This is a genomic window from Xylanibacter sp. (assembly GCF_057607445.1).
Window position 1 is genome coordinate 57672 of the sequence record NZ_DBLZAX010000008.1, and the last position, 115343, is coordinate 173014.

At 38.4% G+C, this 115343-nt stretch carries 96 protein-coding genes and 2 tRNA genes (2 of these 98 cut by a window edge); 52 read left to right on the forward strand and 46 right to left on the reverse strand.

Going from position 1 to position 115343, the window contains the following annotated elements:
* The 3 genes from uvrA to ACZMIG_RS07670 form a co-directional block, all read left to right on the forward strand.
* Positions 1-1607, forward strand: the 3' portion of a protein-coding gene (gene uvrA, locus ACZMIG_RS07660) for an excinuclease ABC subunit UvrA (protein WP_021853488.1). It extends 1204 nt beyond the left edge of the window; only the last 1607 of its 2811 coding nucleotides appear in the window; its start codon lies beyond the left edge, outside the window; it ends in the stop codon at positions 1605-1607.
* 86 nt (positions 1608-1693) lie between these two features.
* Positions 1694-1766, forward strand: a tRNA-Thr gene (locus ACZMIG_RS07665).
* Positions 1767-1770: 4 nt separating this feature from the next.
* Positions 1771-1843, forward strand: a tRNA-Gly gene (locus ACZMIG_RS07670).
* Positions 1844-2320: 477 nt separating this feature from the next.
* Here the strand turns inward: ACZMIG_RS07670 and ACZMIG_RS07675 are convergent.
* From ACZMIG_RS07675 to ACZMIG_RS07695, 5 genes are all read right to left on the reverse strand, one after another.
* Positions 2321-2959 carry a DedA family protein gene (locus ACZMIG_RS07675; RefSeq protein ID WP_021853489.1) on the reverse strand — a complete coding sequence of 213 codons (639 nt, stop codon included), beginning with the start codon at positions 2957-2959 and terminating at the stop codon, positions 2321-2323.
* A 107-nt stretch (positions 2960-3066) separates the two neighbouring features.
* Complete coding sequence (locus ACZMIG_RS07680; protein ID WP_288950066.1) at positions 3067-3639, reverse strand: Maf-like protein; 573 nt, start codon at positions 3637-3639, stop codon at positions 3067-3069.
* A 15-nt stretch (positions 3640-3654) separates the two neighbouring features.
* The gene (locus tag ACZMIG_RS07685; RefSeq protein ID WP_021853492.1) at positions 3655-4173 is read right to left on the reverse strand and encodes a KdsC family phosphatase; all 519 of its coding nucleotides are present in this window, start codon (positions 4171-4173) and stop codon (positions 3655-3657) included.
* Entirely contained in the window at positions 4170-4958 is a 789-nt protein-coding gene (locus tag ACZMIG_RS07690) for a Rossmann-like and DUF2520 domain-containing protein (RefSeq protein ID WP_418874437.1), read from the reverse strand. The genes ACZMIG_RS07685 and ACZMIG_RS07690 overlap by 4 nt, the downstream gene beginning before the upstream one ends.
* 2 nt (positions 4959-4960) lie before the next feature.
* On the reverse strand, positions 4961-5488 hold the full coding sequence (locus tag ACZMIG_RS07695) for a nitroreductase family protein (RefSeq protein ID WP_125104295.1): 528 nt from the start codon (positions 5486-5488) through the stop codon (positions 4961-4963).
* Positions 5489-5595: 107 nt separating this feature from the next.
* Here ACZMIG_RS07695 and ACZMIG_RS07700 point away from each other — a divergent pair, with 107 nt between their 5' ends.
* From ACZMIG_RS07700 to lpdA, 18 genes are all read left to right on the forward strand, one after another.
* A complete protein-coding gene (locus ACZMIG_RS07700; RefSeq protein ID WP_418874434.1) occupies positions 5596-6570 on the forward strand; it encodes a GNAT family N-acetyltransferase in 975 nt (324 codons plus the stop codon).
* A 49-nt stretch (positions 6571-6619) separates the two neighbouring features.
* On the forward strand, positions 6620-8995 hold the full coding sequence (locus ACZMIG_RS07705) for a TonB-dependent receptor (RefSeq protein ID WP_053398581.1): 2376 nt from the start codon (positions 6620-6622) through the stop codon (positions 8993-8995).
* A 277-nt stretch (positions 8996-9272) separates the two neighbouring features.
* Entirely contained in the window at positions 9273-9689 is a 417-nt protein-coding gene (locus tag ACZMIG_RS07710; RefSeq protein ID WP_302698855.1) for a 2-amino-4-hydroxy-6-hydroxymethyldihydropteridine diphosphokinase, read from the forward strand.
* A 56-nt stretch (positions 9690-9745) separates the two neighbouring features.
* Positions 9746-11044 carry a M64 family metallopeptidase gene (locus ACZMIG_RS07715; RefSeq protein WP_125104297.1) on the forward strand — a complete coding sequence of 433 codons (1299 nt, stop codon included), beginning with the start codon at positions 9746-9748 and terminating at the stop codon, positions 11042-11044.
* The gene (locus tag ACZMIG_RS07720) at positions 11041-11628 is read left to right on the forward strand and encodes a tetratricopeptide repeat protein (RefSeq protein WP_125104298.1); all 588 of its coding nucleotides are present in this window, start codon (positions 11041-11043) and stop codon (positions 11626-11628) included. Before ACZMIG_RS07715 ends, ACZMIG_RS07720 begins: the two co-directional genes overlap by 4 nt.
* A gap of 304 nt (positions 11629-11932) precedes the next feature.
* Positions 11933-13036, forward strand: coding sequence for a hypothetical protein (locus ACZMIG_RS07725; protein WP_487889407.1), 1104 nt, complete (start codon positions 11933-11935; stop codon positions 13034-13036).
* A 673-nt stretch (positions 13037-13709) separates the two neighbouring features.
* Positions 13710-14360, forward strand: coding sequence for a DUF1847 domain-containing protein (locus tag ACZMIG_RS07730; protein WP_487889408.1), 651 nt, complete (start codon positions 13710-13712; stop codon positions 14358-14360).
* A 1096-nt stretch (positions 14361-15456) separates the two neighbouring features.
* Entirely contained in the window at positions 15457-16155 is a 699-nt protein-coding gene (locus ACZMIG_RS07735) for a choice-of-anchor J domain-containing protein (protein WP_487889409.1), read from the forward strand.
* The gene (locus tag ACZMIG_RS07740; protein WP_487889410.1) at positions 16156-19785 is read left to right on the forward strand and encodes a choice-of-anchor J domain-containing protein; all 3630 of its coding nucleotides are present in this window, start codon (positions 16156-16158) and stop codon (positions 19783-19785) included.
* Positions 19786-19843: 58 nt separating this feature from the next.
* Positions 19844-22027 carry a T9SS type A sorting domain-containing protein gene (locus ACZMIG_RS07745; RefSeq protein WP_418874914.1) on the forward strand — a complete coding sequence of 728 codons (2184 nt, stop codon included), beginning with the start codon at positions 19844-19846 and terminating at the stop codon, positions 22025-22027.
* A 14-nt stretch (positions 22028-22041) separates the two neighbouring features.
* Positions 22042-24246, forward strand: coding sequence for a S8 family serine peptidase (locus ACZMIG_RS07750; protein ID WP_125104302.1), 2205 nt, complete (start codon positions 22042-22044; stop codon positions 24244-24246).
* A 3-nt stretch (positions 24247-24249) separates the two neighbouring features.
* The gene (locus ACZMIG_RS07755) at positions 24250-25398 is read left to right on the forward strand and encodes a hypothetical protein (RefSeq protein ID WP_418874912.1); all 1149 of its coding nucleotides are present in this window, start codon (positions 24250-24252) and stop codon (positions 25396-25398) included.
* A 519-nt stretch (positions 25399-25917) separates the two neighbouring features.
* Positions 25918-26889 carry a lipoate--protein ligase gene (gene lplA / locus ACZMIG_RS07760; RefSeq protein ID WP_021855441.1) on the forward strand — a complete coding sequence of 324 codons (972 nt, stop codon included), beginning with the start codon at positions 25918-25920 and terminating at the stop codon, positions 26887-26889.
* Positions 26890-26913: 24 nt separating this feature from the next.
* A complete protein-coding gene (gene gcvT / locus ACZMIG_RS07765) occupies positions 26914-28005 on the forward strand; it encodes a glycine cleavage system aminomethyltransferase GcvT (RefSeq protein ID WP_021855442.1) in 1092 nt (363 codons plus the stop codon).
* A gap of 73 nt (positions 28006-28078) precedes the next feature.
* A complete protein-coding gene (gene gcvH, locus ACZMIG_RS07770; protein ID WP_021855443.1) occupies positions 28079-28459 on the forward strand; it encodes a glycine cleavage system protein GcvH in 381 nt (126 codons plus the stop codon).
* Between the two features lie 195 nt (positions 28460-28654).
* Positions 28655-29971: an aminomethyl-transferring glycine dehydrogenase subunit GcvPA gene (gcvPA, locus tag ACZMIG_RS07775; RefSeq protein ID WP_021855444.1), complete on the forward strand. Its 1317-nt coding sequence runs from the start codon at positions 28655-28657 to the stop codon at positions 29969-29971.
* Positions 29972-30011: 40 nt separating this feature from the next.
* Positions 30012-31457 carry an aminomethyl-transferring glycine dehydrogenase subunit GcvPB gene (gene gcvPB, locus ACZMIG_RS07780; protein WP_302024055.1) on the forward strand — a complete coding sequence of 482 codons (1446 nt, stop codon included), beginning with the start codon at positions 30012-30014 and terminating at the stop codon, positions 31455-31457.
* 137 nt (positions 31458-31594) lie between these two features.
* Positions 31595-32920, forward strand: a complete 1326-nt coding sequence (gene lpdA, locus ACZMIG_RS07785; RefSeq protein WP_487889411.1) for a dihydrolipoyl dehydrogenase — start codon at positions 31595-31597, stop codon at positions 32918-32920.
* 145 nt (positions 32921-33065) lie between these two features.
* On the opposite strand, the gene ACZMIG_RS07790 is transcribed toward lpdA, so the two are convergent.
* From ACZMIG_RS07790 to ACZMIG_RS07860, 15 genes are all read right to left on the reverse strand, one after another.
* A complete protein-coding gene (locus tag ACZMIG_RS07790) occupies positions 33066-34463 on the reverse strand; it encodes a glycoside hydrolase family 28 protein (RefSeq protein WP_482694188.1) in 1398 nt (465 codons plus the stop codon).
* Between the two features lie 109 nt (positions 34464-34572).
* Positions 34573-36249, reverse strand: a complete 1677-nt coding sequence (locus tag ACZMIG_RS07795; protein WP_021855448.1) for a peptide MFS transporter — start codon at positions 36247-36249, stop codon at positions 34573-34575.
* Positions 36250-36687: 438 nt separating this feature from the next.
* Positions 36688-38118 carry an L-fucose/L-arabinose isomerase family protein gene (locus ACZMIG_RS07800; RefSeq protein WP_021855449.1) on the reverse strand — a complete coding sequence of 477 codons (1431 nt, stop codon included), beginning with the start codon at positions 38116-38118 and terminating at the stop codon, positions 36688-36690.
* 27 nt (positions 38119-38145) lie between these two features.
* The gene (gene glpK / locus ACZMIG_RS07805; protein ID WP_487889412.1) at positions 38146-39627 is read right to left on the reverse strand and encodes a glycerol kinase GlpK; all 1482 of its coding nucleotides are present in this window, start codon (positions 39625-39627) and stop codon (positions 38146-38148) included.
* A gap of 31 nt (positions 39628-39658) precedes the next feature.
* A complete protein-coding gene (locus ACZMIG_RS07810) occupies positions 39659-40597 on the reverse strand; it encodes a transketolase family protein (RefSeq protein ID WP_021855451.1) in 939 nt (312 codons plus the stop codon).
* A 2-nt stretch (positions 40598-40599) separates the two neighbouring features.
* Positions 40600-41436 carry a transketolase gene (locus ACZMIG_RS07815; protein ID WP_021855452.1) on the reverse strand — a complete coding sequence of 279 codons (837 nt, stop codon included), beginning with the start codon at positions 41434-41436 and terminating at the stop codon, positions 40600-40602.
* A gap of 679 nt (positions 41437-42115) precedes the next feature.
* Positions 42116-43084: a permease gene (locus tag ACZMIG_RS07820; RefSeq protein ID WP_053398567.1), complete on the reverse strand. Its 969-nt coding sequence runs from the start codon at positions 43082-43084 to the stop codon at positions 42116-42118.
* A gap of 53 nt (positions 43085-43137) precedes the next feature.
* Positions 43138-43584 carry an arsenate reductase ArsC gene (locus ACZMIG_RS07825; RefSeq protein WP_021855455.1) on the reverse strand — a complete coding sequence of 149 codons (447 nt, stop codon included), beginning with the start codon at positions 43582-43584 and terminating at the stop codon, positions 43138-43140.
* Positions 43581-44294, reverse strand: coding sequence for an aromatic aminobenezylarsenical efflux permease ArsG family transporter (locus ACZMIG_RS07830; protein ID WP_487889413.1), 714 nt, complete (start codon positions 44292-44294; stop codon positions 43581-43583). The genes ACZMIG_RS07825 and ACZMIG_RS07830 overlap by 4 nt, the downstream gene beginning before the upstream one ends.
* A 9-nt stretch (positions 44295-44303) precedes the next feature.
* Complete coding sequence (locus ACZMIG_RS07835; protein WP_053398565.1) at positions 44304-44708, reverse strand: nitrophenyl compound nitroreductase subunit ArsF family protein; 405 nt, start codon at positions 44706-44708, stop codon at positions 44304-44306.
* A 13-nt stretch (positions 44709-44721) separates the two neighbouring features.
* Positions 44722-44952 carry a thioredoxin family protein gene (locus ACZMIG_RS07840; RefSeq protein WP_021855458.1) on the reverse strand — a complete coding sequence of 77 codons (231 nt, stop codon included), beginning with the start codon at positions 44950-44952 and terminating at the stop codon, positions 44722-44724.
* A 68-nt stretch (positions 44953-45020) separates the two neighbouring features.
* On the reverse strand, positions 45021-45350 hold the full coding sequence (locus ACZMIG_RS07845) for an ArsR/SmtB family transcription factor (RefSeq protein ID WP_021855459.1): 330 nt from the start codon (positions 45348-45350) through the stop codon (positions 45021-45023).
* A gap of 189 nt (positions 45351-45539) precedes the next feature.
* Positions 45540-46664: an MFS transporter gene (locus ACZMIG_RS07850; RefSeq protein WP_487889414.1), complete on the reverse strand. Its 1125-nt coding sequence runs from the start codon at positions 46662-46664 to the stop codon at positions 45540-45542.
* A 56-nt stretch (positions 46665-46720) separates the two neighbouring features.
* Positions 46721-47542 (reverse strand): 3-methyl-2-oxobutanoate hydroxymethyltransferase, encoded by an 822-nt coding sequence (gene panB, locus ACZMIG_RS07855; RefSeq protein ID WP_053398563.1) that lies wholly within the window; start codon positions 47540-47542, stop codon positions 46721-46723.
* 77 nt (positions 47543-47619) lie between these two features.
* The gene (locus tag ACZMIG_RS07860; protein ID WP_418874320.1) at positions 47620-48279 is read right to left on the reverse strand and encodes an HAD family hydrolase; all 660 of its coding nucleotides are present in this window, start codon (positions 48277-48279) and stop codon (positions 47620-47622) included.
* Between the two features lie 232 nt (positions 48280-48511).
* Here ACZMIG_RS07860 and ACZMIG_RS07865 point away from each other — a divergent pair, with 232 nt between their 5' ends.
* From ACZMIG_RS07865 to ruvC, 4 genes are read left to right on the forward strand one after another with little or no spacing between them, the layout of a single operon-like run.
* Positions 48512-49207 carry an RsiV family protein gene (locus tag ACZMIG_RS07865; RefSeq protein ID WP_418874299.1) on the forward strand — a complete coding sequence of 232 codons (696 nt, stop codon included), beginning with the start codon at positions 48512-48514 and terminating at the stop codon, positions 49205-49207.
* 6 nt (positions 49208-49213) lie between these two features.
* Positions 49214-49834: a 16S rRNA (guanine(527)-N(7))-methyltransferase RsmG gene (gene rsmG, locus ACZMIG_RS07870; protein ID WP_418874300.1), complete on the forward strand. Its 621-nt coding sequence runs from the start codon at positions 49214-49216 to the stop codon at positions 49832-49834.
* A gap of 15 nt (positions 49835-49849) precedes the next feature.
* The gene (locus ACZMIG_RS07875; protein WP_053398559.1) at positions 49850-50494 is read left to right on the forward strand and encodes an MBL fold metallo-hydrolase; all 645 of its coding nucleotides are present in this window, start codon (positions 49850-49852) and stop codon (positions 50492-50494) included.
* 16 nt (positions 50495-50510) lie between these two features.
* Complete coding sequence (gene ruvC, locus ACZMIG_RS07880) at positions 50511-51077, forward strand: crossover junction endodeoxyribonuclease RuvC (RefSeq protein ID WP_021855466.1); 567 nt, start codon at positions 50511-50513, stop codon at positions 51075-51077.
* Between the two features lie 624 nt (positions 51078-51701).
* Here the strand turns inward: ruvC and ACZMIG_RS07885 are convergent.
* From ACZMIG_RS07885 to lepA, 5 genes are all read right to left on the reverse strand, one after another.
* Positions 51702-53111 carry a glycoside hydrolase family 57 protein gene (locus ACZMIG_RS07885; protein ID WP_053398558.1) on the reverse strand — a complete coding sequence of 470 codons (1410 nt, stop codon included), beginning with the start codon at positions 53109-53111 and terminating at the stop codon, positions 51702-51704.
* A gap of 53 nt (positions 53112-53164) precedes the next feature.
* Positions 53165-54433, reverse strand: coding sequence for a glycosyltransferase family 4 protein (locus ACZMIG_RS07890; RefSeq protein ID WP_125104320.1), 1269 nt, complete (start codon positions 54431-54433; stop codon positions 53165-53167).
* A 16-nt stretch (positions 54434-54449) separates the two neighbouring features.
* The gene (locus ACZMIG_RS07895; RefSeq protein WP_487889415.1) at positions 54450-56393 is read right to left on the reverse strand and encodes a glycogen debranching enzyme N-terminal domain-containing protein; all 1944 of its coding nucleotides are present in this window, start codon (positions 56391-56393) and stop codon (positions 54450-54452) included.
* Positions 56394-56914: 521 nt separating this feature from the next.
* Positions 56915-57511 (reverse strand): Crp/Fnr family transcriptional regulator, encoded by a 597-nt coding sequence (locus ACZMIG_RS07900; RefSeq protein ID WP_021855470.1) that lies wholly within the window; start codon positions 57509-57511, stop codon positions 56915-56917.
* A gap of 26 nt (positions 57512-57537) precedes the next feature.
* Positions 57538-59319, reverse strand: coding sequence for a translation elongation factor 4 (gene lepA / locus ACZMIG_RS07905; protein ID WP_418874302.1), 1782 nt, complete (start codon positions 59317-59319; stop codon positions 57538-57540).
* Between the two features lie 151 nt (positions 59320-59470).
* Here lepA and ACZMIG_RS07910 point away from each other — a divergent pair, with 151 nt between their 5' ends.
* A complete protein-coding gene (locus tag ACZMIG_RS07910) occupies positions 59471-59863 on the forward strand; it encodes a DUF8479 domain-containing protein (RefSeq protein ID WP_021855473.1) in 393 nt (130 codons plus the stop codon).
* Between the two features lie 80 nt (positions 59864-59943).
* Here the strand turns inward: ACZMIG_RS07910 and ACZMIG_RS07915 are convergent, their stop codons facing one another.
* Genes ACZMIG_RS07915 through pheT form a run of 3 tightly spaced genes read right to left on the reverse strand, consistent with a single transcriptional unit; the run spans position 59944 to position 63438 of the window.
* Complete coding sequence (locus ACZMIG_RS07915) at positions 59944-60195, reverse strand: TIGR03905 family TSCPD domain-containing protein (RefSeq protein ID WP_021855474.1); 252 nt, start codon at positions 60193-60195, stop codon at positions 59944-59946.
* Positions 60196-60218: 23 nt separating this feature from the next.
* A complete protein-coding gene (locus ACZMIG_RS07920; protein WP_021855475.1) occupies positions 60219-60944 on the reverse strand; it encodes a YebC/PmpR family DNA-binding transcriptional regulator in 726 nt (241 codons plus the stop codon).
* 31 nt (positions 60945-60975) lie between these two features.
* A complete protein-coding gene (gene pheT / locus ACZMIG_RS07925; protein ID WP_482694108.1) occupies positions 60976-63438 on the reverse strand; it encodes a phenylalanine--tRNA ligase subunit beta in 2463 nt (820 codons plus the stop codon).
* 761 nt (positions 63439-64199) lie between these two features.
* Here pheT and ACZMIG_RS07930 point away from each other — a divergent pair.
* A complete protein-coding gene (locus tag ACZMIG_RS07930; protein ID WP_288951104.1) occupies positions 64200-65162 on the forward strand; it encodes a glycosyltransferase family 2 protein in 963 nt (320 codons plus the stop codon).
* Positions 65163-65354: 192 nt separating this feature from the next.
* Here the strand turns inward: ACZMIG_RS07930 and nqrF are convergent, their stop codons facing one another.
* From nqrF to ACZMIG_RS07960, 6 genes are read right to left on the reverse strand one after another with little or no spacing between them, the layout of a single operon-like run.
* Positions 65355-66623, reverse strand: coding sequence for an NADH:ubiquinone reductase (Na(+)-transporting) subunit F (gene nqrF, locus ACZMIG_RS07935; protein WP_021855478.1), 1269 nt, complete (start codon positions 66621-66623; stop codon positions 65355-65357).
* Positions 66624-66630: 7 nt separating this feature from the next.
* Complete coding sequence (gene nqrE, locus ACZMIG_RS07940) at positions 66631-67257, reverse strand: NADH:ubiquinone reductase (Na(+)-transporting) subunit E (protein WP_021855479.1); 627 nt, start codon at positions 67255-67257, stop codon at positions 66631-66633.
* 23 nt (positions 67258-67280) lie between these two features.
* The gene (locus ACZMIG_RS07945) at positions 67281-67907 is read right to left on the reverse strand and encodes an NADH:ubiquinone reductase (Na(+)-transporting) subunit D (protein WP_021855480.1); all 627 of its coding nucleotides are present in this window, start codon (positions 67905-67907) and stop codon (positions 67281-67283) included.
* 13 nt (positions 67908-67920) lie between these two features.
* Positions 67921-68646: an NADH:ubiquinone reductase (Na(+)-transporting) subunit C gene (gene nqrC / locus ACZMIG_RS07950; RefSeq protein WP_021855481.1), complete on the reverse strand. Its 726-nt coding sequence runs from the start codon at positions 68644-68646 to the stop codon at positions 67921-67923.
* A 12-nt stretch (positions 68647-68658) separates the two neighbouring features.
* Complete coding sequence (locus tag ACZMIG_RS07955) at positions 68659-69816, reverse strand: NADH:ubiquinone reductase (Na(+)-transporting) subunit B (RefSeq protein WP_303053361.1); 1158 nt, start codon at positions 69814-69816, stop codon at positions 68659-68661.
* Between the two features lie 12 nt (positions 69817-69828).
* A complete protein-coding gene (locus ACZMIG_RS07960; RefSeq protein ID WP_418874305.1) occupies positions 69829-71178 on the reverse strand; it encodes a Na(+)-translocating NADH-quinone reductase subunit A in 1350 nt (449 codons plus the stop codon).
* Positions 71179-71725: 547 nt separating this feature from the next.
* On the opposite strand from ACZMIG_RS07960, the gene ACZMIG_RS07965 reads away from it, so the two are divergent.
* Positions 71726-75898, forward strand: coding sequence for a translocation/assembly module TamB domain-containing protein (locus tag ACZMIG_RS07965; RefSeq protein WP_418874306.1), 4173 nt, complete (start codon positions 71726-71728; stop codon positions 75896-75898).
* A gap of 110 nt (positions 75899-76008) precedes the next feature.
* On the opposite strand, the gene ald is transcribed toward ACZMIG_RS07965, so the two are convergent.
* Complete coding sequence (ald, locus tag ACZMIG_RS07970; protein WP_021855485.1) at positions 76009-77115, reverse strand: alanine dehydrogenase; 1107 nt, start codon at positions 77113-77115, stop codon at positions 76009-76011.
* A gap of 327 nt (positions 77116-77442) precedes the next feature.
* Between ald and ACZMIG_RS07975 the strand changes: the two genes are divergently transcribed.
* The gene (locus tag ACZMIG_RS07975; protein ID WP_021855486.1) at positions 77443-78315 is read left to right on the forward strand and encodes a sigma-70 family RNA polymerase sigma factor; all 873 of its coding nucleotides are present in this window, start codon (positions 77443-77445) and stop codon (positions 78313-78315) included.
* Between the two features lie 266 nt (positions 78316-78581).
* Here the strand turns inward: ACZMIG_RS07975 and ACZMIG_RS07980 are convergent, their stop codons facing one another.
* From ACZMIG_RS07980 to ACZMIG_RS08010, 7 genes are all read right to left on the reverse strand, one after another.
* Entirely contained in the window at positions 78582-79517 is a 936-nt protein-coding gene (locus tag ACZMIG_RS07980) for a diacylglycerol/lipid kinase family protein (RefSeq protein WP_053398547.1), read from the reverse strand.
* 39 nt (positions 79518-79556) lie between these two features.
* Positions 79557-80471 (reverse strand): tRNA (adenosine(37)-N6)-dimethylallyltransferase MiaA, encoded by a 915-nt coding sequence (miaA, locus tag ACZMIG_RS07985; RefSeq protein ID WP_418874307.1) that lies wholly within the window; start codon positions 80469-80471, stop codon positions 79557-79559.
* A gap of 112 nt (positions 80472-80583) precedes the next feature.
* Positions 80584-81615 (reverse strand): type I glyceraldehyde-3-phosphate dehydrogenase, encoded by a 1032-nt coding sequence (gap, locus tag ACZMIG_RS07990; protein ID WP_021855489.1) that lies wholly within the window; start codon positions 81613-81615, stop codon positions 80584-80586.
* A 257-nt stretch (positions 81616-81872) separates the two neighbouring features.
* Positions 81873-84074, reverse strand: coding sequence for a sodium-translocating pyrophosphatase (locus ACZMIG_RS07995; protein ID WP_418874308.1), 2202 nt, complete (start codon positions 84072-84074; stop codon positions 81873-81875).
* A gap of 13 nt (positions 84075-84087) precedes the next feature.
* Positions 84088-85095 carry a porin gene (locus ACZMIG_RS08000; RefSeq protein WP_418874321.1) on the reverse strand — a complete coding sequence of 336 codons (1008 nt, stop codon included), beginning with the start codon at positions 85093-85095 and terminating at the stop codon, positions 84088-84090.
* Positions 85096-85253: 158 nt separating this feature from the next.
* Positions 85254-86678 carry a 23S rRNA (uracil(1939)-C(5))-methyltransferase RlmD gene (rlmD, locus tag ACZMIG_RS08005; protein WP_418874309.1) on the reverse strand — a complete coding sequence of 475 codons (1425 nt, stop codon included), beginning with the start codon at positions 86676-86678 and terminating at the stop codon, positions 85254-85256.
* A 456-nt stretch (positions 86679-87134) separates the two neighbouring features.
* On the reverse strand, positions 87135-88634 hold the full coding sequence (locus ACZMIG_RS08010; protein WP_021855493.1) for a glutamine synthetase family protein: 1500 nt from the start codon (positions 88632-88634) through the stop codon (positions 87135-87137).
* 1002 nt (positions 88635-89636) lie between these two features.
* Between ACZMIG_RS08010 and ppdK the strand changes: the two genes are divergently transcribed.
* Together ppdK and ACZMIG_RS08020 are read left to right on the forward strand one after the other, a co-directional pair.
* Positions 89637-92366, forward strand: a complete 2730-nt coding sequence (ppdK, locus tag ACZMIG_RS08015) for a pyruvate, phosphate dikinase (RefSeq protein WP_443982978.1) — start codon at positions 89637-89639, stop codon at positions 92364-92366.
* A gap of 315 nt (positions 92367-92681) precedes the next feature.
* The gene (locus ACZMIG_RS08020) at positions 92682-94178 is read left to right on the forward strand and encodes a tyrosine-type recombinase/integrase (protein WP_022162034.1); all 1497 of its coding nucleotides are present in this window, start codon (positions 92682-92684) and stop codon (positions 94176-94178) included.
* Between the two features lie 100 nt (positions 94179-94278).
* Here ACZMIG_RS08020 and ACZMIG_RS08025 read toward each other — a convergent pair whose 3' ends face one another.
* The gene (locus ACZMIG_RS08025) at positions 94279-94476 is read right to left on the reverse strand and encodes a hypothetical protein (RefSeq protein ID WP_022162035.1); all 198 of its coding nucleotides are present in this window, start codon (positions 94474-94476) and stop codon (positions 94279-94281) included.
* 824 nt (positions 94477-95300) lie between these two features.
* Here ACZMIG_RS08025 and ACZMIG_RS08030 point away from each other — a divergent pair.
* The 17 genes from ACZMIG_RS08030 to ACZMIG_RS08110 all read left to right on the forward strand — a co-directional run bounded on the left by ACZMIG_RS08030 (position 95301) and on the right by ACZMIG_RS08110 (position 108296).
* Positions 95301-95693 carry a plasmid mobilization protein gene (locus tag ACZMIG_RS08030; protein WP_075318831.1) on the forward strand — a complete coding sequence of 131 codons (393 nt, stop codon included), beginning with the start codon at positions 95301-95303 and terminating at the stop codon, positions 95691-95693.
* Positions 95694-95724: 31 nt separating this feature from the next.
* Positions 95725-97287 carry a relaxase/mobilization nuclease domain-containing protein gene (locus tag ACZMIG_RS08035; protein ID WP_075316810.1) on the forward strand — a complete coding sequence of 521 codons (1563 nt, stop codon included), beginning with the start codon at positions 95725-95727 and terminating at the stop codon, positions 97285-97287.
* A 214-nt stretch (positions 97288-97501) separates the two neighbouring features.
* Positions 97502-98206 carry a ParA family protein gene (locus ACZMIG_RS08040; protein WP_083610473.1) on the forward strand — a complete coding sequence of 235 codons (705 nt, stop codon included), beginning with the start codon at positions 97502-97504 and terminating at the stop codon, positions 98204-98206.
* A gap of 26 nt (positions 98207-98232) precedes the next feature.
* Positions 98233-98646, forward strand: a complete 414-nt coding sequence (locus ACZMIG_RS08045; RefSeq protein WP_022163571.1) for a hypothetical protein — start codon at positions 98233-98235, stop codon at positions 98644-98646.
* Between the two features lie 2 nt (positions 98647-98648).
* Positions 98649-99236 (forward strand): hypothetical protein, encoded by a 588-nt coding sequence (locus ACZMIG_RS08050; RefSeq protein ID WP_022163570.1) that lies wholly within the window; start codon positions 98649-98651, stop codon positions 99234-99236.
* A gap of 12 nt (positions 99237-99248) precedes the next feature.
* Entirely contained in the window at positions 99249-99701 is a 453-nt protein-coding gene (locus ACZMIG_RS08055; RefSeq protein ID WP_022163569.1) for a hypothetical protein, read from the forward strand.
* An 88-nt stretch (positions 99702-99789) separates the two neighbouring features.
* The gene (locus tag ACZMIG_RS08060) at positions 99790-100146 is read left to right on the forward strand and encodes a DUF4134 domain-containing protein (RefSeq protein ID WP_022163568.1); all 357 of its coding nucleotides are present in this window, start codon (positions 99790-99792) and stop codon (positions 100144-100146) included.
* 18 nt (positions 100147-100164) lie between these two features.
* On the forward strand, positions 100165-100449 hold the full coding sequence (locus ACZMIG_RS08065) for a DUF4133 domain-containing protein (RefSeq protein ID WP_075316811.1): 285 nt from the start codon (positions 100165-100167) through the stop codon (positions 100447-100449).
* A 13-nt stretch (positions 100450-100462) separates the two neighbouring features.
* Positions 100463-101818, forward strand: a complete 1356-nt coding sequence (locus tag ACZMIG_RS08070; protein WP_075316812.1) for a TraG/VirB4 family ATPase — start codon at positions 100463-100465, stop codon at positions 101816-101818.
* A gap of 225 nt (positions 101819-102043) precedes the next feature.
* Positions 102044-102769: a helix-turn-helix domain-containing protein gene (locus tag ACZMIG_RS08075; protein WP_048317560.1), complete on the forward strand. Its 726-nt coding sequence runs from the start codon at positions 102044-102046 to the stop codon at positions 102767-102769.
* A gap of 339 nt (positions 102770-103108) precedes the next feature.
* Positions 103109-104248 carry a site-specific integrase gene (locus ACZMIG_RS08080; RefSeq protein ID WP_048317558.1) on the forward strand — a complete coding sequence of 380 codons (1140 nt, stop codon included), beginning with the start codon at positions 103109-103111 and terminating at the stop codon, positions 104246-104248.
* Between the two features lie 25 nt (positions 104249-104273).
* The gene (locus ACZMIG_RS08085) at positions 104274-104723 is read left to right on the forward strand and encodes a helix-turn-helix domain-containing protein (RefSeq protein WP_048317556.1); all 450 of its coding nucleotides are present in this window, start codon (positions 104274-104276) and stop codon (positions 104721-104723) included.
* Between the two features lie 97 nt (positions 104724-104820).
* A complete protein-coding gene (locus tag ACZMIG_RS08090; protein WP_048317554.1) occupies positions 104821-105663 on the forward strand; it encodes a hypothetical protein in 843 nt (280 codons plus the stop codon).
* Between the two features lie 230 nt (positions 105664-105893).
* Positions 105894-106289: a plasmid mobilization protein gene (locus ACZMIG_RS08095; RefSeq protein ID WP_048317552.1), complete on the forward strand. Its 396-nt coding sequence runs from the start codon at positions 105894-105896 to the stop codon at positions 106287-106289.
* Positions 106286-107551: a relaxase/mobilization nuclease domain-containing protein gene (locus ACZMIG_RS08100; RefSeq protein WP_048317550.1), complete on the forward strand. Its 1266-nt coding sequence runs from the start codon at positions 106286-106288 to the stop codon at positions 107549-107551. The genes ACZMIG_RS08095 and ACZMIG_RS08100 overlap by 4 nt, the downstream gene beginning before the upstream one ends.
* A gap of 19 nt (positions 107552-107570) precedes the next feature.
* A complete protein-coding gene (locus ACZMIG_RS08105) occupies positions 107571-108119 on the forward strand; it encodes a hypothetical protein (protein WP_048317548.1) in 549 nt (182 codons plus the stop codon).
* Positions 108120-108140: 21 nt separating this feature from the next.
* The gene (locus tag ACZMIG_RS08110; protein ID WP_153093198.1) at positions 108141-108296 is read left to right on the forward strand and encodes a hypothetical protein; all 156 of its coding nucleotides are present in this window, start codon (positions 108141-108143) and stop codon (positions 108294-108296) included.
* A gap of 80 nt (positions 108297-108376) precedes the next feature.
* Here the strand turns inward: ACZMIG_RS08110 and ACZMIG_RS08115 are convergent, their stop codons facing one another.
* Positions 108377-108739, reverse strand: a complete 363-nt coding sequence (locus ACZMIG_RS08115) for a hypothetical protein (RefSeq protein ID WP_053078087.1) — start codon at positions 108737-108739, stop codon at positions 108377-108379.
* A gap of 119 nt (positions 108740-108858) precedes the next feature.
* Between ACZMIG_RS08115 and ACZMIG_RS08120 the strand changes: the two genes are divergently transcribed.
* From ACZMIG_RS08120 to tet(X), 4 genes are all read left to right on the forward strand, one after another.
* Positions 108859-110145, forward strand: a complete 1287-nt coding sequence (locus ACZMIG_RS08120) for an IS1380 family transposase (protein WP_118354577.1) — start codon at positions 108859-108861, stop codon at positions 110143-110145.
* A 294-nt stretch (positions 110146-110439) separates the two neighbouring features.
* Positions 110440-111195, forward strand: a complete 756-nt coding sequence (locus tag ACZMIG_RS08125; protein ID WP_118147926.1) for an IS5 family transposase — start codon at positions 110440-110442, stop codon at positions 111193-111195.
* 133 nt (positions 111196-111328) lie between these two features.
* Positions 111329-112309 (forward strand): IS30-like element IS4351 family transposase, encoded by a 981-nt coding sequence (locus ACZMIG_RS08130; protein ID WP_005794072.1) that lies wholly within the window; start codon positions 111329-111331, stop codon positions 112307-112309.
* 595 nt (positions 112310-112904) lie between these two features.
* The gene (tet(X), locus tag ACZMIG_RS08135) at positions 112905-114071 is read left to right on the forward strand and encodes a tetracycline-inactivating monooxygenase Tet(X) (protein WP_081106166.1); all 1167 of its coding nucleotides are present in this window, start codon (positions 112905-112907) and stop codon (positions 114069-114071) included.
* A 212-nt stretch (positions 114072-114283) separates the two neighbouring features.
* Here tet(X) and erm(F) read toward each other — a convergent pair whose 3' ends face one another.
* Together erm(F) and ACZMIG_RS08145 are read right to left on the reverse strand one after the other, a co-directional pair.
* Positions 114284-115084 carry a 23S rRNA (adenine(2058)-N(6))-methyltransferase Erm(F) gene (gene erm(F) / locus ACZMIG_RS08140; protein WP_487889416.1) on the reverse strand — a complete coding sequence of 267 codons (801 nt, stop codon included), beginning with the start codon at positions 115082-115084 and terminating at the stop codon, positions 114284-114286.
* 10 nt (positions 115085-115094) lie between these two features.
* A protein-coding gene (locus ACZMIG_RS08145; RefSeq protein WP_117719809.1) for a hypothetical protein crosses the window boundary here: on the reverse strand, positions 115095-115343 show its 3' portion. It continues 9 nt past the right edge of the window; the window shows 249 of its 258 coding nt (coding positions 10-258); the start codon falls outside the window, past its right edge; it ends in the stop codon at positions 115095-115097.

Genomic DNA, 115343 nt, shown 5'->3' on the forward strand with positions numbered 1-115343 from the left:
GATTGAGAAAGGAAGCACATTATGTTAAGATTGGTGATAAAAGTATCAATAATTTAGTAGAAATGTCCATTGACAACCTTAAAAAATGGTTTGACAATTTAGAACTAAATGAAACAGAGAAAAAAATCAGTAAGCGACTTTTAGCTGAAATTAATAACAGACTACAATTTTTGTTAGATGTAGGATTAGGATATCTAACATTAAACAGGGCGTCTAATAGTTTGAGTGGTGGTGAAAGCCAACGTATTAATTTAACAACAGCTCTTGGAAGTAGCTTGGTGGGATCGCTATATATATTAGACGAACCTAGTATTGGTCTTCATAGTAAAGACACATATAAGCTTATTCATGTCTTAAAAGAATTACAATCACTAGGTAATACTGTAATTGTCGTAGAACATGACGAAGATATTATAAAAGCTGCTGATTATCTGATTGATCTTGGACCCGATGCAGGTGCTAATGGCGGAGAAATTGTTTTCAGTGGAAACCCGGCAAATTTAAGAAATAGCGATCTAGAGAATTATTCAAATAGTCATACACTGAAATTTTTATTTAATACGGATAAAATAGAAATCCCAAAAACACGTCGTTCTTGGAATAAAAAAATAATAATCAGGGGAGCTAGAATGAATAATCTAAAGGGGATTGATGTAGACATTCCTTTAAACATTTTAAATGTCATTACAGGAGTGAGTGGCTCGGGTAAATCTTCATTAATTAGGGGTATACTCTACCCTGCCTTAAAACGAAGATTAGATGAAGTAGCAGATATTCCAGGAGAATTTGCTTCTTTAGATGGAGATTGGACTGAAATAAAACATGTGGAAATGGTTAATCAAAATCCTATTGGGAAGAGTTCTCGCTCAAATCCTGTTACTTATGTTAAAGCTTTTGATGATATAAGACAACTTTTTGCGGAACAACCTTTGGCAAAACAAATGGGATTCACAGCACAATATTTCTCATTTAATGCTGAAGGTGGAAGATGTGAAACATGCAAAGGCACAGGAATAATTACTGTAGAAATGCAATTTATGGCAGATTTGGAGATAGTATGTGACAGTTGCCATGGTAAAAGATTTAAATCAGATGTTTTAGATGTAAAGTTTGCTGGCAAAAATATCTTCGACATCTTAAATATGACAGTTACAGAGGCTATAGATTTCTTTACAAAGAATAATAAAGTTAATATAGCAAACAAATTAAAGCCTTTAGACGATGTCGGTCTTGGATATATAAAATTAGGACAAAGTTCATCTACCCTATCAGGTGGAGAAAATCAACGTGTAAAATTAGCATATTTTCTTAGCCAAGAGAAATGTGAACAAACTTTATTTATTTTTGATGAACCTACAACAGGTCTTCATCTTCTTGATATAAAAAAATTACTAAAAGCTTTTGATGCCCTTATACAACATGGGCACTCAGTGATTGTAATTGAACATAATTTGGATGTCGTTAAATGTGCAGATAATATTATAGATTTAGGACCAGAAGGAGGAAATAAAGGTGGAAAACTTATTTTTGAAGGAACTCCCGAAGATTGCATAAAATGTGAATCAAGTATCACGGGAATATATTTAAAAGAGAAACTTATAAATTAAAAATAAGTTAAAACGCTAAAAATGGTTATCTTGGTTTTTCTTTAATACATAAAAAAATATTACCTTTGCACTGCTTTGAAAGGAATGCCGATATGGCTCAGTTGGTAGAGCAATTCATTCGTAATGAATAGGTCCCGGGTTCGAGTCCCGGTATCGGCTCTTTGCGGTAATAGCTCAGTTGGTAGAGCACTAGCTTCCCAAGCTGGGGGTCGCGAGTTCGAGCCTCGTTTACCGCTCGAAATCAGATTAAAAATAGTTCTCCACTTTTAATTATTTATTGAAGATTGTTTTCTTTACTTTCTAACCCAATAAATATAAACCCTATTAGATTTTTAAATATTATTGTCTGGATATCCCAAAAAATCAGAGTGTTTTTATCAAAAATTGATAAAAACATAAATTCTTTATACAGGCGTATTTGTACAGAACAGATAATAAGTCAATTGAAATCATATTACAGATTGAACCACAACCCTTATAAAGGTGGATGTGAGATACCATGAAGTTTTTCTGGTAGCAGTGGTTTATAACTTCAAAAGAGAAATGAAAACCCTTTGGTGCATGTTTCAAAAAATATGCGAGATACTGTGTCAGAACAATATCTTGCAAAAATTGGCTTTTTAGGGACGAATAAATATAAAAATATATGCTACACCTTATTGCGGACTAAACAAATATGGTGTAGCATATCAAATCAATTATATCTGTAATACTTACTTCTTCTTCAATCCTTTATATACCAATACGCCAATAACAACTACAGCCAGCCCTAATAGCACATATCCAATCTCATGACTATATTGTGTTGCACGTTCATAAACATCTGCTGTCGTCTTTAAGTCTGTAAAGCGATAAATCAAATATCCCAACAGAGCAAGTATGGAGTTCCATACTCCAGCACCGAGCGTTGTATACAACAAAAAATGATCTAGCCTCATTCCAGCCAAGCCTGCAGGAATACTGATAAGCTGACGAACTGCTGGTATAAGTCTGCCAAAGAATGTTGACGCTGCACCATGTTGACGAAAATACATCTCAGCGTGTTCAACTTTTGCGCGGTCTATTAAACACATATGCCCCAAACGGCTGTCGGCAAACTTATAGACAATTGGTCTGCCAAGCCAACGTGCAAGATAATAATTAACCAATGCACCAAGATCTGCACCTATAGTGGCAAAAACAACAACCATGAAAATATTCATGCTATCATCTGCCATTGCTTTCCATGCTGCTGGGGGCACAACCACCTCAGATGGAAAGGGTATGAAAGAACTTTCTATTGCCATAAATACTGTTACAACCCAATAGTTCAAATTCTCAAGTACCCATCTAAATAATTCTGCTGAATCCATTTAATTAAAATATTTTTTTTGCAAAGTTATTGCTTTTATACATAAAAAACAAGAAAGACACTGATTAAGAGCAAAATTCGTAGTATATTCCTATCATGCCCGGTAAATCAAAATTCCTGTAGTTCTTTATATATTCTCTGTACAGGTAATCCCATGACATTAAAATAACTGCCTTTAATAGAGGTAACACCTATATATCCTATCCATTCTTGGATGCCATAAGCACCGGCTTTATCTAAAGGTTTATAATGCTCAACATAATAGTTGATTTCTGAATCAGACAATGACTTAAATGCAACATCAGTTACAACGGAAAAATGCTTTTGCTTAACCAAAGACGTAAGACACACACCTGTAACCACGTGATGAACTTTTCCGCTCAACTCATGTAAAATACGTTTTGCGTCATCTAGGTTTTTAGGTTTACCCAAGACCTCATCACCTAATATTACAACTGTATCTGCTGTAATAATCAAATTATTTGGTTCTATTATGTTTTTATATGCTTCTGCCTTTTTTGTTGAAATATATTCAGCAATTTCCATGACTGGCATATCTTCAGGATACGATTCGTCAATACCTGGTATTACATGTATGTCAAAATCAAGATCTAGCCCGGCTAAGAGTTCCTTTCGTCTTGGACTATTACTACTTAATATTATATGATAATCCTTTTTCATAACATTATTCATAAATTACCATCCAAAGGCAACAGCACTATCAAGCCATTTACCCTGAGCCCTAAGAACCTGTTCAATTACATCACGGGCACAGCCATACCCTCCTCTATAATTGCTAATATACTTACTTATAGACTTGATGTCAGCACAAGCGTCTGCCGGACAACATGGACAACCACAACGTGACATAACCTCATAATCAGGTATATCATCACCCATATATAAAATATCTTCGTCTTTTAAGTCATATTTAGCCAGAAATTCATTATACACCTTTATTTTAACAGAACATCCCATAAATATATCGGTTACCCCCAAACGCTCATAACGTATTTGTACACTTTGTGTGGTTCCTCCTGTAAGTATTACTATACGCAGACCTTGTTTTACTGCCAACTGAATAGCATATCCGTCTTTTATGTTCACTGTGCGCATAGGTTCACCTGATAAATGAAGGGGTATTGTTTCTGCGCTTAAGACTCCGTCCACGTCAAATATTATTGCACGTATCTTTTTTAAATCATAATTAATCATTTATTATCTCCTTTCTTCTGTGCCACATGATGTATGCTTATGCTCATGCATTCATATATTTGTTTGAAAATAGGATTATCTCGTAACATTTCAGACTGCATTCTGATGATATTCTGATCATATCTAACAGCAGGCCCAGTCTGTGCCTTATCCGGTTTCATATGATGAACCTTGTTTGCAGTTTCTTCAATTAAAGGCATCATTACATCAAATGGTATATCATGTTTACCCAAAAGTTCTGAAGATATTTCATAGCAATGATTTACAAAATTACAAGCAAAAACGGCTGCCAGATGTAAATGCTTACGAGCCTCGGACGACAGGATATACACACGCTCAGATATGCTATCTGCTAAATGATGGGATGTTTCAAAGGCTAAATCATCAACACCTTCAACAAAGAAAGGTATGTTCTTAAAATCTAATAACTTAGTCTTTGAGAATGTCTGCATTGGATAAAGAACTCCATAATGTTGTGCCATACCCTTAAACACATCCAAAGGAACACTACCTGATGTATGTAAGAATATCTTATCGGCGCGCCCGTTACACAACAAAGGTATTATATCGGCAATAGCACTATCTTTTACTGAAATTATATAAACGTCAGCATCCTTTGTTACGTCTTCAATATTTATCACTGGAGCCCCGCCTAAAGCAGTTGCCAGTGTTGAAGCAGACTCAAATGTACGACTATACACCTGTAATATGTCATTGCCGGCACTATGCAGGGCATTTCCTAAATTCGTTGCAAGATTACCGGCACCAATAAAGACAATTTTCATCATTAAAATTTATTTATATGCACATTCTCCCATTTTAGAGCCTCTTCATCTTGCAAGGCACGGTCTTCATTTTTATGGCCAAATCCCACAACGCATAAAACATTGTAATTTTCAGGAATATCTAAAATACCTCGGATTACAGTATCGGCAGATGTTCCGTCAGACAAGCCACGTCCGCGCATCTGTGCCCAACAAGAGCCTAATCCAAGTTCTTCAGCCTGAAGCTGCATTGCCAAAGCAGCAATAGCTCCATCTTCAATCCAGCAGTCATTCTGTAAAGGCTCACCTAATACGACTATTGCCAAAGACGATTTTGCAAGAAATTTTGCACCCATGTCTTTCGCATCAGATAATTTTTCGATTGCCATCTTATCATCTACGACAATAAAGTGCCACGAACGTCGCCCCTTTGAAGTTGGTGACATCAATGCTGCGCGTAATATCAGCTTAACATCTTCTGAGTCTATTTCTTCGTTGGTAAAATTCCTGTAACTACGTCGTTTCTGAACTAATTCTTTAAAACTATTCATCTATGTAAATGCATTTGATTTATTAAAGGTCTGCAAAGTTAGACATTTATAATTCAAATCAAGACATAACTTATTGATTTTTAGAAAAGATTTATTATTTTTGCGGTATGAATGAAATAAAAATCGTCATTATTTCAAAAAGTGAGAACTTGCCGCCAATGCAATGCAAAAAATTGTTTCACAGCGACGAAATGTTTAAAATCATAGAAAAGACCCCTGGTCAAAAACCATATATGGTCATTGCATATGATAAAGAAAATATCGTTGCACACATGCTTGTAATGTTAAGGCGCAGGGGTTCATTATTTCCGCCATATCTCTTTACACAGGGAAGAGCGTATGGCGAAGGCGAATATTCTCCTGATTGCAATAATAAAGAAGAGATATTTGGCGAAATGCTGAAAAGCATCACAAGAGAATTACGCAAAGCTCTTTGCCTTTATATTGAATTCAGTGACCTCAGTACAAAAATGTTTGGATACAGCAAATTCAGAAATAATGGCTTTTTCCCTGTTCACTGGATGGAAATACACAATTCGCTGCATAGCATGAAACCAGAAAAACGACTCACATATAAAATGAGGAAATTACTTGTTAATGCAAACAGAGCCGGATTAAAGACGAATATATCAACAACGGACAAAGAGCTAAACGATTTTTTCAAAATATTGAAAAATTATATTTCAATAAAAATCAGAAGATATATACCTGACATAAAATTATTTCGTGAAATGCTGAATAACGGATGCTGCAATCTGTTTACCACTACGCATAAGGGCACAATGGTTGGCGGGTGTATTTGTGTTTATTCAGAAAGTAATTGTTATATGTGGTATCTTGCAGCTAAAAAGAATTTCTTTACGAAACGAACGAATGCAATAACCGCTTGGACTGCAATAAGACATGCATATGCCGAAGGGTACAATCATATTTATTTCATGGACGTAGGACTGCCGTTCAAAAGAAATAATTTTAGAGAATTCATATTAAGTTTCGGAGGTAAACCTGTCGGTACATACAGATGGTTCAGATGTTCAATAAAATGGATTAACAAGCTTCTTTCTTGGTCATACAGAGAATAATCATACCTGCTGAAAACAATAATCGTGAACAATCCTCGTTATATACGAGATGAAAATAAAACAATTATATATAACATTATTGATGCTTTTATGCGTTATAAGCATAAAGGCACAGACGTTCACCCTGCAGGGAAAGGTTACTGACAGCAACATGAGTCCTGTGGAATTGGCAACTGTTTCTGTTATTGAGCAGGGAAAAATGACAATGACTAATCTGAAAGGAGAATTCTCGATACAACTGCGCTCAGCTGACAGTGTTGTTGTCAGATTCTCCATGGTTGGCTATAAGACAAAAACGCGAGTATTAAGACGTCCAAGAGGAAAACAGACTCTTCTGATTCAGCTATATGACGATAATCAACTCGCCGGAATAACTGTCACAGAAAAAAAGAGGCAGACCGGAAGCACCCAACAGCTTGAAACTAAGGATATAAAGAATACTCCAAGCGTTACAGGTAATGCCGTTGAAGAGCTTATTCAATCACAAGCCGGTGTATCCACACATAGTGAGCTTTCTTCACAATATAACGTGCGAGGTGGAAGCTTTGATGAGAATAGTGTATATATTAACAATGTAGAAATTTACCGGCCTTTCCTGGTAAGAAGTGGTCAACAGGAAGGTTTGTCAATAATCAATCCTGACATGGTTGAATCAATTGGCTTCTCAACAGGTGGTTTCGAGGCTAGATATGGTGATAAGATGTCGTCTGTTCTTGATATAAAATACAAGAAGCCCAAGAAGTTTGAAGCTAACGTTGCAGCCAATCTTCTTGGCGCCAGTGCATTTGTTGGCTTTAGCACAAAGAAGTTTTCATGGAGCAACGGCATCAGATACAAGACAAACAAATATCTTCTTGGTTCACTTGATACAAAAGGAGAATATCAGCCTAACTTCCTAGATTATCAGACGTATCTTACTTATGAACCGACAAAAAATTGGTCGATAGAGGTTATCGGTGACATCTCAGAAAACCATTATAACTTTTATCCAGAAGACCGCGAAACAAAATTTGGCACAATGGAGAATGTCAAATCGTTCAAGGTGTTCTTCGATGGTCAGGAAAAAGACGTATTCCGCACATATTTCGGTTCATTGAGTATATCAAGAAAGTTTGGCGAGAAAACAAAGTTATCACTTATCGCATCTGCTTTTCATACTAATGAGCAAGAAAGATATGACATACAAGGCCAGTATTGGCTAACACAGACAGAAACGAGCGAAAACCTTGGCGTTGGTACATATATGGAGCATGCACGCAACTACCTTAAAGCGACTGTCAAAAGCATAAAGTTTGCTCTTGAACATAAGACAAAGAAGCATGACATCCAAGCCGGACTGACTTACAGAATAGAAAATATAACTGAAGACAGCAAGGAATATGAAATGCGTGATTCAAGCGGTTATAGCATCCCTCACACGGGTGAAGATCTTTATATGATTTATTCTCTAAAAGCGAAAAATACGCTTGATGCAAACAGACTGGAGACTTACATACAAGACACATGGCGTTTCAGCAGCAAAGGTGAACATACATTCTTTACGCTTAATTACGGAATAAGATTTAGTCATTGGAACTTTAATAAAGAAAGCATCATTAGTCCGCGAATATCTCTAGGTATAGTTCCGGCATTCAATCATGACGTAACAATGAGATTTGCCACGGGTATCTATTATCAGGCACCATTCTACAAGGAGCTCCGAGACACAACAACTATAAACGGAATAACATACGCCACTCTGAACAATAAGATAAAGAGCCAGCGCTCTATTCATTTTATTGCAGGCTTTGACTATCGCTTCAAGATGAAGGATCGTCCGTATAAGTTTACAGCAGAAGCTTACTATAAGGCCTTGTCGAATCTTGTTCCTTACACAGTAGACAACGTAAAGATTGTGTACGATGCCAGCCAGCAATGCAGTGGACATGCCATGGGACTTGATTTAAAACTTTACGGAGAATTTGTACCTGGTACAGACTCATGGGTAAGCCTTTCGCTAATGAACACCAGAATAAATATTAACGGAAAGAGTATACCTCTGCCAACAGACCAAAGATATTCGTTAAATCTATTCTTTACCGATTACTTCCCTGGAACAGACAGATGGCGGATGTCACTTAAATTGGCATTTGCCGATGGTCTTCCTTTCGGTGCACCTCACAGACAACTTGACGAGCAGCCTTTCCGTGCCCCAGCGTATAAGCGTGCAGATATCGGTATGAGTTACAGGCTTTTGAACAATGAGAAAGGTGACCGCAAGTCTATTTTCAAGAATATATGGCTCGGTATTGACTGTCTTAATCTTTTGGGTATAAATAACGTCAATTCATATTATTGGATTACAGACGTAACCAATCAACAGTATGCCGTACCTAATTACCTTACCGGACGGCAGATAAACATCAAAGCATCATTTGAATTTTAAAAGCAAGGATGCATAAGAGCAATAAATAAAAACAGATTTGGCAATTTTAGGCTAAGTACAAATTGCAATTCGGAATCAGATATGATTAGCATGTTACATGCCTGATTTCATAAAAATATTTGTTCTTATGCATCCTTTCTTATATTTTATATTTTCCGGCATAAACACAAAATGTCTTTTAGTTCTCTTTTATTTTGCTTTTAGTCAAAATTACATTAATTTTGCAATTATGATTAACTTGCGTGTCTTGTGAAACAAAAGCGTGCATTTAAAGTGTATGCTCACAGCACGTCAACAATATTTCAAACTCATGACCGAGAACAAGAAACTGATATTGTCGCTTGGAAGCAATTACGATCAGGAGCGAAATATCATAGAAGCAATATCGCTGCTAAACAAGATGTTCGCCAAAAACGATATAGTTTTCAGCAGACAGATGTGGACCGATCCTATAGACATAGAATCGGATAAATTTCTTAATTGCATGCTGTTCACCTATACTTCATGCGGACTTGATGAAGTGGAACGTAGCATAAAAGAAATTGAATGTATCTGTGGCAGGAAAAATGATGAGAAAGACAAGAATATTGTAAAGATTGACATTGACATCCTGCTATATGGCGATAAAAGACTGCACGACAAAGACTGGACACGCGGATACGTGAAGGAATTGATGAAAGAATGTCCTTTCTGAAAGTTGCAGACGAAACAACTTAATTGATTGAATATAAACTTTTTACATAATATATTATGAAAAAATATAGCGTAAATATTTTAACGATATTGTCAATGCTCCTATTCTGTGCCACGAACGGATTTTGTCAGACATTTGACGAGTATTTTACAGATAAGACCCTGAGAATAGATTATATATTTTCAGGCAACGCAAAGCAACAGACTATAAGTCTAGACAAACTAAACACTATGCCACGATGGTATGGCAAAAGGCAAAGGTTAGCCCAGGTTCCCGTTGAAGGCAATGGCCAAATAACAGTCAGGCCACATAATTCGGACAAAATCATATACAGAAACTCCTTCTCTACCCTGTTTCAAGAATGGCTGTCATATGATGAGGCAAAAACTACAAGCAAATCATTTGAGAATGTTTTCCTTGTACCAATGCCCAAGGATACCATCGATATTACAGTTGATTTATATAATAACAGGCGTGAAAAAAGTGCTACGTTTACACACACAGTTGCTCCTTCCGACATACTTATAAGGCACATTGGTGAGCATGATATAACTCCATATAAAGTTATCCAGCAGGCAGCTGACACAACCAAATGTATCCATATTGCATTTGTTGCCGAAGGATACACAAAAGATGAGATGAATGTTTTTCTCAACGATGTAAATATTGCCACAGAAGCACTCTTTGCCCATGAGCCTTTTAAGTCTAAACGTAAGTGTTTTAATATAGTAGCGGTAGAATCAGAATCAAAGGAAAGCGGAACAAGCGAACCTTCAAAGGGTATATGGAAGAATACGGCACTGCACTCTCATTTCGACACATTCTACAGTAACAGATATCTTACGACCTTAAATATTAAAGAACTCCATGATTGGCTTGCAGGCATCCCTTATGAGCATATCATCATATTGACAAATACAAACGAATATGGTGGCGGCGGTATTCTCAACTCTTATGTTCTGTCAATGACACATCACAAACAATTCAAACCGGTCGTTGTACATGAGTTTGGCCATAGTTTCGGAGGTCTTGGCGACGAGTATGCTTACGAGCAAGAACAGATACCGATGTATCCTCATGACGTAGAGCCATGGGAACCCAATATCACCACACTGAAAGACTTTCACGGCAAATGGGAGAACCTGATAAAGCCAGGAACCCCTACCCCAACTCCAGAAAGTACAGATCCACAAATAATACATAACAGGGTCGGACTATTTGAAGGGGCCGGTTATAGTCTCAAAGGTGTTTACCGAGGCGTGCAGGACTGCAGAATGCGCACAAACGAAAATCCTGAATTTTGCATCGTCTGCCGTAATGCCCTAACCAACTTGATTGACTTTTATACAAAATGAGATATTTACTGATTCTGATATTCTCATTACTAACATTGCAAAGTCATTATGCTGTCGGACAAAGCAACAAATCAGACTCAAAAATATTGGAACGTGCCTTAGACTATTTTGCAGGTGAAAAATATCATGAGGCGTTGTTGCTACTGAAAAAGCTTGATGAAAAGTATAATCTAAATCCTAGGTTCAAGGCATATTTGGGCGTCTGCTACTTTCATGAATTCGATTATGAAAAAGCATGCAGTTATCTTGATGAAACGATAAATCAGCTCGATGTATATTCGCCTGCAGAGAGAAGTGTCTATTATAATGTTGCCGCTGAAAGCCATTTCATGCTTAACGAGTATGAAAAAGCAATTCCTTTATACGAAAAGAAACTGCTGGTTTGCTGCAATGAAGAAAAGGGCGACATATACTACAGGCTTGGCTTCTGCTATATGTTTAACAGCAAATGGGAATGTGCAGCTGAATATTTCAAGTCCGCCATGAGCTATTACACCACTTTCAATGCAGGGCAGAAAACTACAAGAATGGCTCAGCTCGATAAGATGATTAAAGGATGTGAGGAATATGCAGGCAAGCTATAATTACAATTTAAAGATATTGCCGGATATGTTTGTGCATATCCTGCAATATCTTTTTATATCTTCATTATTTGCAAATAACGTTCTTTACAAGAATATCATTGTTCATTTGAAATTTATAAAATTTTTATACAGAATGTTGCAAGATAATGGGCTATATCAAGAAATAACAGACGGTATGGCAACATATATAAAGTATAAAATGTACTTAATGAATAAAAATACACATCAGATCCAATAAATTATCATTATTATTGCTAAAAATAAATTTTAATCATATCTTTGTAGAAATTAATAAGCGGACTCCATGATGAACATAGCAAAAAGTAAAATACTGCAATCGACGGAAAAATATGCAACGTCCTCACATATAAATTTTATAGTCAGAAGAATATTCTTCTTCTTTATAATTATCGGAACTATGGCAATGCTATTCTCTTTCACATCTATGCCACATAAAAGACTTGCAGATGAAAGAGAAGATTCTGTAGCACAGGATGAAGACTCCGTAGTGTCGGTAATCGCATGGTTTAATAAAAATGACACCATGACATATTGGATAAATGAGAGCACATGGGATATAAGAAAAGGTGACACAATAAAGACAGCCGGAATAAATACTAAAATTATGATAACCGTAACAGACTCCACCAAGAAGGGATATGATATGGAATATTCCTTTCTTGACTTTAAAACTGATTCTGTTAAAGATTCATGGAAACAAAATCTCCTAAATGAGGCACTTAATAAATATAAAGAAGCAATAAAAGGCACAACCATAAAATTCAGGACAGACATATATGGCAAAATTATCAAATATGATAACCTTAATGAGATAAAAAAGCAGTCAAAGCAGCTTTTCATGGAAACTATTAAAGAGATGTCTATCATTGATAGTTTGGCTGTTGCAGGTATTGATCTTAAAACTTTATTAAAAGATGTTGACGCGGATAGACTTGTACAAGGATATATAGATGAACTTGAGTTGATGTTTAAACATCACGGGACGACATATAACATCGTCAGTATAACAAATCATTCAGATGCCACTGAAGATGATTATGAAACAGACTCCTATGTGTCTGTTTCGGAAAACAATGAAACTTATGACTACAGAATCGTGGTCGACGTTAACAATTACATTCCGAAAGATGACATAAAGGCTATAATCGAAGGGGTGGCCAGTGCTTATTTGGATGAAGATAAATTTAATGAGGTTAAAGAGGATATGGATGAAAATTTTGATAAGCAGGTATCAGATGATTTACTATATAATACTTATCTTTCAATAGACTATTTCTATGACGGCTGGCCCAAAGAAATAATTAAGCAAGAGAAAAGAGTCATAGGTAAGATAGGAAAGCTTTCTCAAAAATATATCACGTGGGACTACCGTAGTGTCAGACATTAATTTCAATACAGAAACTAAATTTAAATTTTCTTTTTGATACATGAGACGACGTTTTTACTGTCATTATGTCATTCTCGTTTTGTCATAAATTCCTGCAAAATTAGAAAAACAAGAACCTTAAAATATGCTGATTAGGTAAAATATATTTACGTTATTAAATAAATGGCACACTTTTATAATGCAATTCAGCCACTTTTATGATTCAATTCAGTAGTTTTAATGGTGTACATAGGCAAGTTTTCATATTAAAATAAGGTCATTTTTGCATAATATCAGGCTCATTTTATTGCACATAAATTCATAAAATCATATAATCCTCTGTAAATCAAACGCTTGCTTATGCACACATAGAAAGACGATTTTTACAGAACAAATGATTTATATTTTCAAATATCTCAATCTGAGAGCTTTATAGGAAATCAGATGGAAAGCAACTGCACGTTATTATTGTCATTATGATATTTAAGGAAAAAGTGTGTTGCAAATATCATAATAGATCAAAGAAACGGGATGAGCATATTATCAATCCAATACGGACTATAAGCAAAAAAATACATGTACAGAAAATATTTATTATCGAGTATTGATGTTCAAACAAATTACAAAATAATGATATAGATACGAAATAAATAATGTACTTTTGCCATCAGCAAAATTTAAATATATAGACAGCATGGAAAAAGGAATAAATAATGAGCATAGTTGCGTGGATTGCGGCACACAAAACTGCAAATATAAAAATCGTACATATCCAGAATTCTGTCTTACAACAAATTTGGATGAAAGCGACAGGTTATGGGCATTGGAAAAATATGAGGAATCCAACAATAAAGCCATAATGATTGCAAGTGCCGAAGTAGAATATGAAGGGTATTGCAAATGGACAAGAGTGCAAGAAATTATGGAATTTGCACATAAAATAAATGCAAAACGTATCGGCATAGCCAACTGTATCGGTTTAATTAATGAAGCACGTATCTTTGCAAAGATATTGCGCGCAAATGGATTTGAGCCATTTGCTGTTATTTGTAAAGTTGCCGGGCAGTCTAAAACGTCGGTCGGAATACCTTCTGAATGTGAAAATATCGGTGCTGCTATGTGCAATCCTATATTACAAGCCCGCTTGCTCAATCAAGCCAACACAAATCTAAATGTTGTTATCGGATTATGCGTTGGTCACGACAGCCTATTTTATAAATATTCCAACGCCTATGTAACAACACTTGTAACTAAAGACCGTGTCACAGGAAACAATCCTGCAGCAGCATTATATACTGCAAATTCATACTACAACAAAAAATTCTTTAAAAAAGCTATTTTATAGACCGACATGAATAGTTTTCTATTCATGTCGGTCTATAAAATTAGTTAGTATTTTCATACATCTATCCTAATTCAGAAACAAGAATTAGGTATATAAAAAATGAAATACTATAAATTATATGTTTGCAGCAGATTTCATCATTATTGTATTGACATAAATCATATCATTTTACTAATTCAAGCACTATTTATTATAATTCCGACAAAAAGGACAAAAATACGTAATAAAACATGCAATTATTTAATATTACTGCACATAATGATAACAACGTGTATTTATTATTCTTGCAAAATAACATTCTTTTCAAAGATTATATACATAAGTGTTATAGCATGCAATTAAAATTAATTGTATAATAGGATATAAACTTCCTTTTTGTCAAAACAATGAAATAATTTGAAATAGTTAAAATAACAGAGAAAAAGAGGACACAAACTGACGGAAAATCTTAAGTGTCAATTTACATTATATTATTTTTTTTGACCAAAAATAAAAAAATGTCTATAATTTCTTCTAATTTAAAATATTTTTGTCTAACTTTACCAACATAAACTTATCATCTTTGAACTACAAGATGAGACTAAACGCAATAAACATATGGATGAATTACCTGAATTTGCAATCAACAAATTGACTGGCAACAGAGCTGGTCGCAATATTCAAAAAACAAGTATCAGTAAGATAGCAAGTAATTATTTGCTTGGAGGTCAATATACACTAAAGTGAATTAATTATAATTAAACCTGCCTTGACTGTCTTAATTATGATAACACAGAAAAGACTATAGGACTATTTTTCCCAATTAATATTAGGAATAAACCCATTATTGAATATTTATATTTCATTAAGCCTTGTTAATAGGATACTTAAGAGTGTGAAACTAGCCTCAAAATAGTACCTTTTATTAATATCTATGACTCGATTTGTGTATCACTTCAACAAGAAACTATACACATAATTAAAAGATAAAATAGAGTCATATTTACAACTAAATTGATATACTCAACATTATTATCAGACAATATATAGCCATATTGGGTAAATAATTATCCATACATGGTTTAATTTATTACATAACCTAAAAATAATAAGTGGTATGAGAAAACTTACATTTTTAATTTTCACATTTATTATCTTAACGGGAATAAATGTAGGTAAGGCGCAAACGGCATTACCTTATAGCATTAATTTTGCAGACAGCCAGGAAGGATGGACTGCAGTAGATGAAAGTTCCATTCCTGGGAACACATGGACTTATATGCCAAAATGGGCCTATATCCAAGGAAAATATTATGGCAGCATTGTCCTTAAGATGGATTATTCATCAGCCAGTAACGATTATTATATCTCACCAGATTTTTCTCTAGAGGCAGGAAAAACATATGCTGCTGAATTCAATATATGTAGTCAATCTGACGGAAACGCAAACACTGTATCGTTTGAATATGGGATGTCAAACAGTGATATGACTGCATTTTCAAAACTTTCGGATGTAACATTAAATGACAATTCGGAGTATCCAGCAGCACAAAAAGTTGAAATAAAAGTCAATGAAAACGGTAAATATTATTTTGCTTTTCATTGTACCAGCCAACAATTTAACGGGACTGTTCTTTTATTTGAATTTAAATTATATGAAGAAGGAGGAAGCGTTATTGATCCCCCCGATGAACCTATCGTCAGCATCCCATATCATGTAGATTTGACAACCGACTATGCTGATTGGACTGCAGTTGACAATAATAGAGATTCACATACATGGACACCTGTTAATAATTTCGGTCCGATGTTGTAAATGCCCCTGACAGGCCAAAATGATGATGATTACTTTTCTCCTAAAATAAGCTTAAAAGGCGGTGTCACTTATAAGATTACAACCAATGTAGCTGTACAAGGCTATCCCAAAGGATATGATGTTGTAACACTTACCCAAGGAACAGATAAGACCAATATGACTCCATTAAAACAGTTGAATTTAATTAATAGTGGAGAAAATATTGAAGAAAACTATTTCACTCCGGGTGCTGACGGAGATTATTATTTTTCATTCTACAACACATCAAACAGTGGTGGAAACACTCTTCAACTTTATTCATTTGCAATTGAAGAATACGCAGGAACCATCACGCCTGAAACAGAAATCTATACTACAGATTTTACTGGAACAGATCCTCTTAAAGAATGGACTATTATAGACTCAAATAATGACAACGTAAAATGGGCCATTATAGATGGATACACGGGTCCATCATATGACGGGAATTTATCAATGTCAGCTGCTGATGACTGGCTAATTTCTCCTGCGTTAGATATGGTGGCAGGCAAAGACTATTTAATAAGATATACAATCTCTCAAGCCGGCGCTTTTGAAGCCGACGAACTTACTATAAAATATGGAACTGCACCAACCGCTAAAGGTCTGGATAAAGAACTTGCAAAAGAAACTATAAATCTAAATAGCGGTTCTGTAGAAAAGATAATTCGTTTTACTTGTACAGAGTCGGCTTCTACATACATCGGTTTTAATTTAACGACGCCAGTGCCTAATGGTATCGTGACAATAAATAAGATCTCAGTTATTCAAACATCAAAAGCACAACCAATGAGTGTGGAAAATCTTGATGTATCTTCAAACTTCACTCAAAAAAACGTAACTTTTAAATGGAAGAATCCGTCATATGATGTAACTAATGCTCCAATTCTTTCACCCGTAGATATTAACATATATGAGAATGGTGTAAGAGTTGGTTCTGTCGAAAATTGTGAAGCAGGGTCAACTGGAACATATACATATAACCCAAAGAATTTCGGCGGTATTGTCACATATAAGGTAACTGCTTCTCTCAACGGAATAGAGTCATTACCAGTCGAATTTGAAATCAATCTTGATGATGTACAAGGTGAGGCTGCTGTTGTACGTGAATTTATGACAGCTAATGATTATACAGAATGGATTGTAGAGAATAAAGACGGTGGGAACACCTGGCAGCAGATAACATACGAAGATGGCGGAATGTCTGTAAAACGAGGAAACAAAGACATTCATGACGATTGGGCAATAACACCTGGGGTCACATTGGAACCAAACAAAAGATATATAATAAAGTTTTATGTATCAACAAGTATGAATTATGCAGGAAGTTTAGATGTGTGGTTGGGTAATAGCCAAACATCTGCCGGTATGACGTCAAAATTAATTTCACTTGAAGACATTTGTTACAATGGCTATGTAGACACAACAACTCCACAATTCAGTGTTGAAACTGAAGGTGTATATTATATTGGCTTCCATGACAGCAAGACCGCAAATAGTATGATTATAAAGGGCGTTGGTATTTATTATATTGACACAGACGAAAAAGAGGTTCCCGTAATGGAAATACCATACACTGAAACCTTTGATCAAAGTGCAACAACTCCCAATGGATGGAAGATAAGCCGCAGCAGCACGCAGTATGGTTTTTACGTATCTAATATTAGTTTAGTTTCAAAAACGTTTGGAACTAGAGCATATTCTGGAGCTAATGCATTATATGCAGCAGGTGGAGCACCTGAAGCAAGAGAAGAAATTATTTATACTCCAAAATTTACATTAGAATCAGGAAAAACCTATAATATAAGTTTCATGTTAAACATGACACAAAACAATTCGAAGAATACACTTTCTTTATATAAAGCAACAGAGCAAGATGAATCTAACATCATTGGTGAATCACTTCTGCAAACTGACGAAACTACAAACAAAAGTTGGATAAAGCAAAACATTGAGATATCTGTAGAAAACACCTCAGACTATTGCTTTGCAATAAAAATAAATACAAATGAAGCAAACGGAGGTGAAATTATTATTGATAATTTCAATGTTGATGAACAGATACAGATTACCCCTGTAAAGCCTGCTGCAATATTAAATGCAAAAGCATCTGCAATAAATTCAAACAAGAGTGTACTTTTTGAATGGACACATCCTTTAGTTGATGAAGAAGGCGAGAAAATACAAAATGGTTCTATCATAAATACAAAAATATATGATGGTGATGAATTTATCGCTGAACATTCTGTGAAAGTTACTGATAATACGAAACCACTTGATGTAACCTACGTTTATACATATAGTGACAATAGCAAATTTTCAGGACAGAAAATATACAAATTAATACCTTGTATTGATAAAGAAATAGGTCAACCAACATCATGTGTTTTAAAAATTAGCAGTTTCACTGATGGTTATCTCAAAGAACATACATATGTTGCAGACTTCACAGAAGATAATAATAGATGGAAAACAATTGACGGTGACGAAGATGGCAACACCTGGAGCCACGAAGAATCAGCAATAACTACTAATGGTAAAGACGAATGGCTTATATCACCAGAGGTAAAACTTGATCCTACGAAATCATATTATGTATTATGCGAATTCGAAACCGATCTAAATCAAAGCGTAAACATTAAATTTACTCGTGGTAATGGCCAAACTATTAATGATCAAATAGAAATTATAGACGAGTTCAACGATATAATAATGAACGATTATACACAAATGGAAGTCGGTACGACATTCCATCCTGAATCAGAAAGTAATTTCTTTGGCATCCACATTGAAAACATGAACGGAACAAATGTCAGAATTAAAAATCTGAAAATAATGCGTCTATTTACTTCAGACGAGCCTGAGCCTCTTCCATATTCTGAAGATTTTGAAAATCGTACAGATATTAATGAGACGACGCTATTTACGAATAAATGGGGATGCAGAACTTCATCTTCTGAACTATTCCATATAACAACTATGCCCGATAACACAATTACAGCACACTCAGGAGAATATGCTGCCGTTGCAAACGAATATACAATTGGCGGAAGAAATGAACTTCTTTATACTCCATATTTTACGCTTGAACATGGCAAGACATATGAAATTTCGTTCTATCTATATATGCCAGGAAACGGTGAGAATAAGACAACAGCAAATGTCATATTGGCATATACACAAGAGGAAAGCGGCATAGAACTTCCTGTGCTTCAAAATATCAGCGAACCGGTTAAGGAGTGGACAAAATTTACTATTAAATATGTTCCTGAATATGATATGGACTATTGTTTCTATTTTGAGTTTAATGCCGAATCTGCAAATTCAGGAATTATTGCGTTCGATGATTTCAAAATTGAGGAAGTCGAAGGAACAGACATTAAAGAGAACATAGAAAAATGCGAGATGCATTATATATCTTCAACATCAACACTATACGTTCCCGATAATATTAAATCTGTATCAGTGTTTAACGTACAAGGACAAGATGTTCTCAATACACAGTGTTTAAATAATACAATTTCGTTGGCTGAGCTATGTAGAGGCATTTACATCGTCAAGGCCATGACAAATGATGGAAATACACTTTCAATGAAATTAGTAAAGAAATAAATTAAACCTACAGCACAGTCTCATTTTGTGAGACTGTGCCAAACTTAATACAATAATTATGAAGAAGAACATACTAAAAAAAATTATATTGCTAACAGCAATGTTCTGTGGCTGTGTTAATGCAACGATGTCACAAGAGTACGGCCAGCCTATATCAATGGAAGGTGTAGATATGTATGGATTTATTACATTTTCACCTATAAATGAAATTGACGATATGATCCCTGGCCTATATAAATTCGGTATAGAGAATAATTATCGTCCAGATGATAATAGCGTATTATTCAATCGCTATATATCAGGAGGTGGAGTATATCACGATGGAAAAATTTATTGCAATATTTATAGTGATGAGACAAATCTTCCAAAACAAAAACCTGTATGGACAATACTTGATGGAAATACTTATGATGTGTTATATGAAAAAGAACTAGAGGACAACTGCCAATGCACAACGACATCATTGGCCTATGATGTAACAAATGATAAAATATATGGCATTGTAGTAGACTTTACAACTTCTCATTTAGTTGAAATAGACCCAGAAACTGGAGACATGCAAAGAATAGGTAAAGACTTTGACAGCAAACTACGTTTTAAAACTCTAGTTTCAACCAATAACGGAATGCTGTATAGTGTGGTTATTGACACTGAGGATTATAACCAATATTTATACAAGATAAGAAAATCTGATGGTATGGCTGTAAGAGTTAAAGCGATTACATGTAAGAATCTTATTGGTCCTGAAGACTATTTAGTAAACAATGGAACAGAACAGGCAATGTTCATAAATAGGGCTACCGGTAAGGTGTATTGGATATTCGAAAGTAGTAGCATGACACTTGATGGAGAATACACCCCTATCGTCGAGCTGAATCTTACAAACGCAGAAGGAACCATTGTTGCATATCTTACAAGAACATACCAGGTCAGCGGTGCATGGTTAAAAGAACCTAATGATGGTGCACCGGGAATTGTTTCAGACTTTAACTTTATCACTCCTAACGAAGGTTCTGTGGCTGGTTTCTTCCAATTTCAGATTCCATCTAACAGCTACCTAGGAACCCCTCTTACAGATGATAAATTGAGAGTTAGAATAACAGAAGGAAGCCAAACTCTTATTGACAGTACAGCGGCTCCAGGTTCTTTGTTCAAAAGTAAGGAAATTATTTTGCCTAATGACAACCATACGGTATCAATAACTATATCTAATGAATATGGAGAAGGTCCAACTATCAAACGTACATTCTATGTAGGCTATGATTTGCCTAAGGCGCCACAGAATATAAGACTTACATATGAAGGTCTTACAACTACACTGACATGGGAGGCTCCAACAGAAGGTATTAACGGAAATGCCATCGACAAAGATAATATCACATATAAAGTTATAAGATATCCAAATGAAATAACTGTAGCTGAAAATCTTAAAGAGTGTAAGTTTACAGAGACTCACCCTGAAGACATGACACGTTACGTATATACAGTGACATCAATGTATAATGGCAAAGAAGGAGATTGGGGGTTCTCGAACAACCTAATCATTGGCACTCCACTGACTCCTCCATATGGAGGAATGTTTACAGATCCTGCAGACATGCTCAATTACTATACCCTACTTGATTCAAATGGTGATGGTTATTGTTGGGGGTATGACTCAAATACAAGAAGTGCAGTATATATTTTTAATCAAAACAAAGATGCAGACGATTGGATGATAGCTCCTCCTATCAATTATAAGAAAGGTGTAATCTACATGTTAAAGTTTAAGGCTTATTCATCATTACCACAATATCCAGAATCAATGGAAGTTACCTTTGGTAAAGGGCGTACACCAGAAGAACAGAGCTTACAATTAATTAATATACCGGAAGTTCCAGGAGCAACAGAAGAAAATCCTGTAACAGAATATTCGATTCCGATAACCGTAGAAGAAGATGGTATATATTATTATGGCTTCCATGTAACATCACCTAAATTCCATGAATTTTTGTATTTGTTTGATATAAGACTAGATATTGCAACTGATGTCAAGACTGTTAAAAGTAATGATTGCATAACAATCAGCACAAGCAAAAACAACATAGTCATACAAAATCCTCATATGGACAAGATTTCTCTATATACAAGTGACGGCATGCTTATTGATACTTTCACAGAAACTGCTTACAACCGTTCTCTTAAATCTGGCATATATATAGTGAGAGATGGTAGTTCTACTCATAAGATTATAATTCAATAAAATAGGAAAAACATATGAGAATAAAAACAATATTGTTATTTGCAGTACTAACTGCAACATCACTCTCAATATGGGGACAATGCAAATTGTCTCCATATACCCAACAATTTGTAGAGACTGTTAGGAAAGAAAATATATCTGATGTTCAACGTCTAAGAAGTGCTTATTATTTTAAGCAAGATGATAATAAAGAAAAAATTATAATATCAGCCTTTATTCATCTTTATGACGGATATGATTCAGATATCCTTAGAAAATTTGGAGTTAATATCAGAACTATATTAGGAAATATTCTTACGGCCGACATTCCATTGGAAAAACTCGACAATATTGTAGCTTTAGACGGAGTGAAATATATTGAAATGGGTTCCCCTATAAGAAAAAATCTCGACAAAGCTCGCGAAGAAACCCGAGTTACCGACATTCAAAAAGGGATGTCACTTCCTGAGGAATATAGAGGTAAAGACGTCGTGATAGGTGTGGTTGATAATGGCTTTGAATTTGGGCATCCTAATTTTTATTCACGAGATAAATCAGTGTTGCGAATAAAGAGAGTATGGGATCAAAATATCCAAGGAACCCCTCCGGAAGATTTCGGTTATGGTTGTGAATACACAACAACAGAAGATATTCTAACAAAGGTAACTGACACTAGTAATTCGACACATGGAACACATGTATTGGGCATTGCAGCAGGAGCAGATAATACAGATGACAAAAATGTATATGGTGTAGCCACAGATGCCGAAATAGTATTGGTGTCTCTTAATGGCAACGAACTTATAAACAGTGATAACACTGCGGTTCTTGATGGCGTGAAATATATTTTTGATTATGCAAAATCTGTAAATAAACCTTGTGTCGTAAATCTAAGTCTTGGCAGCCACCTTGGACCGCGCGATGGTTCATCCACCTTTGATTTACTTACGTCTGAGATGCTCGGTCCAGGACGTATCCTTGTTGGAGCTGCCGGAAATGATGGAGGCTCAAAATGTCACGTTAAAAAAACATTTAACGGAGAAAAGACTGATACTCTTGCAACATTTCTCGATTTTAAATACACATATCCACAATCAGGAACAGTAGAAATATGGTGCGACAAAGATATGGCGATTAAGTTTATCCCATTTGTATACAGAGCCAACAATAATACCATAAAGAAAGTTTATGAGCCTGCAATATTTAATATAACACAATGCGACAACCGTTCATACAACTTCACAATTGACAATGATTCTATTTCCGGAAATTTATCCGTTACCGGTGAAATAAATCCTATAAATGGTAAAACACATCTCATGTTGAATTTCAATTATTTGAATACGCCAAATTATTATCATGGCTTATATATTATATCATCAAATAAAGGTGATATAAATATGTGGACGGAAAATATATATTCACAATTCAGCAACTATGGCCTTAAAGGATTTGTAGACGGTAATGATGACATGACTGTTGGAGAAATTGGCGGTACAGGAAAAAGAATTTTGTCTGCTGGAGCATATGTGACATGTGATTATTGGTTGCAATTCGGAGTTCCACACTACATTGACGAGAAAGTTAATAGATTAGCATCATTCTCTAGCCATGGACCTACTGCAGACGGAAGAATTAAACCTGATATTACAGCTCCTGGTACATTCATTAAATCATCCCTGTCAAACTATTATACAGGCGACAAAACAACATATTGTACAATAAACTGGAACGGTAATAAATATGAATATGGTTATATGCAAGGAACATCAATGGCTTCACCTTTCATTACAGGAGTAGTGGCAACATGGTTGCAGGCTTATCCTTATCTTACACCAGAAGATGCATTAAAAATAATGCAAAAAACTTCACGTCACGATTCATATACAGGTGAAGAGATTCCTACGAACAATTGGGGATATGGCAAGATTGACGCATATGAAGGTATTAAAGAATGTATACAACAAGCAAGCGAGATCAAGCCTACTGTCATAAACAATCCTCATATGATTATTTTTAATGGTAAACAAATAAAAGTTGTTCCAGGCTTTTATGATACAAACATCTGTATGCAATTATATAATCTTCAAGGAATATGCGTAGCAAAACATACAATTAGCGACATTAATGCTGGGGAAGAAATCGTATTCGATACAGATTGTATTCATAATGGTGTATATATATTTAAAATCTCTGGTGAAAAGACAAAATCAATAATTAGAAAAATAATAATTCAATAAATTATGATTAAAAATATTATTTTTGCAACAATAATTGCTATTACAGCACCGGTTTGCGCACAAGAAACAACGACAATCCCTACAATAGGGGAAATGGAAGGCGATTTTTTAGTGTTAAATTCGCAAGAATATAACGGAGAAAAAAGTTTGGCAACAATAAAACTTTTTAATATTGTACCAACAGACAATAGTTCTATCTCGGTAAGCGGGTTTTATATGAATGGATGTATTGATTTTAATGCTGAATATAACGAAAACACAGGTTCTATTAGTATTCCATCAGGTATTCCTGTATTTGATATGGAAACATATATGGTATATTTATATCCTTGGGATTCTGAAGCCGGAGAAGAAATCTTAAGGCCTATTGAATATAAATATATTGGCAATAATACTTGGGAATGTAATACAGACCTCATGCTAGTTGCTGTACAAGGCGAAGAAAAACAGACGGTTACATTCTCTAATGGGTCACGTATAGTACGTTGTAATGGCCAATCAAACAACACTTCATATGTTGGTTCCACAGGCAATCAAGATGAATATATCGAGTCTAGACCCTCTTATGTAGCAATAAATGGAAATACCATTGATATTTATAACATATTGCAAGCAGATCAATATGGTTATGGTGTACATTTAAGTGGAACAATCAACAAAGATGTTAACGAAGTAATGTTTAGATATACACTAACAGGACATGCCAATGATGGTACGTATAGAATGCTCACAGGATGTGAGTATGACGTTGAGACAAACATGCCCACAGGAATGTCTTATCCTGAGACAAGCAATGTGGGTATGATACATGCAACCATTGATATGGAAAAAGGTGAAATCGCCTTTAATCCGATGGCAATATGGGCTGCAGAATATGACACCAGTACAGGTAATATTTCAGTTAATGAAAATCTACTCTATGAATTTGTTAAAACTGTAAATGTAAATTATGACATTAATAATTCTGATGTCTCGGCAATAGAAACGCCTAATATTGCAGATACAAATAAAGAGGTAAAACAAATAAAATATTATGCGATAGATGGAAGCAAACTTAAAACACCTCAATACGGCAGCCTTGTTATAAAAATGACAATATATAATGACGAGTCAAGAAAAACTGAGAAAGTTATTTTTAAAGGATACAAATAACATCAACAATTATATTTCATAGCGAAGAAGCGGAATTTCTTATACTGAAGTTCCGCTTCTTTGTTATATTATTGACAAAAACTATCCATAATAAATCTCAAATAAATAATATATACTTATTTTTATCTTATATATTACTGTGCGTACCCAAATAACACATATATCAAATCAAATATATAAATTTACACTTTGATACATCAAATACGTATTATGATATCACATTAACAGTCATGGAAAATACAATTTTCACGTTTCTAGCGACAATCAAGTTAATTGTGTCAAATTATCAATCTTACTAAGGTGTAAAAAATGATTATGGCAAAAGATGTTTTATTACAAAAGTTTAATTTTCTATTATTTTTTCATCACATGCTTGTTGATAAACAATTAATTATTTATCTTTGTATAGGATTTAAAATTATCCTATTCAAGTTTAGAACCTAAAATCTGCATGAAAAATAGTGACTTAAGCCACTACATACTTGCAGAAGAACCTTAAAAAAGAAAGACAACAATTATATGGTATACATATCTCTACCGGAGAATAGCACAAGGCAGTTATCTTTTTATCTTGCCATGGAAGAATACGCAGCCAGAAACATCAATGAATATGATTGTTTCTTTCAATGGCAAGTTGAGCCATCTGTGATATTTGGGCGCAATCAATTAATTGAGAATGAAGTAAACATTGAATATTGTCGCAAGAATGGCATAAAGATGTATAGACGCAAAAGTGGCGGAGGGTGTGTATATGCAGACATGAGCAACATCATGTTTTCATACATAACAAGTGAAGAAAGTGTAGGCTTCACTTTCAACCGATACATTAACACCGTAATACATTTACTTAGAAAATTAGGCGTCGAAGCCACAACAAGCGGGCGTAATGACATTCTGATTGATGGTAAGAAGGTATCCGGAAATGCATTCTATCATATACCAGGACGAAATATAGTACATGGCACCATGCTCTATGATACAGACATGCAAAACATGGTAGGAAGTATTACTCCATCAGACGAAAAACTGATGAGCAAAGGAATAAAGAGCATAAGACAGAGGATAAATCTTCTAAAAGACTATATCAGCCTTGATATTGATGAATTTAAAGAATATGTGAAGAAGAACTTATGTGATAAGGAAATCGTACTAACGGAAGAAGATGTCGAAAAAATCAAAGAAATTGAAAAAGAATATCTTTCAACCGAGTTCATCTACGGCAACAACCCCAAATATACTGTTATTAAACGTAAAAGAATTGAACATGCAGGAGATTTTGAGTTGAGGATGGATATAAAAAATGGCATAATAAAAGATATTGAAATATTGGGTGATTTCCTAATCACAGGTGATATAAACGAAAGCATTAAAAACCGGCTTAAGAATGTGAAATTGGATAAGGAGTGTATTGAAAAAGCGTTGCCGGAACAGCTTGATGATGTCATAATGAACTTAAATAAAGACGAATTTATTAATATCATAATAAACTAAAAACATTTAAAAACCTTAGAAAATATGGAAAACAAAAAGACCTGTCTGCATGACAAGCATGTTGAGGCCGGAGCGCTAATGCAACCCTTCGGCGGTTTTGATATGCCAATTCAGTACACATCAATCATCGATGAACACAATGCGGTAAGACAGCATTGTGGAGTGTTTGATGTGTCACATATGGGCGAAATAACCGTTACAGGTAATGATGCAGAGAAATATGTAAGTCATATATTTACAAATGACATTAAAGACGCCACAGTAGGCAAAGTTTACTATGGCATGATGCTGTATGAAGATGGTGGTGTTGTAGATGACCTTTTAGTATATAAAATGGGAGAAAACAACTTCTTCCTTGTAATAAATGCAGCCAATATAGATAAAGATGCTAAATGGATTAACGATAATGCAAAAGGTTATGACGTTGAGATAACAAACCGTTCAGACTATTACGGCCAGCTGGCAGTGCAAGGTCCTGAGGCAGAAGATGTCATGAGAGAGGTTTTAGGTCAAGAATGTAGTGATCTTACATTCTATACAGCTAAAACTGTAATGATAGATGGTGTAGAAACAATTATAAGCCGTACTGGATATACTGGCGAAGACGGATTTGAGATCTATAGTAGCCATGAATATATTAGAAAAGCATGGGATGAATTAATGAAGAGCGGACGCTGTAAACCATGTGGTCTTGGCTGCCGTGACACTTTACGTTTTGAAGCAGGACTTCCTCTATATGGTAACGAACTAAGCGACAAGATAACACCTGTTATGGCAGGTCTGAGCATGTTCTGTAAACTCGACAAACCAGAATTTATTGGAAAAGAAGCTATTGCGAAACAAAAGGCAGAAGGAATTAAGCTAAAGGTAGCAGGTATAGAACTGCATGACAAAGCGGTACCACGTCATGGATATACAGTAACATGCAATGGCAAAGAAATAGGAAAGGTTACAACAGGCTACCAATCAATATCCACTCAGAAAAGTGTATGCATGGCCTTAATTGATGCAGAATGTGCAAAACTTGGCAATCAAGTTGAAGTGCAAATTCGCAAGAAATCTTATCCAGGAACTATTGTGAAAAAAGCATTCTATCAAAAACATTATAAGAAATAAAAATATAGCTCATTATACAGCAATATTTTATAAGATTAAAACATAAATAACAACTAAAAATAAAGATAATATTATGGCAAAAGTTATTGAAGGACTCTATTACTCTGAGTCACACGAATTTGTAAGAGTTGAAGGTGAATATGGTTATATCGGTATCACCGACTACGCTCAAAATGCACTTGGAAACGTAGTTTATGTTGATATGCCTGAAGTTGACGACGAAATCGAAGCAGGCGAAGACTTCGGTGCTGTTGAAAGCGTAAAAGCTGCAAGCGACCTTATATCTCCTGTAAGCGGAACTGTCGTTGAGATTAACGAAAACCTTGAAGATACACCAGAACTTGTTAACAAGGATGCATATGAAAACTGGATCATAAAGGTTGAACTGACAAATAAAGAAGAACTCAACGAACTTATGGACGCAGAAGCTTATAAGAATTTCTGTGAGAAATAAAAATTACGTCAATATTTTGGGGTTAATTGAAGCGTGCATGTCTTGTTTCGTACAAAAGGGTGAATAAAAATCTAAAATATCTGATTTTGATAGCCATAAATATATGTACAATCTAAAGATTAAAACTTCAATTAACTCCAAATACTTCTTTATATTTATCGTAAACATATACAAACTCTTACACCTTAAATCCTAATGGCTTACAAATATTTTCCTCATACAGAAGAAGACATTGAACAAATGCTCAATGTCATCGGAGCTAAATCGCTGAAAGAACTTTATGCCGAAGTACCTGAAGAGATTATCTTTAAGGACCAGTATGAATTACCTGAAGCCAAAAGCGAAGTAGAAATACGTCAATTATTCAGCAAAATTGGCGAGAAGAACAAGAAATACACATGTTTTGCCGGAGCTGGAGTATACGACCACTATACCCCAGCAATAATACCACAATTAATACAACGTTCTGAATTCCTGACAAGTTACACGCCATACCAGGCTGAAATTTCACAAGGAACGTTACATTATATCTTTGAATATCAAAGTATGATGACAGAACTGACAGGTATGGATGTTTCAAATGCATCAATGTATGATGGTACGACTGCTACTGCAGAAGCTGTAATGATGGCATTCGGAGCTGCAAGAAAAGCTGATACAGTGCTTGTATCTGAAACAATAGATCCAAAGACTCTTGCAGTTATTAATACATATGCTCATTTCCACAATATCAAAATAGAAATGGTAAAGCAGGAAGAGGGAGTTACAGATATGAAATCAATGTCTTCTCTGCTTGAAAAAGGAAATGTCGCAGGAGTGGTTGTACAACAGCCCAATCGTTACGGAATAATTGAAGATTATGATGGCTTGGCAGATAAATGCCATGAACATAAAGCCTTAATGATTATGAATAGCGTAGCAGCTGACTTAGCACTACTAAAGACCCCAGGAGAACTTGGAGCTGATATCGCTGTAGGTGAGGCCCAGTCTTTAGGTGTTCCAATGTCATTCGGAGGTCCATATATCGGGTATTTATGCTGTACAGAAAAGCTTATGCGCAAAATGCCAGGACGTATTGTCGGAGAAACACGTGACAGCAGAGGACAACGCACTTTTGTACTTACATTACAAGCAAGAGAACAGCATATACGCCGCCAAAAGGCAACATCAAACATTTGTTCAAATCAAAGTTTGATGGCATTATTTGTTACAATATATATGTCAGTGATGGGCAAAGAAGGCCTTAAAGAAGCTGCAACTCTATCATATTCCGGAGCACACTATCTTTGTGATCAACTTAAAAATACGGGACACTTTAAACTCGCATACGACAAGCCTTTCTTTAATGAATTCTGCGTCAAATATGACGGGAACGTAGACGAGCTGCAGAAAAAACTAATGGACAATGGTATTCTGGGCGGTATAAAAGTAGCAGATGACACAATAATGTTTGCAGTAACAGAGAACCGCACTAAAGAAGAAATAGACAAATTAGTTGATCTATGCAAATAAACATGTAACCGTTATTTTAACAATCTGAAAAAGCACAATCATGAATAACAAATTATATGGCAAATTAATATTCGAGTTATCTCACCCCGGAAGAAAGGGCTACTCGATGCCAGAAAATAAATTCGGCAATTATACTCTGCCCGCAGAAATGAAAAGAAGCAAAGATGCCATGCTTCCTGAATGTGATGAACTTACAGTTGTACGTCATTATACAAATCTTAGCGGAAACAACTTTGGTGTTAACAACGGCTTCTATCCCTTAGGAAGCTGTACTATGAAATATAACCCTTCAATAAATGAAGAAATGGCTGCAGCAGATGCATTTACAGCTTTGCATCCACTACAACCAGAAAATACATGCCAAGGTGCATTGGAGGTTTATTATAACCTCCAAAAATCACTTGCTGCAATAACTGGCCTTGAAGAGTTTACATTGAATCCTTTTGCAGGTGCACACGGAGAGTTGACCGGTCTTATGATTATTCGTGCATGGCATGAGAGCCGAGGCGACCACAAACGTGTAAAAGTAATTATACCTGACTCTGCTCACGGAACAAATCCTGCTTCTGCTGCAGTATGTGGACTTGAGATTGTTGAGGTAAAAAGTACAGCAGAAGGAATTGTTGACGTAAACGATCTTCGCGGACTGCTTGACGATACTGTCGCTGCAATGATGATGACAAATCCTAATACGTTAGGATTGTTTGAAAAAGAAATTCCGGAAATAGCTAAGCTAGTTCATGAATGCGGTGGACTAATGTATTATGATGGTGCAAACCTTAATCCAATGCTCGGTGTATGCCGTCCTGGTGACATGGGTTTCGATGTAATGCACATAAATCTTCATAAAACATTCTCAACGCCTCATGGAGGTGGCGGTCCCGGCTGTGGCCCTGTAGGCGTAAGAAAAGGACTGGAACATCTACTTCCCTGCCCTAAAGTAGTCAAAGAAGGTGACACCTACAAAGTTCATACTCAAGGTGAAGGTGATATTCATGTAGGAGCATACCTAGGAAACTTTGGTGTTGCGGTAAAGGCTTATTCATATATTCTGTCATTAGGAAAAGAGAATATAAAGATGGCAGGTCCATTAGCAACACTTAATGCTAACTATATTAAAGAACGTCTAAAAGATGTATACGACCTACCGATTGCCTCTATTTGCAAACATGAATTTGTGTTCAACGGACTCAAAGACAAATCGACAGGTGTGACCACTATGGATGTTGCCAAGCGTTTGTTGGACTATGGGTTCCATGCTCCGACAATTTACTTCCCTCTGCTATTCCATGAAGCAATGATGATTGAACCGACAGAAACGGAAAGTAAGGAAACTATAGATGAATTTATCAACATTATGCGTATAATAGCCCAAGAGGCAAAAGATAATCCTGAACTTGTTAAAACTGCACCTCACAACACCCCAATAGGACGTGTAGATGATGTGTTGGCAGCCAAACAACCAGTGTTGAGATATAAAGGATAATCTCTATACAGATTATTTTGGCAGTAAGTCTTGTCGATTTCTGAAATACACGAAGCCGGCAAGACTTACTTTTATCCCATAAAAATGTTTTAAAGAAGAATATCTTTATACAATATAATTAAAGAAAATACTAATAAATGAAAACAGACCTTATTATAATTGGTAGTGGCCCCGGTGGATATAACACGGCATGCCATGCTGCAAAAAATGGCCTCAATACAATAATTTTTGAAGACAGACAAGCAGGTGGAACATGTCTTAACAGAGGATGTATACCAACAAAAACACTATGCCATGAAGCAGACATGATAGAAGCAGTTGCAACAATGACAAGTTCACGACCTGAAGTTGATTTCAACAAAGCCATGACTCGCAAAGAACAAGTAACCGCCCAACTCCGTGAAGGAGTTGAGGGGCTTATGAAATCTCCTGGCATAACATTTATAAAAGAACGTGCTTCATTTAAAGATTCTAAGACTATTATTGCAGGCGGTGAAGAATATACAGCTGATAACATTATAATTGCAACTGGTTCGGAATCAAAATTACCTCCAATCGAAGGCATTGATGAAAAAGGAGTTGTTACGTCAACAGAACTTCTTAATTTGGAAAAGCTTCCAAAACATTTATGCATAATTGGAGCAGGAGTAATAGGGATGGAGTTCGCTTCAGTGTTTAAAACGTTTGGAAGCGATGTTACTGTCATTGAGTTTCTAAAAGAATGTCTCCCCGCCATTGACTCTGATATAGCAAAACGCATGCGCAAAGTTATGGAGCGCCGCGGAATTAACTTTAATATGCAGTCTGCTGTAAAAAGCATACATAAAAATAACAATAAGTTAATAGTATGCTTTGACAAGAAAAACAAACCTCAAGAAGTTGAAGCCGATATTGTACTTGTTGCGACAGGCCGTAAACCAAACATAGAAGGACTTGGGCTTGAAAATACAGATATCAACTATGATAACAAGGGAATCAAAGTTGATGACAATATGCAAACCAACATAGGTGGAATATATGCTATTGGTGATGTTAACGGACGTGCAATGCTTGCACATGCTGCCACTGCTCAAGGCATGAGGGCAGTAAATCATATTTGCGGAAAGAAAGATGCAATACGCATGGAAATTATGCCCGCAGCTGTGTTCACTAATCCTGAAGTTGCAGGAGTTGGTTTAACTTCTGACCAATGTGACTCAATGGGTATTGAATATAATACCCGTAAAGGATTTTATCGTTCTAATGGTAAAGCCCTGGCTATGGATGAAAGCGAAGGCATGGTAAAGTTGATAACAGATAAAGATAATAAGATTATCGGATGCCATGCATATGGGGCTCATGCTGCTGATTTGATTCAGGAAGCAACGGCTATTATGAATTTCAACGGAACAACAGAAAACTTAGTGGATATAATTCATACTCATCCAACGCTTGAAGAAATTCTTCATGATGCAGCATTATAGCTTCTGACTATAAACAGATTACTACCAAACGACAAAGAGGATGTCTTTCTTTTTTAAGACGCCCTCTTTGTTATAATGTATTTATCTTATCATGATTTTACTTTATACATGCTAATTGCAATGTTTGCATGACACATAATTATCACTATTTCACAAATAATTTATCTGCAGATGAAGCCTGAGAGGGTACACCAACACGTCCACCAATATGGCAACTTCGCATCTCAACGTTCAACGTATTGTCAAAACTTACAGCATTATCCACCTCTTGAATTTCAACATTGCTAAAAATAACATCTGACATCGGTTTCTGAGACGTACCCTGTAATACTAGTCCTGCCTTTCTTACTTTACGGCAAAAAAGACTGTCAACATAAATATTCTTTACATCTGTATAATGAATATTATTAAGTCCTTCGCCAGCATACATACTTGTAACATAGAACAAGTCTTCTACTTCATCAAACCTACAATTCTTCACATATATATTTTTGATAAATCCACCACGATCAGGATTGGTCTTAATATATATTCCACGTTTACAATAACCACCATATGTGCAATTCTCGACAAAAATATTTTGAACTCCTGAAGACATTTCGCTGCCAAGCACTACAGCATGCAAACCTTTAAAACGGCAATTACGTATAATAATGTTTTCAGAAGGCATAGTTGATGCCCATCCGTCATTGTCTCGTCCACTTTTTATTGCAATATTGTCATCACCATTATTAAACTCAATATTCTCTATCAAAATATTTCGTGAACACTCAGGATCGATACCATCATTATTCACAAGTTTTGCATCGTAACGAAGGGAACGGCATATGACATTCTCGCTCTTAAGTAAATGAATACACCAAAAAGGCGAATTAGTTATAAACACATCAGATAAGGTTATATTTTTACAATTGTAGAATTGTATAAGCTGTGGTCTTAACCAAAAACCGTTACCAAAACGACGCAATTCAATGGGAATCTCTTCATGATTCATTTTACGGCTGAGAGCCTGCCCTTCCTTCTGCTTTGACTTCCATGTTGCAAACGTTGAAGAGGCATTGCCATCTATTTTTCCTTTGCCAATTATTGATATATCATGAAGATTATATCCATAAATAAAGGGACTGTAATTATATAAGAATGTACCTTCCCAACTTGTTTTAACGAGAGGAAGATAATATTTAGGATTAGAATCAAATTTTATAATAGCCCCATCCATAAGTTCAAGACACACATTGCTCACAAAATGTATGGGTCCTTTAAGCAGGAACGTTCCAGATGGCACTATAATATGAGCCCCACCCTGCTTCGCTGCACTTTGCATTGCTTTGTCAAAAGCCGGCTTATCATTTTTAACCCCATCTCCAATGGCCCCAAAATCTGTGATACTAATTATATTGTCTGAAATTTTTGCTCCTGTAATAATGGATAACAACGAATCACGTTTGTTAATCCGCTCTGATTCTATACTACGAAAAGTGTCAGCAGATATTTTTTGAAAGCCCAAAAGCACAAATAAGAATGCATACAAAATTATCCTCATAATAAAAGCATATAGTAAAAAATAGATTAGTTCAAAAAATACGACAACCGGATAGCTTCTTTTATAGGCTATCCGGTTGTTATCTATTTGATATAATTATTTTCAGGCATTAGCATACCTTCTCCAAACGTTTCATAATAGAGAAGATAAACACTGCAGATATTAAACAGAGTACAACAAGAATACCCCACAAGATCCACAATGGCAGACCGCCCCATAGCATACCGATAATAGAAACTAAATAGTTACCAATGGCAGTTGCTGCAAACCATCCACCCATCATAAGTCCCTTATACTTTGGAGGAGCAACCTTTGATACAAAAGAGATACCCATCGGAGAAAGGAACAACTCGGCAAATGTAAGAACAAGATATGTGCCGATTAGGAGGTTTGGAGTTACACGATAATCACCCGTAGTTGATGCAAGTGCATCTGGAACAGGAAGTCCAAATGAACCAAGAACCATGATCATGAAACCAACAGCAGCGATAAACATACCTATACCTATTTTACGTGGTGCAGAAGGTTCCTTGCCTTTATTAGCCAAATAGCTGAACACAGCCATAGAAACGGGAGTAAGTGCAACGACGAAGAACGGATTAAACTGCTGGAACTTCTGAGGGAGGATACTGATAGACTCATCCATTGCATTGTAATTAAAGTACAACACAATAAGTGAAACTATAGTAACAATTGTAGAAATGATTTTACCTTTTGATTCTTTTGACTGGAATATAGCAAATACTCCGTAAACAGCGATTGCAATGAGTACCAGATTCCATACGTCAAAGCCAATACGTGTAAGTCCTGTGGCCGTTGCAGCCGTATAGTCACGCGCAAAGAAGGTAAGTGTAAGACCATTCTGATGGAATGCCATCCAGAAGAAAATTACAACAGCAAACACTAAGCAAAGAGCTACTACACGTGACTTTGTCTCTGCAGGAGTAAGTTCTTGAACATGAACTGAAGATTCGCCGTTATTTTCTGCTTCCTGCTTAACATTCACATCTGCATGCTTAAATGTCTTACGGCCTAAAACATAAATAAGCATAGAAATAATCAATGATACACATGCTACAGCAAATCCCATGTGATATGACTGTGAAAGCACGTTGATGTAGTCGTTTGCAAAATTTGTAAGAGAAGAAGCGTCAGTTGCAACATTCTGAGAAGATGCCAAAGATATAAACTTCGTCAAAGCCTCTCCAGAAAGAGTACCATCAAGATACTGGTGTGCAAGGGCAGGAATATCACCATTATAAACATAATTATGGGTTTTCATATACCAGTCTGTGATCTTCTCAGCCGCTGTTGGTGCAAAAAGTGCACCAATATTAATTGCCATATAGAATATTGAGAAGGCTGTATCACGTTTTGCAGAATACTTTGGATCATCATAAAGATTACCAACCATTACCTGCAAGTTGCCTTTAAAAAGACCGGTACCTAGGGCTATCAGGAATAAAGATCCTACCATGGCAGCAATTCCTACAGCATTATTGCCAGTAGGTATCGCCAGACATATATAGCCGACAAACATAACTACGATTCCGGATGTCACCATCTTGCCGAAACCAAATTTATCAGCCAATATACCGCCTACAACCGGGAGGAAATAGACCAATGCCAAGAATCCGGCAAAGATATTGGATGTAACTGTGGCTGTAAAGCCAAACTTAGCCTGCAAGAATAATGTAAAAATTGCAAGCATTGTGTAATAACCGAAGCGTTCGCCCGTATTTGCAAGCGCTAACGCATAAAGCCCTTTAGGCTGTCCTTCAAACATATAATATCTACTTTTTAAATTATTAATATTTATTTCATTTCATAGTATTTTTACAAACATACAAGACAATAAACACAGAAAGTATTTTTATCTTATATTTTCATTATGCAAATATACACAATCCACACTATAAATGAAAATTATTGGTAAATATTTTTATATGAAAAACTATTTCTTCCATAAAGAAATAGGATCATTATGCAAGTTTAATACATATATTTTAACACAAAACGGATTTTATGTCTTCCATAATCTAAATATTCATACCTTATAAGTATCTTTATGTTTTCTCTATAATAAAGAAAATGTCTATATAACTTCAACCAAAAATCAATTGATAGAGAAAAGAAAACCTAACTTTGCTATCAAAAAAGACAGCAAAGTTAGGCAACTAAACAAAAGTCTTGCAGTTATAAATAACAGCAAGACTTTTATTATTTATTCATGAACATAAATATCCCAACCAAGATAATTTTCTACGGCCTCACTCAATATATCTACTACATCAGTGCGAACCATTGCCACATGATGTTCAAAGCCGTTCTTGCAAATAAACTTCATAAGTTTCTGCAAATTGTTCACTTTGGTGACAGCTATACATCCATCCATACCATATGGGTCATTTGTAAGCTCTCCCTTTCCGAGATAACTCTTTATACAGCCGAGCGTATCATCCGTAGAGATGCGGAAGTATGTAAAATCTCCTTCAGTGCATTTTCCATACACAGCACCGAATGTATTAACCTTACCCAAGGTTCTGCCAAGAACACCAAGCGGTCCAAGCTTAAGGTCGTTATTAACAAAACTCTTCGGGAAGTTTCCACAGTGAGTACATACACATTTATTACGGTCTTCAGCAAAGTTGTTATTCCAATCTAGCAATGCAGCCGGTTTGCCTGAAGCAAGACTCAGAGCATACATAGACACCGCTCCGGCGATATCAGTTTCACAAGCACAAGGAATAAGCTTTTCGCCAAGCATACTCATTGTAACGCATGCTGCGCATCCATAGTTCTGCTCAAGAGAATCCCAACACTGAATTGCAGCTGCATCAACCTCATTAGTCTGTATCCATTCTTCTACTGCCAATCCGAACTTAGCCTGTAATGCCAACTTTTCCTGATAAGCCTCTGGTACCTTTGCATAATGGCTTATCTCCTCCATTTTTGCCTTCAAAGCAGATGCTTCATTATCTATTTTTCTTGCATTGAAAAGAATCTCACTGAGGTCTACAGGCACAACAGTTATACCACTTGCCTGGAGAAGTTTCTCACTTGCACGACATGTGTTAAATCCGAGAGGACGTGTACCAATCTGGCCTATACGTGCATGAGTAAGTTTACGTACAACACGGCAGATGGCAGCAAACTTGTTGATATCCTTCATCAGCAGGTCGCTGTGTATAGAATAGGTATGGAATGTTGTGTCTGTAAACGGTATTCCATACTGATACAGGTTGTTACAAACAGATATCTTTCCACAGAAGGCATCACGGCGGCTATCAAGATCAACTTTGTCGTTTTGGTCGTCGCAAGCCTGCACCAGAACAGGTACATGCAACTCTGCGCGACTGATAGCATTGATTATTCCTACTTCAAAGCCAAAGTTAGGCAGAGACACAATTATTCCGTCGATGTCATCACGGTTAGCACGGAACAGCGCAGCACATTTTTTGCCGTCTTCAACCGTCTCCATAGAACCACCGGTAGGAGTGTCCTGCTCATCCAATATAACATAGCCGTATCCGGCTTTATCTAACTCTTCCAACAACGTCTTACGTACATCAACAGCCAACTCTGAGTTGAAATACGCACGGGTACCGATAATCAGTCCAAACGTTTCCTTTCCTGTTTTAGCTTGTTTCTTCATAGTGTTTTCGTCTTTATTATTTATGATTTATTTTCTATTAACAGTATGTATGGCCTCTGTCCAACCAGCATAAAGGCGTTCATGCTCGTCACATGACATGGCTGGGAATATACGGTTGTCAGATGTGCGCAATGCAGCCACCTCATCCATATCCTTCCAAACCTTGCGTGCCAGACCATTCATAATCATAGCTCCCATTGCCGATGCCTCTTCTATATCAGAGCGATTGATGCATGCATCAAGCATGTCTGCCTGAAATTGCATCAAAAGTTGATTCTTTGTAGGTCCTCCGTCCACACGCAGCTCCTTTAAAGTTATTCCGGCTTGTTTTGTCATCAGGTCAATCAAATCTTTTATTTGATAAGCTATTGCCTCCAATGCAGCCCTACAGATATGTCCTTTCTCTGTAGCCAAAGTCATTCCACATATCATAGCCTTTGCCTGAGAGTTCCACCACGGAGCACCGAGACCAGCAAATGCCGGTACCATATAAACTCCTCCGTTATCCGGAACTTCAAGAGCAAACTTCTCTATCTCCGCAGGACTTTCAATAAGATGCAGGTTGTCAGTCATCCATTTGATTGTCGCACCCGTACAATGAATATTTCCTTCAAAAGCATAGAAAATCTTGCCTTTTGCAGCAAAGCCAACTGAAGTTACGAGACCTTCGGGAGCAGCCACAGCGTTTTCACCGATATTCACCATAACAGACGAACCTGTTCCATATGTTGCTTTACCCATACCAGCCTCAAAACACATCTGACCAGCCAAAGCACCATGTGAATCGCCAAGCATACCGGCAATAACAATAGGCTCATCAAAAACTCCCTCTACAGTTGTTTCACCAAATACAGAATCGCAAGGCATAGGTTTTGCCATCATATTGCGTGGTATTGTCAGCAAGTTGAGGAGTTCATCATCCCAGTCTAATGTATGGATATTAAACAACATTGTACGCGACGCATTGGTATAGTCTGTCACATGCTCCTTGCCACCTGTCAGTTTCCACACAAGCCATGTGTCAATCGTACCCATCAGAAGTTCCCCATTATCTGCAGCCTGACGTGCTCCCTGAACATTATCCAATATCCATTTGACACCGCTAGCTGCAAAATATGGGTCAATGAGCAGTCCGCTACGCTCACGAATCAGGTCTGTATATCCACGCTCTCTCAATTCATTGCATATAGCTGCTCCACGCTGACACTGCCAAACCACGGCATTGTATACCGGCTTACCAGTAAAACGGTTCCAAACCACAGCCGTCTCACGCTGGTTTGTAATTGCCAAAGAATAAGATGCTTCGGCATCATCTACAGTCTTAACCACCTCACGTATGGCTTCGACCATATTATTATATATCTCCTCTGCATCATGCTCAACCCATCCCGGCTGAGGATAATATTGCTTATGGGCAACATTCTTACGACAGACCAACTGGCAATGCTCGTTAAAGAGCACTGCCTTTGTGGCTGACGTACTTTGATCAACGGTTATAATATATCTCATTTCAAAACCTTCTATAAGTTACTCAAGGCTTTTACTTCAAAAAGTCTTTAGCTGTAGCATAAATGCCTTCAGCATCTAACTTATAATAATGGAATATCTCCAATGGCTTGCCATGAATAGCGTTTTCGTCAGGAATACCGAGTATACGCATAGGAACAGGGCAATTCTGACTCACTGTTTCTGCAACAATTGCTCCCAAGCCACCATACATGCTATGCTCTTCTACTGTCATTATTCGTCCAGTCTCGCGTGCAGCCTTAACTATAGCCTCAGTATCAGCTGGTTTAAGAGTATGCATGTCGATGACACGAGTGCTTATACCCTCCTCTGCAAGGCGCTTTCCGGCCTGAAGAGCATGCCAAACAGTTTCACCAGTAGCAATAATTGTCAGGTCCTTACCATCCTGAAGCTGTATAGATTTTCCAATCTGATAATCAAAATTATTATCTTCATAAACATCAGGAACAGCATTACGGCCAACGCGAACATAAACAGGATGAGGATAATCTACAAGCTGCTCAACAAGTTTACGTGTCTGTCGTGCATCGCAAGGAAGTACAACTTGCATGCCGGGGAATGTGCGCAGCACAGCAATATCATGCAAACTATGATGAGTGGCGCCCAAAGCTCCATATGCAACGCCACCACTTACGCCCAGGATCTTAACCGGTTGGCCTGAATAAGCCACGTCAACCTTTACCTGCTCAAGACTGCGTGCTACATAAAAGCATGCAGGACCACATACGAACACTTTTTTTCCGCATGAAGCCAAACCGGCAGAAATGCCTACAGCATCCTGCTCTGCAATACCGCACTCAACAAACTGCTCAGGCAATTCTTTTGCAAAGTCAGTCAGAGTAACCGAGCCACGGGCATCGGTCGTTACGGCTACAATATTCTTATCTTTTTTACCAAGTTCAACCAGTGCATCGGTAAAACTTTTACGGCAAGCAACACTTTTTATTTCCATTGTTAACAATTCTTTTTAAGTTCTTCAATACGGTTAGTAATCTCAGCGATAGCTTTCTCATACTCCTCTGCCGTAGGCACGCCATGATGCCATTTCAGCACATTTTCCATGTATGAAACGTGGAAGCCCTTTGTTGTATGAAGCACAACCATGTGAGGCTTTCCGTTGTTATAATCTATCGATTCAAGGCAGTTAACAATAGCCTCAATATCGTTGCCGTCAACATCATATACATCCCATCCGAAAGCCTTCCAGCGCTCGTTAAGAGACTCAAGTTTCATCACATTCTCAGTTGTGTCACTTATCTGCAAGCCGTTTCGGTCTATCATTGCAACAAGATTATCCAACTTATAATTGCTTCCGGCCATGGCTGCCTCATATATTGAGCCTTCGCCCTGCTCGCCGTCGCCCATAAGTACAAATGTACGATAAGGCTTCTTATCCATTTTTGCAGCAATGGCACAACCTACACCAATTGAAAGACCGTGACCTAATGCACCGCTGTTAAACTCTATACCCGGGACTTCAACCGTAGGATGACCTGCCAACACTGACAGATAATCGCCATAAGTGTCGACAAGTTCTTTTGTTATGAAACCTTTTGCCTCGAGCACACAATAAAGTGCTTCCACACAGTGACCCTTGCTCATAATGAAACGGTCGCGCCCTTCCATTTTCGGATTCTCAGGGTTTACGTTCATGACACGCATATACAATGCTGTCAATACATTCAAAGACGAGAGATCGCCGCCGATATGACCGGCTTTGGCTTTATATACGACCTCTAACAAACGTTTTCTGATTTCCTCGCATTTCAATGTCAACTCAGGAATGCTCATTAATTTGTCCATATTTATATTGGTATTATTAAAATATATCTACTTGTAAATGGTTTTCATAATGTAATTACAAATTTAAACATTATTTTTTATAAGCTATTGCAATGTAACAAAAAACAAAGCAGAATAACATAAAACAAGGATGTTTCAACCACCCTAAATATTCGACTGACTTTTCGTCAAATTGTACTATTACGGAACTGTTAAATTTATTCTATTTTCATTTAAAGCTCTCAGAATAGCCATGCTCAAAGCAAATACGACTAAAACATCAAAATTTTACGCAAAGCACTGCTTATCGGTAATTATCTGAAAATCAATGTATTATATAATTCTGTATTTTGCATCAATGACAATACCATCGTCATTAACGGCCTTTTACAAGATAAAAGGTCATATTTTACATAATAAAAGAATGTATTTTGCTATAAAACTCAGCACATTTTAAGTGAAAAACAACTGATTTTTCAAAGTAAAATCAGTGAAAAAGGACGTAAAACTTAATAAAAGCCGCTTTACATTACGGCTTTTATTAAGAAAACACGGAACATTTTTTCTAGAACAGGAAAAAATAATGACAAAACTTTTTACTACTTACGCTATTAACAATTGTCCTATTTACGAACATCCGCATATGACCATTCAACATCAGACGCCCTGAACAGGACAGCCCAATTTATCACAAGATGATGTTGAACAAGTAACCGGAGATAATTATAAATAACGTTATTGTCCCAAAGAAAATGCCGATGAGACGCCATGTCATAACTTTTTTAAGAAGTGTTGCTTCCGGCAAAGACAAGCCCACAACAGCCATCATAAAAGCAAGAGCCGTGCCCACAGGAATGCCTTTTGCCACAAACACCTCAATAACAGGGACTATTCCTGCTGCATTGGCATACATGGGAACTGCAAACAGAACAGAAAGAGGAACAGCAAACCAATTTGTCTCTGACATATACTGTTCAAAAAAGCCTTCTGGTACATAACCATGCATGAAAGCCCCAATGCCAATACCTATTACGACATAAAGCAACACACCCTTAACTATACCTAACGATTCTTTTACTATTATCGGCAAACGCTGCATGAACGGAGTATTGTCTCGTTCCCATGCATTGGAACCGGCGATGGAATTAAGTTGAATCTGCCTTACCCAATCGCTCAGATAACGCTCTAGTCTCATCTTTCCCAAAATGTAACCGCCAATCATTCCAAGTAAAATGCCGCTTATTACATATATGGCAGTTATCCTTATGCCGAATGTTCCGATAAACATTGCTACAGCCACCTCATTTACCAATGGTGAGGTTATAAGATATGCAAAAGTAACTCCCAATGGTATTCCGCCCTTTACGAAGCCTATAAACAATGGTATTGACGAACAGGAACAGAATGGCGTTATTGCACCAAACAGCGAAGCGAAAAAATACTGCAAGCCATATAACTTACGCGAAACCAGATATTCGCGCAGACGCTCTATTGGAAAATATGCATTAATAATGCCCATGATTATACTAATCAGAAGCAACAGCAGCAATATTTTAATCGTATCATAAAAAAAGAAATTAACTGACGATCCCAACGCCGTACCTGCATTAAGACCAAACACATCATACACAAGCCAATCTGCAAAACTTTGTATCATAATATCACATCTTTTATGTTTGTAAAAACACGAACAGAAAATATAAAAAAATACTATTCACACACGCAGCGGGGCAGTTCCGCTTTTTTTATTTCTGTCAGATAAAATCTGGCAAAGGCATTTTTAATCTCGTCGCGCACTCTCCTAAATTCCGTCATAATAAAATTTACGTCACCCGACAATCTTGAAGGATCATCAAAACCGATATGCAACCTCTTGCCCACCCTGCCTTTAAATGCCGGACATGTTGCATCGGCATCGGAACATACTGTTATGACGTAATCCCAATACTCATCAAGATATTCCATCACATTCACAGGAATATGACTACTTATGTCAACTCCGGCCTCTTTCATTACGGCCACAGCTTTCGAGTTTACCTGTTCAGCCGGCTTTGTTCCGGCTGAACGTACATAAAGACTATCGTCAAACGACTGCAAGAAACCATGCGCAATTTGACTCCGGCAACTGTTTCCGGTACACAATATCAAAATTTTCATATCAAATTATACATCATCAAGCCATAATATATTCCGACAAATATAAACACGACTGCAACTATACGGCTGAACCATTTCTGAAAGACTTGCATTTTATTGTAGAATTTTCCTATTCCGGACACACTATAGGCTAATACCCATGCCGCCAGCATGACCGGCAAGCCTGTAGCCAGGGCATAGACAACGGGCAGGAAATAGCCCTCACCTTCCATAGCAGCCATAGGAATAAGCATACCAAAATAAAACAGTCCGCTTGTAGGACAAAATGCCATAGCAAATAATATCCCAAGAAGGAGGCTGCCACATGCTCCTTTCAGCCTTTCAGTCCTTTCCGAGGCACTGAAGCCAAATTTCGGCAAATGAAGTTTGTCGCTAAAAAGCATAAACAAGCCGATTAGAACCAATGCTGGAGCAAGAAGCAGCTCGCCCCACTCGCTAACACCTTTTTGTATAAAAAACATGTCGGCTCCACGCCTAAGCAACACTATAAGTATTGCGCCAAGGACGGAATACGCAATCATACGGCCGGCTGTGTATAACAAACCATTCAAGAATATGCGATTACGGCTGTCAAGATTTTTACTGATAAAACCTATTGCAGTAATATTGGTTGCAAGAGGGCAAGGACTTACAGCTGTAAGCAGCCCAAGCAAAAATGCTGTAACAACAGGTATCTCGCTGCTATCAAGCAAGCTTTGCAAGTATTCCATACGTAAATACTATTTCAACAACTGATTAATCTTTTTCTTAAGCTCGGTTTTAAATTGTGCCGTATTATTTCTGGCATACTTAAAACCCATACGTGTCAGGTCATTCCTTTTTTCTTTTCCGTTATTCCATCCGTTTACATATAACGAAGACCAGCTGACACGATATTTATCGGCTATCTTTTCGCCTTGAGGTGTAGAAATATCAACCTCTTTGAAACGCACCTTGCCGCTCTTGACAAACTTGGCAAAATCGTTATACACAACTTCTTTGGTGTATTTTTCAATAGCTCTACATGTCGGACATCGCTGTTTGCCATGAAAATAAATAACCTCAACATACTTGCCGGTTTGTGCAAAAGCCCATCCTGTAGACAAGAACATGCACAATAATGAAAGCAACACGAATTTCTTCATAGTTTCAATATTCTTATTTTGTCAAAATTGTGCGTATCTCATCTTTAGTTATACGTCCTTTGGCTACAACTTTTCCATCAACAACCAAAGCAGGAAGACTCATGACGTTATATTCCATTATTTTCATCAAATCCTCCTCTTTCACTAAATCAGCTTTTAAGCCTAACTCATTAACAACCTGCTCTACCGCAGAATAAAGTGCCCTACAATTTGCACATCCAGTACCTAAAACTTTAATTTCCATTTTACAATATTTATTAGTTAAACGTTATTCGCAAAACAACGAACATAAGACATAAAAAGAGAAGGTTGTCAGTCGCAACACCCTCCTGCTTTACATATGCATTGCCCAAAGAAGTCTGAGAATAAGGCTTTAGCCAAATTCCAATTCTCATTATTAATACAATATTTCACTTTAGGAGCCTCTACCTCACCCTGTATCAGACCGGCATCTTTAAGTTCCTTTAGATGCTGAGAAACAGTAGCCTTTGCAATAGGAAGCTCTTCATTAATGTCACCAAAATAGCAAGTTTTTTGCTTTGCCAAGAAATTCATTATGGCAATACGTGCCGGATGGCCCAATGCTTTTGCAAATCTGGCAAGCCTTTCCTGCTTTATTGTATAATCCCTTTTTTCATCCATATAATCAAATGTTGTTCGCAAATATACGAACATATTTTTAAATCAACAAATATTATTATATTTTTTTGACCAAATGGCTTTAAAAAAGAATAATGACGGAAAGCAGAACAAAGTCTATATTCCCCGCCATTATTCTTTTCTGGCACATTCAGAATAAAACTATCTAAATATGCACGAAAGTTTATATTCCTATCTGTTCTTATTTTTAATATACCAAGTATGCGTAAACAGCAGATACATCAGCATGGCCATACACAATATTGTCAATGCCACAATGTACATAGCACTAATGTCATTATAGAAAAAATAATATCCCAAAAATATTCCTAAAGAAATACCAAATTCCCATGACAAGAAAAACGTGCTTTGCGACGTTCCACGCTGACAATGAAGGCTTAACTTCAGAAAGAACAAAAGAAAACGTGCTCCAATTATGCCAATTCCACATCCCAACAATGTTGGTGAAATTAAATTAATCGCATTCCTGTCACCCGAAAAATACATCAGGCACGCTGCCATCATCAGCAATATTCCAGTGACAACCTCACTCTTTAATTCTGCATTTACGAACACAAAACGCTGCGACAACATAGCAAGAATAAATCCCGCCATCAGCATGGCGTAAAAAGTGGCCGTATGTTCTGCGGACAGAAACAACCCTACGACAACGGCAACCAATGAAAGATTTAGAAACAGCCATTTGCCTTGAGGAAGAAAGAATCTATCTAATGAAACCTTACATATCACATCTTCAGGTGCTCTGAACGGAAACTTCACCGATAATATCAAAAACGTTGACAATAAGCACAATACAGCAGAAATTAAAGTAATAGTGCTAACGCTCAACATTGGCATGAGTAATATCGACATTAATGGTCCAACAGATAATGCCAATCTGGAAAACCAAGCAGAAGAATGATTTGCTTCTGTACGTTGGAAAGACTCGCATGTATCAATTATTAATGTACTGGACAATACCATCTGAGCTAAGCCAAAGGCGGCTCCCTGAATAAACCGAAGCACAGGAATCAGTATGTATCCCTCTATCTGAAATACATGCCCACGCTGCATGTAGTAAAGTGCGCAAAAACATATGACCAATACCCAAATTGATCTGATACATACAAGATTTCTGCGATACTTCTGCACAAGATAGGAACAAAAAAAGCCAAGAGAAAAAACTCCCAGGCCAAATATTCCTAATGATACAGCTACTACACCAGGCGAAAATCCGGCATCCTTTATCATCCATATTGGCAATAAGGGTATTTGGATATAAACGGCAACTGTCAATAACAAATTGGCTACCGCCATTAGCCAAAAATCCTTATGCCAAAGCTTTACATGTACTGGAGTATTTTGTGTGTACATTAATAAGATTCGTTTTCATTCGGGAAGGAGCAATCTTTCACGTCAGTGATGTATTGTCCTATTGCATCTGTCATGATGCTATTAAGATCTGCATATCTACGTAAGAAACGAGGATTAAATCCTTTTGTTTTACCTAACATGTCATCAACAACAAGAATCTGACCGTCAGTGCCATTTCCTGCACCAATACCAATTGTAGGTATATGAATTTCCTTTGAAACTTCTGTAGCTAAAACAGATGGAACCTTTTCAAGGACCAAGGCAAAACACCCTGCCTCAGAAAGCAACTTGGCATCTGAAAGCAATTTATTAGCCTCTGCATCATCTTTAGCACGTACAGCATAAGTGCCAAACTTGTTGATGCTCTGTGGTGTCAGACCGAGATGGCCCATTACAGGAATTCCAGCATCAAGTATACCTTTTATCGTGTCTATAATTTCAGCACCACCTTCAAGCTTTAAAGCATCGCATCCGCTTTCCTTCATTATGCGGATAGCATTCTTTATGCCTTCCTTGCGGTCAACCTGATAACTGCCGAACGGCATGTCACATACAACTAAAGCACGACTAACTCCGCGTACAACAGATTTTGCATGATAAATCATCTGATCTATTGTTATAGGCAACGTAGTTCCGTTACCAGCCATAACATTTGAAGCTGAGTCACCAATCAATATTCCATCAATACCGGCTCCGTCTACAATGCTTGCTGTCGTAAAATCATAAGATGTCAGCATAGATATTTTTTCTCCACGCTGCTTCATCTCAATAAAACGATGGGTTGTTACCTTACGGGTGTCGTTAACCAAATATCCTGTCATATTTATCTTTTATTTGATATGTTTTGAGTATTTACAATTAAACCCCTATCTTAAAATTGGCTGCAAAATTAATGCTTTTAAATTAAGTTACACAATATTTTGCATAAATTTTGATAATTAAGCCCTTTGAAATCAGATATGACATAATCGGAATATGGAGAAATCGACTCTTTTGTATTTGTTGTAGCCAATCCGACAACCATCATTTGTGCGGCCCTTCCCGATTTCAATCCGTTAAAACTATCTTCAAAAACAACACATTCATCATGTGACAGACCAAAGTGTTTTGCACCTTTTAAATAACAATCAGGATCTGGCTTGCTTCTCTCAAAATCCTCAGAAGTAAGTATAATATCAAATAATGATTTAAATTCTGGTCTTGACTCATACACTGAATTCATTTTCATTATATTAGAACTGGTAACTACCGCTGTCTTTATATTATTCTCCTTAAGATCCTTGATAAAATCAATAAATCCGTCTACATACTCGAACTTCATTGTATGCTCAAATTCATCGAGTCGCTTTACTATTTCAGACTGTTCTTTCTCCATTCCTGCAAAATACTTATCAAATATTTGCACAAGAGTTTGTCCTTTGATGGTATATTCCAATCCTGGTTTATCCGGATGATATAAACGGCACTGATTACCCCAGAAAACAGTATACTGGTCCTCTGTATTAAAGACAACACCATCTAAATCAAAAAGTGCTGCACGAATATGTTTACTTGCCATAACTAATATAATTTTTACGGCTGCAAAATTAATCAATTTATAAAATAAAACAGAAATTATTTGTGGTTTTCCTTGGTTTGATTTAATTTTGCAATTAAATAGTGATAAAATGAGAAGATTAATAATTTCCTTATGCTTTGTTTTTTCCGTATTATCAATAATTTGTTCATGCGGAGGCACATCTAGTTCTAATAAGAGTGGAACGGACAGCATCATGTTTGACAGTATCAAAATGGATTCTACCGTATTTCTTACAGAAGATACGGCAGGTCCACGATGCCATATCAGTTTATGTCTCACTTATGCAAAAGGGAAAAACGCTGAATATATAAACGATTCTATTATAAGATCTGGAGTATTGTGTCCTGACTACTTTTCTATAACACCACAGAAAATATCTGTACCTGAAGCTGCAGACTCTTTTATAACAAGGTATCTGAATGATTATAAGGTTGATTATGGTAGTTTATATAAAGCAGACAAGACTCATGGCAGTTCATACAATTGTGAATATATTGTCAAAACATATGTCAGCCAAGAAGCTGAAGATTACTATACCTATATAGCAAACATTTATAGTTATGGTGGCGGTGCTCATGGGAGTTCTGTTATAATAACAAAGAACATAGATAAAAAAAGCGGTAAAATTGTTTCATTAAAAGACCTTTTTGTACCTGGTTATGAAATTGAGCTGAATGATTTGATTGTAAAAAATCTATGTAAGACATATAATGTGAAAAATTTGAATGAACTTAACGAAAAAAGCATCTTTATGGGTATAGATGTTTACCCTTCAGATAATTTTATAATTAATGATGATGGAATAACTTTCATTTATTCGCCTGACGAAATTGCATATCATGCAGCAGGAGAAATTAGAGTTGATATTAGTAATTCTGAATTGGAAAATCTTTTTAAGAAGAAATAATGCCTAATGGAGACAATATTAAAATATTTCAGAAAACTTACAGATGCTCAAAAGCAGCAGTTTGAAGCATTGTATGATTTATATCACGACTGGAACAATAAAATAAATGTTATATCAAGAAAAGACATTGATTCTTTATATGAACATCATGTTTTACATTCCCTGGCAATAGCTAATGCGATAAAATTCAGACCTGGAACAAAAGTATTAGATTTTGGTACCGGAGGCGGATTTCCTGGTATTCCTCTTGCAATAATGTTTCCTGAAACTCAATTCAAATTAATAGACGGTACAGGTAAAAAAATATTAGTTGTAAATGAAGTCTCGAAAGCTATCGGGCTGAAGAACTGTGAAGCTGAACAAATAAGAGGTGAAAACGAGCAGGGTAAATATGATTTTGTCGTTAGCAGGGCTGTAATGCAATTGCCTGATTTAATACGCATAATAAAGAAAAATATAAGTAATAATCACCGCAATTCTATGCCCAATGGCATATTCTGCCTCAAAGGAGGAGACGTCTCTAATGAAATAAGCAAGTTTAAGCATATTGCAGAAGTTACAGATATAAGCAAAATGTTTAATGAAGAATGGTTTAAGAATAAATATCTTATTTACGTTCCACTTTAAGTTATATTAAATGCAATGCTGAACATACAAAGAATCGTATGTAACATGTTTCAAGAAAACTGTTACATTGTAAGCGATGACACCAAAGAATGTGTTATCATTGATTGTGGTGCTTTTTATGAAGAAGAGAAAAAGGAAATTACAAATTATATAAGAGACAACCAACTCATTCCAAAACATCTGCTTTGTACACATGCACATATTGATCATAATTTTGGGAATTATGCTATATGTAAAGAATTTGGGCTTAAACCGGAAGTATGCATTAATGATAAAATATTGATGCATAAATTAAAAGAACAAGCCTATACTTTTATCGGATTAACTTACAACGAAGAAATCCCTGAAGTTGAAAAATATTTAAAAGAAGCAGATACAATTTCATTTGGTACACATTGTTTCAGCATACTGCAAACCCCAGGCCATACGCCCGGTTCCGTATTGTTTTATTGTAAAGATGAATCTATAGCATTTTCTGGAGATACCTTATTTAGAATGAGTATAGGCAGGACAGACTTTGAATTTGGTAGTTATAATGAAATAATAAATAGTTTAAAGAAAATTGCCTCGTCTCTCCCTGCAGAAACAATAATACTTCCTGGGCATGGCGACAAGACAACACTCAAAGACGAGATAACATATAACCCATATTTTAAATAAATATTTAAACAACGTAATGACAATTAAACCGGAAAAGATTATATTAGGCATAGACCCCGGAACAAATATAATGGGATATGGGTTGCTCAAAGTTAATGGCAACAAAGCTTCTATGATGGCTATGGGTGTCATAGATATGAGAAAAATTCATGACCCATATCTAAGACTAGGACGCATCTTCGACCGAGTGAGTAGTCTTATAAAAGAATTTTTACCTGACGAAATGGCGATTGAAGCACCTTTTTTCGGTAAAAACATACAATCGATGCTCAAACTTGGCAGAGCACAAGGGGTTGCTATTGCAGCAGCGATACACTACGATATTCCAATACACGAATATGCCCCATTAAAAATTAAAATGGCAATAACAGGACAAGGCCTTGCCTCAAAAGAACAAGTTGCCGGTATGCTCAAACGTTTATTAAATATAAAAGAAGAAGAATTGACCCCATTTATGGATGCAACAGATGCATTGGCTGCTGCATATTGTCATTTCCTGCAGTCTAACGCCCCAACTACAAGCCATACATATAGAAGTTGGAAAGATTTTATAAATAAGAATAAAGAAAAAATACATGCCTAAAAGAAAAGATTTACTTTTCTCAGAAGCAAATATAATAAAAGAAATAGTAAACACACGGTTAAATTCAGTAAACCACATTTGTCCTTTTTAGAAAGAAGATTAAACTGCTTATCAATGTCGATAAATTAAGATTCTAACAATTCTAAAACAATATCAGTGGTAAGCTTTTTCTAATTCGCATCTCAAAATCAATAATCTATTTCAGCCGATATTTCAACATGCAGATTATCATAGTTGCAATAATACTCATCTCCGGCATCGTATATATTGGTATAAAAATATATCGAACATTTACACACAATAATGGTCCATGTACAGGATGTCCTCTTAGTGATGCATGTTCAAAAGGAAAAAAGAAAGACAATTGTAAATCTCCGAAAAATCAAATAACATAAAATATTAGACTATAATTTTAAGTTTTTAAATTCTAGAAAACATTATATATAATTTCGATGAGATATGGAATAATTGAAATTATGCAATAAATTATATCCTAACAAAACGATACCGCACACGTTTTTTATTATAAAATAGATAGTATCTTAATGATAGCAAAATTGAGACTTGCCACAAATTAAATGACAAGTCTCAATCCTTTGTTCATCATAATATAATTGTCAAATATTATTTTTCAGTATCAGGAGTCTTCGAGGCGACCCTTTTTGTTGATGTTCTCTTTGCTGCTGGTTTTGCAGATTTTGCCTTTTCCATCTTCACCTTTAATTTTTCTTCAGCAGCCTGCATCTTTTCAACTTTGGCTTTTAGGCGTACAATTTCTTTATCCTTCATTTCGATTTCATCACCTTGATTCTTTATGGTTGTAAGTAAAGAATTAAGTTCTTCATTGTCAATCTCCTCTGGATAAAGTGTATTCACACGATTCATGAAATCACCTAATATATTCATGTAATTTGTAAAGGCATCAAAAGGAGAACTGTAGATACCTCTATCTAAACCAACATTTGATGGTTTGGTTGTCATAAATCGGAAATTATTGCTTGCCTGTAAGTAATCCCAATCCTGGTTAATGCGCGGATCATTTGCAATCCTGACACGATCTGCAACACTATATAATTTGTTAAATGCTTCTCTTTGCATCGGATTTCCGAGCCAGCAACTTACGTCACGCTCCTCGTCTACCCAAGATAAAGTGTCGGGAACATCCAAATCGCCAACACTATTCATCTTTAAACAAATTTCTGTCGGTGTAGAGAAATTGATGCCTCTAGCTTTTGCACATGCTGGCAATGCTTTTATAAACTCAAGTATATTTGAAGATAATGGTTGAGCAATTCCTATAGCAGAAAGCTCCATAAAAATATTAATTATTTGTTCATTTTCCGGAAGAGATGCAATTCGGTCCATATAATTGTCAGCAAACAAAGGATACCCATCCCATTCACTGTTATTAAAACGTAAACTTACATCATCACTAAGTTCAATATCTCTTAATAACAGTTTAAGATTTGGAGCCATCGGACAATTATAAACATAATGTGGAGACTTCCATCCCAAAACATGTTTTGCACCTTCAGTAAGCATTCCCTTGAATCCCATCGCTGCCGCTTGTGCACCAATAGAATCTGTATAAATCAGAGAAGAGTTACGCAACACTGTAGGTTTCTTACCAAAATATTCCTGCATTTTTGCAGCCTGTTTCTTAACATCATCTGCAAATGTCTCTTCGTTGACAAGAGAAGACAAACCATGCGAATATGGTTCTGCGAGAAATTCTACACACCCAGTGTCATTTAATTCTTGCAATTTGGTTATTACCTGAGGAGCATGCATCTCCAACTGCTCTAAACCTACGCCAGAAATAGAAAATGCAAGTTTAAAATATTTTCCATTATCACGAATCATTTCTTGAAATGCATTTAATGCAGGCATATATGAGCGCTCCGCGATATCACTTATACTACGCTCATTTTCAAAATCATCATAATAATAATGGTCAGTTCCTATATCAAAGAAACGATAACGTTTTAAATGAATAATTTGATGTATTTCAAAATATAGGCATATTGTTTTCATAGCAAAAGTCTTTTTTATTTGTATTTGTCTTAAATATTATTTGTTGTATATGATTATCTGTACCCTAAAGTACGTTCATAAAGTTCACGTATCCATAAACCAACTTTCTCCCACGTAATTTCGTCAACTTCACGCTTACCCTCACTTTGCAGATATTTAAACAGGCTTTCATTGTGGCAGATTGAATAAATTGAATCTGCAAGTGCATGGATATCCCAATAATCAACTTTAATACAATTGGTCAGTATTTCAGCACATCCACTTTGCTTTGATATAATAGTTGGAGTACCGCATTGCATGGCCTCCAGCGGAGATATTCCAAAGGGTTCACTAACAGACGGCATTACATATACATCAGAATCTTTAAGGCATTCATAAACTTGCTTGCCACGCATAAAACCGGGAAAATGGAAACGGTCAGCAATACCACGTTCAGCTGCAAGATATATCATTGCATCCAACATGTCACCACTTCCAGCCATGCAAAAACGCACATTTCTTGTACGATGTAATACCATATTTGCAGCTTCAACAAAATACTCAGGTCCTTTTTGCATTGTTATTCGTCCCAAGAAAGTCACAACTTTTTCCTTATTCGTATGATCTGGACGCGGGATATCTTGTAATTCCTGACGCAATGGATATACAGCATTATGTACAGTAAAGCATTTACGTGGGTCTTGATGATACTGATTAATCACCGTTTGACGTGTGAGTTCACTAACACACATTATACAATCAGCATTATCCATACCATCTTTCTCTATAGAATAAACAGTAGGATTCACCTTGCCACGGCTACGGTCAAAATCCGTTGCATGAACATGTATACACAAAGGCTTTCCACTAATCTTTTTTGCATGTATTCCAGCCGGATATGTAAGCCAATCATGTGCATGTATAATATCAAACTCCTGTTGACGTGCAACGACGCCAGCAACAATTGAATAATTGTTTATTTCACTATGAAGATTGTCTTGATATTTACCGGAAAATTCAATACAACCAAGGTCATTTACCAACATGTAATTGAAATCAGCATATATGTGATCCCGCATTTTGTAGTACAAATCCGGATCCATTATATTACCGACACGTTCTTTCACATAATCATAATTTACATCACGATAAACTACAGGAACGGCATTCATTGCAATAACATTCAAGAAGCTGCGATCTTCATCACCCCATGGTTTAGGAAGACAAAATGTTATTTCAACGTCTCCCTGAGCAGCCAAACCTTTAGTTATACCATAACTTGCAGTTCCAAGACCTCCCAAAATATGAGGAGGATATTCCCAACCAAACATTAAAACTTTCATTATAGTCCCTCCTCGATTATTTTACATATGAATATTTTTCCAAAAGATTTAAAGTACGAAGAATTTCAGCGACATTCATAGCATAAGATATCGCTCCTCTAGCCTTGAATGGCGGATTACCATCGAATAGTTCCGGAATAGTTCCTAGACAATTAATAATCATCTCATCCTCGTATCCAACCATCTGCCTTTCAATAAAACTTAATCTTGTACGTTTATATAGTTTTAGACAAGCCTCCATATAGAATCCGCCAAGCCAAGGCCATGCAGGACCTTGATAATAAGAGTAATCACGATTTGCTCCTGAACATACAGGACTATAACCTCCGCTCTTAGGTGAAAGCGAACGTAATCCTTTAGGAGTTAACAATTCACGTGTACAAATATCCAAAACACTTTTTTTCTGTTCTGGTGATAAAGGAGAATAATCAAAAGCAACCGGGAATATCATGTTCGGGCGCACACTCCAATCCATCATATTGCCATCCACATAATCAAACAGATATCCATAATCATTCAAGAATGTCCTTACGAATGATTGTTTACATGATTCTGCCAAGTCTTCCCATTGGTTAGCTTTTGTCTCATTGTTATTCTGCTTTGCTAATTTAGCTCCAAACTTAAGTGCATTAAACCATAGAGCATTAAATTCCACTATATAACCAGATCTTGGTACAACCGGCTTACCATTAACAATAGAGTTCATCCATGTTATCGGCTTATCATGGCCATTTGCATAAAGAAGACCATTAGTGTCGAGACGCAAATTTGGATGTTTGCCGTCTATGATATAACATATAATATCACTTATCAACTTACCATACATGCTTATGCATTTTTCGTCACCGGCAGACTTTGCATATTGCTGTATAGCCCAAATTGCCCATAACATAACATCCGGCTGATCTATCTCCGTAATTTTAACTGTAAGTGGCTTGTTTTGCATAAACTCTCTCAACCCCTTTTCTGCCGTTTTCATAACAAGTTCAAAATAATCTTGCTCGTCTATTGAAAGGGTTAGTCCAGGAAGAGATATAAATGCATCACGAGCTCGGCATTTAAACCACGGATATCCAGCAAGAAGATACCTCTCTGTCTTATTGGCACTATTATGAAACTGATGGGCCGCATTCACTAAACAATGGAAAAAATTGTCACGCGGAGAACGGTCATCTACTTCTTTGTCAAAAAGGTGCTTCATTGTACTTGTTTTAATTTCAGAAGTTGAAGCTGCAAATACAATACTTTCACCTTTCTTTATGTTCATCTCAAAATATCCGGGGACATATAGGTCTTCAACATAAGAATAGCCGCGTTCTTGCTCTTTCGGATATTCGATGCCACGATACCAATCAGGGACAAAAACAAATTCATTTGCCTTGCTAAACTGCATATATAGATCAGGATAACCTGCATACATACAAGTTTTAATACCATTGTCAACCATCTGAAAGTCGCGGCTGGCTGTATTGTTCTCATGCGTGCATTGGTTAACACTTCTAAATGCCATGAAAGGCTTGAATCTTAAGGTTGTTTCACTATGTGCATCCAACAATGTATAACGTATCAATATACGATGCTCGTAATGCTGAAAAACAACTTCTTTTTTCAAGAGAACTCCTCCAACACGATAAATTGTTGTAGGCACTTTTTCACAATAAAATTCACGAATGTATTTATGCCCTTTTGGACTAAAGTTATTACCTTGATACTTATGCAGTCCTAAATTGAACTCAGCACCATGCTGAACCACAGTAACGTCTAACGATGAAAGCAAAACATGATTATCATCATCTAATTCCGGAACAGGAACAACAAGTAAACCATGATACTTACGAGTGTTACAATCCACAATTGTAGAACATGAATAAGCCCCTGAACGGTTTGTACGCAACAACTCTCTTGAAAGAGATTCTTCAAGATTAGTCATAAGAGCTTTTTCGAATCGAAGATAACTCATAGTTGTATATATATAAGATTTAAAGTTTGCATTTCTTAAATCATTTTGAGACCAATTGATCCTATCATCTCAAAAGACAGTTCAAAAGTACTAAAATTATTTTTAAAACAAGAACAAATTCTATTTTTTTTAATTGAATAAGCCTACTTATAAACAATTTATCATTAAGGATTCTATTTTATAGGCGTATTCTAATAAAATCCATCTGTGATTAACAGATTTCACGCCAACTTTACTTTCAAAATTGAGTAAAGTTATTAAATATAAAAGTAATTTTATGTACCATTTAAATATATACTACGGAGATATAAACCGCATCTTATATGCATAAAATTACATTATTGTAAAAACTATTCTTTACAGAAGATTGTCTTCACAAAGACAGCATTATATTTTTGACAATATTCTTCTTACAAATATTTTCAAAACTTATTAAATTAGCAGGCCTCAAGAGCTGATAATACCACAAATATTTAAAATATCTTTTATTTCTACCCATTTTAGATAGAAATAAAAGACATTTAACCTAATACTATATTAGAACGTACTCGACTTAATGTTTCGGGAGTCATCTGCAAATAGCTTGCAATATAAACCAATGGGGCACGAAGTGTTACTTGCGTAGCCAGTTTACACATTTTGCGATATCTGTCTTGCGCAGTTTCAAACCTAAGTAAATCTGCATGTATCTGTGAGAGGATTAATGACTCCTCCAATATTTTCCTGTACAATATTTGTATATTCACATTATGCAGAGCAACTTCCTCCAAACGCGCTTTTGGTAAAGCATATATCAATACAGGCTCCAAAGCCTCCACTTGCAGACTCGTAGGTTCTTCTTTAAAAAGGCTTTCTATACACATAACGATATTGCCCTCAACAGCCATATGCTCTGTAACTTCTTTACCTTTTTTAAAATAGAATTGCCTGACAAGCCCCTTCTCTATATAGTAAATGTGCTTACATATCTCGCCCTCACTTAGAATCATCTGCCCCTTTGCAAATTTCATCGGCACAAGGATATTCTCTAATATGTCTAGCTCATCATGAGTCATCGTACTATATTTACGCGCAAGCTCACGTGCTATGTCCCGTGTTGTTTTCAATACTTCCTTCATTGTGTCCTCCTTCTTCTTGATTAAGATTAATCCAATTTCAATACTGCAAGAAAAGCCTTCTGAGGTACTTCGACATTACCGATTTGCTTCATTCTCTTCTTTCCTTTCTTCTGCTTTTCAAGAAGTTTACGCTTACGGCTGACATCTCCTCCATAACACTTTGCTGTTACGTCTTTTCTGACACATTTAATTGTTTCTCTTGCTATTATTTTTGCTCCGATAGCAGCCTGAATTGCAATATCAAATTGCTGACGCGGAATCAGCTCCTTCAACTTTTCACACATACGTCGCCCAAAGGTTGCAGCATTATCCTGATGAGTTAAAGTAGACAAGGCGTCTACAGGTTCACCATTCAACAATATGTCAAGTTTGGCAAGTTTTGAAGGACGGAAGCAGTCAACATGATAATCAAAAGACGCATAACCCTTTGATACACTTTTTAATTTATCATAAAAGTCAATGACGATTTCGCCCAAAGGAATCATAAAATGAAGTTCAACTCTATTGCCACTAACATATTCTTGATTTATGAGCTCACCTCGCTTGTCAAGACACAATTTCATTATCGGGCCAATGAAATTAGAACTTGTTATTATTGAGGCTCTGATATATGGTTCCTCTATATGGTCTATCAATGTACTGTCAGGTAGTCCTGACGGATTATGTACTTCTTTAACATTGCCGTGCTTATCATAAACCATATATGAAACGTTCGGCACTGTTGTTATCACGTCCATATCAAACTCACGGTCAAGACGCTCCTGAACTATCTCCATATGAAGAAGTCCCAAGAAGCCGCATCTGAAGCCGAAGCCTAACGCTACAGACGATTCCGGTGAGAAAGTCAAAGACGCATCATTAAGCTGCAACTTCTCTAATGATGCTCTCAAATTTTCATAATCCGACGGGTCTATAGGATAAACGCCAGCAAACACCATTGGTTTCACTTCCTGGAATCCAGAGATAGCTTTCTCACATGGACGTGCCACATGCGTAATAGTATCACCGACCTTAACCTCCTTACTGTCTTTTATACCGCTGATAATGTATCCGACATCTCCAGTTGACAGCCTTTGTCGCGGAATCATATCCATTTTTAATACGCCAACTTCGTCAGCAGTATACTCCATTCCAGTATTGTAAAACTTAACTTTATCACCTTTTGCTATACTGCCATTTTCAATCTTGAAATAAGCAATAATTCCCCTGAAAGAATTGAATACAGAATCAAAAATAAGAGCCTGTAGAGGGGCATCAGGATTACCTGACGGATGATGAATACGTTCTACAACTGCATTAAGAATTTCCGGAATACCTTCACCGGTTTTTCCTGACGCACGAATTATTTCCGTTCTGTCACAACCCAACAAGTCTACAATTTCATCTTCAACTTCGTCGGGCATAGCAGAAGGCATATCTATTTTGTTTATAACAGGAATAATTTCCAAATCATGCTCTAACGCCATGTAAAGGTTACTGATAGTTTGAGCCTGAACACCCTGAGTTGCATCAACAACCAGCAAGGCTCCTTCACATGCAGCTATACTACGTGAAACTTCATAAGAGAAATCGACATGCCCCGGAGTGTCAATAAGATTAAGTATGTATTTTTCTCCGTTCAACTCATACTCCATTTGTATTGCATGGCTTTTGATTGTTATTCCACGTTCACGCTCCAAATCCATATCATCAAGCATCTGACCTTCTGTTATCTGAATGGTTTTTGTATACTCAAGAAGTCGGTCAGCTATAGTTGATTTTCCGTGGTCAATATGTGCGATTATACAGAAGTTTCTTATTTCGTTCATCAGTAATTTATTTTTGGAACGCAAATATACAAAAAAATGCATTTCGTTCCTAATAAATTAGCCGTTTTTATGAATAAAATAAAAAAAACAATATACATTGGTTCTTATCAAAAGATATTAATTACTTTTGCAAACAAAATAAAGAGGATTTATGAAAAAGTATTTGTTTATTCCATTTGTTGCCGTCTTTCTGGCCTCATGCCATGAAAGCCTCGAGGAAAGGGCCGAACGTGAAGCCAAAGAGTTTACAAAAAAGAATTGTCCCATGAAAGTATCTGAATATGTCACAAACGATAGTATGACATACGAAAAAGACTCCCGCACGATACACTATTATTACTCAATAAAGGGCAAGGCTGATACAACTGCATTAGACAAGAAGCAGGCGAAAGCAGAGCTGATAAAAGGAATAAAAGATGCGACAGGAATACGCAACTACAAAGAAAACGGTTTCAACTTTGCATACACTTACTATTCAACGAAGAACAAAGGCCAAATACTATTGGATGTAAAAATCACTCCAAAAGAATACAATACCAAATAGAATCAAACCTGATATATAATTTTGCCGTTAACCCAAGTTCTAAGTACATTTGGATTAACGGCAAAAAATTTGACTATTTATTACTTATAAAGTTCATCAATAGCCCTACAAAGCTGATCAGGACAACTTGTCGCCTTGTAGCCACAACGTATTCCGTCTAACCGCGCTTTAACATCGTTGACATTCATCCCTCTTACCAAGGAACATATTCCCTGTAAGTTTCCGTTGCAGCCGCCTTCAAAGCTAACGTCTACTATGCAGTCATTATCATCAACCTTTAGATTAATCATCTGGCTGCAAGTACCTGAAGTCTTATAAGATATACTTTTCATTATTACAAAAAGTCAAGGAATGATTATTCCGGTTTCATGTTTGTATAAACGTTCTGAACATCGTCATCATCCTCAAGCAGCTCAACCATCTTATCGATAGTTTCACGCTCTTCCGGTGTAACGTCTTTCAGGTCGTTAGGTATGCGTGTAAACTCAGCACCGGTAACTTCAAAGCCGTTCTCTTCAAGGTGTTTCTGAATTTCACCGAAACATTTCGGATCGCCATAGATGGTTATCTCACCTGATTCCTCATCTGTGTCGTATTCGTCATCAACACCATAATCGATAAGATCAAGTATCAGCTCATCCATTTCAACACCATCCTTTTTCTTGAATGTGAACACACATTTATGATCAAAAAGGAAAGACAGACTTCCCATTGTGCCGAGGTTGCCGCTGAATTTATTAAATATAGCTCTTACGTTTCCTACCGTTCGTGTTGTGTTGTCAGTGGCAGCATCAACAAATATGGCTATTCCGTGAGGACCATATCCCTCATATGTAACCTCCTTATAATCACTCTGATCCTTACCCATAGCGTTTTTGATTGCACGCTTAACATTCTCAAGCGGCATATTCTCACGCTTAGCGTTAAGAATGATAGAACGAAGATGAGGATTGTTGTCCGGATCCGGTCCACCTGCTTTCACAGCTATAGCTATCTGCTTACCAATTTTTGTAAATGTTCTGGCCATGTGGCCCCATCTCTTTAATTTCGTAGCTTTACGATACTCAAACGCTCTTCCCATTATATCTATATTTTAATATTCAACAAAAGTTTTATCTAAGTTCGGCTTTAAGCTCTTTCTTCAAGTTAGCTATAATCTTTGTCATTATAGCATCTATCTGCTTGTCGTTCAATGTCTTGCTTTCATCTTGCAGGATAAAGTTGACGGCATAGCTCTTTTTGCCTTCCGGAAGATTCTTACCTTCATAAACATCGAAAAGGTCAACTTCCTTAAGGAATTTCTTTTCAGACTGATATGCAATACGCTCAATTGCTTCAAACTTTACATCCTTATCGAGCAACAAAGCCAGATCACGGCTCACAGCAGGATATTTGCTTATCTCGCGGAAGCTTATTGTCGATTTTCTTACAGCCTTTGTAACAGCAGTCCAATTGATATCTGCATAATAAACCTCGTTCTCTATGCCCATAGCCTTTTGCAGCTTCTTGCATATAATGCCTAACTCTGCCAGAAGTTTGCCTCCACGATTCATGACAGAAAGTCCCTTATGGTAAATATTATTAGAACTCTCCTTGAAAACAACGCTTCCCAATGGCAAACCAATACGGCGGAATATATTCAACACATGAGCTTTAAGTTCAAAGAACGAAGAATCTTCATCTGCATGAATCCAGCTTCCTGATATTCGCTTACCTGTTATCCATAGTCCAAGATGTGTTTCTTCCTTATAAGCCTGCATTGGATTGTCATTGTTCTTCTTTTCGGGAGAATAATGATAAACATTGCCGAACTCGAAGAATTTAAGATCAGGATTCTTTCTGTTTGCATTGTATGCTATGCTCTCCAAGCCGCCGAAAAGTAATGTTCCTCTTAAAACATTCAGGTCAGAACTCAGCGGATTCATAATCTTAACAAGATTTTCCTGACTATAACAATTAAGGTCTGTATAATATGCAGCCTTTGTCAGAGAATTGTTAAGAATCTCGTTAAAGCCATCACCTACGAGCTGTTCGCCTATAAGGTTTTCAAGCTTATGCTTGTTGTCTTCATCGCCCTTAATAACCAATGAGCTTTTAAGCTGTGTAGAGATTTCCACATTATTATAACCATATATTCGGAGTATGTCCTCTACAACGTCACATGGACGCTGAACATCAACACGATATGGCGGCACGCACAGTTCAAGACCTTCAGAAGTTTCGCTTTCTATCTTCATTTCAAGGCTTGTAACAATGCTTTTAACCGTTTCTACAGGTATTTCCTTTCCCACAAGGCTATTGACATAGTCATATTTCAATGACACTTTGAAGTCCTGTATTGGCTCCGGATAAACGTCCTTTATCTCCATTGAAACCTTACCACCGGCAAGTTCCTTACACATTATGGCGGCCTGTTTCAAAGCATAAATTACTCCATTGGGATCAATACCACGTTCAAATCTGAACGACGCATCGGTGCTAAGTCCATGACGACGCGCGCTCTTTCTAATCCATGTAGGATGGAAATATGCACTCTCAAGAACTACATTTGTGGTTGAATCATATGTACCACTACCCTTTCCACCAAACACACCGGCTATACACATGGCATCTTCCTCATTGCATATCGCGAGGTCATGATTGCTCAGTTTGTGCTCCTCGCCATCCAGCGTAACAAATGGCGTGCCTTCCGGCATTGTCTTAACGACAATATGATGTCCTTTAACCATGTCCGCATCAAAGCAGTGTAGCGGCTGTCCATAGGCCATCATGATGTAGTTTGTAATGTCAACTATATTATTTATCGGTCTCAGACCAATTGTGCGTAATTTATTCTGAAGCCACTCAGGACTTTCCTTTACGTCACATCCAGTAATACTTACACATGCATAACGCTTGCAGGCCTCGTTGTTTTCAATGGTTACTTCTACAGGCAAATCTTCATTGTCAACACAGAATGCTTCACAATCAGGACGATGAAGTGATGTTTTGTATCCATTTTGCACGAGCCAAGCGTACAAATCACGCGCTACGCCCCAGTGAGAAAGGGCATCTGCCCTGTTGGCTGTTATATCTACTTCTATCAGCCAGTCGCTTTCCAGATTATAATATTCTGCAGCAGGCATACCGACCTTGGTATCTTCAGGCAAAACTATTATGCCGTTATGATCTGTGCCAACGCCTATTTCGTCTTCAGCACAAATCATTCCAAAGCTTTCTACTCCGCGTAATTTTGACTTTTTAATGACAAATTCCTTGTCACCATCATACAACACGCATCCTAAGTCTGCAACAATAACTTTCTGACCGGCGGCAACATTTGGTGCGCCACAAACAATTTGCGACGGAGTCTCACGACCCAAGTCAACGGTCGTAACATGCAGATGATCAGAATTTGGATGCATTTCACATGTAAGCACCTTGCCTACATACAGGCCTTTCAGGCCGCCTTTGATGCTTTGAACCTCCTCAAGAGCATCAACTTCAAGACCTTCTGACGTAAGTGCGTCACACACTTCTTGTGGAGTCAGGTCGAAATCGACATACTCTTTGAGCCACTTATAAGATATATTCATTGAAATTAGTTTTATACTTTCCTTTAATCGGACGCAAAAGTACTAATTTTAAATCATTTATACAAACGTTTCAAATAAAAACTGACTTATGTATTACCTGATATTCCATGCAAATAAAAACATAACAATAGACCGGCAAACATTCCACATGCCAAGTAAACGTATATTAACCTAATGTCAGTTAAATTATCGCATTTGTGTTAAATTCAAGCCTTATATTTCATATTATTTCCAATATTGGTCTATAATTTTCTGCGAAACAGGCACAAAAACAGCACCGACATAACGACCTGAATATCAAGCACTTAAAATACCGCTTAGAGAATACATAAAAAACGCACCTATAATATACCGCCTTTTACCGGCTAATTAAGCATGTTTCATAACACAAATCAATGTGTTTTGACTTATAAAACAATATGTTTTTGTGTAGAAATAATCATAAATCAATGATAACATCCCTACTAAAAACAGGAAAACCGAACAGAAACCACCCTATCGGTATTACTTATCGAACAAAAGCAAAGCTAGAGTACACGCGACAAAAGTGTTAACGCAAATCCGCCGAAAGTTAATTTTTGCATACAGCAATGTTAACCAGCCTTAAACCCGCTAAAAACGACATTGTTTGATTAAGACACAAAATGCAAATTATATAACACTACCATTCGCCTAAATACAGATTATTATATACAATAAAAATACTTATTAAGCAATCTGTAATGTTGCAAATTTGCAAATTAAACATTAATTTTGCAATTATGAATACTAGTTTTGACAGCAGCAATAGTCCCTTAGTAAGTTTTATTATTACATGCAGAAACCTGCCTGTAAAACAAATAACTGAATGCCTAGACAGCATCACAGGCCTATCGCTTAGAACACAAGAGAAAGAAATAATCGTTATCGACGACGGTTCTGATGTTTCGATAATTGACCGTTTAGAAAAATATCGCGATGAAATAATATATGTCAGACAGAAAAAGAACGGCGTCAGTTCAGCAAGAAACCTTGGCTTAAGAATGGCCTCTGGTAACTTTATACAATTTATTAATGGTGAAGATAAACTAATCCCTGATGCATACGAACATTGTTTGGATATAGTCAGATATAACGTACCCGATATTGTACTGTTCAACTCTTCCGGTAAAAAGAAGGAAACATCATCTTTTTATATACCGGAGCCTATGGATGGTGCCCACTATATGCGTCACAACAATCTTCATGCCACGGCATGGGGTTATATATTTAACCGAAAAATATTGTTGGACTTACGTTTCAACCCAAGCTTATTGAATACGGATGAAGAATTCACCCCACAACTTTTTCTACGTGCTGAAAAAGTTTACAGCACAGACATTGTCGCCTATTCATACAAGAAACGACCATCTGATTCGATAAAGGATAAAGATCCCCGACTTATACTAAAACGCCTGAATGACATAGAACACATTATATTTCATTTGAAAGAACTATCTGAACAATTGCCAATCGCAGACAGCCAGGCATTACAAAGACGTGTTTCACAACTTACGATTGATTACATCTTCAGCATTATAAGGCTTACACGTTCTTCTAAACAGCTTAGCTCACGCTTGAAACGCCTTGAAGATTGCGGCCTGTTCCCATTGCCGGATAAAAAATATAGTCGCAGTTACACTATATTAAGAAAACTGACAAAAAACAGAATGCTGCGGAAATGCTTGTCTTTGGTTCTAAAATAAAGATTGGTCTCCATATATTTTTAATCATAAAAGCCCATTGAACGGAAGACTGTAACCAATTGTAAAAGATATAGAATAGTTCTTTTCATACAAAAGACATTCAATAACTGAACGTAATAAAGCCGAAAAAGAATATTAAAATATTTCTCTTTCGGCTTTATTGCTAAGATACTAGGCATAAACATTGCCCAATTATCCAAAATTATCATACATTATCGACTCAGGTTCAACTCCTAGACTGTCGAGCATCTTTACTACTGCATTACTCATTGGACCAGGACCACACATATAATATTCAATATCCTCAGGAGAGTCGACAAACTTAAGATAAGTATCATACATTACCTGATGTACAAATCCTGGCGTATATTTTACACCGGCCTTATCTGCTTCAGGATCCGGTCTATCCAATGCCAGATGGAAATGGAAATTATCAAACTCCTTCTCCAATTCCAAGAAATCATTAAGATAGAACACTTCTGCAAGCGACCTTGCTCCGTAAAAATAATGAAGTTCACGATCTCTAACATTCAACGTTTTCGTCATATGCATTATCTGTGAACGTAAAGGAGCCATACCAGCTCCACCGCCAACCCAAATCATCTCTTTTTTGCTGTTGAAAATAGGATGGAAATCTCCATAAGGTCCGCTCATTATTACCTTATCACCAGGTTTACGGCTAAAAATATAAGATGACGCTATTCCTGTAGGAACATCCTGAAAGCCGACCTGAGGCCTTGGCTTGAAAGGAGGCGTGGCAATACGGACTGTAAGCATGATTCTGTCGCCTTCTGCAGGATAGTTTGCCATTGAATATGCCCTAATTGTTGGTTCAGGATTATTTGCCTTTAGCGAGAATATATTAAACTTCTCCCACATCGGAAGAAATTTTTCCCCTATGCTGTCTTTGTCAATATCCTTGTCATAATCAATACAATCATATGCAGGTATTTTAATTTGAGCATATGATCCTGGAACGAAGTCCATATGCTCGCCTTCAGGAAGGGCAACAATAAATTCTTTAATAAAAGAACTTACGTTTTTGTTGCTGATTACAGTACATTCCCACTCCTTTACGCCCAAAACACTTTCTGGAACTCTAATCTTTAAATTACCCTTCACCTTGCATTGACATCCAAGTCGCCAATGATCTTTTATTTGCTTACGTGTAAAGTGTGGTTTTTCTGAATCAAGAATTTCCCCACCTCCTTCAAGCACCTGAAGCCTGCATTGTCCGCAGCTTGACTTTCCACCACAGGCAGACGGAAGGTATATACCATTTTCTGTCAGTGTAGACATCAGCGACGCTCCTTGAGGCACCGATATAGTTGTCTTGTCATTTATATTGATACTGACATTGCCGCTTGGCGACAAATAGCGCTTTGCTATCAGCAAAATAGTAACGAGCAAAAGAATTATTATAAGAAATACTGCTATACTCGTAAAAATAAACTGTACCATATTAAATTTATATTTTAAATCCAGAAAAACACATCATTGCCATCGCCATGAGACCTACCGTTATAAATGTAATGCCTAGCCCTTGCAAGGGACGTGGCACATCACAATATTGCATTTTTTCTCTTATAGCTCCCATAGAAACAATTGCTAAGGTCCAGCCAATTCCGCTACCTGCCGCATATACCACAGCATCTACAACAGAACCGATATACTGAGAATTAGACGGATCGAGATTTATTCGCTGCTGCATAAATAAGGACGCTCCCATAATAGCACAGTTAACAGCTATCAAAGGTAAAAATATTCCTAAAGAAGAATATAAAGATGGTGAGAATCTTTCTACAACCATCTCCACAAGTTGCGTTATTCCGGCTATAACGGCAATAAATAGAATAAAGCTTAAATATGACAAATCAACGCCTTCCGCAAGACAGTCTGGTCCTAATACATAGACCTGCAACAAATAGTCAACAGGTACAGTGATAATAAGAACAAAAGTAACTGCCACACCAAGCCCTAATGAGGTCTTAACATTTTTTGAAACAGCTAGAAACGAACACATTCCAAGAAAGAATGCGAAAATCATATTGTCAACAAATATTGACCTGAAAAATAAACTTATAATGTGATCCATAACAAATATCTTATTCAAAACATTTAATCTTTTTCGGAAAAGAATGCCCTATGTATCCAAATAACACAACCCAGAAGTATCAATGCCATAGCCGGCATTGTCATCATACCGTTATTAATATAACCGGCATCATAGAAACTGTCAGGAATAATCTGTATTCCCAGCAAAGAACCTCTACCAAGAAATTCTCTCACAGCACCGACTATTACCAATATCATCGCATATCCAAGACCGTTTGACAAACCGTCTATAAAGCTTGGAATGGGTTTATTTATCATAGCAAAAGCTTCCAGACGTCCCATTAATATACAGTTTGTAATAATAAGACCGACATATACAGACAACTGCACACTTACGTCATATGCCACAGCCTTTAGAATCTGACTTACTATAGTTACTAATGCCGCAACAACTACAAGCTGGACTATAATTCTGATTCGGTTGGGTATGGTATGTCTTATAAGAGATATTATTACATTTGAGAAAGCCGTAATGATTGTTACAGCAAGCCCCATAACTATCGCAGGTTTCAATTGAGAAGTAACAGCCAAGGCAGAACAAATACCAAGGACCTGAACAAGTATAGGATTATCTACACTCAACGGCGTGGTGAAAATCTTTTTATTTTCTTTTGAAATTAACTTTCCCATAACACATTATTTTTTATTTGTCATTAAGAAAACTCATATATTTGCCTAAACAATCCTTTAGCATTAAGTCAACACCATTAGATGTCAATGTCGCTCCAGTTATGCCATCACATTGCGTGTGTTTGTCTTTAACGTCATTCTTTTTTACCACAGAAAGAGCTATACCGGAAACACCATCTTTTGTAAGTTTTTTACCGATAAACTGTTTTTGCCATTCTATATTATCTTTAATTTCTGCACCCAAGCCTGCCGTTTCACTTTCATGTGTGAAATATGCTCCGAAAACGGTGTTCTTGTCATAATCAATTGCTATATATCCGCTTATCGGTCCCCAAAGGCCCATTCCATATACGGGTATAACATATTTTGTTTCATTATTAATCTTGCAGACATACAAAGCAAGACGTCCAGCTTTGAAGTCTGCACTATTTAATTTAAATCCGGCCTGCTCTCCTCCTTTTGTTCCTTTTGTCAAAATCTGATTATCGGAGTTTATAACATCATCACTTTCTACAATACTTTTGTATTGTTCAGCTACCTCATTATCACTAAGCCCACGAATATTAAGTGCTGCCAATATCTGCTTTTTCTTATCTAATGCGACGTTTACGTCTTGTGCAGGCTTCAGATAACTTGAAATAAATGCAAGCAAAAAAGCAACAACAACAACAATTATCGCAGAATAAACGATGGTATAAATATTTGAATTAGTATTCAATATCTTTTTATCTTTTGCCATAATGCTATTAATTTAGATTTTTTGTGAAGTACGCTTAGCTCTCTTTGAAATATTGTGCTGAACGACACAATGATCAATAAGAGGCGCAAACATATTCATTAATAATATTGAGAGCATCATTCCCTCCGGATATCCAGGATTCATAATCCTTATCGCTATTGCAACAACACCAATAAGAAATCCATAGATATATTTTCCTGTTTCAGTCCTTGCAGATGTAACAGGGTCAGTAGCCATAAACACAGCACCAAAGCAGAAGCCTCCAAGGAACAAATGTTCATACCATGTAATAGATGTCATACCTAATTCTTTAAAGACAAAGGCCATAAATGCCCCGCCAAAGAAGACGCTAAACATTGTCTTACAACTTGCGATGCCCGTAAACAATAGTATTAATGCTCCTATGCCTATAGCAATTACGCTTGTTTCACCAATAGAACCAGGAATTAAACCGACAATAAGCTCACGAAGGTCATATCCAATACTCAGATTCTGTGCTGTCAGAGCCAAAGGTGTTGCTTGCGTAAATGTATCAGGCAAGACATTACCCAAACCAAATATTGTGTCATTTGCTACCCACACGCTATCACCACTCATTTCTGTTGGATAAGAGAAAAATAAAAATGCACGTGCTCCCAACGCCACATTAAAGATATTCATACCTGTACCGCCAAAAATCTCCTTCACAAAGATTACAGAAAACGCTACAGCTATAGCCAATATCCACAGCGGGCAATTAATTGGTATAATTAAAGGTATTAATATTCCACTAACAAGATAACCTTCTTGAATTTCTTCCCCTTTCATCTGAGCCCAAATAAACTCGATGCCCAAGCCAACAATATAACTAACAAGAATTTTAGGCAAAACGGCGAGAAATCCATATATGAAGAGATCAAAAAAAGTTGCATCAGCCAACCGGCCAGCAGCCAAATAATTCTGATAACCGACATTATACATACCAAATAATAAAGCGGGCAGCAATGCTATCACGACAATGCTCATAATACGCTTTGAATCAATAGCGTCATGTATATTTGTCCCCGTCTTTGATGTGGAATTTGGAACATATAAAAATGTTTCTATACCTTCAAAAACACTACGAAAACAATGGAGCTTTCCATCATCCTCAAATAAAGGCTTTATTTTATCTAAATAATTTCTCAACATATTAAGTAATATTTAAGCATTCTCTTTACGCAACATATCCAACCCTCTTCTCACTATATCTTGAAGTTCCAGTTTTGAAGAATCAACAAATTCAGGCAAAGCAAAATCTTCAGGAGAGACTTCGTATATACCCAATGCCTCCATTTTGTCAATATCTCCAACAATTATTGCTTTTATAAGATATTCACCTAAAATATCCATGGGCAATACGCTGTCATACTCTCCACTCATTATCATATTTCTTCTGCCACCTTTTACTCTCGCATCTAATGTAGATTCTTTATTCTTCGTCAACCAGCTAAAATAGCTTCTATTAACAGAATAGTCCTTGAAACGCGGCATAATCCATCCAAACAGTTCATTTGTATCATCACCTTCAGGAATCACAGTCAGTTCTGAAGCATGAGCATCTACAAAATCATTTAAAGAACACTTACGTCCTGTAAGTACATTTCCATTAATGATTCTGACATTTCTTTCGTGTGAAATTTTATCTTTCAATAAAGTTTCTATCTTCTGCCCTACCAAGACATCAGCATAACAAGGCTCATGCACTTCACTTCCAACAATAGCTATTGTGTGATGTAAGTCCACTTTACCTTTATTAAATAATCTTCCAATATAAATGACAGTAGTAGGATCTACGGTCCAAACAACATCTCCCTTATTCACAGGATTAATATGATTTATCTGAACGCCTACATTACCTGCCGGGCACGGACCATCAAATATGTTTACCTCAACATCCTTCACACGGCGCAAACTTTCAGAACACTGATTACGTCCAATGCCCAAATATGTCTTCGATATCCTTGATAAAGCAGTCAAACCCGTTTGAAAATCTATTTCATTACCTATCAGTTCATACTCAAAATCACAAGCAAGGGGTTTATCGCGTAATGCGCTAATAAATATTCCTTTTGGCAAAACATCTGGATTTGTAGATATCGCATAAGGTAATTGATTTATATAACCGAAAAGCCCTGCACGCAACAATGAGTCGATTATTTCTTTCGAAGAGACATCATTAACATTTCTTACTCCAAAATCAACGTATTCCTGATTTTCGTCCAAACTAATAACAACCTGTAAAACCTTTCTTCTTTCACCTCGTACAATTGAAGAAACATTTCCACTGACAGGAGAAGAAAAACCCACTGATGGGAATTGCTTATTGACAAATAAGATTTCACCTGCTTTTACATGTTCACCTTCTTTTACAACAACTTTAGGCTGTATTCCGGGAAAAGAATCCGGGCAAAGCGCAACTTCTTTGCCAATATTGATTTTCATTTTTACTTTCTCGGCCTTGCCTTTAAGGTGAATGTCTAATCCTTTACGTAATTTAATAACTTTTGTCATAGTGTCAGTTAAAAGAACTGGATATTTTAATTTATTATGGCGCAAATCTACATAAAATCAACGTAAAAAACGAACAAAATTTAAGAAAAGTGTATTATTTACATGCGCAATAACTAATCTAAATAAATCAAAAATTAAAGTTTGTGCTATCCAAACAAATTAATCATACTCATAATACATCCAATGTAAATGTTGTTTACACCATTTTCCATATTTTATTCGTTTATTACAATGAATTCATGTATTTTTGTAGGAAATTTCGAAATGGCTATACCACTTTTGCCTTTAAACATTCATTAAATCATAACAAATATTGAAAACATTAAAGCATATTGTTAATGGGATATTATGGACTACAATAATTGGATATTGGTCTATAATCATATTTATTCATATACCGTTTATACAAAATTGGTTCGGTACACGCATAAGTAATGCCCTATCAACAAAACTCAACACACATGTAAGCATTGGAAATGTTGACTTAGGTTTTCTAAATAGAATAATTATCGATGACGTTGAAATATATGATCAGACATCAAAAAAAATGATTTCAGCATCACGCCTTGCAGCAAAAATAGACTATTATCAACTAATTAAAAACGGATGTATATATATATCTTCTGCACAGATATTTGGATTTGACGGGAACTTTTACAAAAAGACTAACACTTCAAAACCAAATTACCAATTCGTATTAGATTCACTTTCATCTAAAGATAAAAATAAAAAATCAAATTTAAAGCTAAGTATTAATTCATTAATAATCCGACATGGCGCCATTCGTTATGATATCTATGACGCACCTTATACATCATCACATTTCAATCTCAAACACATCAAATTAAATGACATCAGCGCTCATATTATTATTCCATATTACACACAGGACAGCACCTACATTTCTGTAAAAAAATTATCCTTTAAAGAGTCTTCAGGCTTAGACCTGAGAAAGTTATCGTTTGATTTCTCTTTCAATAAGAAGTGCACTAAGCTTCATAATTTCAACTTATCTTTACCTAACTCCAAAATTGAATCTGAATCACTATCTTTAGTTTACAAAACAATTAACGGCAAAATCGACAATAAGACCATCGCTTATTCAGGAGCCATAAATATCAATAGAATTAATTTTTCTGACCTAAAATGCTTTCTGCCTAGGATTAAACATAACATCACGCCTTTATCATTAAAAGCCACATTTACAGGAGCTTACAATAACATTAATATAGAAAGCTTTAATCTGCATTCTATAGATAAAGGATTAGTCTTTATTGGTAATGTCAAGCTAAAAAAAGATAAAAACGGTTTCATTTGGAATGCTAATATCAGAAAGATAGAAAGTTCTGCTGAATGGATTGCACATACTATCAAAGAAATAAATCCAAGTATAAAATTACCTGATTTTATAAATAGTATAGGTAAAATCTACTATACCGGCAACACTAATGGACATGATAAATATATATCGATTAATGGCAATTTAAAAACTGACATAGGAAATATTTTAGTCAAATTAAGCAAAAATGTTAACGACATTTATGCCAATATTGATACAGATAATATTAATTTGGGCAAATTGTTTCCCAATAAGCATCTTGGGCAAATCTCATCAAAAATAACAGTTAAATGCAATAACATATCAAAAACAAATAAAAACATATATATTGATGGCATTTTTCCAAGATTTGAATATAATAATTACCAATACAAGAATATAATTGTAAAAGGATTATATGACAAAAATATATTTGATGGCCTTTTCAAATTGGATGACCCCAATGGGCAAATAAACATTGAGGGCAGACTATCAACAGATCTATCAAAAGAAACATCCATAATTGCATCTATCAGAAATTTGAATTTGTCAAAACTTAATATTACAAATAAATGGAAAGATACAAAATTCAATTTTGATATAAACTCAAACATAACCTATAATCATCAAAATATAAATCCGTTTAATGGTAATTTAGCCATAAAAGATTTCACAATGGTTTCCCCATCTGATTTATATACAATCAAAACAATAAGCTTAAATGCTTGTAAAGATTCCATGTCACTGCAAAGCGATTTTGGGAATATCGCTATAAATGGCCAATATAATATTAGCACATTAGCTAAAAGTATAAACAATTTGCTCCATGACAAATTACCGACAATGTTTACGGAGCAGCCTAATGTATGCAATAAATTTCAAATTAAAGCAAATATATCTAATTCTGAATGGGTTAATAAATTTTTCAACGTTCCTTTAGAGTTAAAAGCGCCGATGAACTTAACCGTTACAATCAATGACGAAAAGAAGACATTTTCAATGTATTGTAAGGCGGATAAAATTATATACAAAAATAATCCTTATGAAAATATCTTCATTAATGCCCATACCCCTAACGATACATTATTATTAGAAGGTAAAATTGATAAAATCATGAACAATGGTCAAAAGTTGTCTCTTGATTTAAATTTAAGTACCATTAACGACAAATTATTAACAGAGATTAAATGGAACAACAATCAAAGTAAGCCTTTTTTAGGGTCGCTAAATGCAGAAACGAGATTTATTAAGAATGATACAGGTAAGCCAGACATCAACGTTGACATCAAGCCTTCAGATATACTTATCAATGATACCACATGGCATGTACAACCTGCAAGCATAAAATACAATAATGGCAATTTAATGATAGATCATTTTTCTATTGAGCATAATAAACAACACATCAAAATATATGGTATGGCAACAAAGGATTTGTCAGATTCAATCGTTGTCGACATGCAAGATGTTGATGTCAATTATGTATTGAATTTGGTAAATTTTCATTCTGTCGACTTTAAAGGCTATTCAACAGGCAAAGCTTTTATCAAATCTGTTTTTTACGATCCTGAGTTATATGCAAATCTAAATATCAGTCAATTCAAATTTCAAGATGGCCGTATGGGAGATTTAGCTGCCCACGTATCATGGAATAAATCAGAAAAACAAATTGATATCAACGCTATAGCTAAAGATAAAGATAATGTAGAAACCAGAATTGAAGGTTATGTTTCTCCTGACAGGAATTATATTGATTTAAACATTGGTGCAAGGAATACAAACATTGAATTTCTTGAAGGCTTTTGTGGATCATTTATGAATAATATTATAGCTAATGCAAACGGAAGCGTTAGACTACATGGTCCATTAAACAACATTAATCTAACAGGAAATCTCGTAACAAATGGCAGCATAAGAATAATCCCCTTAAATACAACTTATACGTTAATAAACGACACGATACGATTCCGTCCAGACAATATTATCTTTGCTGCAGACACAATAAGAGACAGAAATGGAAATATTGGTATCGTCAGCGGGGCACTCCACCATAAACATTTAACAAACCTAACATACGATTTAAACATAAGGACTCACAACCTGCTGTGTTATGACACACAAAGTTATTCTAATAATACATTTTACGGTACTGCATACGGCACCGGACTATGTACGATAAAAGGAGGTAACGGAAGAATAGACATAGATATAAATATTACTCCGGAAAAAGGCTCCTTTATAGAATATAATGCCGCAAGTCCTGAAACAATATCAGACCAGCAATTTATTACATGGCATGACAAAACGGCAATCAGCCAAACAGTTAGTAAAGACTCTATAGCCAAAGAGTCTGTCAAGGAAGCAGCAGAGATTGACAAACCTTCTGATTTATATATTAACTTCCTCGTTAATATGAATCCAGATGCGACATTACGCGTATTAATGGACCAGTCAAACTATGACTATATTGCTTTAAACGGAACTGGCAGCATTCGTGCCACATACTTTAACAAAGGCTCATTTAACATGTTTGGTACATACCAAATTGAAAATGGTATATATAAACTTACGATACAAAATATAATTAAGAAAATCTTCCAATTCCAGAATGGTGGCACCATTGTATTCGGAGGCGACCCTTACAATGCATCACTTGACCTTAAGGCCTTATACACCGTAAATAGTGTGCCTCTTTCTGACTTGCAAATCGGCAATAGCTTCTCGAGCAACAACATCAGGGTAGATTGTATCATGAATATTAGCGGTACGCCACAAACACCTCACATCGACTTTGACCTTGACCTGCCAACCGTAAGCAATGAGGCAGAACAGATGGTTCGCACTGTAATTAACAGTGAAGAAGAAATGAATCAGCAAGTTGTATATTTGTTAAGCATTGGACGATTTTATATGCAAGACAACAACAATTCATCAAACCAAGAAAATCAACAGAACCAAACAAGCCTTGCAATGCAGAGTTTGCTGAGCGGAACAATAAGCCAGCAAATAAACTCTCTTCTAGGAAATCTGGTTAAAAACAACAATTGGACATTTGGAGCCAACATTAGCACCGGTGATGAAGGCTTCAACAATGCAGAATATGAAGGCTTATTATCCGGAAGACTATTAAACAACCGTCTGATAATTAACGGACAGTTTGGATATCGCGATAACGCAAATGCTACGACATCGTTTATCGGTGACTTCGATGTGAATTATTTGCTACTTCCAAATGGAAATATATCGCTCAAAGTCTACAATCAAACAAATGATCGATATTTTACTAAATCATCATTAAATACTCAGGGAATTGGACTAATCATGAAGAAAGACTTCAACTCACTAATGGAATTATTTGGATTTAAAAGAAAAAACAAAAAAAGTATTTTACAAGACAAATAATTATCCATTAAATGGAATCGGACATAAAGCAATTCCCCCTATTATGTATTTTAAATAAACAGCCCATCTCTTTCCTATATTGAGACGGGCTGTTTATTTATCTAAAACAATTACAATTCTACTGGAACATATTCTAAATTGAAGACATCTGCAACGGCCTTATTAGTTACCTTACCTTCAACAATATTCAATCCCTTGCATAAAGCAGCATCATCCTTGCATGCTTTCTTCCACCCTTTATCAGCTAAAGCCAAGGCATACTTCAGTGTTGCATTAGTCAAGGCATATGTTGATGTGTTTGGCACCGCTCCGGGGATATTAGCTACAGCATAATGTACAATTCCATCAACGACATACACAGGATCGCTATGCGTTGTTGGATGTGATGTTTCAAAACATCCTCCCTGATCAATAGCGACGTCAACCAAAACAGTTCCAGGCTCCATTATCTTTAACATGTCTTTTGTAATCAAATGAGGGGCTTTATCACCGGGAATAAGCACAGCACCAATAACGATGTCAGCATCCTTAATCTCATTAACGACATTATGATGCGAAGAATATATAGCATTAACATTTGCAGGCATCGTAATTGACAATTCTCGCAGTAAGCTTAAAGAAATGTCTGTTATAACCACATCTGCACCCATTCCTGCAGCAACACGTGCTGCAGCCTGACCAACAATTCCACCACCAAGGACTACTACTTTAGCCGGACGCACACCAGGCACTCCGCAAATGAGTTTACCCTTACCGCCTTTGGTCTTCTGTAGATAATATGCGCCGTTAATTGTCGCCATTCGACCGGCAACTTCACTCATTGGTGTCAACAACGGAAGTGAATTATCATCTAATTGTACGGTCTCGTATGCAAGGCATACGCTTTCACTTTCAATCATTGCCTCTGTTAATTTCTTATCACATGCAAAATGGAAATAAGTGAAAACCAGTTGCCCTTTTCGTATAAGTTTATATTCCGATTCTATTGGCTCTTTAACTTTAACTATCATATCAGCAGTCTGATAAACATCTTCAATAGTCGGCAATATGGTTGCTCCTACATTTTCATACATTTCGTCTGAAAATCCACTATTTACACCCGCAGTATGTTGAACATATACAGAATGGCCATGTTTTACTAACTCTGATACACCAGCCGGAGTCATACCGACCCTACTCTCGTTGTTCTTAATTTCTTTTGGAATTCCGACTTTCATAATAAATAGGTTTTAAAGTTAAAAAATTAATTCAATGGCAAATATAAGAAAAAGAATGATATACACTTAGAAAAAACAAAATATTTATACATGATTTTTACATAAAATAAATTATAATTTCTTTTATTTTAATTTGCAAAATAAAATTACATTACATTTTTGCAACTTTATTTAAGCGTAGAAAGAACACTTTAATGTTATTATTTATTATTTTTTAACCACAGAACGGTACAACGTATTGATATTTTTTGTAATTTTGCAGCGTTTTCAGAAACAATCAAGCTATTGGCTTGAAAATCAGATACTTACAAAATATAAGGCAAATAGATGAGACAATTAAAGATTCAGAAAAGTATTACCAACCGTTCAAGTGAAGCCTTGGATAAATATCTTGTAGAAATAGGTAGAGCTCCTTTAATTTCAATTGACGAGGAAATAGAGTTAGCTCAGAAAATAAAAAAAGGCGGACCTGAAGGCGAACGGGCAAAAAACAAACTTGTAACAGCAAACCTGAGATTCGTTGTATCTGTGGCTAAACAGTATCAACATCAGGGACTCACATTAACCGACCTTATAGATGAAGGTAATATTGGTCTGATTAAAGCAGCTCAAAAGTTTGACGAGACTCGCGGATTTAAATTTATCTCTTATGCAGTATGGTGGATTCGTCAAAGCATTTTGCAGGCTATTGCTGAACAAAGCCGTATTGTCCGCCTGCCATTAAATCAAGTTGGCTCTCTAAATAAGATCAATCATGAAATAAACAAGTTCGAACAGGAAAACCAGCGTCATCCATCTGTTTCAGAACTATCAGAAGTAACAAAACTTGATGAAGACAAAATTGGCCAATCTTTAGCAGCTGACGGTCATCATGTTAGTATTGATGCTCCATTTCAGGATGGTGAAGACAACTGCATGCTTGACGTAATGCCTAGCGGAGATGACAGCCGAACAGACAGACACGTTGATCATGAATCAATGGCACTAGAGCTTAATACAGTATTAAGCAAAGTTCTGAAAGAGCGTGAAATAACCATCATACGCGAATGCTTTGGTATCGGATGCCATGAGAAAGGTCTTGAAGAAATCGGTGACCAATTAGGTTTAACACGAGAGCGCGTACGTCAGATTAGAGAAAAAAGTATCGCGAAATTGCGTGAAAGTGGAAATGCAAAAATATTAATAAAATATTTAGGATAAGCATATTTTACACACTAATAATATTTTAATGCCAAAATAGGAGATTAATATATTTACTCACTATTTTGGCATTATTATTTACAACTACCCACCCTATCATTTTTACATAACTATAGTCAAAACAAAAGTCAATGGTTTCCATTATAAAACTCAGTGTATTTCAAGATAAAACTCACTGAATTCTGCCCCATAAACCTATGGTTTTTAATCTAAGTCACAATATAGTCAAATGTCAGCACTTTAGACGAGTAAATTACAGTACGACATCATGCCGGAATAAGAAAATTAATAACTTCTTGTTCAACAGTAATTTTATATGACCCGACCGGTGTTTTCATTAACCGACCGTCAATACTCACCATTGCCTTAACCGCTTCATTAACGATAATTTCTCTAGTTCTATAAGGATGTACGCTATGATGATTGAGAAATTTACCTGTAAATAACAAATAAAATCCTTCAAAAAGCTGTGTCATCTCCGGATGGTAAACAACAGAAACATCAAGGAGACCATTATATGGAACAGCATTGGGAGTTTGACCATAACCAGACGCATTCCCAATACACACTGTCATAATTTTCCTTTTAATAATATCCGAATTAATTTTTAACGACATTTTATAATCCAAACGTTGAAAAATCATCAAAATTAATGAAAACAGAAAAGACAGTGTTCTGGAGCCAAAAAGTCTGTGTGTGCGCTGCCTCAAGTTCATTATTGCCGAAATGAGTCCAATATTAACGCAATTCAAGAAGTATCTATGACAAATATCTCCTTCTGAGTTTGTATAATGAATACAGCCCAAATCAATTTTCCTAACCCGACGCTGTTTTATCCATCCGATTATCTGATTAACGTCGTTTTCTTTCAATTGCCAGTAATGAGCAAAATCATTCATCAGTCCATTAGGTATCAAACCCAAACATATCTTTTCACGTATAGAAGAATCTACAGACATAAGACAATTTACTGCGTCATTTAACGCAGAATCACCGCCAACAATTACAATGGTTTTATATCCATTGTTTATAAACATATTAATAAGTCTTGTAACACTGCTTTGATCCTCACTTTGGACAAAATCAAACTTTATATCATTATCCTTCAAGCAGTTCTCAATTTTTGCCCATCTCTTTTTAGATGCCGTTATACCATGTTTCGGACAATATAATATTCCCCAACGATTATCTTCACCTGACATATTATAATCTTATTTTATAGTAAATAATTAGACTATTAATTATAAATAGCTTTTTACATATTTAATTTTTTGTTCCATCGGAAGTGAAAAATCGATCCAATGTATTTTAAATCCTCTTCTTTCCATGCCTCTGAACCATGTCATTTGACGCTTTGCAAACTGATGTATCGCAATCTCCAATGAACGGAACATATCATCATAAGTTATTTCATTTATCAAATATTTGGTGACATATTTGTACTCAAGTCCATAATAAATCAAGTCTTCAGGCAAAATACCTCTGTCGAGCAACATCTTAACCTCATCTACCATGCCATTATTAAGGCGCTGCAATAGCCGCTCTGTTATTCGCTTGCGCCGTAAATCTCTATCTATTTCAATTCCAAAAATCAACGAGTCAATTGGAGGAATATTACGTTCTTCAAGATTGTGGCAATTTTTATAATATGTTTCAATTTCAATTGCCCGTATCGCCCGCTTCTTATTATCAATATCGGTAGAATTATGCATATTAGACTTATTGTCTCTTTTTAGCTGTATAAGTAATTTTGTCAACTCATCCAAATCCTTCTTCTCTAATTCCAAACGGAGTTCCTTATTCTCCGGCACAGGCAACAACTTATATCCATTCAACACAGCCTCAATATACAATCCTGTTCCACCACATAATATCGGTGTGACTCCTCGCCCTATAATATCATTGTATGCATTATAGAAATCCTTCTGATATTCAAATAAATTATATTTTGTACCAGGTTCAGCAATATCAATTAAATGATACTTTATAAGCCTATCACCAATTTTATAATCGTCAAGATCCTTACCCGTACCTATATCCATATTACGGTAAACTTGTCTACTGTCTGCACTAATTATTTCAGCATTAATTTCTGCAGCTAAAGCAGCCGCAAACGATGTCTTTCCTGATGCAGTCGGACCTAAAATGGTTATCATATTTTTATGCAATATAAAGTTTAATGATACTGTAGTCTGTACAAAATTAATAAAAAAAAACCATCCGACAATGTCGAATGGTTTTTTTTATCAAATTATAATCAAGTATCAATTATCCGTTGTGCTTCTTCATAATCTTGATGAGATCTACAACCTTGTGTGAGTAACCGATCTCATTATCATACCAAGAAACAACTTTTACAAATTTATCTGTAAGATAAACACCTGCATCAGCATCGAAGATTGATGTCAAAGGACAACCCAGGAAGTCAGAAGAAACAACCTTATCTTCTGTATATCCTAAGATACCTTTCAGTTCACCTTCAGAAGCCTCTTTCATTGCTTTGCAGATATCCTCTTTTGTTGCTGAGTTCTTCAGATTAACAGTCAAGTCAACAACTGAGACATCCAAAGTAGGAACACGCATAGAGATACCAGTAAGTTTTCCGTTAAGCTCAGGGATAACCTTACCTACAGCCTTAGCAGCACCTGTAGAAGAAGGTATGATGTTTCCTGCAGCAGCACGGCCACCACGCCAATCCTTCAAAGAAGGACCGTCAACTGTACGCTGTGTAGCTGTTGTAGAGTGAACAGTTGTCATAAGACCGTTCTCAATACCGAACTTGTCATTCAGTACCTTTGCTATAGGAGCGAGACAGTTTGTTGTACAAGATGCATTTGAAACAATCTGCTGGCCAGCATATTTATCTGTATTAACACCACAAACGAACATATCAGCCTGACGTCCGTCCTCACCCTTCTTTGAAGGAGCAGAAAGAACAACATATTTAGCACCAGCCTGAAGGTGTTTCTCTGCACGGTCCATTGTCAGATAGAAACCTGTTGACTCAACAACATATTCTGCACCGATTTCATCCCACTTAAGATCAGCAGCGTCTTTTTCAGCTGTAACACGGATGTGGTTTCCGTTTACTATCAATTCATTTTTTGCAGTGTCAACTTCAATTGTACCGTCAAACTGGCCGTGCATTGTATCATACTTCAGCATATATGCCATGTAATCAACAGGCAGAAGGTCATTGATACCTACTACAACTACATCGTTCTTGTTTGCCTCTTCAAGAGTTGAACGGAATACGAAACGACCAATACGGCCAAATCCGTTAATACCAATTTTAATCATCTTTTTTTATTTTAAAGGGTTAAAATAATTTCCTTAAATAATTATACCTAATGTTTGTTAAAACGCGCTGTCTAATCAACGTTAATTACTCCCAAGTGTCCGCACTAAATACGGCCTTTCTTTTTTCGCCCGCAAAGTTACATTATTTTTTTATAATAAAGTTATTTCATATTATTAAATTATATAAAATATTGGGTACGATTGGCCGAAAGTACAAAATCGACTAATTATTAGTGTCATTTTGACATGTCGAGTTTCTAAATTAAGGCTACTGTCAGACCAGCCATCACAATACTAACCATCGACATCAGCTTAATTAATATATTTAAAGAGGGACCTGAAGTATCCTTAAAAGGATCACCAACCGTATCACCTACAACTGCCGCCTTATGACAAGAAGAACCTTTACCGCCAAAGTTACCTTCTTCAATCATTTTCTTAGCATTATCCCATGCCCCTCCAGCATTTGACATAAAAATAGCAAGAGTAAATCCAGTGGACATTCCACCTATTAAAAGTCCCAGAACGCCGGAAACACCTAGAACTATACCTACTAACACAGGAATAGCTATAGCCAATAAAGAAGGCAATATCATTTCACGCAAAGCTGACTTTGTAGAAATTTGTATGCATCGGCCATAATCCGGAGTTGCTATACCTTCCAAGATACCCTTTATCTCTCTGAATTGTCTTCTAACCTCTTCTACCATTGAACCTGCTGCACGTCCAACAGCTCCCATCGTGATACCACTGAATATAAATGCAGACATAGCACCAATAAAGATTCCTATTAAAACCTTTGGGTTCATGAGGTTAACCTGGAAGAAACTTATCATATCTAACAGCTGAGCATTTTTAGGTTCAAAAACATTTCCTAAATTATCAATAAAGACAACACCTTCGTTAGCCGCTCTTACCATATTTATTTTTATTTCCTCAATATATGATGCCAATAAAGCGAGAGCTGTCAATGCCGCACTTCCTATAGCAAATCCCTTTCCTGTTGCGGCTGTAGTATTTCCTAAAGCATCAAGTGAATCGGTCCTTTTTCTTACATCTTCTCCCAATCCACACATCTCGGCATTACCACCTGCATTATCTGCTATAGGGCCATAAGCATCCGTCGCTAATGTTATACCTAAAGTTGAAAGCATGCCGACAGCAGCAACACCTATACCATATAGTCCTTTAGAAATACTTTCTGAATTCATAGACATGTCAAAGCCGTTCGCACACAAATAACTTAACATTACAGCAACAGAAATTGTAATTACAGGAATCATGGTAGAAATCATTCCTGTGCTTATACCTTTAATAATTACTGTTGCTGATCCCGTTTCGGAAGACTTAGCCACATCCTTTGTCGGACCATAACTTTGACTTGTATAGAACTCGGTTGCTGCTCCTATTATAACACCTGCGAGAAGTCCACTAATTACAGAAAACGAAAGTCCGATCCAATTTTCAACTTTTAACAAATACAAGATTAAAAATGATGCTACTGCAATAAGAACTGCCGAAATGTTTGTACCTAAATTTAACGAATGCAGCAAATCCTTCATTGTAGCATTGTCCTTTGTCTTAACCGCAAAAATGCCGATTAAAGATAAAAATATTCCAACACCCGCTATTAGCATTGGAGCTATAACTGCTTTAAGCTGCATTTCATAATGAACCCCAAAAGCCATGGCACCCAATGCAGCAGCACTTAAGATACTGCCACAATAACTCTCATATAGATCAGCACCCATTCCTGCAACGTCACCGACATTATCGCCGACATTATCTGCAATGGTTGCCGGATTTCTCGGATCATCCTCCGGTATGTTTTCTTCAACTTTACCGACAAGGTCTGCACCAACATCTGCAGCTTTAGTATAAATACCTCCACCAACACGGGCAAACAAGGCTTGAGTAGACGCACCCATACCAAATGTAAGCATTGTTGTCGTAATTGTAACAAGAGCATTGGCTTCACCATCATAAAATGCATTTAATATGACAAACCACAATGCTATATCCATAAGGCCTAAACCAACAACGACCAAACCCATCACAGCTCCACTCCGAAATGCAATTTTTAATCCTTTATTAAGGCTATGCCTAGCTGCATTTGCAGTACGTGCCGATGCATATGTAGCTGTCTTCATGCCAAAGAAGCCACATAATCCAGAAAACAAACCGCCTGTAATAAATGCAAACGGTACCCATGGATTTTGCACGTGTAGTACATAAGACATAAATGCAAATATCAGGCTGATAACAACAAATATAATTATTACAACTTTATACTGCTGTCTTAAATATGCCATTGCACCAGTTCTTACATACCCTGCAACTTCTCTCATTCTTTCTGTGCCCTCATTTTCTCTCATCATTGACTTATAAAAATAAAAAGCCATTATTAACGCACAAACAGATGCGAAAGGCACAATCCAAAATACTGACGGTATATTCATGGTATTACATTTTTTAAAATCTGAATGATAACTGTGTATCAATCATACTATAATTATGTTTTTCTAAAGAACGGTCATTAACCAATATGTATTCTGCTGAAATCTTCAAATTCTTTACGAATTCATAATCTGCACCAATTTCATAATATGTCTTGCTATTATTCCATTCTGCACTTGGCCGATACATATCATAACGAGCTTTTACATGAAACTTATTTTTTATTATTGGCGCTATAGCTAATGCATAAAATCCATCAGCCTTATTACCTTTTTCATAATCTACTTCAGTTTCACTTAAATTTGTTTTATCATTATAAACAGTTTTAAAGCCATATCCTGTAGAGTGTATGTATTCAGAACGGAAAGTCCAGTCATTTGTAACATACTCACCACTAATGGCATAGCGACGTTTAGATAAACTTTTTATTCCATTATTGTCTTTACGTGCATATGAACCAGTCCACCCGAATGCCCCCAAACGCATACCAGATATTGGCATAACCCACAATCCCCCAATAATATCCTTCTGGTTATCTACATCCTTCGTATTTATACCCTGGCCATTAAACACACCTATCTGATAATGTAACAGTGCCCTCCCTTCTTTTATTTTTAGTAAATCACCTTGTAATTGTATTCCAATATCACGACCATTCGATGAATGTTCACCTGTTCTATCATTAAATCCCGAAAGATTAGTCACATTTTGGGCATAGCTCATAAATCCCTGGTCAATGGGATTCACAGGATTCTCAAAAGTAAACGGACGTTTAAATTGTCCTACTTTTATCTTGATAAAATCATATTTCTGCCATTCAATAAAGACATCAACGATTCGCGGACTTTCACCAAGAGTTGTTGTATTTCCATTAACTTGTCCCTGGAGTTTATATGCAAAGTCATTTAATATACGTCCGTCCAAAGACAATCTAACCATTCGCAAACTAAAAGTATTGCTTTCTGAATTATATTTACCAGAATATTGGTATTGCCCAATTGCATAACCGCTTAACTTAGGCATACTAAACACTTCTTTCTTTTGCGCACACACATTGCAAATAATCGCACAAAATACAAAAAATGATATTATTCTTTTCAATTTTCAATAAATTTAAACCTATAAAAGCTAATAATTCACACACAACATATAAAATAAAGGTATAACCTTATCATCAAAATTTAATTTACGCGTCTGTTTAATAACACGACGTTTTCAACATGAGGCGTATGCGGGAACATATCTACAGGCTGTACAGCAACGACCTCATACAAATTATCCAAAAGAGATAAATCACGTGCCTGTGTTGCAGGGTTACAACTTACATACACTATTCTCTTTGGAGCTGTTTTAATTATAGTTTGAACCACATCAGGATGCATTCCTGCTCTAGGAGGATCTGTAATTATTATATCAGGAGTACCATTTTCAGATATAAACGATTCCGTTAATATATCTTTCATATCACCTGCAAAGAATAAGGTATTAGATATATTATTTATTTCAGAATTAATTTTAGCATCCTCAATAGCCTCCGGGACATATTCAATACCTATAACACGTTTAGCATATCTAGAAACGAAATTAGCAATCGTTCCAGTTCCTGTATATAAGTCATAAACAAGTTCGTTACCTGTAAGATTTGCGAAATCACGTACTACAGAATAAAGATGATAGGCCTGCTTCGTGTTTGTCTGATAAAAACTTTTAGCTCCAACTTTAAATGTCAAGCCGTCCATAGTTTCATATATATAATCATTACCTTTAAACACTTCAATATTTAAATCATTAAAGGTATCGTTACCTTTTTGATTATTAACATATAGTAACGACGTTATCTCAGGGAAACCGTCTGCAATATGCTGAAGTAAGTTTTTGGCAATAACCTCATCTTCATCCTTTTCATAATGAAATTGTATTAAAACCATCCACTCACCTGTATCAGAGTTTCTGACCATAATATCACGCAACAACCCGCATTGTTTCCTGATATCATAGAATACGATATCATGTTCATAGGCATAGTCTCTGATTGCATTTCTGATTTTATTTTGCAGATCATCCATTAGCCAACATTTTTCTATCGGCAAAATTTTATCAAACGCACCTGTTATATGGAATCCAACAGCATTCATCTGTGTAAAATCCGAACCTGAAGTTATTTCTTCTTGAGTTAGCCATCGTCTATTCGAACAGCCGAATTCCAATTTATTACGATAGCCTTGGGTTTTAACAGAGCCTAATATCTGATTGAATTCCGGTAGATTAACTTTACCAATACGAGTCAGCTGATCATAGACCTGCTTTTGTTTCATTCTAAGCTGCTCATCATATGGTATGTTCTGCCATTTACATCCTCCACAAATTCCAAAATGCTGACAGAATGGCTTAACCCTCCTTTCGCTATATTTTATAAATCTTATTATCTCTGCTTCACAATAGCTATGTTTCTTTCTCCGCACCTGCAAATCAACAACGTCACCAGGAACAGCAAATGGGACAAACACGACAAGTTCATTAACTCTTGCCAAAGCCTTTCCCTCTGCTGCATAATCAGTTATTGTTATATTTTCTAAAACTGGTAGTGATTTTTTCTTTCTGCTCATTTTAATATTAATTAATGTAATGCAACACCTCACATACATATTAATAAAGCGGCCCGAACCAACCCATATTTATACGCATGCATATAATTATTATGCAAAGTTAACTGATATTTTTAAAATACAACAACGTATAATCTAAAAATTAAGAAAATAACAATTTACCTTATTAATAAAGAAGTCAATAAGACATACACAAATGTGTGTATGATTAAAACTTTACATGAATAGCACTAAATGTCATAACAATTTAGGCGAGTACAATCCTGCTAAGCGCCATCATCAGAACACTACTTAATTATAACAAATATAATCAAAATACACGTGAATGGAATATATCCTAACGCCCCAAATACTTTATATAAAAATAAAAAAGCAAATACCCTTAAATGATTATCTGAAATCATCTAAAGATATTTGCCTTTATACTAAAAATAGCTAAACTTGCTTATCTATAAATTATCCGCAATAGAAAGAAGACTCAACTAACTTCTGCATCAGTTTGCTATCCTTTTCTGCAGACTCACGCAAGTTAGAGTCATCCTGTTTGTTTAAAGCTCTAATGATACCATCTATCATTCTTGCAGAGAAGACACCTTTGTCCTCATATAATCCACGCTGCTTCTCAAGCCATTTTGCAGAAGCTACACATGAATCAGGAAGCTGCTCAAATTTTGACAGACCTTTTTTAGCTTCATCAATTCCGACATACTTATCTGTAGCAATCTGTAAGGCCTCTTCTTTTTCCATCTCCAAGCCATATCTACATGCTACGCACAAACCTGCCATAAGCTGATATATATCTGCAGAAGCGTCAGGTGAGCGCATCTCAACAGTCTGTTTGAGAGTTGTATCATTATTAGCTTCTGCTTCAAGAGTGTTAACCTGAACAGACATGTCACGGCCAGAAGTCCATCCTAGAGGAACGCGCACAAGTACAGATCTGTTGCAATCACCCCAACAAACATTTGTTGGCGCTTCCTGATGAGGAACCAATCTGAAGTATGACACAGATGTCTTATTGCCAAATGCTGTAATAGATGGAGCCAAAATCATCATACCGGCAATAGCTCTTCTAGCCTCTTCTGAAAGCTTGTGGTCTTTAATCATGCAATTCTTTCCGTCTTTCATCATACGCATATGTATGTGTAAACCTGAGCCGGCCTTTCCTACAGTTATTTTAGGAGCGAAAGTAACATCAAGCCCGTTCATCTGTGCAAGATTTCTGATTACCCATTTTGCCAACACCAACTGATCTGCTGCTGTTTCTACAGGGTTGGGCAAGAACTCTATTTCATTCTGCTCATAAACTTTTCCATCTTGAGTAAAGTTTCCAACCTCAGAATGTCCATACTTGATTTGTCCGCCAGTCTGAGCAATGTATGCCATACACTGCTTACGGAACTCATTAAACTTTGCAAAAGGACCTGATTCGTGATATCCTCTCTGGTCTACAGCAGGGAACATTCCATTATCATCAGCTATAACATAATATTCCAATTCGCCCATTGCCTCAAAAGTCATGCCTGTAGACTCTTCAAACGCTGCTGCTGCTCTATGCAACGTACGTTCAGGAGAACATTCAAATGGTTCACCATTCTTGTCAAAGAATGAGCATAACATGCACAAAGTAGGAATCTCTGAGAACGGACTTACAAATGCTGTGCGGAAACGTGGTATTACATACAAATCACTACTTTCTGCCTCTATAAATGAAGGGAACAAGCTAGAACCGTCAACTCGCTCGCCGTCTGTTAATATAGTTTCAAGATAAGCATAATCATTAATCATAAAGTTTAGAGTTTTTATGCGTCCGTCTTCAGCCGGATACATAAAATCTATCATACGTATACCCTTTTCACGTATAAATGCAATTATGTCTGCTTTAGTAAAGCATTTTGAAGGTTTACGCAGGAACTCAACTAGTGGGTTCGCATTCATTTCAATTGTCTTATCCATACAATAAAGTGTTTAATATAAGTAATTTAGATTTAAAATATAATCACATCAAATTTATAAAGGGCATTACACCTATTTTGTTTCCGCTATCCTTATATAATAAGGTATATTCAGAATCACAATTATAAAGTGCAGGATTGAGCGGAATCCCCATACAACAGGGCGTACCCATATCATCTCCATACCCATTTACATTCTTTTACAAAGGTAGAAATTTTAATTAGTAAAACAAATTTTCCAATTCTATTTTAGCATACATTCAAATATAATCACATTGCTAAGGCATAATTGACATTTATCTGCCTGCCGCATAAGTTTCACATTGAAACATTTATTTGCATCATGCTTACTTTTTGGATTTACAAACAGCTAAAAAAAACAGTAACAGATCTTAATATAACAAATTACATCCACAAAACGCACAGGAACCCAGCCACAATAACACACTGGAAATCAATACATTACAAAAAGCACAAGAATCAAACAGTACAAATCCATATTAAATACATTGCCAAACATATGCTTTTACATATAAATTTATATTGATTTAGAGTCCAAAACTCAATGAATTACATGTTAAAAAGCGGTTAATTATCAAACACAAGCCACAAGTTTCGCACAAAAATGTTCATAAACCGCCAACGTAACCATGACATTAAGTAAAGCAAAGTCTATTTCATCCCATTATTCCTACGCGCAACTACTAACACATTGAACCGCTTTTTAGTAAAAACATTACAAATTGTCAATCAGTCATACAATACACGTAAATTACATTATTTAACATTTATATAATTAAACTTGTAAAATGACCTGTTTACAAAAAAACGAGTATGCAAACAATAATTTCCAAATGACATAATAAACGCATATTTACAAAACAAATTATATTTATTGTACCTAAAAACAGAGAAAAAAATTTGTTAGTTAATAAAATTTAAGTATATTTGCACATAACAAAAATCTTGGATAAAAAAATATACATGAAAACCATAAATTAATATGACAGAAAAAAGAGTTTACACCTTCGGTAACGGAAAAGCTGAAGGAAAAGCAGATATGCGTAATCTGCTAGGCGGAAAAGGTGCCAACTTGGCCGAAATGAACCTTATCGGAGTGCCAGTTCCTCCTGGCTTCACTATTACAACAGATGTTTGTAACGAATATTTTGAAAAAGGCAAAGAAAGTGTAGTTGCACTTTTAAGCGACGACGTAAAAGCATCTGTACATCATATAGAAACTTTGATGAACAGCAAATTTGGCGACGTAGAGAATCCTCTGCTCGTCAGCGTACGTTCCGGAGCACGTGCTTCAATGCCTGGTATGATGGATACAATCTTGAACCTCGGTCTAAACGACAAGGTTGTTGAAGGTTTGGCAAAGAAAACCGGAAATGAACGATTCGCATACGACAGTTACAGACGTTTTGTACAAATGTACGGTGATGTGGTTTTAGGAATGAAACCAGTAAACAAAGAAGACATCGATCCGTTTGAAGCTATAATTCAGAAGGTAAAAGCTGTACGAAATATAACTCTTGACAATGAAATGACTGTTGACGAACTCAAGCAACTTGTCAAATTATTCAAAGAGGCTATAAAGAAACAAACAGGCAAGGAATTCCCTGACGACCCAATGGAACAGCTTTGGGGTGCTATATGTGCCGTATTCGACAGCTGGATGAATGAACGTGCCATCCTTTATCGTAAGATGGAAGGAATACCTGCAGAATGGGGTACTGCAGTAACTGTTATGGCCATGGTATTCGGAAACATGGGACAGACATCAGCAACAGGCGTATGCTTTAGCCGTGACGCAGCCACCGGAGAAAACTGTTTCAATGGTGAATACCTTGTTAATGCACAGGGTGAAGACGTTGTTGCCGGAATACGCACACCTCAACAGATAACAAAGGCACGCTCTATCGAATGGGCTAAGCAGCAAGGCATTTCAGAAGAGGAGCGAATATCTAAATACCCGTCAATGGAAGAAGCTATGCCTGAAATATATGCACAGCTCAATGCGCTTCAGGAAAAGCTTGAACACCACTATCATGACATGCAGGACATGGAGTTTACCGTTCAAGAAGGAAAGCTTTGGTTCCTGCAGACACGTAACGGAAAACGTACAGGTACAGCAATGGTTAAAATTGCGATGGACCTGCTGCGTGAAGGAGAAATAGATGAAAAGACTGCCTTAAAACGTTGCGAGCCTAATAAGCTCGACGAGCTGCTCCACCCTATTTTTGACAAGAACGCATTAAAGACCGCAAAGGTTCTCACAAGAGGTCTTCCAGCTTCACCAGGTGCAGCTTGCGGACAAATTGTTTTCTTTGCCGACGATGCGGCAAAATGGCATGATGACGGAAAACGCGTAATAATGGTCCGTATAGAAACTAGTCCTGAAGATTTGGCCGGTATGGCAGCAGCAGAAGGTATTGTTACAGCAAGAGGCGGTATGACTTCTCACGCTGCAGTTGTTGCAAGAGGCATGGGTAAATGCTGTGTGTCTGGTGCAGGAGCTTTGAATATTGACTATAAAGCACGTACTGTTGAAATAGACGGCGTAATGCTTAAAGAAGGCGATTATCTCTCTATAAACGGATCTACAGGTGAAATCTATCTTGGTGAGGTAAAAACCAAGCCGGCAGAGGTTACAGGTGATTTTGCTTCACTTATGGATTTGTGCAACAAATACACAAAACTCGTTGTACGAACAAATGCTGACACTCCGCACGATGCAGCTGTAGCCCGTAATTTTGGTGCAGTCGGAATCGGACTCTGCCGCACAGAACACATGTTCTTCGAAAATGAGAAGATAAAGGCAATGCGCGAAATGATTCTGTCGGATACAGTTGAAGGTCGCGAAAAAGCACTTGCAAAACTTTTACCATATCAGAAACAAGATTTCTATGGTATATTGAAAGCAATGGACGGATATCCTGTCAACATCCGCTTACTTGATCCTCCTTTGCACGAGTTCGTTCCCCACGATCTTGAAGGTCAGCAAATCATGGCCAAAGAAATGGGAATAACCGTTCAGGAGATTCAGCAGAGAGTAAACTGCCTAAGTGAGCACAATCCTATGCTTGGTCACCGCGGATGCCGCCTTGGCAACACATATCCCGAGATTACGGCAATGCAGACAAGAGCCATATTGGGTGCTGCAGTTCAGTTAAAGAAAGAAGGATTTGATCCTAAACCAGAAATCATGGTGCCTCTCATCGGTATCGTCAATGAGTTTGATATGCAGGAGAAGGTCATTCGTGAAACGGCAAAAGAGATTTTCGAAGAGGAAGGTATAGAAATAGCATTCCGTGTTGGAACTATGATTGAGATACCGCGAGCAGCTTTAACAGCTGATCACATTGCTGCGAAAGCAGAATACTTTAGCTTTGGAACTAACGACTTGACACAGATGACATTTGGATACAGCCGCGACGATATCGCCAGCTTCCTGCCTGTATATCTTGACAAGAAGATACTTAACGTTGACCCATTCCAGGTTCTCGACCAGAATGGTGTTGGACAGCTTGTTAAGATGGCAGTAGAAAAAGGCCGCGCAACTCGTCCTGAACTTGTATGTGGAATTTGTGGAGAACATGGAGGTGAACCTTCATCAGTTAAGTTCTGCCATAAAGTTGGCCTAAATTACGTCAGCTGCTCTCCATTCCGCGTGCCTATCGCACGTCTTGCGGCGGCGCAAGCTGCAATCATGCACACTGACAAGTAATCATTGCTTACTGTAGGCTTAAACCAAATAGCTAAGTTTTTGATTATCAGTACACATATTATGTGGCGCAGGCTGCAATAGAGCATTCGCAAGAATAGCGACTTTATAAAATTAAAACTTGATATCAGGCTGTAATTCACTGCTTTTAGTGGTAATTACAGCCTGAGTTGCGTTTAGGCGGTTCGTACATTTGACCGCATAAAATGAGCCAAATGAACGTATTTGCTTACACTCTGCTTACACCAAATCCCTGTATTGTTTACACCTGCTTACACCAACTTAAAAGGCTATAGCAGCTATAAAATTAAAGTACATATGACAACATTAAAAGTAATGGTGAGAAAGCCAAGAATTGATGGTCTCTATTCCGTGTACATACGGATAGTACACAATCGTAAACCTGGATATATCAAGACCGATAAAATTGTGGACAAGAATCATATTACGAGCAATGGGGAATTGATTGATCCAGTAGTAAATGAATACTGTTCAATGCTCATAAGGCAATATACAGATAGACTAAATCGAATAAATACATCTTTATGGGATGTTAAGGAAGTCATTGATTATTTGCTTAAAACAGCAGAAGAAGTTTGTTTCAGTGAATATGCCAGAACCTTTGTTAGTTGCATGGAAAAAGAAGGCTTTGAAAGAAATGCAAGAAATTATCAACTTGCCGTAAACCATTTGGAACGTTATTTAGGAACAACTCGTATAATGTTCAGCCATCTAACTACAGCAGTTTTGAAAAAATGGATAGAAAATTTGTCTCATACAAAACGAGCAAAAGAAATGTATCCAACTTGTATTCGCCAAATTTTCAAAAAGGCCATTATAGAGTACAATGACGAAGAAAGAGAAATTAAACGTATAAAATTCAATCCGTGGGAGAAAATTACTATTCCAAAATCAGACAACGGTGTACAACGTGCCATCAGTGCCGAAGCCTGCCGTGAGTTTTTCAACCGGCCACTACCGGAAACGAAGATGATTTCTTCCCTACCGGAACTTGCCCGTGATGTGTCGCTTCTCTCCCTTTGCCTTGGTGGCATCAACACGGTTGACTTGTACGAACTCAAAAAGGAGAATTATAAGGATGGTATTATCGGTTACAAACGGGCAAAGACCCGCCACAGCCGCAGGGACGAAGCGTATATTGAAATGCGTGTCGAGCCGTTCATCCAGTCCACATTTGACAAATACCTCTCCCATGATGAGAACGAGGAATACCTGTTCAATTTTCACAAAAGGTACAGTAATTCAGACAGTTTCAATGCAAACGTAAACAACGGAATCCGAAAGATCTGTGCGGATATGGGAATGAAGAAAGAGGACTACTACTGCTACTATACGTTCCGTCATACATGGGCGACCATTGCACAGAATGACTGTGATGCCAACCTTTATGAAGTGGCATTCGGCATGAACCACAGCCACGGACTGAATGTAACGAGAGGGTATGTGAAAATAGATTTTACTCCAGCTTGGGAACTTAATGCAAAAGTAATAGACTTCATCTTTTTCAGCAGTAAGAAAAGTAAGCAAGGCAAAGCCCGTGATATAGAAGAACCGGCAGACAAGATGTTCCGCATATCCAAGAAAATGATGATTTATGGCCGCGCCTATTTTAAGGGTGATGTCGTCAGTGAACTTACTGATATAGGGTTCAGCAATGTGGATCAAGTCATAAGTAAATTGGCAGCAAAACTTCCGAGTGATATTCCAACGGGATGTACAGTACAATTCCGTCTCATGAATTGTGATTCCAAAAAGGAGGTCGTATATGAACGTAGCAAAGGCAAGGGGTTTTAGCAGGCAGTCAGCCAAAGAATTATCAACGTAAAGGGAAGAACTTACCCACCGTTCACAGAGCCGTATCGGTCATACCCGGCAGGTACGGCTTTATCTTTCCCTACCGGTTGAAAATCCTACCCGTCATAATCAGCGTGAAAGCCCGTGTCAGACCTTTGCCCAGCAGGACAAAGAAGTTCCTCACAAACCACCACAGCAGCCTGAATGTATTTCGGACAAGCCATCTCGCCAGCCTGAACAGCAGTATTACTATCACTACTATCGGAAACAGGTATATCAGCAACAACAATTCAAACATACAAGGTTACTTTTTTAATGAAACTTGATATTCTAAAATCCCGGTTCTATAGTATAAAGGTACTGAAAAATAGTCATATATCAAAGCATCATCACCTTTATATTCAGTAAATTACAAAGAAAAATATAAGAAAATGGGTAACCGAACAAACCGAAATATTCGGATATGGGAAACTGTGGGACTATCATAAGAACAACCCATTTATCAAAGTCCGTAAGTCATTTCAAAACACATTTTTCAGTAAACAGTCCATTGCCTGATACTGATACCGAACTCTTCATTTCCCCTGATGTCCTGATTACTCAAACTCCCGAAAACAGCTTCAACATACCGCCAAACTTGAAACATCCGCTCATTTCAACTTCTATTCTCACATCACTTGATGCCCTAATATTATGGCTGTACGTATCCGTCTGTATTACTTATCCGACTATTCAAATTCTCACAAATCAGGTGAGTGAACTTTCATTATATCACAGATATTTTTTTCGGACTATCTCGAAATGAAGTATTCTTATTATCAATGACCGGGTTATCCGTCATATCGGATTATCCGTGTTCCGGGACTTCCGGGTGGAAACCTACAATTCTGTTGTGCATTTCTCCGCAAGGCGTTTTATTCGGTAATTTTGGTGCAAGAATGAACCCCGGAGGACATCGAACTGCGTTGCAGGATTTGTCAGGCAAGTTGTACCTTTGTGGCCACAAAACTCCGTTTAGCTTCCACAAAGGTAACTTGCCGACTGCTGCGCATCGGAGCGGCAATGCCGCTGTTTCGCCCTGCGAAAGAAGTTCCGGGAAACCCGAAAACAAGTTATCATCGTATGAAGAAGCAAATGACCAAGTACATCAAGGTACGAATGACATTGGAAGAAGTGGAACTGTTTAAGAAAGAGGCTTCTTCTTCCGTCTATAAAACAGTGAGCAGTTATGTGCGCAAGGCACTTGAAGAATACACCCGTGTCGATGTGAGACAGAAACTCAAACTCATCCAGGCACTCGGTGAGTTCTACCGGAAGTACCATAACGAGCTTTCCCATATAGGCGGCAACCTGAACCAGTCGGTCAAGAGAGCCAACGAACTTTCGGTTGCCGGGTTGCTGCCACCGGAATATCTCCGTGAGGTGCTGATGCCGGTTATCCGTGAGACACAGGACACCCTGAACGAAATAAAAAGGGAACTGGAAGAAGTCACCAAAAAGGCCGTCAAGCTCTGAATATCCCGAACTCCCAATCAATCCAACCCAAATGATAGCAACCATATTACCCGGAAGCCCGAACTTCCACGCAGTCGGTTACAATGAGCGGAAAGTCGCGAAAGGTGTAGCCCGTTTACTCGAAATCCAGAATTTCGGGGCACTCGGAACATTTGGTAGACCCACCCCCGATGAACTGGTCAAGTATCTCCGGGAATATACCTCCCGGAACAGCCGGATACAGAAGGCGCAGTTCCATGTGGCCATATCCTGCAAGGGACACGAGAAGTCGGAAACCGAGCTGCTGGAGTTCGCCCACCAATATCTCCGGGAAATGGGCTATGCGGAACCCGGACAGCCGCTGCTTGTCTATTCCCACTATGACACCGACAACACCCACCTGCACATCGTCACCTCTCGCATCGCACCCAACGGCAGGAAGATTGTACACGACCACGAGCGCAGACGCTCGCAGGAAGCCATTGACAAGATATTGGGAACCAACAGGAAACAGAAGACAGACAAGGATATGGAGACTGCCAGACAGTACACTTTCTCCTCCTTTGCCCAGTACAAGGCGGTGATGACCTCCATGGGCTACGAGGTCTATCAGAAAGACGGAACCGTATTCATCAAGCACGGCGGAAAGGTGCAACACAAGCTTCCCCTCTCCGACATAGAGGCGTTGTATAAAAGAGGCCATACGGACAGGGCACGATGTCGGCAATTAAGAAGCATCCTCAAAAAATACCGGGACGTGAGTACCAATAAGGAAGAGCTGCAAAAGGAACTGAAAGGCAAGTTCGGCATTGACATCGTGTTCTTCGGCAAGAAAGACGCGCCTTACGGTTACATGGTAGTGGACCACCATAACAAGACCGTCATCCACGGTGCAAGGGTGCTGGCCGTGGACGAGCTGCTGGACTTCGCCACCCCCGAACAGCGGTTTGACCGCATCGAGGACTACATAGACCGCCTGCTCACGCTCAACCCCAAGATAACCCAGGGCGAGATTTACGGCAAGATACGCAGGCAGCACGCCTACATCAAGAAAGGTGTCATCTATTTTAACGGGCAGTCACGTCCTCTGAAACCGTTCATGGCGGAAGCCATCGACCGCAACAACCGTATCGAACGGGTTGAAAAATTCAAACCGGCCACCGAAGCCGAACGGGACATGCTCTGCAGGATATTCAAGGTGAACCGCCCCGACCTTGTTACCCTCACTCCCGAACGTACCCGGTCCCACACGGATGCCGTCAACCAGCTGAGAGAGATTTTCAGTGACGATACCACCGGTTCCGTCAAGGGAAAGCTCTTCGAGGAAGGCTTCACCATACGGGAGGACGGGAACGGCACTTATGCCGTCAACTTCAAGGAACACATAATCATTAATCTGACAGAAGAAGGCTTCAATCTTGAACGGTTGAAAAGGAAATCGCATAAGTCACAAACCGACAGACAATCCGTCCACAAAAACATCGGACATAAAACAGGCGGACATATCCGGCTGCGTGATGCAGGAGGAGGTAGCCAGAGCGAGAAACGTGAATGGGAAGTCGGCCAGAAAGGTAATTATGACGACATCGACGACGGACGCACATTAAAGCGATAACAGAACGATATATGATAATACTAAAAGGTTACGGTACAAAGTCCCTGACAGACTTCCTGCCGTAACCTTTTCGGTCAGCATGAACCCTGATTTCCCGAATTTCATAATTCCGGACACCTTAGTCTGAACTACCCGGAGCATATAAGTGTTGCGCATTTCGTTTTTCAGGTTGTGCGGATGATAATTTTGGAGCATAACCAATTATCGCACGGACATGATACAGACACCGGTCATCGTAACATTCGCCAACCAGAAAGGAGGCGTCGGCAAGACGACGCTCTGCGTGACATTCGCCAACTACCTGGTGACAAAGGGAAAGCGCGTGCTCGTAATAGACTGCGACACCCAGCAGTCCGTGGCCAAGTGCCGCAAGGCCGACATCCGCAAATATGGAGAGGAACACATCCCATACGATGTGCTGGCATACGGTGCGGACGACAGGCAAGCCATGACCGCCCTGATGGAAAGGCTGCGCAACGAGCCGGGCATGGACGTGGTACTCATGGATTCTCCCGGCAGCCTAAAGGCGGACGGACTGATTCCCATGTTCGTCAACTCGGACATCATCATCGTGCCGTTCCACTACGACCTGGTGACGGTTCCCTCCACCGCCAGTTTCCTCATGTTCACCGACCGTCTGCGCAAGGCCGCCGCCGGACAGATGAAGGCGAGGTTCTTCATCGTTCCCAACCTGAATGACGGCAGGGTCGGCAAACGCTCCGAACTGGCCATTTGGGAGAGCGCACGGGAGACCTTCTCCAACTACGGACGGGTAACGGGAAAAATCCCCAAGCGTGCCGACATGGAGCGTTTCAGCACCATGGCCGCCCTCGACATGCAGGCCGGCATCGTGGCATCCGTATTTGAAGAAATCTATGCCGACATTTTCGGCAATAACGAGAATCAGAACGAACAATAATCAGTAACCATCAAACCCATAACGCAATGGCAAAAAACATTCCGGAAATAGACGACCTTATCAAAGGCATCAACGACCCAGAAATAACCCTGACCGACAAGCGTCAGGAAGAATCTGATGTACATGAGACAGGAAAGGCTGAGACAACGGCCGGACATACAACAGCCCCCGTTTCCCTGAGCGGCGGCCTTGAAAAGTGCTGGGAGGATTTTCTCTCCTTCCTTGAAGACACGGGCACCCACGACGACAAGAAAGAGCGGCTGGTATGCAAGCTCGACCGTGACCTTGCCGACTCGCTGGACGACTGCGACATCCGTGGCCGCTGCCGTTCCGACCTGGTGAACGCCATCGTCCGTGCCTTTTTCGGCGCGTTCCTGCCGCAGCTCGCCCGCTACCGCCGGGAGAACAAATCGCTTTTCATGAACCTGAAAGAGATATAACCATGGGAAAAGAGAAATGGAACGAAAACAGGCTTGCCCTGCTTGCCGAACTCTATCCGGTAGAGACCACAGCCTACACAGCCGGCATACTCGGCATGAGCGAGACGGCGGTGAAGAACATGGCACGCAGGCTGGGCATCGTGAAAATAGCCAAGTCCGGGTGGATGGAACGTGCCGGATATATCCGCAGCCACTTCCATGAGTATTCCTTCTCTGAAATGGGCAGGGAACTCGGCATCACCAAGACAAGCGTCAGCCGCATTGCGGCCAGGCTGGGACTGAAACGTACCGGGGAACAGGCACGCAAGGTGCTGTCCCGTGTGCGGAACGAACTCATACGGAAAGAGAGGCGGCGTGTCATCTTCGGACTTGAACCGCTGACACGGCTGAAGGTCGTGTCCAACAGGGCACGGGTCAGGCTGCGCTCCCGGCTGAAAAGCACCGGCTATATCGTGGGCGACGAGCGCAACATCCTTTATTATAGCGACACGCTGGTACGCAGGGAACAGCTGGAATCAAGAGGCGGCAAGCTGGGACTTCATTTCCTTCCCCTGCCGGAAGACGGAATACCGGGTATGACAACCATATAATATGTACACACCATGCAATACGGACAAATAGTATTCCTCCTTTTCACCACCCTTGTCCTTTACTATGCGGCACTCATCGTGCTTGACATACAGAAAGCCAGGGCCGCACAGGCGGCGGAGCAGGACGACAATGCGGAAGAGGACATCGACATATCGGATGAAGCGCAAACCTTCAAGGCTGTCAAGGTCAGTCGGGATGAACCCGAAAAGCAGCAGGAAATTTCTCAGGAAGAAAATACGGAAGCATCTGACCAAGCATCACAGTCTGATGATACGAAAGCTGCCGGTAACGAACCGGAGCAACATTCTGAAAGTGAAAAGCCTTTCCGCCGTCCCGGTTACAGGGAAGCCGTCATGACGGACGGCATCCTCGTGGAAGACCTCCTCACCGAGATAAACAGGCTGGCGGAGACCGGCAGCTGCGATTTGGGTGCGCTTATCTTCACCTGCGAGAATGCGAGGTAATGATTCATTACAGAAAAAATATCACGGGACTTTCACCAGAAAGCCCGACGTTCCTTTAGTGATAGAACTTCATAAACATGTTTTGAAAATGCAAAAGTTAAGAAAACAATTACATCGTGCGGCAAACCGCATCAAATGTTCCCGTTTTGCACAGAAGAGTGTACTGGCCGCCATCGCCATAACCGTTTCGGTGAGCGAGGCCATGGCAGGCAGCAAGGGAGCGGCAGGTTTCACCAAGGCCACCCAGGAAGTCAGTTCCTACCAGGAACCCGTGTCGAACCTGATGAAGGCCATCGCCGCCGTCATCGTCCTTGTCGGTGCGTTCAACGTCTATTTCAAGATGCAGAACGGAGACCAAGACGTGAAGAAAACCATCATGCTGACCATCGGAGGATGTATCGCGTTCATCGCATTGTCAGAGGCTTTGCCCTTGTTCTTTACATAACAGGCTTGACAGAATCCTATGGACAAGGAAGGCTATCCGGTATTCAAGGGGCTGCAGAAACCGCTGGAGTTCATGGGCATCCGCGGCCGCTTCCTCACGCTGGCGGCGGCAGCCATCGGCGTGTCCTTTGTCGGCTTCATCGTCTTCTCCATCGCCTTGGGAAAGATAGCGGGCTTCATCGCCATGCTCGTCATGGCGGTAGCCGGGCTGGTCGTCATCTATGTCAAGCAGCGCGGCGGACTGCACAACAAGCGGCGTGCGAAAGGAATCTATGTTTACAAAAAACTGAAAGCGAACTCCTAAAACCGGTAATCTTATGGCACACACCAGAAAAAGAGTATTTGACGGACTTTACGCACAGTTGGAAGAGACGGACGGCCATGTCGTCCTCTTCTCGGCCGGCGGGAATCCGTCCGTCATCTTCGGGATGACCAACCCCGTGCAGCAGCTGTGTACGGATGCGGAGCAGTACCTACGCTTCCAGGACGTGCTTTCCAATGTGGCGCAGACGCTCGGCGAGGGCTATGCCCTGCAGAAGCAGGACATCTTCTGCAAGCAGACCTACCACCACGACGTGCCGGAAGACGCGGAGTTCCTGAACAGGAGCTATTTCCGTTACTTCGAGGGAAGGGAGTTCACGGAGATACGCACCTACCTTATTGTCACGCAGGAGGCGCAGCACGGCCAGTTCGTGCAGTACGACCCGAAGAAATGGCAGGACTTCCACGCCAAGGTCAGTAAGGTGGCCGACATCCTGAAGGAGAAGGACATCCGGCATTGGCTGCTGACGAAAGAGGAGGTCAACGAATACTGCCACCGCTTCATGGCGTTCCGTTTCCGAAGCGGCCCGTTCTCCATGACCAACTTCAAGGCCTCGGACGAATACCTGAGAACCGGCGACCGCATCATCCGTTCCTACCCGCTGGTGGACATCGATGAGATTAACCTGCCCTCGCTGGTGAAGCCTTACACGGAGACGAGCATCAACGGTTATGCCGTCGCCACCGACCTGCTCTCGTTCCTGTCAAACGTGCCCCATGCAGACTGCGTGGTGTACAACCAGGCCGTGCAGATACCCCAGCAGCGCAAACTCCTTAGACAGCTGCAAGCCAAGGCCAAACGCCACGGCTCGATGCCCGACCCGAGCAACAGGATAGCCAAGGCCGACATTGAGGAAGTGCTGCACCGGCTGGCCGTGGACAGCACCCTGCTGGTGTACTGCAACTTCAACATCCTCGTGAGCTGCCCGCCGGACAAGGTTACATCCGTGACCTCGTATCTGGAGACCAGGCTCTACGAATGCGGCATCATGCCCTCCCGTACCGCCTACAACCAGCTGGAGCTGTTCACGGACAGCTTCCCCGGCAACGCCTACGCCTTCAATCCCGACTATGACCTCTTCCTTACCCTCTCGGACGCCGCCCTGTGCTTCTTCTTCAAGGAGCACATGAAAGAGTCGGAAGACACGCCGCTGACCACGTACTACACCGACCGTCAGGGGCTGCCCGTCTGCATCGACATCACCGGCAAGGAAGGAAAGGTAAAAATGACGGACAATGCCAACTTCTTCTGCATCGGGCCTTCGGGCAGCGGGAAGAGCTTCCACATGCATGTCATATGGACTAAAACGCATCGAAAAGAACTCCAAACAAAACTTAGAGAAACGTCATAAATAGCTCATTTTCAATACATATTCATTAACATAACGCTCCAACCGCCTATTGCGAGTTTCATCCGTTTATAGTAATTTTGTACCACGGTTGTACCATGGGCAGAGGGACACACGGTTCTTAATGAGGGTTCTTATTTCCTCTTATTTCCCCTTGTTTCCTCTTAAAAGTTTCCGTCAAGGACCATCCCCCATGAGTCACTGCAAAATTCAAAAATAACGGTAAAAATGAATACTACAACTCGCATTCCAATCGTGCTGATGTCCGTAGAGGAAACAGCGCAGGCAGTAAGCATCAGCGTCAAGACAGTACGCAGTCTTATTCGTCAAGGCAGGCTAAGAGCCGTAAATTTCGGTACACGCATGACCAGGATCTATTTGCAAGACCTTCTTGAAATAGCCAAGGGACAAGGTTATCAGGTGGTTCTCCCTTCTTCCCTATCGTTAGAAGGAGCAACGTCCAAGAAAGCACAGAGGCTAAAAGATGCCGAGACTGGCTCAGTCAACAAGTTGGCAAAGTGTCGCAAGACTCCCAGGGCTGGTGAAAGAGCACCTGATGGAGTAACCCACGACACCCATTACACAATGGCAGAGGTGTTGAGCACCTTTAATATCAAGTATGGAAGATTCTATGAAGTCCGCAATCGTTACCAACTCCAGTCAGTTCACGCATGGGGAACGACCTGCTTCAAGAAAGAAGACGTGGAAAGGGTTATCGGGCTTTATAATGAAGAACAGGGTAAGAACATTTCCGATGACTGGTACACCTGCTTCGACATCATGAAACTCTACGGATTAGGCAAGACACAGGTACGCAGATTTGCGGAGACCCATGGAGTGAGAATCCGAAAGTTCAAAGGCGGAAGAGCCAACTACTATCTGAAAGCAGACTGGGAGGCTGCACGCAAGAAGGCAGAGAAAAGCAGTACTACGACCAAGGCAAAACGGAAGTGAGACACAAGTCAAGAGATGGTTCAAACAAACTCATATACGACCCATGCCGTTGCAATTGCTATGCAGCACCCATCCATGTCGGTCGAAACAAACCCACAACGCAGAGTAACGGATATAAGACAAAAAACGCATCCAATACCTGCTTTTAGTCTGATTTTGAGCGTAAAATCATACTCAAAAGCAAATTCAGGTTAAATTCTGGCTGTATTTGAAGCCATCTTTGCTTTTCTCTTTTCACGGCAATCTAACTTTGCATCGGATTTGAGAGTTAAAGCGTTGCGACCATGGCTATTCGCATCCACAGATACACATCGGTAAGAATAATAAAAGAATAACAATATGACGAACATTTGTACAAAGGTCACCGTGCGGAAACGACCTATCAAGAACGGACAGACTTCCCTCTATCTGGATTTCTATCCTCCAATCCGCAACCCGAAGACAGGCAAGCTCTCACGCAGGGAGTACCTTGGTCTTTACATCTACACCAACCCTGTTGAACGCTTTCAGCAGGAGTACAACAAAAGTATGATTCAGAAAGCGGAAATCATCAAGTGCCGCAGGACTGAGTCCATCATCAATGAGGAGTATGGCTTCCTCGACCGCAACAAGGGCAAGGAGAGCTTCTTGGAATATTTCAAGAACCTCATGATTGAGCGTGGCAGCAGCCAGAACTGGGCAACCGCCTACATGCACTTCCACAATTACACGCATGGCGAGTGCCGCTTCTGCGACCTTACCGTTCCGTACTGCCAGGGATTCCTCGACTACCTGTTGTCGGATGCCTGTATGCACAACGGCAAGCGCATGATGGGAACAACAGCCAACAACAACCTTACCAAGTTGAAGTGCATCCTTGCCATCGCATACGAGGACGGACTGCTCAAAGAGAATATCGCCAAGAAACTTGTGCGTGCCAAGGCTCATGGCAACAAGCGGCAGTTCCTCACCAAGGAAGAGTTGTTGCAGTTGTCTCAGACTCCTTGCAAGAGTGATGTCCTTCGCCGTGCAGGTCTCTTCTCCTGCCTTACAGGTCTTCGCCTTTCTGACTGCATCAGACTCCAGTGGGAGAATATCGTCAAGTTGGCTGATGGCGGCTGGGGAATGGACATTATCACAAAGAAGACTTCCACCGCTGCAATCCTGCCTATCAGCGAAGAGGCTTTGCAGCTCTGTGGCGAGCGAAGCACTGGACAGGTGTTCAAGAATCTCACGAACAGTACAGTGGCATTGTATCTCAAACCGTGGATAAAGGCTTCCGGCATCGAGAAACACATCACCTTCCACTGCTTCCGTCATACCTTTGCCACCTTGCAGTTGGCAGAGGGAACGGACATCTACACCGTGAGCAAGCTGCTTACCCATAGCAATCTTGCCACTACTCAGGTGTATGCCGATGTGGTGGACGAACTCAAACGTGATGCGGCAGAACGTATCTCGCTCAAAATACCAACAAAGGAAGAGAGTGACCAGACATAAGTGAAAAACATAATCAGGATAACAAATGGAAGAAAACAAATCATTATCGTTCGACCAACTGCCCAGTGCAGTTGGCGAACTTCTGACAAAGGTCAATACGATGATGACTCGTCTTGATGACATTGGTCAGAGAATAGGCAATGCTCCGAGCGAGAATGACCATGTTCTTATGGACATCAGAGAGGCAAGTGCCTTCGTCCGAAAGAAAGTCTCATCGCTTTATGCTTACACATCTGAAAGGCGCATTCCTTTCTACAAGAGAGGGAACACGCTCTACTTCTTCAAAGACCAGCTGATAAAATGGATTGAGGCAGGTGGCTCATGGGACAAGCCTTACGAATCGACCCAGGAGGAACAGGCAGACTTCGAGGCTCATCTGGCAATGTTGCAGAAAAGCAAGAAGAACAAGCCTGCCTCCATGAAGAGGGTCAAGGGCGAGAAAAATCCTGATGGGGAAGAATGGCATGACGGATAAGAGAATCATGTAATCTACTTTTTACGAAAGGGGAAAGAGAAACTATTCATTCTTTCTTTGCTGAGTAATCCGTTTCACTAATAATCAGTTTTTCAAGATGAGTAACCAAAGCATAAAATACGGAATCCTGCTGACCAAGGAACAGCTCGATTTCTTGAAGGATGACAGGCAGGGCTTCCACCGCATGACCGCCTTCGGCACTTTTGTATCAATGGCATCCACCAAGCCAAGTGTTTATCTGAAGACAGGCTTCTCCGCTTCTCTCTCCATCGGGCAGTTTGCCATCTCTACCGTTGAGCTGTCTGCCCTTTGGAAGTGTGACCGCAAGACAGCGGCAAAGGTGGTGGAACTGTTCAATCAGGTGGGCATCCTCTCAACCGAGAGGAACAACCGCACCTCCATACATACGATACTATGCATCGCCTTCTGGTACGTTGACGGCATCAAGGAAGCCATCAAGAACCCCTTCTACAACCGTCAATCCGTGACTTCCGCCACCCAAGAGGAATCGGTGTCCAATGTCCCATCCGATACCGCTTGCTCTTCGGAAGGCAATCTTTCCAATGGCATAGGTCAGCAGAAAGACAGCAGCGTCAATCCTGCCACTACTGACATTCTGCAGCCCCATGTTCCTGCCTCTTATAATACCTCTTCCCCTTTCGTTAATTCTCATGTTATCGGGGATGGACTTTCAGATCCTTCTCCGATACCACAAGACTTCAAACAAAGGGAAAAGGAAGGTGATGACCATTTTGAGTATGAGGTTGGACAGCCGTCAGAAGATGACTGCAATCAAGGAGAAGGGGCATCACCCATTGAGTTGCTGCCGTCTCCTGTCTATGATGACGAGGGCAACCTCTTGCAGCCACCGCCCCATGAAGGACGATGCGAGGATCACACGGAGAGACATGGCGCGCATATCACCCCAAGTCACTCATGATGTCATCTCTACTTTTCCCTTATTTCGACTATTGACGTTCCCGACAGGCAAGCTATCCAGAAGCCGCTACCTCTATTAGCCGTAGTTTTTTTTCGGAGGTCTAAACAAGAAGTACCAGTGTCAGACGGTTTCGCTTCGCCCACCGCTTCCTACTGGCATTCTTGAATGTTCGCAGGCTCACATTGGCTGTCCTGTTATATCAAGTATAAACTTTATAAACCCCATCTACAATGACAAAAGACAAGAATAACAACACGGAGAAAACCTCAAGGAAGAGACCTCCGAAGACTAGACACATTGACGTTCGTTTCACAGAAGAACACTACGACTTGGTAGTACATAATGCCCGACTGTCAGGCAGGAGCAAGAGCACATATCTTCATGACTTAGGCATCGGACACAAGCCATCCCTACCCATGACCGCAGAGCAGGAGGAAGCCTTGAAGGGCTTAATCGGGGCAAGGTCTGAACTGGTTTATGTGCGCAATGCGCTTCATGCCCTGCCACAGACCGAGAGACTAAAACTCTTCAAGAGAGCCGACTTCATGGAACGTTGGCTTCAAGGCATCAACACCCTGATAGAGGAATTGAGCCGCATTAGAGACAAATTCTTGGATATGTTATGATAGCAAAAGCGTCAGCAATTCAGCATGGTCAGGCAATGACCAATTACGCAACCAAAAACAATCGCGCGGACATCGTCAAGACCAACCATCTCAGCGAGGGTCTGCCGCCGATGGGCATGTGGGACGAGATGGTGCTGCATCAGTCCATGTTCAAGCAGAGGTATGCCAAGAAGCCCATCGAACTGACGTCCATCCGCTTTGAGCTTTCCCCATCTGAGGAGGAGGCACGTAACTGGACTATGGAGGACTGGAGAAGATTCCTTGACGAGTTCATTCGTGAGATGGATGGTATCTCCAAGGTGAACCACATCGGCAAGAAGAAAGGCAAGGCTGCAACTTCGGTCAAGCCGACCAACATAGCCAACTCCCAATATTTTGCCGCCCTTCACCGTGACTCCAAGAGTGGCATTCCCCACCTGCATCTGGTGGTGAACCGCATCGACATGGACGGTAATCTCAATGATGTGAAGTTCATCGGTGAGCGTGCCGTGATGGCTGCGAAAGCCATCAATCAGCGTCATGGTTGGAAGGATGCCATGGATATTCGTCAGGAACGCATTGCAGAGGTGACCAAAGCCTGTATGGATGTGCTGCGTTCAATGCCGTTCTTTGATTGGGATGAATATGCCGACCGATTGAGGGCAAAGGGATATGACATCGAGCTTATCCGTGACAAGAATGGTCAAGGCAGGGTGCATGGCTACCGCTTCAAGTTCGGAAAAACTACCATCAAGGCTTCCGAACTGGGTGTAGGAAGGAATCTCACCGCATCGAAAATCGGGAATACCTTCCGCAAGCTGCACCCTCAGCCAACACCTGTTGCAGTTGGTCAAAGACCTTCTCCTTCTGTTTCAAACGCTACCACATTGGACAGCAGAAATACGGCATCGCAAGGTGGTCTGTCTCGTACAAGCAATGTTGCCAAACCTGACCTTCCTGCCGGATTGAGAAAGATTATTGAAGTCGATGGTGAGCGTTTCAGCATAGTCATGCCGAGAACTGCTTACGACACGATGAACAGTTGTATCGAAGTTCCCGAGAATGGATCCGCAAGCCACACTGACATTCTGAATGTAGCCATGCTGCTCTTCATGAACTACCTTGATGCTGCCACATCGATGTCTGAGTCATGTGGTGGCGGTGGCAGTCCTGGCAGTGGCTGGGGACGTGATAAGGACGATGATGACCGTGAATGGGCAAGACGTTGCGCAATGCAAGCAAACACACTCTGCAAGCCGATAAAGAGAGGCATGAAACGATAACTTTTCAAACAAGAACGGTATGGGAAGAAACAAGAAAGATGCCACACAGGATGTGCTTAACCTGTACAATCAGATGCAGGAGGACGAGAACATCGAGAGTGGCAAGGAAGAAATCAAAGTGACCCTGAAAGAGATTGAATCAGCCAAGAAAGCACTCTATGAGGCAAAGGAGGAACTGGGCAATGCCTATCGGAGGTTGGAATCAACGAAAGTGGCACTTATGGCTGCCCACAGGAGCACGGACAACATCGTGGATAGTATATGCCATGCCATAGTCAAGGCAGAGCAGAGCAACCTCAAAGTCGGCATCAACGATGAAGGAGTTGCCCAGTTGGATAAGCGGAACAACACCGCCATTTCTGCTTTCAAGCAAGCCCTTGACGAGCATGAGAAGCGGATAAACGACCTGTTCACTCACCAGCAGAAAGAGCTTAAACGAATCCGCAATATCGAGGAGGGTGCATACTTCAACGGTAGCACCTATGCCTGGATGTTCGGCTTGGCTTTCCTAAGTTGGTCTATCATCTTTGTTGAAATCACCATTTGGATATGCATCACACTTTTTTAGAAAACTCAAAACATCAGAATCATGACAGACAACGAATACAGCAAGGCAAGAAAAGCCGCTGTTGATGCCCTTATCTACTGGGCAAAGACAGGCATGAGAGAGTTCACCATGCGTGACGCAGTAAACGACTATCTGGAGGCGAGCGGTGCTAACCGCCCCTCCATCGGTGGCGAATAGACCATCCTTGCACACAGAAAAAATGCAGCCAACCGACTGGCGATTGACTGCATATACAATTCATTTTGCAATAAGATTACTTACTTTCCCTCTTTTCCATCGGTTTTATTAGATGAGTTTGTTTTTGTAGTTGCTGTTTTTGATGAGGTTGCTCGTGGAAGAAGAGTTGGATTAGAGCCTATTGACCAACGATTATTCTTCGGTTGCGACGGAGGAACATTTGTGTTTGTGCGACTGGTTTCTTTTCGCTTTTGTTCCGCTTTTCTTTTTTCCTCTGCTCTTCTCCTCGCATTTTCCCGTTCTAAAGCAATGCGATTACGTTCATTAATCTCATGAAGACGTTGATTGTTTATCCTTTGTTGCTCTTGTTGGAATCGTCTCTCATTTTCTTTTCTAATTTGTTCATTACGTTCTTCTTCAAGATATCCTAAATTCCGCAGCATTTTAGTTTAACTTATTTTATAAGTACCTGAGCAACAAAAAGTTGCTCAGGATTTTGCCATGTCAGATTTTTCACCTATCTTAGTGTTGCAAATCAAAATATGTATCAAACCCGACAGACATGGCAAAGGTAGCAATAAAATCTGAGAAACTCTCTCCTTTTGGAGGAATTTTTTCAATAATGGAGCAATTTGACTCCAATCTCTCATCTGTAATCGACTCAACCCTCGGTATGAGATGTAGGCTGTATGGTTATCAATACAGCGAAATCATCCGTTCGCTTATGAGCGTTTATTTCTGTGGCGGCTCATGCATAGAGGATGTCACCACTCATCTGATGTATCACCTCTCGCTTCATCCGACACTTCGCACATGCAGTGCCGACACGATTCTCAGAGCCATAAAGGAACTGACCCAGGATAACATTTCCTACACATCCGACACTGGCAAGACCTACGACTTCAACACGGCAGACATGCTGAATACACTGCTCCTCAATTGCCTATTGTCCACAGGGCAGCTGAAAGAGGGCGAGGGGTATGACGTTGACTTCGACCACCAGTTCATAGAGGCTGAGAAGTTTGATGCGAAACCCACATACAAGAAGTTTCTCGGGTACCGTCCAGGTGTGGCTGTCATTGGCGACATGATTGTCGGCATAGAGAACAGCGACGGCAACACTAACGTTCGTTTCCACCAGAAGGACACGTTGAGGAGATTCTTTGAGAGGATTGAACAGAAAGGATTGACAGTCAATCGTTTCAGGGCAGATTGCGGATCCTGCTCAGAGGAAATTGTGGAAGAGGTCGGAAAGCATTGCATGACTTTCTATATCCGCGCCAACCGCTGCGGTTCGCTCTACGATGACATCTTTGCACTCAGAGGGTGGAAGAGAGAGGAACTGGGCGGCATTGAGTTTGAACTGAACTCCATTCTTGTTGAGAAATGGAAAGGGAGGGCATACCGTCTTGTAATCCAAAGGCAGAAGCGAATTGACGGTGAGATTGACCTGTGGGAAGGCGAATACACCTACCGCTGCATCCTTACAAATGACTACGAGTCTTCCGAGAAAGAGATTGTCAAATTCTATAACCTCCGTGGAGGGAAGGAACGCATCTTCGATGAAATGAATAACGGATTCGGCTGGAACAGGCTTCCAAAATCCTTCATGGGAGAAAACACGGTGTTTCTTCTGCTTACGGCACTCATACGCAACTTCTATAAATTCATCATGGCGAGGCTTGACGTGAAGAGGTTCGGACTCAAAGCAACAAGCCGCATCAAGGCGTTTGTCTTCAAGTTCATCTCTGTGCCAGCCAAATGGGTCAGGACATCAAGGCAGTATGTGCTGAATATCTATTCATGCAACAACGCTTATGCTGATGTGTTCCAGAATGACTTTGGATAACACCGACAACTTATGGTCGTGACTTTGCGTATTGCCTCAAGTCGCATGGTGGGGTAAGGGGCGTTTATATGTCTTTATGGTGACATTCGATGCACTGTGCCCCCTTTTTACTAACGATGCAGATTATTTTCGCTTCTGTATCATATAGGCGCGTAGTTGCGGATTTGAGGTTATAAATGCAACTTTTTGGGTGCGGATAATAAGAGCCTGTTTAAATTTTCCTGTTTGAAATAAAAAGAGTGCTTCTTCTTTCCTCGAAAATGATTATTTTTAGTTACCAATCTTCAAATAATTATGTATTCGACGGATTTAGAAGAAACACAGTGGCAAGTTATCAAGAAAATCTTGAACGTGCAAGAAAGGAAACGAAAATATGATTTGCGTGAAATATGGAATGCCATTTTCTATGTAGTCAAAACCGGTTGCCAATGGCGTATGCTTCCCTCAGACTTCGCTCCTTGGGAGTTGGTTTACTACTATTATCGCAAATGGTCTTCTTGGGGTGAATTTGATTTATTATTGAACAACTTACGAGAAAAAGTACGTGTGAAAATGGGTCAAAAAGCAGAAGCAAGTTTGGGTATCATGGATAGTCAAAGTGTACGTTGGGGTGATAATCGTTCTCTTAATGGCATTGACGGGAACAAAAAAGTAAAAGGCGTTAAACGTCATGTGGTGGTAGATAAAAATGGATTCCTGCTTGCAGTCATGGTGACGATTGCCTGTGTGCATGACAGCAAGGCGGCTTATCTGTTGGCAAGGTGTCTGAGGGAACTCTCTTGCAACATCAAAGTCATATTGGCAGATTCCGGATATCGTGGAGAAATAGCTGAGAAGATTAAAAATGCTTTTGGATACATTCTTGAAGTTGTCGTCAGTGGTGATAAGCTAAAAGGCTTTAGACCAATAGGTAAAAGATGGATTGTGGAAAGAACCTTTTCATGGTTTGACAATTATAGAAGGCTATGCCGAAACTATGAGCTAACTTTCGATTCGGCAGAGGAAATGGTAAAACTGGCATCCATTAGGATGTTATTAAATAAAATTTAAACAGGCTCTAAGCAATAAAAACATTTATTTTTCAGAGAGGAAAGAGAGACAATGTCCCCCTTTCTCTCACTCTGAATGGATAAAGTTTGCTATCTTTGCTTTAATTGTCCGTCCAAAGAAAAAAAAGTTGCAGATGAGCAAACATATAACCGAGGAACAAAGGTATGCAATTTCTATGATGTTGCAAATACCGATGAGCAAAAAAGCAATAGCGGAAGCTATCGGAGTAGATAAAAGCACTGTTTACAGGGAGATAAAGCGCAATTGCGACGCCCGAAGTGGTAGCTATAGCATGGAGCTTGCCCAGCGAAAAGCAGACAGGCGCAAGCAGCAAAAACATCGCAAGGAAGTGCTTACACCGGCAATGAGAAAACGGATAATAAAGCTGTTGAAGAAAGGATTCAGCCCGGAGCAGATTGTCGGCAGGAGCCGCTTGGAGGGAATTGCGATGGTATCTCACGAAACGATATATCGCTGGATTTGGGAGGATAAGCGGCGGGGTGGCAAACTGCACAAATATCTTCGCAGACAAGGTCGCAGGTATGCCAAACGTGGTTCTAAAAATGCAGGGCGAGGATTTATCCCAGGCAGGGTGGATATTGATGAGCGTCCCGAGATAGTGGAACTGAAGGAGAGATTTGGTGATTTAGAGATAGATACAATTATTGGTAAGAACCACAAAGGTGCCATTCTTACCATTAACGACAGAGCAACAAGCAGGGTCTGGATACGCAAGTTGTCGGGAAAAGAAGCCATCCCGGTAGCTAAGATTGCAGTATGGGCACTGCGGAAAGTGAAAAACTTAATACACACAATTACGGCTGACAATGGAAAGGAGTTTGCAAAGCACGAGGAAATTGCGCAAAAATTGGAAATAAAATTCTATTTTTGCAAACCATACCACTCATGGGAACGTGGTGCCAATGAAAACACCAACGGGCTTATCAGGCAGTATATCCCAAAGGGTAAGGACTTTAGTGAAGTAACCAACAAACAGATTAAGTGGATTGAAAATAAACTCAATAATCGACCTCGTAAAAGACTTGGATACCTCACGCCAAACGAAAAATTTAAACAAATTATTAATCAGAATTCTGTTGCATTTGCAAGTTGAATTCAGCCTTGAATTCAAATCACAGAGAAGTGAATAGACAGTATTACCCGACAGAGCAACTACGACAAAGCAATGCCATCAAAAAAAATGACAGCACACACAAAGCATAGACTGATTGTCTTGCCCTAAAAGATTGATTGGAATTTATTCAGGACTGCCTATCACTTAGATAGAAGTCCAAGGTCTGCTGAAATACATAATTCAAAAATTGAAATTGCTTGACTGCAAATTTAGTAACTTTGCTTGACAAATTAACGAGAAAGAAGAGAAAATGAAAGCCGACCGCATAACATCACCTATACGCAAGCAGGGGGTTCGTGCTTCGTAAGACAGGAAAGTGGTAAATTTAAAGTTCAGTTCATCGTAGGTAGCTTAGTGGTAAAAATCCCTGCCTGCGTATAGCTGCAAACCGTTGTTAGCAATCCGCTGCGCTCCTTGCTAACAATGGCTCGGCGACTTACGTCGCTTGCCGTAAGCCGCCGCTTCGCGGACTGCTTACAACAAGCGACTTGGCTAAATAGCTCCGCTTTTGTATCTTCGATACAGCTTCGCTACTTCGCCAATTCGCCGAGCCATTGTTATGGGCCATTTTTGAATGACAATGCGAATAGATACAGACAAACAAATGAATTTACTTAGTGATAAGAACGTTGCAATAATTGGTGGTGGACCCGTTGTACTGACTATGGCAAAATTATTACAGCAAAACGGCATAGACGTTTCAGTTTACGAAAGAGACAACGACCGAGAGGCAAGAATTTTTGGTGGAACCCTTGACCTACACAAAGGTTCAGGTCAGGAAGCAATGAAAAAAGCGGGATTGTTACAAACTTATTATGACTTAGCCTTACCAATGGGTGTAAATATTGCTGATAAAAAAGGCAATATTTTATCCACAAAAAATGTAAAGCCCGAAAATCGATTTGACAATCCTGAAATAAACAGAAATGACTTAAGGGCTATCTTGTTGAATAGTTTAGAAAACGACACGGTTATTTGGGATAGAAAACTTGTTATGCTTGAACCTGGTAAGAAGAAGTGGACACTAACTTTTGAGAATAAACCGAGTGAAACAGCAGATTTGGTTATTCTTGCCAATGGCGGGATGTCCAAGGTAAGAAAATTTGTTACCGACACGGAAGTTGAAGAAACAGGTACTTTCAATATACAAGCCGATATTCATCAACCAGAGATAAACTGTCCTGGATTTTTTCAGCTATGCAATGGAAACCGGCTAATGGCATCTCACCAAGGTAATTTATTATTTGCTAACCCCAATAATAATGGTGCATTGCATTTTGGAATAAGTTTTAAAACACCTGATGAATGGAAAAACCAAACGCAGGTAGATTTTCAAAACAGAAATAGTGTCGTTGATTTTCTTCTGAAAGAATTTTCCGATTGGGACGAACGCTACAAAGAATTGATTCATACGACGTTGTCATTTGTAGGATTGGCTACACGGATATTTCCTTTAGAAAAGCCTTGGAAAAGCAAGCGCCCATTACCCATAACAATGATTGGGGATGCCGCACATTTGATGCCGCCTTTTGCAGGGCAGGGAGTAAATAGTGGGTTGGTGGATGCCTTGATATTGTCTGATAATCTAGCCGATGGAAAATTTAATAGCATTGAAGAGGCTGTTAAAAATTATGAACAGCAAATGTTTATCTATGGCAAAGAAGCACAAGAAGAATCAACTCAAAACGAAATTGAAATGTTTAAACCCGACTTTACGTTTCAGCAATTGTTAAATGTATAAAATGGAATAAAACGGCACATAACAAACAAATTGGCAATAGAGCCGGTGAAGTACTTCTATTGAACTTTTGTGCAATGTTGAAGATTAGTAATTCTATTCAACATTTGTGCTAAAAGTCGGCTCCATCGCCAATTTGCCAGCCGTTATGCGGCAGCTTAAAAAAAGACGACACCAAACCAAAAAAATCATCTTGACAACCACCCGACTTTGAACTACGAAGGATGAAATTTTTCAGGGACAACTTCCAGCATTTCCAAAAAACAGTTTAACCATTGACTTGGAGACAAACAAACAATTTGAGCATTAAGGTTTAAACCGAATTTTTCCGAAATTGACCTGACCAGACTTTTCCTGAAAATCGACTTTAAAGCTGTTTTTACAGATAAATCAGGTTTCTCTAACAGACAGGAAATAAATGCTAAGTATTTGGCTTTAAACTTAAAATCAAAAAATAAGTGTTTTCTTTTAATGTTTAACAGGGCTGATTTGACAGTTGGCGGTGGCAAGAAACTTTCAGGACCTACCTCATAGACAAGTTTCAAATCAAAAAAAGTATGATAGAAAACGGTATATGGATTGTAAAGCTTCCTCGAAAATAACTTTTGTGTAGGTTCTAATTGAAGGACAATGGAACCTCCCAGAAAATTTCCAAGACTCTCAAACATCAGGATTTTGAAAATATCGGAAGTAATGCCATAAGGAATATTTGACACCACTTTGAAAGGAAATTTCGGAACTGCAAAATTCCTAAAATCACAACCGACAACTTGAACATTTCGGGCATCAGAAAATAATTTTCGTAAATGTTCAACCAAAGCTGTGTCGTTTTCAATAGCAACAACATTGTTGGCGATTTTTAATAAATGAACAGTAAGAAACCCCTTGCCTGCCCCAATATCTAAAACCGTATCCTGATTACTTATATTTGCTTGTCTTATTGCATCTTTTATTAGCACTTTATCAATAGTAAAGTGCTGACCCGTAAAACGAACGGGCAATTTCTTTTTTGTCATTAGTAACTTCTTACAGGTGAATACTTCTTGAGTTCAACTTATACCTTAATTCCGCAACACTATTATAAATATAACTTTTTAAGGTGTTGAAGCAACTGTTCATACAACGGTTGTTACATCCTGCGCATGACATTGCATTTGCAGTTTCTGACAAGATAGGACTTGACAGGAGAGCTGCACCAGCCAAAATAGGCAGAGCACCTTTAGCGGCTCTCTTAAAGAACTCACGACGAGACTGAAGTTCTTCATTCTTACCATT

Bases quoted from the DNA above. Each gene is read 5' to 3' on its own strand.
- ACZMIG_RS07675 (WP_021853489.1), bottom strand. From the start codon at position 2,959: ATGGATTCAGCAGAATTATTTAGATGGGTACTTGAGAATTTGAACTAT.
- ACZMIG_RS07680 (WP_288950066.1), bottom strand. From the start codon at position 3,639: ATGAAAAAGGATTATCATATAATATTAAGTAGTAATAGTCCAAGACGA.
- ACZMIG_RS07685 (WP_021853492.1), bottom strand. From the start codon at position 4,173: ATGATTAATTATGATTTAAAAAAGATACGTGCAATAATATTTGACGTG.
- ACZMIG_RS07690 (WP_418874437.1), bottom strand. From the start codon at position 4,958: ATGAAAATTGTCTTTATTGGTGCCGGTAATCTTGCAACGAATTTAGGA.
- ACZMIG_RS07695 (WP_125104295.1), bottom strand. From the start codon at position 5,488: ATGAATAGTTTTAAAGAATTAGTTCAGAAACGACGTAGTTACAGGAAT.
- ACZMIG_RS07700 (WP_418874434.1), top strand. From the start codon at position 5,596: ATGAATGAAATAAAAATCGTCATTATTTCAAAAAGTGAGAACTTGCCG.
- ACZMIG_RS07705 (WP_053398581.1), top strand. From the start codon at position 6,620: ATGAAAATAAAACAATTATATATAACATTATTGATGCTTTTATGCGTT.
- ACZMIG_RS07710 (WP_302698855.1), top strand. From the start codon at position 9,273: ATGCTCACAGCACGTCAACAATATTTCAAACTCATGACCGAGAACAAG.
- ACZMIG_RS07715 (WP_125104297.1), top strand. From the start codon at position 9,746: ATGAAAAAATATAGCGTAAATATTTTAACGATATTGTCAATGCTCCTA.
- ACZMIG_RS07720 (WP_125104298.1), top strand. From the start codon at position 11,041: ATGAGATATTTACTGATTCTGATATTCTCATTACTAACATTGCAAAGT.
- ACZMIG_RS07725 (WP_487889407.1), top strand. From the start codon at position 11,933: ATGATGAACATAGCAAAAAGTAAAATACTGCAATCGACGGAAAAATAT.
- ACZMIG_RS07730 (WP_487889408.1), top strand. From the start codon at position 13,710: ATGGAAAAAGGAATAAATAATGAGCATAGTTGCGTGGATTGCGGCACA.
- ACZMIG_RS07735 (WP_487889409.1), top strand. From the start codon at position 15,457: ATGAGAAAACTTACATTTTTAATTTTCACATTTATTATCTTAACGGGA.
- ACZMIG_RS07740 (WP_487889410.1), top strand. From the start codon at position 16,156: ATGCCCCTGACAGGCCAAAATGATGATGATTACTTTTCTCCTAAAATA.
- ACZMIG_RS07745 (WP_418874914.1), top strand. From the start codon at position 19,844: ATGAAGAAGAACATACTAAAAAAAATTATATTGCTAACAGCAATGTTC.
- ACZMIG_RS07750 (WP_125104302.1), top strand. From the start codon at position 22,042: ATGAGAATAAAAACAATATTGTTATTTGCAGTACTAACTGCAACATCA.
- ACZMIG_RS07755 (WP_418874912.1), top strand. From the start codon at position 24,250: ATGATTAAAAATATTATTTTTGCAACAATAATTGCTATTACAGCACCG.
- lplA (WP_021855441.1), top strand. From the start codon at position 25,918: ATGGTATACATATCTCTACCGGAGAATAGCACAAGGCAGTTATCTTTT.
- gcvT (WP_021855442.1), top strand. From the start codon at position 26,914: ATGGAAAACAAAAAGACCTGTCTGCATGACAAGCATGTTGAGGCCGGA.
- gcvH (WP_021855443.1), top strand. From the start codon at position 28,079: ATGGCAAAAGTTATTGAAGGACTCTATTACTCTGAGTCACACGAATTT.
- gcvPA (WP_021855444.1), top strand. From the start codon at position 28,655: ATGGCTTACAAATATTTTCCTCATACAGAAGAAGACATTGAACAAATG.
- gcvPB (WP_302024055.1), top strand. From the start codon at position 30,012: ATGAATAACAAATTATATGGCAAATTAATATTCGAGTTATCTCACCCC.
- lpdA (WP_487889411.1), top strand. From the start codon at position 31,595: ATGAAAACAGACCTTATTATAATTGGTAGTGGCCCCGGTGGATATAAC.
- ACZMIG_RS07790 (WP_482694188.1), bottom strand. From the start codon at position 34,463: ATGAGGATAATTTTGTATGCATTCTTATTTGTGCTTTTGGGCTTTCAA.
- ACZMIG_RS07795 (WP_021855448.1), bottom strand. From the start codon at position 36,249: ATGTTTGAAGGACAGCCTAAAGGGCTTTATGCGTTAGCGCTTGCAAAT.
- ACZMIG_RS07800 (WP_021855449.1), bottom strand. From the start codon at position 38,118: ATGAAGAAACAAGCTAAAACAGGAAAGGAAACGTTTGGACTGATTATC.
- glpK (WP_487889412.1), bottom strand. From the start codon at position 39,627: ATGAGATATATTATAACCGTTGATCAAAGTACGTCAGCCACAAAGGCA.
- ACZMIG_RS07810 (WP_021855451.1), bottom strand. From the start codon at position 40,597: ATGGAAATAAAAAGTGTTGCTTGCCGTAAAAGTTTTACCGATGCACTG.
- ACZMIG_RS07815 (WP_021855452.1), bottom strand. From the start codon at position 41,436: ATGAGCATTCCTGAGTTGACATTGAAATGCGAGGAAATCAGAAAACGT.
- ACZMIG_RS07820 (WP_053398567.1), bottom strand. From the start codon at position 43,084: ATGATACAAAGTTTTGCAGATTGGCTTGTGTATGATGTGTTTGGTCTT.
- ACZMIG_RS07825 (WP_021855455.1), bottom strand. From the start codon at position 43,584: ATGAAAATTTTGATATTGTGTACCGGAAACAGTTGCCGGAGTCAAATT.
- ACZMIG_RS07830 (WP_487889413.1), bottom strand. From the start codon at position 44,294: ATGGAATACTTGCAAAGCTTGCTTGATAGCAGCGAGATACCTGTTGTT.
- ACZMIG_RS07835 (WP_053398565.1), bottom strand. From the start codon at position 44,708: ATGAAGAAATTCGTGTTGCTTTCATTATTGTGCATGTTCTTGTCTACA.
- ACZMIG_RS07840 (WP_021855458.1), bottom strand. From the start codon at position 44,952: ATGGAAATTAAAGTTTTAGGTACTGGATGTGCAAATTGTAGGGCACTT.
- ACZMIG_RS07845 (WP_021855459.1), bottom strand. From the start codon at position 45,350: ATGGATGAAAAAAGGGATTATACAATAAAGCAGGAAAGGCTTGCCAGA.
- ACZMIG_RS07850 (WP_487889414.1), bottom strand. From the start codon at position 46,664: ATGGCGGTAGCCAATTTGTTATTGACAGTTGCCGTTTATATCCAAATA.
- panB (WP_053398563.1), bottom strand. From the start codon at position 47,542: ATGACAGGATATTTGGTTAACGACACCCGTAAGGTAACAACCCATCGT.
- ACZMIG_RS07860 (WP_418874320.1), bottom strand. From the start codon at position 48,279: ATGGCAAGTAAACATATTCGTGCAGCACTTTTTGATTTAGATGGTGTT.
- ACZMIG_RS07865 (WP_418874299.1), top strand. From the start codon at position 48,512: ATGGATTCTACCGTATTTCTTACAGAAGATACGGCAGGTCCACGATGC.
- rsmG (WP_418874300.1), top strand. From the start codon at position 49,214: ATGGAGACAATATTAAAATATTTCAGAAAACTTACAGATGCTCAAAAG.
- ACZMIG_RS07875 (WP_053398559.1), top strand. From the start codon at position 49,850: ATGCTGAACATACAAAGAATCGTATGTAACATGTTTCAAGAAAACTGT.
- ruvC (WP_021855466.1), top strand. From the start codon at position 50,511: ATGACAATTAAACCGGAAAAGATTATATTAGGCATAGACCCCGGAACA.
- ACZMIG_RS07885 (WP_053398558.1), bottom strand. From the start codon at position 53,111: ATGAAAACAATATGCCTATATTTTGAAATACATCAAATTATTCATTTA.
- ACZMIG_RS07890 (WP_125104320.1), bottom strand. From the start codon at position 54,433: ATGAAAGTTTTAATGTTTGGTTGGGAATATCCTCCTCATATTTTGGGA.
- ACZMIG_RS07895 (WP_487889415.1), bottom strand. From the start codon at position 56,393: ATGAGTTATCTTCGATTCGAAAAAGCTCTTATGACTAATCTTGAAGAA.
- ACZMIG_RS07900 (WP_021855470.1), bottom strand. From the start codon at position 57,511: ATGAAGGAAGTATTGAAAACAACACGGGACATAGCACGTGAGCTTGCG.
- lepA (WP_418874302.1), bottom strand. From the start codon at position 59,319: ATGAACGAAATAAGAAACTTCTGTATAATCGCACATATTGACCACGGA.
- ACZMIG_RS07910 (WP_021855473.1), top strand. From the start codon at position 59,471: ATGAAAAAGTATTTGTTTATTCCATTTGTTGCCGTCTTTCTGGCCTCA.
- ACZMIG_RS07915 (WP_021855474.1), bottom strand. From the start codon at position 60,195: ATGAAAAGTATATCTTATAAGACTTCAGGTACTTGCAGCCAGATGATT.
- ACZMIG_RS07920 (WP_021855475.1), bottom strand. From the start codon at position 60,944: ATGGGAAGAGCGTTTGAGTATCGTAAAGCTACGAAATTAAAGAGATGG.
- pheT (WP_482694108.1), bottom strand. From the start codon at position 63,438: ATGAATATATCTTATAAGTGGCTCAAAGAGTATGTCGATTTCGACCTG.
- ACZMIG_RS07930 (WP_288951104.1), top strand. From the start codon at position 64,200: ATGAATACTAGTTTTGACAGCAGCAATAGTCCCTTAGTAAGTTTTATT.
- nqrF (WP_021855478.1), bottom strand. From the start codon at position 66,623: ATGGTACAGTTTATTTTTACGAGTATAGCAGTATTTCTTATAATAATT.
- nqrE (WP_021855479.1), bottom strand. From the start codon at position 67,257: ATGGATCACATTATAAGTTTATTTTTCAGGTCAATATTTGTTGACAAT.
- ACZMIG_RS07945 (WP_021855480.1), bottom strand. From the start codon at position 67,907: ATGGGAAAGTTAATTTCAAAAGAAAATAAAAAGATTTTCACCACGCCG.
- nqrC (WP_021855481.1), bottom strand. From the start codon at position 68,646: ATGGCAAAAGATAAAAAGATATTGAATACTAATTCAAATATTTATACC.
- ACZMIG_RS07955 (WP_303053361.1), bottom strand. From the start codon at position 69,816: ATGTTGAGAAATTATTTAGATAAAATAAAGCCTTTATTTGAGGATGAT.
- ACZMIG_RS07960 (WP_418874305.1), bottom strand. From the start codon at position 71,178: ATGACAAAAGTTATTAAATTACGTAAAGGATTAGACATTCACCTTAAA.
- ACZMIG_RS07965 (WP_418874306.1), top strand. From the start codon at position 71,726: ATGATTTCAGCATCACGCCTTGCAGCAAAAATAGACTATTATCAACTA.
- ald (WP_021855485.1), bottom strand. From the start codon at position 77,115: ATGAAAGTCGGAATTCCAAAAGAAATTAAGAACAACGAGAGTAGGGTC.
- ACZMIG_RS07975 (WP_021855486.1), top strand. From the start codon at position 77,443: ATGAGACAATTAAAGATTCAGAAAAGTATTACCAACCGTTCAAGTGAA.
- ACZMIG_RS07980 (WP_053398547.1), bottom strand. From the start codon at position 79,517: ATGTCAGGTGAAGATAATCGTTGGGGAATATTATATTGTCCGAAACAT.
- miaA (WP_418874307.1), bottom strand. From the start codon at position 80,471: ATGATAACCATTTTAGGTCCGACTGCATCAGGAAAGACATCGTTTGCG.
- gap (WP_021855489.1), bottom strand. From the start codon at position 81,615: ATGATTAAAATTGGTATTAACGGATTTGGCCGTATTGGTCGTTTCGTA.
- ACZMIG_RS07995 (WP_418874308.1), bottom strand. From the start codon at position 84,074: ATGAATATACCGTCAGTATTTTGGATTGTGCCTTTCGCATCTGTTTGT.
- ACZMIG_RS08000 (WP_418874321.1), bottom strand. From the start codon at position 85,095: ATGCCTAAGTTAAGCGGTTATGCAATTGGGCAATACCAATATTCTGGT.
- rlmD (WP_418874309.1), bottom strand. From the start codon at position 86,678: ATGAGCAGAAAGAAAAAATCACTACCAGTTTTAGAAAATATAACAATA.
- ACZMIG_RS08010 (WP_021855493.1), bottom strand. From the start codon at position 88,634: ATGGATAAGACAATTGAAATGAATGCGAACCCACTAGTTGAGTTCCTG.
- ppdK (WP_443982978.1), top strand. From the start codon at position 89,637: ATGACAGAAAAAAGAGTTTACACCTTCGGTAACGGAAAAGCTGAAGGA.
- ACZMIG_RS08020 (WP_022162034.1), top strand. From the start codon at position 92,682: ATGACAACATTAAAAGTAATGGTGAGAAAGCCAAGAATTGATGGTCTC.
- ACZMIG_RS08025 (WP_022162035.1), bottom strand. From the start codon at position 94,476: ATGTTTGAATTGTTGTTGCTGATATACCTGTTTCCGATAGTAGTGATA.
- ACZMIG_RS08030 (WP_075318831.1), top strand. From the start codon at position 95,301: ATGAAGAAGCAAATGACCAAGTACATCAAGGTACGAATGACATTGGAA.
- ACZMIG_RS08035 (WP_075316810.1), top strand. From the start codon at position 95,725: ATGATAGCAACCATATTACCCGGAAGCCCGAACTTCCACGCAGTCGGT.
- ACZMIG_RS08040 (WP_083610473.1), top strand. From the start codon at position 97,502: ATGATACAGACACCGGTCATCGTAACATTCGCCAACCAGAAAGGAGGC.
- ACZMIG_RS08045 (WP_022163571.1), top strand. From the start codon at position 98,233: ATGGCAAAAAACATTCCGGAAATAGACGACCTTATCAAAGGCATCAAC.
- ACZMIG_RS08050 (WP_022163570.1), top strand. From the start codon at position 98,649: ATGGGAAAAGAGAAATGGAACGAAAACAGGCTTGCCCTGCTTGCCGAA.
- ACZMIG_RS08055 (WP_022163569.1), top strand. From the start codon at position 99,249: ATGCAATACGGACAAATAGTATTCCTCCTTTTCACCACCCTTGTCCTT.
- ACZMIG_RS08060 (WP_022163568.1), top strand. From the start codon at position 99,790: ATGCAAAAGTTAAGAAAACAATTACATCGTGCGGCAAACCGCATCAAA.
- ACZMIG_RS08065 (WP_075316811.1), top strand. From the start codon at position 100,165: ATGGACAAGGAAGGCTATCCGGTATTCAAGGGGCTGCAGAAACCGCTG.
- ACZMIG_RS08070 (WP_075316812.1), top strand. From the start codon at position 100,463: ATGGCACACACCAGAAAAAGAGTATTTGACGGACTTTACGCACAGTTG.
- ACZMIG_RS08075 (WP_048317560.1), top strand. From the start codon at position 102,044: ATGAATACTACAACTCGCATTCCAATCGTGCTGATGTCCGTAGAGGAA.
- ACZMIG_RS08080 (WP_048317558.1), top strand. From the start codon at position 103,109: ATGACGAACATTTGTACAAAGGTCACCGTGCGGAAACGACCTATCAAG.
- ACZMIG_RS08085 (WP_048317556.1), top strand. From the start codon at position 104,274: ATGGAAGAAAACAAATCATTATCGTTCGACCAACTGCCCAGTGCAGTT.
- ACZMIG_RS08090 (WP_048317554.1), top strand. From the start codon at position 104,821: ATGAGTAACCAAAGCATAAAATACGGAATCCTGCTGACCAAGGAACAG.
- ACZMIG_RS08095 (WP_048317552.1), top strand. From the start codon at position 105,894: ATGACAAAAGACAAGAATAACAACACGGAGAAAACCTCAAGGAAGAGA.
- ACZMIG_RS08100 (WP_048317550.1), top strand. From the start codon at position 106,286: ATGATAGCAAAAGCGTCAGCAATTCAGCATGGTCAGGCAATGACCAAT.
- ACZMIG_RS08105 (WP_048317548.1), top strand. From the start codon at position 107,571: ATGGGAAGAAACAAGAAAGATGCCACACAGGATGTGCTTAACCTGTAC.
- ACZMIG_RS08110 (WP_153093198.1), top strand. From the start codon at position 108,141: ATGACAGACAACGAATACAGCAAGGCAAGAAAAGCCGCTGTTGATGCC.
- ACZMIG_RS08115 (WP_053078087.1), bottom strand. From the start codon at position 108,739: ATGCTGCGGAATTTAGGATATCTTGAAGAAGAACGTAATGAACAAATT.
- ACZMIG_RS08120 (WP_118354577.1), top strand. From the start codon at position 108,859: ATGGCAAAGGTAGCAATAAAATCTGAGAAACTCTCTCCTTTTGGAGGA.
- ACZMIG_RS08125 (WP_118147926.1), top strand. From the start codon at position 110,440: ATGTATTCGACGGATTTAGAAGAAACACAGTGGCAAGTTATCAAGAAA.
- ACZMIG_RS08130 (WP_005794072.1), top strand. From the start codon at position 111,329: ATGAGCAAACATATAACCGAGGAACAAAGGTATGCAATTTCTATGATG.